125 protein-coding genes, 4 tRNA genes and 1 pseudogene (1 of these 130 only partly in view) are annotated in these 111,823 nt (G+C 56.2%); 42 read left to right on the top strand and 88 right to left on the bottom strand.

The window, feature by feature from the left end; all coding sequences use genetic code 11:
* The 11 genes from SIC15_RS10925 to SIC15_RS10975 all read right to left on the bottom strand — a co-directional run.
* Positions 1–182, bottom strand: partial view of a DUF3473 domain-containing protein gene (locus SIC15_RS10925; protein ID WP_412535869.1) — the 5' portion only. 100 nt of this gene lie to the left of the window's left edge; only the first 182 of its 282 coding nucleotides appear in the window; the start codon lies at positions 180–182; the stop codon falls past the left edge of the window.
* Positions 183–252: 70 nt separating this feature from the next.
* Entirely contained in the window at positions 253–1,008 is a 756-nt protein-coding gene (gene istB / locus SIC15_RS10930) for an IS21-like element ISSpu5 family helper ATPase IstB (RefSeq protein ID WP_008170042.1), read from the bottom strand.
* A gap of 11 nt (positions 1,009–1,019) precedes the next feature.
* On the bottom strand, positions 1,020–2,561 hold the full coding sequence (gene istA, locus SIC15_RS10935) for an IS21-like element ISSpu5 family transposase (protein ID WP_053114397.1): 1,542 nt from the start codon (positions 2,559–2,561) through the stop codon (positions 1,020–1,022).
* A gap of 70 nt (positions 2,562–2,631) precedes the next feature.
* Positions 2,632–3,432: an XrtA system polysaccharide deacetylase gene (locus SIC15_RS10940; RefSeq protein ID WP_412535870.1), complete on the bottom strand. Its 801-nt coding sequence runs from the start codon at positions 3,430–3,432 to the stop codon at positions 2,632–2,634.
* A 30-nt stretch (positions 3,433–3,462) separates the two neighbouring features.
* Positions 3,463–4,725 (bottom strand): outer membrane beta-barrel protein, encoded by a 1,263-nt coding sequence (locus tag SIC15_RS10945; RefSeq protein ID WP_412535871.1) that lies wholly within the window; start codon positions 4,723–4,725, stop codon positions 3,463–3,465.
* Positions 4,726–4,741: 16 nt separating this feature from the next.
* Positions 4,742–5,647 (bottom strand): polysaccharide biosynthesis protein, encoded by a 906-nt coding sequence (locus tag SIC15_RS10950; protein ID WP_412535872.1) that lies wholly within the window; start codon positions 5,645–5,647, stop codon positions 4,742–4,744.
* Complete coding sequence (locus tag SIC15_RS10955; RefSeq protein ID WP_412535873.1) at positions 5,647–7,170, bottom strand: XrtA system polysaccharide chain length determinant; 1,524 nt, start codon at positions 7,168–7,170, stop codon at positions 5,647–5,649. Before SIC15_RS10955 ends, SIC15_RS10950 begins: the two co-directional genes overlap by 1 nt.
* A 41-nt stretch (positions 7,171–7,211) precedes the next feature.
* Entirely contained in the window at positions 7,212–7,856 is a 645-nt protein-coding gene (locus tag SIC15_RS10960; RefSeq protein WP_412535874.1) for an XrtA/PEP-CTERM system exopolysaccharide export protein, read from the bottom strand.
* Positions 7,857–7,919: 63 nt separating this feature from the next.
* Complete coding sequence (locus SIC15_RS10965; RefSeq protein ID WP_412535875.1) at positions 7,920–9,332, bottom strand: TIGR03013 family XrtA/PEP-CTERM system glycosyltransferase; 1,413 nt, start codon at positions 9,330–9,332, stop codon at positions 7,920–7,922.
* A gap of 202 nt (positions 9,333–9,534) precedes the next feature.
* Positions 9,535–10,290, bottom strand: a complete 756-nt coding sequence (locus SIC15_RS10970; protein WP_412535876.1) for a PEP-CTERM sorting domain-containing protein — start codon at positions 10,288–10,290, stop codon at positions 9,535–9,537.
* 187 nt (positions 10,291–10,477) lie between these two features.
* Positions 10,478–11,962, bottom strand: a complete 1,485-nt coding sequence (locus SIC15_RS10975) for a bifunctional 2-methylcitrate dehydratase/aconitate hydratase (protein ID WP_412535877.1) — start codon at positions 11,960–11,962, stop codon at positions 10,478–10,480.
* Between the two features lie 304 nt (positions 11,963–12,266).
* On the opposite strand from SIC15_RS10975, the gene SIC15_RS10980 reads away from it, so the two are divergent.
* A complete protein-coding gene (locus SIC15_RS10980; RefSeq protein WP_412535878.1) occupies positions 12,267–13,010 on the top strand; it encodes a THxN family PEP-CTERM protein in 744 nt (247 codons plus the stop codon).
* Between the two features lie 97 nt (positions 13,011–13,107).
* Here SIC15_RS10980 and prpF read toward each other — a convergent pair whose 3' ends face one another.
* The 7 genes from prpF to SIC15_RS11015 form a co-directional block, all read right to left on the bottom strand.
* On the bottom strand, positions 13,108–14,277 hold the full coding sequence (prpF, locus tag SIC15_RS10985) for a 2-methylaconitate cis-trans isomerase PrpF (protein WP_412535879.1): 1,170 nt from the start codon (positions 14,275–14,277) through the stop codon (positions 13,108–13,110).
* Positions 14,274–16,871, bottom strand: coding sequence for a Fe/S-dependent 2-methylisocitrate dehydratase AcnD (gene acnD, locus SIC15_RS10990; protein ID WP_412535880.1), 2,598 nt, complete (start codon positions 16,869–16,871; stop codon positions 14,274–14,276). The genes prpF and acnD overlap by 4 nt, the downstream gene beginning before the upstream one ends.
* The gene (gene prpC / locus SIC15_RS10995; RefSeq protein WP_069183450.1) at positions 16,868–17,998 is read right to left on the bottom strand and encodes a 2-methylcitrate synthase; all 1,131 of its coding nucleotides are present in this window, start codon (positions 17,996–17,998) and stop codon (positions 16,868–16,870) included. Before prpC ends, acnD begins: the two co-directional genes overlap by 4 nt.
* Before the next feature lie 127 nt (positions 17,999–18,125).
* Positions 18,126–19,013: a methylisocitrate lyase gene (gene prpB, locus SIC15_RS11000; RefSeq protein WP_222464645.1), complete on the bottom strand. Its 888-nt coding sequence runs from the start codon at positions 19,011–19,013 to the stop codon at positions 18,126–18,128.
* A 65-nt stretch (positions 19,014–19,078) separates the two neighbouring features.
* The gene (locus SIC15_RS11005; RefSeq protein WP_069183448.1) at positions 19,079–19,759 is read right to left on the bottom strand and encodes a GntR family transcriptional regulator; all 681 of its coding nucleotides are present in this window, start codon (positions 19,757–19,759) and stop codon (positions 19,079–19,081) included.
* Positions 19,760–19,870: 111 nt separating this feature from the next.
* Positions 19,871–21,457 carry a glucan biosynthesis protein gene (locus SIC15_RS11010; protein ID WP_412535881.1) on the bottom strand — a complete coding sequence of 529 codons (1,587 nt, stop codon included), beginning with the start codon at positions 21,455–21,457 and terminating at the stop codon, positions 19,871–19,873.
* 104 nt (positions 21,458–21,561) lie between these two features.
* Positions 21,562–22,653: a ShlB/FhaC/HecB family hemolysin secretion/activation protein gene (locus SIC15_RS11015; RefSeq protein ID WP_412535882.1), complete on the bottom strand. Its 1,092-nt coding sequence runs from the start codon at positions 22,651–22,653 to the stop codon at positions 21,562–21,564.
* Positions 22,654–22,939: 286 nt separating this feature from the next.
* On the opposite strand from SIC15_RS11015, the gene galU reads away from it, so the two are divergent.
* Positions 22,940–23,776: a UTP--glucose-1-phosphate uridylyltransferase GalU gene (galU, locus tag SIC15_RS11020; RefSeq protein ID WP_412535883.1), complete on the top strand. Its 837-nt coding sequence runs from the start codon at positions 22,940–22,942 to the stop codon at positions 23,774–23,776.
* A 15-nt stretch (positions 23,777–23,791) separates the two neighbouring features.
* Here the strand turns inward: galU and SIC15_RS11025 are convergent, their stop codons facing one another.
* Positions 23,792–24,028 (bottom strand): hypothetical protein, encoded by a 237-nt coding sequence (locus SIC15_RS11025; protein ID WP_069183446.1) that lies wholly within the window; start codon positions 24,026–24,028, stop codon positions 23,792–23,794.
* Between the two features lie 155 nt (positions 24,029–24,183).
* Here SIC15_RS11025 and SIC15_RS11030 point away from each other — a divergent pair, with 155 nt between their 5' ends.
* Positions 24,184–25,056, top strand: a complete 873-nt coding sequence (locus SIC15_RS11030; protein ID WP_412535884.1) for a RibD family protein — start codon at positions 24,184–24,186, stop codon at positions 25,054–25,056.
* Between the two features lie 6 nt (positions 25,057–25,062).
* Here the strand turns inward: SIC15_RS11030 and SIC15_RS11035 are convergent, their stop codons facing one another.
* From SIC15_RS11035 to SIC15_RS11050, 4 genes are read right to left on the bottom strand one after another with little or no spacing between them, the layout of a single operon-like run.
* The gene (locus SIC15_RS11035; protein WP_412537610.1) at positions 25,063–25,971 is read right to left on the bottom strand and encodes a lysylphosphatidylglycerol synthase transmembrane domain-containing protein; all 909 of its coding nucleotides are present in this window, start codon (positions 25,969–25,971) and stop codon (positions 25,063–25,065) included.
* Positions 25,972–25,976: 5 nt separating this feature from the next.
* Positions 25,977–27,917 (bottom strand): glycosyltransferase family 4 protein, encoded by a 1,941-nt coding sequence (locus SIC15_RS11040; protein ID WP_412535885.1) that lies wholly within the window; start codon positions 27,915–27,917, stop codon positions 25,977–25,979.
* The gene (locus tag SIC15_RS11045) at positions 27,904–28,302 is read right to left on the bottom strand and encodes a 6-pyruvoyl trahydropterin synthase family protein (protein ID WP_412535886.1); all 399 of its coding nucleotides are present in this window, start codon (positions 28,300–28,302) and stop codon (positions 27,904–27,906) included. The genes SIC15_RS11040 and SIC15_RS11045 overlap by 14 nt, the downstream gene beginning before the upstream one ends.
* Positions 28,303–28,332: 30 nt before the next feature.
* Entirely contained in the window at positions 28,333–29,340 is a 1,008-nt protein-coding gene (locus SIC15_RS11050) for a zinc-dependent alcohol dehydrogenase (RefSeq protein WP_412535887.1), read from the bottom strand.
* Between the two features lie 178 nt (positions 29,341–29,518).
* Here SIC15_RS11050 and SIC15_RS11055 point away from each other — a divergent pair, with 178 nt between their 5' ends.
* The 7 genes from SIC15_RS11055 (at position 29,519) to SIC15_RS11085 (ending at position 34,900) form a co-directional block, all read left to right on the top strand.
* Entirely contained in the window at positions 29,519–30,253 is a 735-nt protein-coding gene (locus SIC15_RS11055) for a CDP-alcohol phosphatidyltransferase family protein (protein WP_412535888.1), read from the top strand.
* Positions 30,240–30,857 (top strand): YceI family protein, encoded by a 618-nt coding sequence (locus tag SIC15_RS11060; protein WP_412535889.1) that lies wholly within the window; start codon positions 30,240–30,242, stop codon positions 30,855–30,857. The genes SIC15_RS11055 and SIC15_RS11060 overlap by 14 nt, the downstream gene beginning before the upstream one ends.
* 132 nt (positions 30,858–30,989) lie before the next feature.
* Positions 30,990–32,060, top strand: a complete 1,071-nt coding sequence (locus SIC15_RS11065; protein WP_412535890.1) for a hypothetical protein — start codon at positions 30,990–30,992, stop codon at positions 32,058–32,060.
* A 103-nt stretch (positions 32,061–32,163) separates the two neighbouring features.
* Positions 32,164–33,252, top strand: coding sequence for a hypothetical protein (locus SIC15_RS11070; protein WP_412535891.1), 1,089 nt, complete (start codon positions 32,164–32,166; stop codon positions 33,250–33,252).
* 146 nt (positions 33,253–33,398) lie between these two features.
* Positions 33,399–34,349 (top strand): DMT family transporter, encoded by a 951-nt coding sequence (locus tag SIC15_RS11075; protein WP_412535892.1) that lies wholly within the window; start codon positions 33,399–33,401, stop codon positions 34,347–34,349.
* Positions 34,350–34,404: 55 nt separating this feature from the next.
* Positions 34,405–34,481, top strand: a tRNA-Val gene (locus SIC15_RS11080).
* Positions 34,482–34,645: 164 nt separating this feature from the next.
* Positions 34,646–34,900, top strand: a complete 255-nt coding sequence (locus SIC15_RS11085) for a hypothetical protein (protein WP_412535893.1) — start codon at positions 34,646–34,648, stop codon at positions 34,898–34,900.
* A 245-nt stretch (positions 34,901–35,145) separates the two neighbouring features.
* Here the strand turns inward: SIC15_RS11085 and SIC15_RS11090 are convergent, their stop codons facing one another.
* The 24 genes from SIC15_RS11090 to SIC15_RS11205 all read right to left on the bottom strand — a co-directional run bounded on the left by SIC15_RS11090 (position 35,146) and on the right by SIC15_RS11205 (position 57,783).
* The gene (locus SIC15_RS11090) at positions 35,146–35,277 is read right to left on the bottom strand and encodes a hypothetical protein (RefSeq protein WP_412535894.1); all 132 of its coding nucleotides are present in this window, start codon (positions 35,275–35,277) and stop codon (positions 35,146–35,148) included.
* Positions 35,278–35,693: 416 nt separating this feature from the next.
* Positions 35,694–38,291, bottom strand: a complete 2,598-nt coding sequence (locus tag SIC15_RS11095; protein ID WP_412535895.1) for a hypothetical protein — start codon at positions 38,289–38,291, stop codon at positions 35,694–35,696.
* On the bottom strand, positions 38,291–39,748 hold the full coding sequence (locus SIC15_RS11100; RefSeq protein WP_412535896.1) for a LamG-like jellyroll fold domain-containing protein: 1,458 nt from the start codon (positions 39,746–39,748) through the stop codon (positions 38,291–38,293). Before SIC15_RS11100 ends, SIC15_RS11095 begins: the two co-directional genes overlap by 1 nt.
* Positions 39,748–40,152: a hypothetical protein gene (locus SIC15_RS11105; protein WP_412535897.1), complete on the bottom strand. Its 405-nt coding sequence runs from the start codon at positions 40,150–40,152 to the stop codon at positions 39,748–39,750. Before SIC15_RS11105 ends, SIC15_RS11100 begins: the two co-directional genes overlap by 1 nt.
* A complete protein-coding gene (locus SIC15_RS11110; protein WP_412535898.1) occupies positions 40,149–40,502 on the bottom strand; it encodes a hypothetical protein in 354 nt (117 codons plus the stop codon). Before SIC15_RS11110 ends, SIC15_RS11105 begins: the two co-directional genes overlap by 4 nt.
* Positions 40,499–43,258 (bottom strand): phage tail tape measure protein, encoded by a 2,760-nt coding sequence (locus SIC15_RS11115; RefSeq protein WP_412535899.1) that lies wholly within the window; start codon positions 43,256–43,258, stop codon positions 40,499–40,501. The genes SIC15_RS11110 and SIC15_RS11115 overlap by 4 nt, the downstream gene beginning before the upstream one ends.
* Before the next feature lie 59 nt (positions 43,259–43,317).
* On the bottom strand, positions 43,318–43,734 hold the full coding sequence (locus tag SIC15_RS11120) for a DUF4124 domain-containing protein (protein ID WP_412535900.1): 417 nt from the start codon (positions 43,732–43,734) through the stop codon (positions 43,318–43,320).
* A gap of 164 nt (positions 43,735–43,898) precedes the next feature.
* The gene (locus tag SIC15_RS11125) at positions 43,899–44,405 is read right to left on the bottom strand and encodes a hypothetical protein (RefSeq protein ID WP_412535901.1); all 507 of its coding nucleotides are present in this window, start codon (positions 44,403–44,405) and stop codon (positions 43,899–43,901) included.
* Positions 44,402–45,373: a hypothetical protein gene (locus tag SIC15_RS11130; protein ID WP_412535902.1), complete on the bottom strand. Its 972-nt coding sequence runs from the start codon at positions 45,371–45,373 to the stop codon at positions 44,402–44,404. Before SIC15_RS11130 ends, SIC15_RS11125 begins: the two co-directional genes overlap by 4 nt.
* A 57-nt stretch (positions 45,374–45,430) precedes the next feature.
* Positions 45,431–45,841, bottom strand: coding sequence for a hypothetical protein (locus SIC15_RS11135; RefSeq protein ID WP_412535903.1), 411 nt, complete (start codon positions 45,839–45,841; stop codon positions 45,431–45,433).
* Positions 45,841–46,458, bottom strand: a complete 618-nt coding sequence (locus tag SIC15_RS11140) for a phage tail protein (protein WP_412535904.1) — start codon at positions 46,456–46,458, stop codon at positions 45,841–45,843. Before SIC15_RS11140 ends, SIC15_RS11135 begins: the two co-directional genes overlap by 1 nt.
* Entirely contained in the window at positions 46,448–46,762 is a 315-nt protein-coding gene (locus SIC15_RS11145) for a hypothetical protein (protein WP_412535905.1), read from the bottom strand. Before SIC15_RS11145 ends, SIC15_RS11140 begins: the two co-directional genes overlap by 11 nt.
* Positions 46,762–47,025 carry a hypothetical protein gene (locus SIC15_RS11150; RefSeq protein WP_412535906.1) on the bottom strand — a complete coding sequence of 88 codons (264 nt, stop codon included), beginning with the start codon at positions 47,023–47,025 and terminating at the stop codon, positions 46,762–46,764. The genes SIC15_RS11145 and SIC15_RS11150 overlap by 1 nt, the downstream gene beginning before the upstream one ends.
* An 89-nt stretch (positions 47,026–47,114) precedes the next feature.
* A complete protein-coding gene (locus tag SIC15_RS11155) occupies positions 47,115–48,134 on the bottom strand; it encodes a major capsid protein (protein WP_412535907.1) in 1,020 nt (339 codons plus the stop codon).
* Between the two features lie 61 nt (positions 48,135–48,195).
* Complete coding sequence (locus SIC15_RS11160; RefSeq protein WP_412535908.1) at positions 48,196–48,564, bottom strand: head decoration protein; 369 nt, start codon at positions 48,562–48,564, stop codon at positions 48,196–48,198.
* 63 nt (positions 48,565–48,627) lie between these two features.
* Positions 48,628–49,953: a S49 family peptidase gene (locus SIC15_RS11165; protein ID WP_412535909.1), complete on the bottom strand. Its 1,326-nt coding sequence runs from the start codon at positions 49,951–49,953 to the stop codon at positions 48,628–48,630.
* Positions 49,954–50,126: 173 nt separating this feature from the next.
* Positions 50,127–50,201, bottom strand: a tRNA-Met gene (locus SIC15_RS11170).
* A gap of 5 nt (positions 50,202–50,206) precedes the next feature.
* On the bottom strand, positions 50,207–51,802 hold the full coding sequence (locus SIC15_RS11175; protein ID WP_412535910.1) for a phage portal protein: 1,596 nt from the start codon (positions 51,800–51,802) through the stop codon (positions 50,207–50,209).
* Positions 51,799–52,002, bottom strand: a complete 204-nt coding sequence (locus SIC15_RS11180) for a phage head-tail joining protein (RefSeq protein ID WP_412535911.1) — start codon at positions 52,000–52,002, stop codon at positions 51,799–51,801. Before SIC15_RS11180 ends, SIC15_RS11175 begins: the two co-directional genes overlap by 4 nt.
* Positions 51,999–54,026 (bottom strand): phage terminase large subunit family protein, encoded by a 2,028-nt coding sequence (locus SIC15_RS11185; RefSeq protein ID WP_412535912.1) that lies wholly within the window; start codon positions 54,024–54,026, stop codon positions 51,999–52,001. The genes SIC15_RS11180 and SIC15_RS11185 overlap by 4 nt, the downstream gene beginning before the upstream one ends.
* Entirely contained in the window at positions 53,911–54,429 is a 519-nt protein-coding gene (locus SIC15_RS11190) for a terminase small subunit (RefSeq protein WP_412535913.1), read from the bottom strand. The genes SIC15_RS11185 and SIC15_RS11190 overlap by 116 nt, the downstream gene beginning before the upstream one ends.
* Positions 54,430–54,545: 116 nt before the next feature.
* Positions 54,546–54,896: a hypothetical protein gene (locus SIC15_RS11195; protein ID WP_412535914.1), complete on the bottom strand. Its 351-nt coding sequence runs from the start codon at positions 54,894–54,896 to the stop codon at positions 54,546–54,548.
* A 5-nt stretch (positions 54,897–54,901) separates the two neighbouring features.
* Positions 54,902–56,929, bottom strand: coding sequence for an Ig-like domain-containing protein (locus SIC15_RS11200; RefSeq protein WP_412535915.1), 2,028 nt, complete (start codon positions 56,927–56,929; stop codon positions 54,902–54,904).
* Positions 56,929–57,783, bottom strand: a complete 855-nt coding sequence (locus SIC15_RS11205) for a hypothetical protein (RefSeq protein WP_412535916.1) — start codon at positions 57,781–57,783, stop codon at positions 56,929–56,931. Before SIC15_RS11205 ends, SIC15_RS11200 begins: the two co-directional genes overlap by 1 nt.
* Before the next feature lie 161 nt (positions 57,784–57,944).
* On the opposite strand from SIC15_RS11205, the gene SIC15_RS11210 reads away from it, so the two are divergent.
* On the top strand, positions 57,945–58,532 hold the full coding sequence (locus SIC15_RS11210; protein ID WP_412535917.1) for a PEP-CTERM sorting domain-containing protein: 588 nt from the start codon (positions 57,945–57,947) through the stop codon (positions 58,530–58,532).
* 115 nt (positions 58,533–58,647) lie between these two features.
* Here SIC15_RS11210 and SIC15_RS11215 read toward each other — a convergent pair whose 3' ends face one another.
* The 8 genes from SIC15_RS11215 to SIC15_RS11250 form a co-directional block, all read right to left on the bottom strand.
* Positions 58,648–59,118 carry a hypothetical protein gene (locus SIC15_RS11215; RefSeq protein WP_412535918.1) on the bottom strand — a complete coding sequence of 157 codons (471 nt, stop codon included), beginning with the start codon at positions 59,116–59,118 and terminating at the stop codon, positions 58,648–58,650.
* Entirely contained in the window at positions 59,115–59,324 is a 210-nt protein-coding gene (locus SIC15_RS11220) for a hypothetical protein (RefSeq protein WP_412535919.1), read from the bottom strand. The genes SIC15_RS11215 and SIC15_RS11220 overlap by 4 nt, the downstream gene beginning before the upstream one ends.
* Positions 59,317–59,685, bottom strand: coding sequence for a hypothetical protein (locus tag SIC15_RS11225; RefSeq protein WP_412535920.1), 369 nt, complete (start codon positions 59,683–59,685; stop codon positions 59,317–59,319). The genes SIC15_RS11220 and SIC15_RS11225 overlap by 8 nt, the downstream gene beginning before the upstream one ends.
* 30 nt (positions 59,686–59,715) lie before the next feature.
* Positions 59,716–60,099, bottom strand: coding sequence for a M15 family metallopeptidase (locus SIC15_RS11230; RefSeq protein ID WP_412535921.1), 384 nt, complete (start codon positions 60,097–60,099; stop codon positions 59,716–59,718).
* A 269-nt stretch (positions 60,100–60,368) separates the two neighbouring features.
* Positions 60,369–60,689 carry an antiterminator Q family protein gene (locus SIC15_RS11235; protein WP_412535922.1) on the bottom strand — a complete coding sequence of 107 codons (321 nt, stop codon included), beginning with the start codon at positions 60,687–60,689 and terminating at the stop codon, positions 60,369–60,371.
* 331 nt (positions 60,690–61,020) lie between these two features.
* Positions 61,021–62,634 (bottom strand): DUF5906 domain-containing protein, encoded by a 1,614-nt coding sequence (locus tag SIC15_RS11240; protein WP_412535923.1) that lies wholly within the window; start codon positions 62,632–62,634, stop codon positions 61,021–61,023.
* Positions 62,621–63,523 (bottom strand): toprim domain-containing protein, encoded by a 903-nt coding sequence (locus SIC15_RS11245; RefSeq protein WP_412535924.1) that lies wholly within the window; start codon positions 63,521–63,523, stop codon positions 62,621–62,623. The genes SIC15_RS11240 and SIC15_RS11245 overlap by 14 nt, the downstream gene beginning before the upstream one ends.
* A 66-nt stretch (positions 63,524–63,589) precedes the next feature.
* Positions 63,590–63,847, bottom strand: coding sequence for a transcriptional regulator (locus SIC15_RS11250; RefSeq protein WP_412535925.1), 258 nt, complete (start codon positions 63,845–63,847; stop codon positions 63,590–63,592).
* A gap of 13 nt (positions 63,848–63,860) precedes the next feature.
* Here SIC15_RS11250 and SIC15_RS11255 point away from each other — a divergent pair, with 13 nt between their 5' ends.
* Positions 63,861–64,367 carry a hypothetical protein gene (locus SIC15_RS11255; RefSeq protein WP_412535926.1) on the top strand — a complete coding sequence of 169 codons (507 nt, stop codon included), beginning with the start codon at positions 63,861–63,863 and terminating at the stop codon, positions 64,365–64,367.
* Between the two features lie 33 nt (positions 64,368–64,400).
* Here the strand turns inward: SIC15_RS11255 and SIC15_RS11260 are convergent, their stop codons facing one another.
* Positions 64,401–64,700: a hypothetical protein gene (locus SIC15_RS11260; RefSeq protein ID WP_412535927.1), complete on the bottom strand. Its 300-nt coding sequence runs from the start codon at positions 64,698–64,700 to the stop codon at positions 64,401–64,403.
* Positions 64,701–64,859: 159 nt separating this feature from the next.
* Here SIC15_RS11260 and SIC15_RS11265 point away from each other — a divergent pair, with 159 nt between their 5' ends.
* From SIC15_RS11265 to SIC15_RS11375, 23 genes are all read left to right on the top strand, one after another.
* Entirely contained in the window at positions 64,860–65,303 is a 444-nt protein-coding gene (locus SIC15_RS11265; protein ID WP_412535928.1) for a helix-turn-helix transcriptional regulator, read from the top strand.
* Positions 65,303–65,512: a hypothetical protein gene (locus SIC15_RS11270; protein WP_412535929.1), complete on the top strand. Its 210-nt coding sequence runs from the start codon at positions 65,303–65,305 to the stop codon at positions 65,510–65,512. The genes SIC15_RS11265 and SIC15_RS11270 overlap by 1 nt, the downstream gene beginning before the upstream one ends.
* Positions 65,509–65,808, top strand: a complete 300-nt coding sequence (locus tag SIC15_RS11275; RefSeq protein WP_412535930.1) for a phage antirepressor KilAC domain-containing protein — start codon at positions 65,509–65,511, stop codon at positions 65,806–65,808. Before SIC15_RS11270 ends, SIC15_RS11275 begins: the two co-directional genes overlap by 4 nt.
* Positions 65,805–66,359: a hypothetical protein gene (locus SIC15_RS11280; RefSeq protein ID WP_412535931.1), complete on the top strand. Its 555-nt coding sequence runs from the start codon at positions 65,805–65,807 to the stop codon at positions 66,357–66,359. The genes SIC15_RS11275 and SIC15_RS11280 overlap by 4 nt, the downstream gene beginning before the upstream one ends.
* A gap of 28 nt (positions 66,360–66,387) precedes the next feature.
* Positions 66,388–66,636, top strand: coding sequence for a hypothetical protein (locus tag SIC15_RS11285; RefSeq protein ID WP_412535932.1), 249 nt, complete (start codon positions 66,388–66,390; stop codon positions 66,634–66,636).
* 10 nt (positions 66,637–66,646) lie between these two features.
* Positions 66,647–66,844: a hypothetical protein gene (locus SIC15_RS11290; protein WP_412535933.1), complete on the top strand. Its 198-nt coding sequence runs from the start codon at positions 66,647–66,649 to the stop codon at positions 66,842–66,844.
* 101 nt (positions 66,845–66,945) lie between these two features.
* Positions 66,946–67,287, top strand: a complete 342-nt coding sequence (locus tag SIC15_RS11295) for a hypothetical protein (protein WP_412535934.1) — start codon at positions 66,946–66,948, stop codon at positions 67,285–67,287.
* Complete coding sequence (locus SIC15_RS11300; RefSeq protein WP_412535935.1) at positions 67,284–67,595, top strand: hypothetical protein; 312 nt, start codon at positions 67,284–67,286, stop codon at positions 67,593–67,595. The genes SIC15_RS11295 and SIC15_RS11300 overlap by 4 nt, the downstream gene beginning before the upstream one ends.
* Positions 67,595–67,840 (top strand): hypothetical protein, encoded by a 246-nt coding sequence (locus tag SIC15_RS11305; protein WP_412535936.1) that lies wholly within the window; start codon positions 67,595–67,597, stop codon positions 67,838–67,840. Before SIC15_RS11300 ends, SIC15_RS11305 begins: the two co-directional genes overlap by 1 nt.
* Positions 67,837–68,196: a hypothetical protein gene (locus SIC15_RS11310; protein WP_412535937.1), complete on the top strand. Its 360-nt coding sequence runs from the start codon at positions 67,837–67,839 to the stop codon at positions 68,194–68,196. Before SIC15_RS11305 ends, SIC15_RS11310 begins: the two co-directional genes overlap by 4 nt.
* A gap of 3 nt (positions 68,197–68,199) precedes the next feature.
* Positions 68,200–69,063: a DUF2303 family protein gene (locus SIC15_RS11315; protein ID WP_412535938.1), complete on the top strand. Its 864-nt coding sequence runs from the start codon at positions 68,200–68,202 to the stop codon at positions 69,061–69,063.
* 77 nt (positions 69,064–69,140) lie between these two features.
* On the top strand, positions 69,141–69,713 hold the full coding sequence (locus SIC15_RS11320; protein WP_412535939.1) for an exonuclease domain-containing protein: 573 nt from the start codon (positions 69,141–69,143) through the stop codon (positions 69,711–69,713).
* Between the two features lie 17 nt (positions 69,714–69,730).
* The gene (locus SIC15_RS11325; protein ID WP_412535940.1) at positions 69,731–70,126 is read left to right on the top strand and encodes a hypothetical protein; all 396 of its coding nucleotides are present in this window, start codon (positions 69,731–69,733) and stop codon (positions 70,124–70,126) included.
* 2 nt (positions 70,127–70,128) lie between these two features.
* The gene (locus tag SIC15_RS11330; RefSeq protein WP_412535941.1) at positions 70,129–70,470 is read left to right on the top strand and encodes a hypothetical protein; all 342 of its coding nucleotides are present in this window, start codon (positions 70,129–70,131) and stop codon (positions 70,468–70,470) included.
* Complete coding sequence (locus tag SIC15_RS11335; RefSeq protein ID WP_412535942.1) at positions 70,448–71,527, top strand: DUF5131 family protein; 1,080 nt, start codon at positions 70,448–70,450, stop codon at positions 71,525–71,527. The genes SIC15_RS11330 and SIC15_RS11335 overlap by 23 nt, the downstream gene beginning before the upstream one ends.
* Positions 71,524–72,021 (top strand): hypothetical protein, encoded by a 498-nt coding sequence (locus SIC15_RS11340; protein ID WP_412535943.1) that lies wholly within the window; start codon positions 71,524–71,526, stop codon positions 72,019–72,021. The genes SIC15_RS11335 and SIC15_RS11340 overlap by 4 nt, the downstream gene beginning before the upstream one ends.
* A 35-nt stretch (positions 72,022–72,056) precedes the next feature.
* Positions 72,057–73,172, top strand: a complete 1,116-nt coding sequence (locus tag SIC15_RS11345; RefSeq protein ID WP_412535944.1) for a hypothetical protein — start codon at positions 72,057–72,059, stop codon at positions 73,170–73,172.
* Positions 73,165–73,539 carry a hypothetical protein gene (locus SIC15_RS11350; RefSeq protein ID WP_412535945.1) on the top strand — a complete coding sequence of 125 codons (375 nt, stop codon included), beginning with the start codon at positions 73,165–73,167 and terminating at the stop codon, positions 73,537–73,539. Before SIC15_RS11345 ends, SIC15_RS11350 begins: the two co-directional genes overlap by 8 nt.
* Positions 73,536–73,967 (top strand): hypothetical protein, encoded by a 432-nt coding sequence (locus SIC15_RS11355; RefSeq protein ID WP_412535946.1) that lies wholly within the window; start codon positions 73,536–73,538, stop codon positions 73,965–73,967. The genes SIC15_RS11350 and SIC15_RS11355 overlap by 4 nt, the downstream gene beginning before the upstream one ends.
* 1 nt (position 73,968) lies before the next feature.
* Positions 73,969–74,220, top strand: coding sequence for a hypothetical protein (locus SIC15_RS11360; RefSeq protein WP_412535947.1), 252 nt, complete (start codon positions 73,969–73,971; stop codon positions 74,218–74,220).
* Positions 74,220–74,579 (top strand): hypothetical protein, encoded by a 360-nt coding sequence (locus SIC15_RS11365; RefSeq protein WP_412535948.1) that lies wholly within the window; start codon positions 74,220–74,222, stop codon positions 74,577–74,579. Before SIC15_RS11360 ends, SIC15_RS11365 begins: the two co-directional genes overlap by 1 nt.
* Before the next feature lie 13 nt (positions 74,580–74,592).
* Positions 74,593–74,796, top strand: a complete 204-nt coding sequence (locus tag SIC15_RS11370) for a DNA-binding protein (RefSeq protein WP_412535949.1) — start codon at positions 74,593–74,595, stop codon at positions 74,794–74,796.
* Positions 74,796–75,935, top strand: coding sequence for a phage integrase Arm DNA-binding domain-containing protein (locus SIC15_RS11375; protein ID WP_412535950.1), 1,140 nt, complete (start codon positions 74,796–74,798; stop codon positions 75,933–75,935). The genes SIC15_RS11370 and SIC15_RS11375 overlap by 1 nt, the downstream gene beginning before the upstream one ends.
* A 19-nt stretch (positions 75,936–75,954) precedes the next feature.
* Here SIC15_RS11375 and SIC15_RS11380 read toward each other — a convergent pair whose 3' ends face one another.
* From SIC15_RS11380 to dapA, 7 genes and pseudogenes are all read right to left on the bottom strand, one after another.
* Positions 75,955–76,338, bottom strand: coding sequence for a hypothetical protein (locus SIC15_RS11380; protein ID WP_412535951.1), 384 nt, complete (start codon positions 76,336–76,338; stop codon positions 75,955–75,957).
* 266 nt (positions 76,339–76,604) lie between these two features.
* The gene (locus tag SIC15_RS11385; RefSeq protein WP_412535952.1) at positions 76,605–77,150 is read right to left on the bottom strand and encodes a lipocalin family protein; all 546 of its coding nucleotides are present in this window, start codon (positions 77,148–77,150) and stop codon (positions 76,605–76,607) included.
* A 61-nt stretch (positions 77,151–77,211) separates the two neighbouring features.
* Positions 77,212–78,220, bottom strand: a pseudogene (locus SIC15_RS11390) (NAD-dependent epimerase).
* A gap of 28 nt (positions 78,221–78,248) precedes the next feature.
* The gene (locus tag SIC15_RS11395) at positions 78,249–78,977 is read right to left on the bottom strand and encodes a TIGR04219 family outer membrane beta-barrel protein (protein WP_209397046.1); all 729 of its coding nucleotides are present in this window, start codon (positions 78,975–78,977) and stop codon (positions 78,249–78,251) included.
* 32 nt (positions 78,978–79,009) lie between these two features.
* A complete protein-coding gene (purC, locus tag SIC15_RS11400) occupies positions 79,010–79,723 on the bottom strand; it encodes a phosphoribosylaminoimidazolesuccinocarboxamide synthase (protein WP_412535953.1) in 714 nt (237 codons plus the stop codon).
* A gap of 45 nt (positions 79,724–79,768) precedes the next feature.
* A complete protein-coding gene (gene bamC, locus SIC15_RS11405; RefSeq protein ID WP_412535954.1) occupies positions 79,769–80,866 on the bottom strand; it encodes an outer membrane protein assembly factor BamC in 1,098 nt (365 codons plus the stop codon).
* A 35-nt stretch (positions 80,867–80,901) separates the two neighbouring features.
* Positions 80,902–81,780: a 4-hydroxy-tetrahydrodipicolinate synthase gene (gene dapA, locus SIC15_RS11410; protein WP_412535955.1), complete on the bottom strand. Its 879-nt coding sequence runs from the start codon at positions 81,778–81,780 to the stop codon at positions 80,902–80,904.
* Between the two features lie 74 nt (positions 81,781–81,854).
* On the opposite strand from dapA, the gene SIC15_RS11415 reads away from it, so the two are divergent.
* Positions 81,855–82,322: a peroxiredoxin gene (locus SIC15_RS11415; RefSeq protein WP_069183430.1), complete on the top strand. Its 468-nt coding sequence runs from the start codon at positions 81,855–81,857 to the stop codon at positions 82,320–82,322.
* 7 nt (positions 82,323–82,329) lie between these two features.
* On the opposite strand, the gene SIC15_RS11420 is transcribed toward SIC15_RS11415, so the two are convergent.
* On the bottom strand, positions 82,330–83,409 hold the full coding sequence (locus SIC15_RS11420; protein ID WP_069183429.1) for an AI-2E family transporter: 1,080 nt from the start codon (positions 83,407–83,409) through the stop codon (positions 82,330–82,332).
* A 16-nt stretch (positions 83,410–83,425) separates the two neighbouring features.
* A complete protein-coding gene (locus SIC15_RS11425; protein ID WP_069183428.1) occupies positions 83,426–83,653 on the bottom strand; it encodes a sulfurtransferase TusA family protein in 228 nt (75 codons plus the stop codon).
* Between the two features lie 165 nt (positions 83,654–83,818).
* Between SIC15_RS11425 and SIC15_RS11430 the strand changes: the two genes are divergently transcribed.
* Positions 83,819–85,291, top strand: a complete 1,473-nt coding sequence (locus tag SIC15_RS11430; RefSeq protein ID WP_412535956.1) for a M48 family metalloprotease — start codon at positions 83,819–83,821, stop codon at positions 85,289–85,291.
* Here SIC15_RS11430 and nadA read toward each other — a convergent pair whose 3' ends face one another.
* The 15 genes from nadA to aspS form a co-directional block, all read right to left on the bottom strand.
* On the bottom strand, positions 85,292–86,353 hold the full coding sequence (gene nadA / locus SIC15_RS11435; protein WP_069183426.1) for a quinolinate synthase NadA: 1,062 nt from the start codon (positions 86,351–86,353) through the stop codon (positions 85,292–85,294).
* 190 nt (positions 86,354–86,543) lie between these two features.
* Positions 86,544–86,619: transfer RNA gene (locus SIC15_RS11440), tRNA-Lys, on the bottom strand.
* Positions 86,620–86,686: 67 nt separating this feature from the next.
* Positions 86,687–86,762: transfer RNA gene (locus SIC15_RS11445), tRNA-Lys, on the bottom strand.
* An 85-nt stretch (positions 86,763–86,847) separates the two neighbouring features.
* Positions 86,848–87,588: a tol-pal system protein YbgF gene (gene ybgF, locus SIC15_RS11450; protein ID WP_412535957.1), complete on the bottom strand. Its 741-nt coding sequence runs from the start codon at positions 87,586–87,588 to the stop codon at positions 86,848–86,850.
* A 16-nt stretch (positions 87,589–87,604) separates the two neighbouring features.
* Positions 87,605–88,177, bottom strand: a complete 573-nt coding sequence (gene pal, locus SIC15_RS11455; protein WP_069183424.1) for a peptidoglycan-associated lipoprotein Pal — start codon at positions 88,175–88,177, stop codon at positions 87,605–87,607.
* A 67-nt stretch (positions 88,178–88,244) separates the two neighbouring features.
* A complete protein-coding gene (gene tolB / locus SIC15_RS11460) occupies positions 88,245–89,525 on the bottom strand; it encodes a Tol-Pal system beta propeller repeat protein TolB (protein WP_412537611.1) in 1,281 nt (426 codons plus the stop codon).
* 49 nt (positions 89,526–89,574) lie between these two features.
* Positions 89,575–90,555, bottom strand: a complete 981-nt coding sequence (tolA, locus tag SIC15_RS11465; protein WP_291907402.1) for a cell envelope integrity protein TolA — start codon at positions 90,553–90,555, stop codon at positions 89,575–89,577.
* Positions 90,556–90,634: 79 nt separating this feature from the next.
* Complete coding sequence (tolR, locus tag SIC15_RS11470; RefSeq protein WP_412535958.1) at positions 90,635–91,081, bottom strand: protein TolR; 447 nt, start codon at positions 91,079–91,081, stop codon at positions 90,635–90,637.
* A gap of 46 nt (positions 91,082–91,127) precedes the next feature.
* Positions 91,128–91,817: a protein TolQ gene (gene tolQ, locus SIC15_RS11475; RefSeq protein ID WP_209397040.1), complete on the bottom strand. Its 690-nt coding sequence runs from the start codon at positions 91,815–91,817 to the stop codon at positions 91,128–91,130.
* 3 nt (positions 91,818–91,820) lie between these two features.
* On the bottom strand, positions 91,821–92,282 hold the full coding sequence (locus tag SIC15_RS11480; protein ID WP_412535959.1) for a YbgC/FadM family acyl-CoA thioesterase: 462 nt from the start codon (positions 92,280–92,282) through the stop codon (positions 91,821–91,823).
* Positions 92,275–93,306, bottom strand: a complete 1,032-nt coding sequence (gene ruvB, locus SIC15_RS11485; protein ID WP_136632189.1) for a Holliday junction branch migration DNA helicase RuvB — start codon at positions 93,304–93,306, stop codon at positions 92,275–92,277. The genes SIC15_RS11480 and ruvB overlap by 8 nt, the downstream gene beginning before the upstream one ends.
* Positions 93,307–93,438: 132 nt before the next feature.
* A complete protein-coding gene (gene ruvA, locus SIC15_RS11490; RefSeq protein WP_136632178.1) occupies positions 93,439–94,068 on the bottom strand; it encodes a Holliday junction branch migration protein RuvA in 630 nt (209 codons plus the stop codon).
* Between the two features lie 30 nt (positions 94,069–94,098).
* Positions 94,099–94,626, bottom strand: coding sequence for a crossover junction endodeoxyribonuclease RuvC (ruvC, locus tag SIC15_RS11495; RefSeq protein ID WP_069183419.1), 528 nt, complete (start codon positions 94,624–94,626; stop codon positions 94,099–94,101).
* A gap of 18 nt (positions 94,627–94,644) precedes the next feature.
* The gene (locus tag SIC15_RS11500) at positions 94,645–95,388 is read right to left on the bottom strand and encodes a YebC/PmpR family DNA-binding transcriptional regulator (protein WP_412535960.1); all 744 of its coding nucleotides are present in this window, start codon (positions 95,386–95,388) and stop codon (positions 94,645–94,647) included.
* 25 nt (positions 95,389–95,413) lie between these two features.
* Positions 95,414–97,222 carry an aspartate--tRNA ligase gene (gene aspS / locus SIC15_RS11505; RefSeq protein WP_209397034.1) on the bottom strand — a complete coding sequence of 603 codons (1,809 nt, stop codon included), beginning with the start codon at positions 97,220–97,222 and terminating at the stop codon, positions 95,414–95,416.
* A 337-nt stretch (positions 97,223–97,559) separates the two neighbouring features.
* On the opposite strand from aspS, the gene fabR reads away from it, so the two are divergent.
* Positions 97,560–98,177 (top strand): HTH-type transcriptional repressor FabR, encoded by a 618-nt coding sequence (fabR, locus tag SIC15_RS11510; RefSeq protein WP_069183416.1) that lies wholly within the window; start codon positions 97,560–97,562, stop codon positions 98,175–98,177.
* 12 nt (positions 98,178–98,189) lie between these two features.
* Here the strand turns inward: fabR and SIC15_RS11515 are convergent, their stop codons facing one another.
* From SIC15_RS11515 to guaB, 6 genes are all read right to left on the bottom strand, one after another.
* Positions 98,190–98,624: an HIT domain-containing protein gene (locus SIC15_RS11515; protein ID WP_412535961.1), complete on the bottom strand. Its 435-nt coding sequence runs from the start codon at positions 98,622–98,624 to the stop codon at positions 98,190–98,192.
* A 23-nt stretch (positions 98,625–98,647) separates the two neighbouring features.
* A complete protein-coding gene (locus SIC15_RS11520) occupies positions 98,648–99,991 on the bottom strand; it encodes a UDP-glucose dehydrogenase family protein (protein WP_412535962.1) in 1,344 nt (447 codons plus the stop codon).
* A 30-nt stretch (positions 99,992–100,021) separates the two neighbouring features.
* A complete protein-coding gene (gene galE / locus SIC15_RS11525) occupies positions 100,022–101,017 on the bottom strand; it encodes a UDP-glucose 4-epimerase GalE (RefSeq protein ID WP_412535963.1) in 996 nt (331 codons plus the stop codon).
* A 9-nt stretch (positions 101,018–101,026) separates the two neighbouring features.
* Positions 101,027–101,530, bottom strand: a complete 504-nt coding sequence (gene tadA, locus SIC15_RS11530; RefSeq protein WP_412535964.1) for a tRNA adenosine(34) deaminase TadA — start codon at positions 101,528–101,530, stop codon at positions 101,027–101,029.
* 20 nt (positions 101,531–101,550) lie between these two features.
* On the bottom strand, positions 101,551–103,128 hold the full coding sequence (guaA, locus tag SIC15_RS11535; RefSeq protein WP_069183411.1) for a glutamine-hydrolyzing GMP synthase: 1,578 nt from the start codon (positions 103,126–103,128) through the stop codon (positions 101,551–101,553).
* Positions 103,129–103,191: 63 nt separating this feature from the next.
* On the bottom strand, positions 103,192–104,655 hold the full coding sequence (gene guaB / locus SIC15_RS11540) for an IMP dehydrogenase (protein ID WP_069183410.1): 1,464 nt from the start codon (positions 104,653–104,655) through the stop codon (positions 103,192–103,194).
* Positions 104,656–104,847: 192 nt separating this feature from the next.
* On the opposite strand from guaB, the gene xseA reads away from it, so the two are divergent.
* The 3 genes from xseA (at position 104,848) to SIC15_RS11555 (ending at position 108,738) form a co-directional block, all read left to right on the top strand.
* Positions 104,848–106,236, top strand: coding sequence for an exodeoxyribonuclease VII large subunit (gene xseA, locus SIC15_RS11545; RefSeq protein ID WP_412535965.1), 1,389 nt, complete (start codon positions 104,848–104,850; stop codon positions 106,234–106,236).
* 103 nt (positions 106,237–106,339) lie between these two features.
* A complete protein-coding gene (locus tag SIC15_RS11550) occupies positions 106,340–108,214 on the top strand; it encodes a propionyl-CoA synthetase (RefSeq protein WP_412535966.1) in 1,875 nt (624 codons plus the stop codon).
* Positions 108,215–108,528: 314 nt separating this feature from the next.
* Entirely contained in the window at positions 108,529–108,738 is a 210-nt protein-coding gene (locus SIC15_RS11555; RefSeq protein WP_008169155.1) for a cold-shock protein, read from the top strand.
* A 91-nt stretch (positions 108,739–108,829) separates the two neighbouring features.
* Here the strand turns inward: SIC15_RS11555 and leuA are convergent, their stop codons facing one another.
* The gene (gene leuA, locus SIC15_RS11560; RefSeq protein WP_069183407.1) at positions 108,830–110,524 is read right to left on the bottom strand and encodes a 2-isopropylmalate synthase; all 1,695 of its coding nucleotides are present in this window, start codon (positions 110,522–110,524) and stop codon (positions 108,830–108,832) included.
* Positions 110,525–110,669: 145 nt separating this feature from the next.
* On the opposite strand from leuA, the gene SIC15_RS11565 reads away from it, so the two are divergent.
* Positions 110,670–111,167: an Lrp/AsnC family transcriptional regulator gene (locus SIC15_RS11565; RefSeq protein ID WP_069183406.1), complete on the top strand. Its 498-nt coding sequence runs from the start codon at positions 110,670–110,672 to the stop codon at positions 111,165–111,167.
* 1 nt (position 111,168) lies between these two features.
* Here the strand turns inward: SIC15_RS11565 and SIC15_RS11570 are convergent, their stop codons facing one another.
* Positions 111,169–111,783, bottom strand: coding sequence for a TetR/AcrR family transcriptional regulator (locus SIC15_RS11570; protein WP_136631797.1), 615 nt, complete (start codon positions 111,781–111,783; stop codon positions 111,169–111,171).
* Positions 111,784–111,823 lie beyond the last annotated feature (40 nt).

A 111,823-nucleotide genomic window follows, 5' to 3' on the forward strand; every position in this document is an offset into this window, starting at 1 on the left:
AGGACATGACTCATGGTGGTAAACCGGAACCGCTTGAGCAGCTGAGCCAATCGCTGTTCACAAACATCGAGATTGTTGTAATGCCTGAACCGGGAAAACCATTTCACATCAAGTCTCGGTTGGCCCGGGTCTACTTCCCAGGGGTGAATGCGTAAACCGCTGAAGGTTGCCACCCATTCCACGTGAAGCCTGCCACCCGGACCGGAGCAAGGCTGCCACCCATCGGAGCGTAGCGACGCGGGGTTTCTCTTCTTACTCCGAAGTCTCAGTGCCCGTCAACTTTGCCTGCTGTTTTCGCATGGATTCGCCCCGCAGATTGATCTTGTAGGCGTTGTGTACGAGCCGGTCCAGGATGGCATCTGCCAGAGTGGCGTCACCGATGATGCCGTGCCATTCCTCGATGGGTAATTGGCTAGTGGCGATGGTGGAGCGCCGGCCATGTCGGTCTTCCAGCACCTCCAGCAAGTCCCGCCGGTTCTCCGCGCTCAGCTTCATCAGCCCCCAGTCATCCAGGATCAGCACGTCGACCTTGGCCAGGCTGGTCAGGAGCTTTGAGTATTGGCCATCGCCCTTGGCGATGGTCAGCTCTCGTAGCAGCCGGGTCAGGCGGACGTACTGGGCGGTGTAACCCTCCCGGCAGGCCTTGTGTGCCAGAGCACAGGCCAACCAGGTTTTCCCGACGCCAGTCGGGCCGGTGATGAGCACGTTCAGGTGTTCCTTCACCCACTGGCAGCTGGCCAGACTCTGGACAAGCCCTTTATCCAGGCCCCGTGAGTTCCGGTAATCAATGTCTTCGAGGATGGCGGCGTGTCGCAGCTTGGCCCGGCGCAGGCGGCTGCTCATGCGTCGGTTGTCCCGTTCCGTCATTTCCCGGTCGACCAGCAGGCCAAGGCGCTCCTCGAAGCTCAGGTCGGTAATGTCGGGGGTGGCCGATTGATCCGCCAGGGCGGCGGCCATGCCGGTCAGTTTGAGGGCGTGGAGCTTATCCAGCGTGGGATGTTTCAGCATGTCAGGTTCCTTCAGTGGTAGTAGGCGGGGCCACGGATGTTGTCGTGTGTGTCGGGTAAGGCCAGTTCTTGTTGCTCTTCCAGGGGCTGCTCATCCAGGCGGTGCTTGAGGATGGATTCGATGCTCTTGTATCGGCAACTGCCCAGCATCAGGGCGCGTTGGCAGGCACGTTCTAATCGTGCCTCGCCGTAGCTCTGGCCCAGCCGGAGAATGCCCAGACAGGACCGATAGGCCTGTTGCGGATGCTTTCTTGCCCCCAGCGCGGTACGGATAAGCTTTTCAGTTGCCGGTCCAGTCTTGGCTGCCCAGGCGGTCAGTCGCTCTGGGGTCCACTCGCCGGCTTGGCGATGGGACTCCGGCATGTGAGCGGCGATGGTGCTATGCCGACCCTTCTGATCCGAACGCCGGTGGCTGGCGATCCGGTTGCCCCGGTGGAAGCATTCGATGGTGTTGTGGGTGATCCGGACCTCCACCTCTTTCTTGATCAGGGTGTAGGGCACCGAGTAGTAGTGCCCATCGATGGCCACGTGGTAGTCGATGTGTACCCGGGCTTTTTTCCACTCGGCGTAGACATACGGCTCGGCGGGTAGCGGTTGTAGAACCGGCTGGTCCAGCTGTTTGAAGTGATCAAGCCGGCACCCGGGCAACTTGCGGAAGGGGCGGCTATTGAGCTTCTCCAACAGCTCACGGATGGTGGCGTTGAGCTGCCCCAGGGAGAAGTGCTGACGATGGCGCAGGGCCGCCAGGATCCAGCGCTCAACGATCAATACGCCACCTTCCACCTTGGCCTTGTCACGGGGCTTGCGAACCCGTGTGGGGACAACGGCCACGCCATAATGGCTAGCCATATCCTGATAGGTCGGATTGAGATCCGGCTCGTAGCGATGGGCCTTGCTGACGCCGGAACGGAGGTTATCCGGAACCACCAGTTCCGGCACGCCGCCCAGGAACTCGAAGGCTCGGATGTGAGAGCCGATCCAGTCCGGCAGGGTCTGGCTCCAGGTGGCCTCGGCGTAGGTGTAATTGGACGCACCCATCACCGCCACAAAGACTTGCGCCTCATGGATCTCACCGGTGGTGCGATCAATGACGGGCACCGTGTGCCCAGCATAGTCCACGAACAGCTTTTCACCGGCTCGGTGGTCCTGACGCATCACCAGATCCAGCTTGCCCTGCCAGGCCCGGTAGTGCTCGCAGAACCAGCTGTACTGGTAGCCATCCGGATTGGCTTCCCGGTACTCCTGCCAGAGCAGGAACAGGGTGACGTTCTTGCCCCGGAGTTCATCGTGGATTCGCTTCCAATCCGGAATGCCTCGGGCCTGTGCCGGCAGATCCGGTGGTGGCGGGAACAGCCGTTGCTCCAGCTGGGCTTCACTCAGATCCTCTGGCAGCGGCCAGCCAAGCTCCGCCTCAGCAGCACGCCGCAGATACTCGCTCACAGTGGGGCGACTGATGCCGCAGGCTGCGGCAACCTGCCGGTTACTCAGCCCTCGCTCCCACTTGAGGCGAAGGACTTCTTTGATTTTACGCATGGATAACCTCATCGCTGGCATCTGGCCCTCTCCGGATGAAAAGGAGCAGAGTACCGTTAGTTATCCCGCGCCGGACGTTTTGATGGGGAAATCAGGCAGCCTGCCAGGGTGGCAGCTTTGCCGTGGAATCAGTGGCAGCTTTCGCGTGGAATGGGTGGCAGGCTTCGTCTGGAATCAGTGGCAACCTTGGTCTGGAATACGCAGGGTGAAGGTAAAACACGAAGGGCTGCCCCTGCCGATTGATTGATCCCAACCCCCAATCGCTGAACCAGTAGGGGAACAAGCGGAAATACCCGCCGCCGGCAATGGGCAGGGTATAACCGGGAAGTTTCAGGGTGCTCAAGGGGAACTCGGCCAGTTCATAGCCTTTATCGGTCGTCAAACGATGGGGCCAGCGGGGCGTTCCCGGCATCCCGTAGCGATCATGACGAACAGGAAAAATGGAAGAATCCCAGATGAAACCTTCCTCTGCCAATATGTCCAGTGCCCAACGGGATTGATTGGTAATGGAATAGCTTGCCGCTCGATAACCTGTAACCGCCCTACCAAGAATCTCTTCGAGTATTGCTTTGGAACGCCTGGTCTCTTCCCGGAAGACGTCTGGGGTCTGGTTGTATATCAGTTGATGGCTGTAACCGTGACTGGCTACCTCGTGTCCGGCATCTGCAATGCGTTTTACGAGCTTCGGCGAACGTTCTGCAACCCAGCCCAAGGTAAAAAAGGTGGCCTTTACATCGGCTTCTTCGAATAACGCCAGAATTTGATCGGTGTTGGCTTCAACCCGATACTCCATGGAATCCCAGTCGTCATATCGGACAGCTTCTGCCAGCGCGGCGACCTGAAAGTAATCTTCCACGTCGATAGTCAGTGCATTTTCGATTCGTTCTTTCATAGCAAGAGCCTCACGTACATCCATGGACGTTCAACGGAATCGATACTCAACCCCAACCAAGATCCACAGCTCATCGTATTCCCGACTCGGGACATCGCTGTTTTTCTGTTCCTGGCCAAGCTGCCCTGTCACGCTGAGATCACGGCTTACCTGATAGTCGAGACCGAGCTCAAGATTAATGGTCTCATCATCAGACTCATCCTCCTCAAACGCGGTGTATCTGTATCCAAGACTTGCAAAGCCTGTAAGCAGCTCACTCAGAGCCCGGGAATAACGAACATCCAAACCCGCACTCTCTTCAAGTTCATTGGTTTCCAACAGATCCGACTGATTTGCGAATACTTTGGCATTGAAGCTGCTTCGATCAGAGAATGCTTTGTTAATACCTGTGGAGAGTGTCGTGGTTTGGACCGTTAGGCTTTCATTAAGATTAAATTCGAAGTCCTCAAACCGTATGTCGAAACTTGAGGTTCTGTCTGTCAACTCCCTTGCCGCTCTCAGGTACCAGTCCGTACTGGGATTCAAAGCGCGAGTCAGGTCTATCTCGCCAACTAGGCCATCGCTGGAGCGGGTTGTGCCTCCGAAATCACTTTCAATCTCGCTCACACCGAAAGCCCCGGAAAGCGCCGTCGTAGCCCAACGTTTTTGAAAAGTGGCTCGCAATGTTTCAACATCAACCTCGGCGCCGGAGTCAAATTCGGTGCGACTGGCAAACAGGCTAACTCCACCACTCAGGGTTTGGCTGAATAAGTGGTTCCAGGCAATGGAGCCTACATACCGCTCACTGCCTGTTTCTTCCGGTTCACTGAATTCCGTGTTCTCGTATTTGGTATCCAGGGCGATGGAATCAGTGCCGCCCACACGCCAGATGTATCTGGGCCCAGTGCTAAAAACGTTCTTTTGCGTGGTGTTAGACGGTGTATCGCTCCCGGTACTATCCTGCCTAACCTCGCGAAGATTGTTATCAAGGTCCCAGAACAGGCCGGTAGTTAATTCACATTGACTATCCAGGTCCATGGTGCCGTCGCTTTTACTATCGAACGAGTCGTCTTGCCACATGGAATAGCCCAGGATGCCAGCGAAGCTTGCTTCACATCGGCCCGGATCTGAAACGTAGCTGGCTTTCAGATAGGTTCGGCTCTCCAGATCGCTGTTCTCTGCCGTCGCCGCTTTCCTGGCATTATCCGTGGCCCTTGCGGACTGCCCGCCTGTAAGCTCCAACTGCGCAGATGCGGCTAAAGGTGACAGAGCAAAAATCAACGCTAGCGTAAGCCTGGCTCTCGACTGGAGCATCCCTTCTCCGGGTGTTCTATCCATTGATGATCGCTCCAACAAACTTTTCCGGATTGAAGGCTGTTGCCGCCTGCTCGGCCGTGGCTGGAGTGATTCTGCCATGTGGAACAACGAGCATTCCGTAATCGCAAAGCTCTGTCAGAATACGTGCGTCCGGCGATTCCGAGATCGGGGCCGTATCTAGCACAATAAAGCGATCCGGGTAGCGCCTGCGAATGGCCTGTAGGAATTGTTTCATCCGAAAAGAGGTGAAGAACTCGGCTGGCGTTTCGCGCCGGCTGCCCGCCGGTATCAGACGCAGTCTCGGGATCCCTGTGGGATACAGGATCCTGCCGATGTCGTAATCCGGGTCATCGAGGAAATCCGTCAAGCCAGTATCAGGCATAACATCAAGAACGGTATGTAAGGATGGCTCCCGTAAATTACAGTCGATAATCAATGCGGTTTTTGCCTGATCAAATGCAAATGCAGCGGCGAGATTCAATGCTACAAATGAGGAACCTGCGCCCTCGGCGGCGCCGCTGACCACCAGGGTGAAGTTGTTCCCACCCGACACCTCAAGCAACTTCGTTCTGAGATCGCGGAATTTATTAACCAGGGCACGATTGGAGGATTCAGGATAAATAATTCTCCGCTCATCAAGATCGTCCGGGGTAAGACGACGCGGCTCCTGCATCCGTACGATTTGCTTACTCAGCACATACCTGTCGACTGCACCTGCGCCTAGCTCGAGTGAACTGGGCACCAACATGCGAGAATCATCGGCCTCCGTATGGCCGAGTTCCCTCTTCAGCCTTTCCTTTCGCTTCTGAAAGTACGCGTGCTCCTCAACTGCAGAATCACTATCGGAACGCCTGCCGACATTCTCCTCCCGAGAGTCGGGCGCATCAGCTCCTGCGTTGTCGTTCTTCCATTCCGACATCAAATGACTCCTAATTGAGCTGCTACTACAATCGCTAAGTAAGCCGAGATCACTAAAACGGCAAAGACACCGACCACAATGGTAATCCGTCTATTGCGCCGCTTTTCGTAAGGTGTACGAACCTCGGGTATTTCTGCCAGTACCGGCAAGCCAAGTTCTTCCTCCAGTTGTTTCCTGGCACGAATTCTAGGGTCAATTTGTAACAAGCCCGCTACCAGACCAAAAGGCATCAATACGCCAAGAAAGATACCCGCCGCCGCAAAATTAGAGAACTTGGGCCCCGTAGGCTGGGTCGGATATTGAGCGGTTTCGTTGATCCGGTAGTTGAGCCCCTGCCCTTCGATGTCCAGGTGCATTGAGACACGCGCCTTTTCACGGCGCTTCAGGAGATCATCGTAGATCTCACGGTTCACGGCCAGATCGCGGGTTAGCTCTGAGTATTGCGCTTTGTTTTCCTGGATCCGCTCCATGCGTTGATTCTGTTGTTGAATCAAGCGCTCAAGAGAGGAAATTCTGGTATCAGCTGTGGCAACATCAGCCCGCGCCTTGGAAAGAGCCGCGCTCAATTCCTGATAGAGCGGATTAACGGTTTCTTCCACTTGAGCCTCGCTGGTCTCGACCTGGTTAGTCTCGCCGCTAAGCTCCCGCTGCTTGCGTAGCTCTGCAATCTGTTCTCGCAAAATTACGATGTCCGGGTAGGTGTCATGATACTGGAGCCTCAGACTGTCAAGACGCTCCTCGAGAGCTTGTATCCTCTCACGGTAAACATCTTCCGTTTTACCTTGCCTTGTTATGGTTTGACTAACGCCTGAGAGTTGTTGTCGTAGGGACCCGGCTCTGGCCTCTAGTTCCTCTTTATCAAGTTTTGCCAATTCCAGTTGGTTTCTGAGCTGCGCGAGGCGAGCATTTGCCTCGCTCTCTGTGCCATCAGTATTTTCAGAAAGGAACTGTTTTAGCTGGTTTTCTACTTCTGCGAGCTGAACCTCATAACTTTTGACCTGTTTATCGATGAAGTCATAGGCACTTCTGCTCTCAGATCTCTTTCTATCGTTGGACTCCGCAATGAAGAGCTGCCCCAGGCGTTGCGCAACTCGAAATGCCTCCACCTGCGAATGCGCTGAAAACCCGATGCTAAAATAGCTGTCTCCACGGGGCCGGACAAACAGACCACCGCGGATACGCGAAATGCGCTGCTCTACGCCCTGCGTATCCATCGAAGCATTCGGGAAAACAGAGGGGTCCTCGGCAATCTTCTCTATCACATTACGAGTCAGGAGAAGTTCTTTTGCTGCGGATGTGCGGTCATTGATCTTCGTTGTGACAGCACGCCCTTCCATGAGTGGACCGATGATATTTCGGTCATCCACAAAAATGACGACTTCAGACTGGTATTTGTAAGGGAACAGAAAACCGGCGCCCAGAACCGCAAAACTTACCAAAACAAACATGGCAAACATGAGCCATTTTCGATCCCGGACCTCTCGAAAGATCTCCTGAGGCAATTGCGATAAAGGTAAAGCCATAGTTGCACCCGACTAAACATCTTTTAGGAAAAGTTAACTGCTTAAAAGCTGCGCTCAGGCACTGAAAGAATATCTCCAGGTCGCATAGGATAATTGGTCTGAACCCGTCCCTTATTCAAAATGTCATCCAGCATGATAGGTATTGCCACAACCTCGCCGTCTACCTTGCGATAGAGCATGGCATTGTTCAGAGCAGCAAATTCGTTTGCGCCGCCAGCATTCAGAAATATATCCAGAACTGTCATACCACTTCTGTGAGGAATAGAAACCGGCTGTCTCACAGCACCTGTCACGCGGACACGGTCGGTGAATTCATGGCTACCCATTGAAGTGACGACGATACTCACTTGAGGTTCGCGAATATATTCGGAAAGAGATGCTCGGATGGCACCCGCAAGCTGTTCAGGAGTTCTTCCGCTGGCCTGAACATCACCAACCAACGGCACGGAAATTTTGCCATCTGGCCGCACCGGCACAGAGATACTGATGTCGTCATTCCGCCATACTGATACCCGAACGACGTCGGTCGCACCGAGAATGTATTGATCGACGCTGTCCCGAGTGTCTAGCGCAAGGGCGCGCTGAATCTTTTCAGGCGAAGATGCTGTTTGTGTGGCACATCCGCTGACCATAACAACCGCGGCGAGGGAGGTCGCCAATCCTTTAAGGAGATACTTCCATGACATTGTTGTGCTCTCTTTGTTGGTCCGTGCTCATTTCCATGTTTCGGGGACAGGCCGTTCCCGAAACTACCTTGATCCTTTTTTAAACAATACCACTTCCACTGTCTGAATTATAATCAACAAATCAAGAAGCAAGCTGTGATTCTTGATGTAGTAAAGGTCGTAACGAAGCTTTTCCCGGGAGTCTTCTTCGTTGTCTGCATATGCAAAGCAAAGCTGTGCCCATCCAGTAATCCCGGGTTTTACCCGATGTCTTTCATTGTAGAACGGGATCTTCTTTGCCAATTGCTGGACAAATACCGGACGCTCCGGCCTTGGGCCGACAAACGCCATGGTGCCATTTAAAACATTAAAGATTTGCGGAAGTTCATCTATCCGAACCTTCCGGATAAATTCTCCTACACGGGTTACACGAGTATCGTTCTTCTGCGCCCACACGGCCCCGCCCTTCTCGGCATCTGTGCGCATCGAACGGAATTTGTGAACTTTAAATACCTTCCCGTTCAACCCCACACGTTCCTGGCTGTAAAGTACAGGGGCTCTGAGACCATCCTCGATCTTTATCGCGATCACGGTGAGCAGCATCAACGGAAGTCCCGCAATCAACAAGAAGCCAGCTGCTATCATATCCAGGGCTCGCTTGCCGAAGCCGGACACGGTTGATACTGTGAAACCGTCAGAAAACACCAGCCACCCGTGGCTGATCATTTCCAGCGCCACCTTCCTGGATTCACTTTCGTAAAAACTGGCACCATCAACTATTCGGATACCTTCCATTTTGCACTCGAGCAGATCGTCCATTGGTAAACGCTTTCGACGATCATCAACCGCAACCACGATTTCATTAATGCGATTTTTGAGAGCATATTGCTGGATTGTGTTGGCAGGATGAACAAGGTGTTCCTCACCAACTTTCAGGGGTTCTCCATTTATAGGAACGAACCCCTCTAACGTGAATCCCTTTCGGCTAAATGGGCTCTGTAGATCCTCAAGTAATTGCAGAGCACGTGAGCCTGCGCCTAAAACCAACACCCGGCGCTTGAAGGTTTCCTTTCCAGCCAGCGCAAAGAAAAGCGTTCTTGCAATCCCCAGAAAGAAGAAGCCGAAAACCGATGCTGTAGTAAGAACGTCGGTTGCCCCTAGATACCAAAGCCACTCCCCCGCCACCAAGAAAGCCAGACCGGAGACTGGCAGACTGACAATCAGTGACATGATGGTGCGTAGCATCATGCCCGTCATACCCTCCTCAAACCGCGACTGATGAACAGCGAGGGCTATCATGACTAGAAGATTAGATAAGGCAAAAACGACTGCTGAGGGAAAGACGAAACCGACGTTATCGGTAAAAAACGATACGTCGCCAAAGTATTTGAAAAAGACCGTGAGACAAAACGCGAGGATCAGCACCCCGAAATCAATCAGCCCGAGGATAATAAAGGGAAGATGGATGTAGTGTCTGAACAATCTGACGTGAGCCACGTCGACTCCTTGTGTCGTTCACTCGGGATTACCGTGCGTCCTGTGCACTGGAATACTTAATCTTTCGAAATTGTACTGTAATTACTTCAAACATCAATCTACAGCCATTTCGACAAGACTGACTCAACCGTAAAATTTTCTGACAGAAAAAAACCCCGGCGTAACCGGGGTTTTAGATAGTGACCTTTAAGCCACTGAACAACTATCGGGCCCTGCGACGCATCAGTCCAACGCCTACCAAACCCAGGCCCATCAATGCCAGTGTTCCCGGCTCTGGTACCTTGCCAACTGTTACGTTGTCGATACCAAACCCGTCATTGTCATCGTTAGAGCGGAACACCAGCGATTTGATGGAGACATCGCTTATGAAGCCAAGGTAGTAAGCTGCACCATTCGATTCGGCACCAGTAAAAATGTTGTTCATGTCGTAGGTGGCCGTGGTGTTGTCCTCTAGAACGATGTCCATCAGACCGCCGACATCATTCGGATCCGTCATGTAGAAGCCAACGGCTTTATACATGCCTGCAATAGAGAACATCATCTCCTGCGAGTCCATGCTATCAAGCCAGTTCCTGTTGTCGGCACCTTCCGGCATTGGAAACCGCCCGCCAAACGGACTGGTTGCAGAATTGAGCACTGCAAGACCCGCAGTGCAGCTGAAGCCATCATCATTACAGGCATCATTACCATTTCCACCGGCGATCAGCTGTGTAAAGCTACCAACCGAGGTGTTAATGGAACCGGTTTGATCACCTGCTCCGGTGGCTGCAGTGAACCCTTCGAAAGTCTCTGTAGTGGATTCTTTCAGGTAAGACATGAACTGCGCTTCCGCTGCTTCAGCAGCCGCCTTCCCAGGGCCGCTTACCGTGACGTTTATCAAGGCCGCATTTGCTGCAGACACCGAAAAAACCGACGTAAGTGCAATCCCTGCTAATTTCGTTGCAATGACCCTTTTCATTTACTGCTCCTTTCCCTTTGCCTTGCCATTTATTAGTTTGCCACTAAAGATAAGCAATATTGGGGCCACAACATTTTTCAATTTATTTTCAGAGACTTAAAAAACATCCAGGAAGTATGTGTAAAATTTATCGACTACCATAAAATGTAAAATATCGAAAAATATCAGGAACAAGCACCGTAGTAGCTCAAATCATGAAAAGCTTCGAAAACTCATCCACCGGCGTTCGGTTCAATCGATCCGGATCCTTGAAAAGGCCAAGAATCTGGCTACACCGCGCAATTGGGAAACGTGTTTGCAAATTCGCGCGAAACTTTTTTTCCAGCAAAGGGATACCTTCCTTTCTGCGCCGACGATGTCCCAGAGGATACTCGACTGCAGCCTTCTCGGTGGATGAACCATCTTTGAAGAACACTTGAACTGCGTTTGCGATGGACCGTTTCGCAGGCTCCAGGTATTCCTCGGTATAACGTTCCTCTTCGACAATTTCCATTTTTTCCCGAAGCCTGTCGATAATCGGATTCGCCTCGTGGAAGTCGTCTTCGTAGTGCTCTGCAGCTAGGTCCCCGAAGATCAGCGGCACTGCAGTCATATACTGCAAGCAATGATCCCTGTCTGCTGCGTTTGAGAGCTTGCCCACTTTCGAAATGATTCTTATGGCTGATTCATGAGTGGTGATGACAATAGTCTTTATATCTTCGAGCCTGTCGCGGACCTCAGGGTGAAGTTTTACAGCAGCTTCCGCAGCAGTCTGAGCGTGGAATTCAGCGGGGAATGAGATTTTGAAAAGAATATTTTCCATTACGTAGGAACCGAATTCCTGTGGTAGTGAAAACTCTCGCTTCCCCGGGGGCTTGAGCTTTTGATCCTTGTTAGTTTTGCTGAACAGAACATCGTAAAAACCCCACTGCGGCGCCGTAAGGACACCCGGTATACCCATCTCACCCCGCATCGCAATATCTGCCAACCTGACCGCCCTTGACGTTGCATCCCCGGCTGCCCACGATTTTCTGGACCCCGCATTGGGCGCGTGACGGTATGTTCTGAGAGCCTGTCCATCTACCCACGCATGGGATAATGCTGAAAGCATCTGCTCTCGGTTTGCTCCCATCAACTTGGCTGCAACTGCTGTCGACGCCACCTTCACCAGTAGTACATGATCAAGGCCAACGCGGTTAAAGGAATTCTCAAGCGCCAGCACACCCTGAATCTCATGAGCCATAATCATTGATTCAAACACCACGCGCATAGTAAGCGGATTTTTTCCTTCCGACACGCGTTTCTGGGAGAGATGGTCTGCCACTGCCAATATGGCACCCAAATTATCAGAAGGGTGGCCCCACTCTGCCGCAAGCCAGGTATCGTTGTAATCGAGCCATCGAATGGTGCAGCCGATATCCCAGGCAGCCTTCACCGGATCAAGCCGTAGTGCGGTGCCGGGCACACGAGCACCGTGAGGGACGGTTGTACCCTCCACTATAGGGCCGAGATGCTTGGTGCATTCAGGAAAACGCAGTGCGAGCAAGCCGCAGCCAAGAGTATCCATTAGGCAGTAACGGGCTGTTTTCAAAGCTTCTTCGCTGGTTATTTCATAGGTGAGGACGTAATCTGCAATTTTCTGCAGGACTCCATCGTATTCAGGGCGTTCGTTACGATCGAATGTTGCTGACATGACACCGGCTCCTTTCATGCCTGAGTCTGTAAATAAAAGACTAGCTCATCTCCCAATCTTCGGTATCAAAAGCAAGATGACGAAAACGCGTTCGAAGTTGATCCGAAAGCTTGTCCAAGATTCTTACACTCATCACTCGTCATTGACGATAATACGCTCAAGTCATCCCACAACACCCTAATATCATGATGTTTTTTTAAATTGTGTTGCGTTTATTGCATAGAACAAGAGGGACAAGAAGTCGATTTACAGTTTTCGCGCATAGAGCCATCTGTTCAGTGCTCAAGTCGAGGGATAATAGATCATGAACCAGCACATTCTACCCATTGCCACTTTTACCGCATCGATACTCTTTGCGCTGCCAGCATCATCAGCCGCCATTTACGCCACCGATGTCGAGGGCACCTGGACAGCCACAACGCCGCAATACCCTAATGTCACTGGCGTGGGTACCAGCACCATTAAGTGGGGAACGCCGACTTACTACGGTTATCAGAGTGGGTATAGCTTTGAAGGATATGCCCCGCCCAGCTTTCAGATTGAAGAGGGCTCACTGTTCGGATTGGGCAAATTAACCCACTTTAATTACCCAATTACTGGCTCAAGCCTCGAGACCGCGTCTTTGCTCGTTTCAATGACTCTCACGATTGAAGGATTCGAGAAGACTATTGAATCGGTTTTTGATTTCGAGCATTGGGAAACCGTCAACCATCCCCAAAACGGATTGTGCCCCAACGGTGGATACAGTGGTTACGGTATTAACTACTATGGATGTGCTGACCGAGTTACATTTGCACGAAACGCGGGGGCATCTGAAGAATATGTGATCGGCAACACTGCTTACTATCTAGACATCGCAGGTTTCTTCTACAATAACGAGCTAGCAACTGAATTCTGGACTAAAGAAAAGCGCGCAAACCATGCGCTACTTGGTGGAATACTCAAGTCCAGAACAATCCAGGTTCCAGAGCCGTCGACCCTGGCGTTGATGGGTCTCGCACTTCTGGGCTTGGGAGCAAGACGTCAGTTTTCTTTACGTCGGTCCTAAAATACATTGACTGTATTTTATATTCAGGAAAAAGCCGGAGCGCTCAAACTCCGGCTTCAAGACTGAACTCTTTCCATTGTGAAAATCGGGTAGTTCTCTACCCGGGCACCCGCACCCAACCTTCCATCAAAACCCGCGCACTGCGGCTCATAATGGCTTTGGTTGCGGTCCATTGGCCATCCACTTCCTTCGCTTCCGCGCCAACGCGCAATGTGCCGGAGGGATGCCCGAAGGTCACATGGGTTCGGTCGCCACCGCCCGCAGCCAGGTTCACCAGGGTTCCGGGAACCGCCGAAGCGGTTGCAATAGCCACTGCAGCCGTGCCCATCATGGCGTGATGGAGCTTGCCCATGGAGAGCGCGCGAACCAGAACGTCTACGTCCCCCGCCCCGATGTTCTTGCCGCTCGAGGAAACGTAATCCAAAGGCTTCGCTACGAAAGCCACTTTCGGGGTGTGCTGTCGGTTGGCCGCTTCCTCGATATTCTGGATCAGCCCCATTTTCACCGCGCCGTGGGCCCGGATGGTTTCGAACCGTGCCAGGGCTTTGGGATCGGAGTTGATGTCGTCCTGCAGCTCGGTGCCCTTGTACCCGATGTCTTCAGCGTTCACGAAAATGGTCGGGATTCCGGCGTTGATCATGGTGGCTTTCAGGGTGCCTACGCCAGGCACTTCCAGGTCATCCACCAGATTGCCGGTGGGGAACATGGAGCCTTCGCCATCGGCCGGATCCATGAATTCCACCTGCACTTCGGCGGCCGGGAAGGTTACACCATCCAGTTCAAAATCACCGGTTTCCTGCACTCCACCGTTGGTGATGGGAACGTGGGCAACGATGGTTTTCTGGATATTTGCCTGCCAGATACGAACGGTGCAGGTTCCGTTTTCCGGGATCCGCTCTTCAGCAACAAAACCGCTGTTGATGGCGAAAGCGCCGACAGCCGCTGTAAGGTTGCCACAGTTACCGCTCCAGTCCACAAACGGCTTGTCGATGGAGACCTGGCCGAACAGGTAGTCCACGTCGTGATCCGGCTGCGTGGGATCGGCCAGGATCACCGTTTTGCTGGTGCTGGAGGTAGCGCCGCCCATGCCGTCGATTTGTTTCTGGTAGGGGTCCGGGCTGCCGATAACTCGTAACAGGAGTTTATCCCGGGCTTCGCCCGGGGTTTGGCACGCTTCCGGCAGATCTTTCAGCCGGAAAAAGACGCCCTTGCTGGTGCCGCCACGCATATACGTGGCGGGGATTCTGATTTGTGGCTGGTGTGTCATGCCGCACCTTCCGATTGCAGGAAGTCCTCGGCAAACCGCTGCAACACACCGCCCGCGCTGTAGATGGATACTTCTTCAGCAGTATCCAGGCGGCAGATAACCGGAATGCGCTCAGTGCTACCGTTCTTCCGATGGATAACCAGTGTAAGCTCCGCGCGGGGCGCCGGGGCGCCTTCCACGTCGTAGGTTTCGGTGCCGTCGATGCCGAGTGTCTTACGGGTAGTGCCCTCCTCGAACTGCAGCGGCATCACGCCCATACCGATCAGGTTGGTACGGTGAATCCGCTCGAAGCCTTCAGCGACAATCGCTTCTACACCCGCCAGGGCAACGCCTTTGGCGGCCCAATCGCGGGAGGAGCCCTGCCCGTAGTCGGCGCCGGCGATGATGATCAGCGGCTGTTTGCGCTCCATGTAGGTCTCGATGGCCTCCCACATGCGGGTAACCTTGCCTTCCGGCTCGATCCGCGCCAGGGAACCCTGCTTCACGTTGCCGTTTTCGTCCCGGACCATTTCATTGAACAGTTTCGGGTTGGCGAAGGTGGCACGCTGGGCGGTCAGGTGATCGCCACGGTGTGTCGCATAGGAGTTAAAGTCTTCCTCAGGCACGCCCATCTTGTGCAGGTATTCACCGGCTGCGCTGTTCATCAGGATCGCGTTGGAGGGCGACAGATGGTCGGTGGTGATGTTGTCCGGCAGCACCGCCAGCGGGCGCATGCCCTTAAGGGTCTTCTCACCTACCATACCGCCTTCCCAATACGGCGGGCGACGGATGTAAGTGCTCTGCGGACGCCACTCATACAGCGGGTTGGTGTTGGCCTGGGCATCCCGGGTGATGTCGAACATCGGGATGTAGGTGCTGCGGAACTGCTCCGGCTTGACGCTGGATTTCACGATGGCATCGATTTCCGCATCGTCCGGCCAGATGTCCTTCAGGGTGACAGGATTGCCATCCTGGTCGTAGCCCAGCGCATCTTTCTCGATATCAAAACGGATCGTGCCCGCGATCGCGTAGGCAACCACCAGCGGGGGTGAGGCCAGGAACGCCTGCTTGGCATAGGGGTGAATCCGGCCGTCGAAGTTCCGGTTACCGGAGAGCACCGCCACGGAATACAGGTCTCGGTCGATGATTTCCTGCTGGATTTTCGGGTCCAGGGCACCACTCATGCCGTTACAGGTGGTGCAGGCGAAAGCCACTACACCGAAGCCGAGTTGCTCGAGTTCCGGCAACAGTTTGGCTTCTTCCAGATACATCTTGACCGTTTTGGAGCCCGGCGCCAGGGAGGTCTTCACCCATGGCTTGCGCATCAGCCCCAGCTTGTTGGCGTTACGGGCGATCAGGCCTGCAGCCACCATGTTGCGGGGGTTACTGGTGTTGGTACAGCTGGTGATAGCAGCGATGATACACGCGCCATCCGGCATCTTGCCCTCTTCCTGCTCCCATTCACCGGCGATGCCGCGTTCTGCCAATTCGGATGTTGGCAGATGCGCATGGGGGTTGGAGGGGCCAGCCAGGGTACGGGTCACCTTGGACAGGTCAAACTTCAGCACGCGCTCGTATTCAGCGTTCTTCATGCTGTCTGCCCAGAGACCGGTTTCCTTGGCGTATTTCTCAACCAGGGCGACCTGCTCGTCTTCACGACCGGTCAGCTTCAGGTAATCGATGGTCTGGCCGTCGATGTAGAACATCGCGGCGGTGGCGCCGTATTCCGGAGTCATATTCGATATGGTGGCACGGTCGCCAACGGTAAGGCTGTCAGCGCCTTCACCGTAGAACTCCAGGTAGGCGCCAACCACACGTTCTTTACGCAGGAACTCGGTGATGGCCAGCACCATATCGGTACCGGTAATGCCAGGCTGCAGCTTGCCCGTCAGTTCAACGCCCACGATATCCGGCAGGCGCATCATGGAAGCACGGCCAAGCATAACGCTCTCGGCTTCCAGGCCACCTACACCAACGGAAATAACACCCAGGGCATCCACCATAGGCGTGTGGCTGTCCGTGCCCACGCAGGTATCCGGGAAAGCAACACCGTCACGGTTCTGAACCACCGGGGACATCTTCTCCAGGTTGATCTGGTGCATGATGCCATTGCCGGGGGGAATCACGTCCACGTTCTTGAACGCGGTCTTGGTCCAGTTGATGAAGTGGAAACGGTCATCATTGCGGCGGTCTTCGATCTGACGGTTCTTCTCGAACGCGTCTTTTTCGAAACCGGCGTGCTCAACGGCCAGGGAGTGATCCACGATTAACTGGGTCGGCACTACCGGGTTGACCTTGGCGGGATCACCACCCTTCTCTGCGATGGCATCACGCAGGCCGGCCAGGTCCACCAGGGCGGTCTGGCCGAGGATGTCGTGGCACACAACGCGAGCGGGGTACCAGGGGAAGTCCAGGTCACGCTTGCGCTCGATCAGCTGCTTGAGAGAGTCCGTGAGCATCTCCGGATCGCAACGGCGAACCAGTTGCTCCGCCAGGATCTTGGAGGTGTACGGAAGCTTTTCGTACGCGCCGGCCTGGATGTCTTCCACGGCCTGGCGGGTGTCGAAATAATCCAGGTCGGTGCCTGGTAACGGTTTACGATATTCGGTGTTCATGGGCGCTCCTCAATCGGTACCCACTTGGCATCCGCCGGGCCTGTGTAATCGGCACTTGGGCGGATGATGCGGTTGTTGGCGCGCTGCTCTTTCACGTGGGCGGTCCAGCCGGAAACCCGGGACATCACAAAGATCGGGGTGAACAGTTCGGTCGGAATGCCCATGAAGTGATAAGCGGATGCGTGGAAGAAGTCGGCGTTACAGAACAGCTTCTTCTCGCGCCACATAACTTCTTCACAACGCTCGGAGACCGGATACAGCACGGTATCGCCCACTTCGTCCGCCAGCTTCTTGGACCACTGCTTGATAATGGCGTTGCGCGGGTCGGACTCTTTGTAGATCGCGTGGCCGAAGCCCATGATCTTTTCCTTGCGCTCGAGCATACCCATCAGGCCTTCTTCGGCCTCTTCCGGGGTCTTGAACTTCTGGATCAGGGCCATGGCCGCCTCGTTGGCGCCGCCGTGCAGAGGACCACGGAGCGAACCGATGGCGCCGGTCACACAGCTGTGGATATCAGACAGCGTGGAGGCACACACGCGGGCGGTGAAGGTGGAAGCGTTGAATTCGTGCTCGGCGTACAGGATCAGCGACACGTTCATGACGCGCTCGTGCAGCTCGCTGGGCTTCTTGCCGTGCAGCAGCTCCAGGAAATGACCACCGATGGAGTCCACGTCGCTCTCGGTTTCGATACGAACGCCTTCGTGGGCAAAGCGGTACCAGTAGGTGATGATCGACGGGAACACCGCCAGCATACGGTCGATCTTGTCGTCTTGCTCACTGAAATCTTCTTCGGTTTCCAGGTTGCCCAGCATGGAGCAGCCGGTACGCATTACATCCATAGGGTGCGCGTCTTTGGGGATCTGCTCAAGCACGGTTTTCAGGGCAGCCGGCAGGCCACGCAGGCTCTGGAGTTTTTTGGTATAGGCATCCAGCTCCTGCCGATTTGGCAGTTTGCCGCGCAGCAGCAGGTAGGCGATTTCTTCAAACTGGGCTTTTTCAGCCAGATCGGCAATGTCGTAGCCGCGGTATGTCAGGCCGGCACCGCTTTTGCCTACCGTACAAAGGGCAGTTTCGCCAGCTACCTGGCCTCGGAGGCCTGCGCCGCTCAGTTGTTTTGCTTCAGCCATTGTTGTCTCCCATCGTTATCTGGTTTTGGGCGTCTGTCGGATTACGCCTTTAGCTAATCCGACCTACTACCCAATGCCGAAATTTTTATAGGTTGGATTAGCCGCAGGCGTAATCCAACAATCCTCGCTAACCCTTGCTCTGCTGGAACAGTTGGTCCAGCTTCTGCTCGAAATCGTGGTAGTTCAGGAAATCGTACAGCTCCATCCGGGTCTGCATCAGGTCAACCACGTCTTTCTGGTCACCCTTCTCCAGGATGTTCTGGTAAACAGTCAGGGCGGCCTTGTTCATGGCGCGGAAAGCGCTGAGCGGATACAGAACCATATCTGCGCCGGCCTCGGCCAGTTCCTGCCGGTTGTATAAAGGCGTGGCACCGAATTCGGTAATGTTGGCCAGGATGGGCACGTCCAGGGCTTCAGAGAAGGCTTTATAGTGCTCAAGCTCGGTGACTGCTTCGGCAAAGATGCCGTCAGCGCCAGCTTCGATGCAGGCCTTGGCACGCTCAATGGCAGCTTCGAGGCCCTCTTTCTGGAAGGCGTCGGTGCGGGCCATGATGAAGAAGTCTTTGTCTTCACGGGCATCCACAGCGGCCTTGATGCGGTCGACCATTTCTTCCTGGGATACGATTTCCTTGTTCGGACGGTGGCCACAGCGCTTCTGGGCAACCTGGTCCTCAATATGGACAGCGGCTGCACCGGCACGTTCCATCTCTCGAATGGTACGGGCGATGTTAAAGGCGCCACCCCAGCCGGTATCAATGTCGACCAGCAGCGGTACGTCGGTAGCTGCGGTAATACGGCGAACATCCTCGACCACATCGTTCATGGTGGTCATGCCCAGATCCGGCAGGCCGTAGGAGGCGTTGGCGACACCGCCGCCAGACAGGTAAATGGCCTGGTGGCCCACTTTGTCGGCCATCATGGCGGCATAAGCGTTGATGGTGCCGACAATCTGCAGGGGCTGGTTGTCTTTGAGCGCCTTGCGGAAGCGGGCGCCGGGGCTGAGTTTGTTGGTCATGGTGTTGGCCTCTTCTCTTTTGGATTCTTGTTGTCGGATTATGACTTTGGCTAATCCGACCTACGTTAGATGGTGATTTCGCCTTCCTGGATTTTCTTTTCGATGTTTTGTCTGGCGGCATTGATATGTCGCTTCATCAGGAACTCCGCCAGCTCGCCGTCGCGCTGAGCGATGGCTTCCACGATTCGCCGGTGTTCGCCGAGTGCCCGTTTCGGACGCCCGGTGGAGGTGCTTAGCCGGTAACGGTACATGCGCACCATGTAGTAAAGATCACCCAACAGCATCTGGGCCAGTTTGGTGTTGCGGCTACCTGTTGCGATCCGGTGGTGGAAGTCGTAGTCGCCTTCGGCCTGGTAATAGGCCTGACCCTGGGCTTCGTCGATCATGCGTTCGTGGGTGTCGAGTGTCGCCTGGAGGTCGGCGATTTCCTGATCGGTCATGCGCTCGGCTGCCTGGCGCGCGGCCAGTCCTTCCATGACTTCACGTATGCGGTAGAGCTCCATCAGCTCGGAGGCGCTGACGGAAACCACCTTGACGCCGGCATGGGGGCGGCGCACCAGAAGGCCGCGGGACTCAAGGCGGCCCAGGGCTTCCCGGAGCGGGCCGCGGGTGAGATCGAACCGGGAACAAAGCTCCAGTTCGCCGATCTTTTCGCCCGGGGCCAGCTCGCCTTTCACGATTGCCGTTTGCAGACAATCGAAGGCCTCATCGGCGCGGGTGTAGGTAGGAGACAGTAACTCAGACATAGTTTGTCAACAAAACCTGATTGATTTTGAGAAAAGCTACGCCTGAACGGCCATATTGTCAACAATATTGGCTAAATTGAGCCTCTGATTGTTTACAATAGATCCAATCAATCAATAGAGCTTTCGCTCAGCAACAGGTGGCGGGGTGTACTGATAAAGCCAGGTTTCGGTAAGCGCCTCGGTGCCCAGCCTGAGGTACAGGCGAATATTGACGGGTTCAACCGAGTCATCCGGCACCAGGTCAAACATGGCCCGGTAACCGTCGATTGCAGACAATGGTCTGGCGGACGTGATTTCAACCTCTCCGCGGCTCACACTGATAACCGGCTCCACATCCGCGCCCTTGCTGAGCATCTCAAGGGCACCGGCAGCAAAATCAACCGCAAAACGCCTTGAAAAATAGGTGCGCTCCTGGCCCACTACACCGCCCAGACCGGTCCGGGTTGCCTGCACCGTGGCCAACTCATAGGGCCGCACCGGCGCCTGCTCCCCCCAGTGCAAGCGGTAACTGTAGAGGTACTCCCTGCCTGGCAACAGAGGCTCTTCGGGGTGCCAGAAAGCAACGATGTTATCGAAGGTTTCATCCACGGTGGGAATTTCCACCAGGTCAACACTGCCACGTCCCCAATCTCCTCGAGGCTCCACCCAGAGGCTGGGACGCCGATCGTAGAACACACCGTCATCCTGGTAGTGGTCAAAATTCCTGTCCCGTTGCATCAAGCCAAAGCCTGCGGGATTGTTATCCTGAAAACTGTTGAACCGGAGGCTAGCGGGGTTCACCAGTGGTCGCCACAACCATTCACCGTTGCCGTTGCGCATGGCCAGGCCGTCGGAATCGTGTATTTCCGGGCGCCAGTCGTAGCCCATGCGATCGTCATTTTCGCCCACCTGGTACATGCTGGTCAGCGGCGCGATGCCGGCCCGGGTGATTTCGGTTCTCGGGTACAGCGCCACATCGACATCCATAACCATGTTCCGTCCGGGGTCCAGCACAAACGCGTAGGCACCGGTGGTGCTCGGTGAATCCAACAAGGCCCAGACCCGCAGCAGCTGGCTATCCGGTGCCGGTTTCTCCAGCCAGAACTCCGAGAAACGAGGGAATTCCTCCTTCCGGTTCATGCCGGTATCTATCGCCAATCCCCGGGCAGAAAGACCATACTGCATCTCCGAGCCCACTGCCCGGAAATAGCTGGCGCCCAGGAAGGCAGCCAGATCCAGGGCAAAGTTGTTGTGGTAGTGAACCCGAAAGCCCGCGTAACCAAGATCCTCGGGCAGATCGCCCAGAGGCTGTTCTCCCCTGTATCGAAAAAGGTCCTGTCGATAGGCCAGCTCACTGACCTCGCCATCAATGACCTCGTGGATTTTTACGGGTTGTTGGAAATACAGCCCAAGGTGGAAGAGCTGAATCTGGAAAGCGGTATTGTCGTCTCGCCAGAGCGCCCTATCAGCGCGAAAAGCAATGGCCTGGTAATCGTCCCAGGAGAGGTTTTTGAGGGATGAGGGCAAGTCACCTTCAGGGGATACATACGCCTCAGCGGCCAGTGCCCTGGCTCTACCCTTTAGCCAGGCAAAGCTGAAGGCACGGGGCGCACTGCCAGACACCGGTTGAAGGCCGGCACCGTTCAGAGGGGGCGCCAGCGAAAACGCGCCGGCACTTATCAGTGCTCCCAGGCCCTTGATAAGCGTTCGTCTGTCCATTGCTTTCGCCCCTCTTTTGCCGGGCTATAGATTGCCATAGAGAAGATCACGTGGACTATGTACGAACGAGATATTGCAGAGAGCCAAATCCGGAAGAGCAGGAATCAGATTGCCAATGACATTGAGAGGGAAACATCAGGCCGGGAGGGCTTGTCCAGTTCGTGGCCGGATACATCAAGAATCCGGCCAACACTCATGCGGGCTTCAAAACCCGGCCTGTGGAGCTGCAGTGCAACCTCGCCCGTGCTCGCGTAGAAGCTCTCTTCCCTGCCTCCCGAGGAAGCTGCCCAACCTTTCAGAACAGAAATCATGACATTGGAATGGGTCCTGTCCATGAAAGGAATGGCATAGCCGGGACTGCGAGCATCGACACGAACCCACCCGCCTTCTGGCACATGAAGTGACTGGCCGTTAAACCCGCGCATCAGCGATGGGCCCGCAATCTGAAGCTTCTCAGAGGACAGAAGATCCTCCGGAGCAAACTGGTATCGGCCCTTCACTTCCATATCCCATTGAAAGATCGCCCGGTTCACTGAGGCAGAAAGAGCCAGCTTGTGGTATCGGTTGCTCTCATCACTACGGGTTGCTGTTGTGACCGATTCACGATGCTCTGTCCCACCGAGCGCGGTAACACGGGTTCCTGCCAGGAACCCGCCCGGCAATTCCCGCTCTCCAGAGCACCGCAATGCAAAACTGGACAGCTGGTAGGAAGTGTCCGACACCCAGGCCGAATCTTTATAGGCGTGTTTGACGCCCTTGGCGTGGCTGAACACACTGTCGACTTTGATCCCCTGCCATGACAACAAGGGGCGAGAACCGGAGATTTTTATTCCCTGATACTCGCTACGGGAATCGGTTCGCAGGCCGGCGTTTTCCTCCACACCGGCGTACTCGGAGTTTTCCACCGAAAACTTCAGGTTGGCGTCTGCGACGGGGAGGGAATACTTGAGACGAAGTGTCTTTGAAGCTGATTGTTCACGGCGGGCCGCGGAGTCACGGAAATCCACTGCCAGGTCATGGCTCGACCAGAGAATGTTATTCCCGACCAAATTCAGGCGCCCCCTGGCGCGCTCATTGTCGTGAACGGAGCTGCCGGAGAACTTGACCCGTGATTCCAGATAATCGGCAACGGAGTTCCACAATCTATCTGAACGTTGGTCGAAGGCAGACAGAGGGTTGACCACGAAATCTGGCAAAGAGGCTGCGCTGGCGGAAGCGCACCAAATAAGTGCAAAGAAAAAAAGAGATCGCACAACAGACGCCTGGTCAGATGAATCTTTAGTAATAGTGAACTTTAAGTAACTCTCGGTTCTCAGGCCATAGCCCTTTGCTAAAACTTACAATTTTCAACACGCCCCTGCATTTGTGGCTACAACTTGGGTAAACTCGGCACAGTTTGTGAAAGAAAAAATTCCCACAGACCAACGCAAAAGCGTTGACCAGCCCACAGGCCGTGAAATTGAACATCAAAGGACGAACGATATGATCAAAAAATGCCTGTTCCCCGTCGCCGGCTACGGCACTCGCTTTCTCCCGGCTACCAAGGCGATGCCCAAGGAAATCCTGCCAGTAGTAAACAAACCTCTGGTTCAGTATGGCGTTGAGGAAGCTGCGGAAGCCGGCATTCACGAATTTGGTTTTGTTACCGGCCGGGGCAAGCGGGCTATCGAGGACCATTTCGACATCAGCTACGAGCTTGAGCAACAGATCGCCGGTTCTGGCAAAGAAGAGCTGCTGACCTCCATACGTGACCTGATTGATCACAACAGTTTTGCCTTTACCCGGCAGAATGAGATGAAGGGACTGGGCCACGCCATACTGACCGGTCGCAACCTGGTAGGCGACAACCCGTTCGCTGTCGTACTCGCAGATGACTTCTGCATTGGCCCCGAGGGTGACGACGGCGTGCTGGCGCAAATGGTGAAGCTCTACAACCAGTTCCGCTGCTCCATCGTTGCCATTGAAGAAGTGCCGGCCGATGAAACCCATAAGTACGGCGTGATTGCCGGTGAATCCATGAAAGATGGCCTCTACCGAATCACAGACATGGTGGAAAAGCCGGCCCCTGAGGATGCGCCCAGCAACCTCGCCATTATCGGCCGCTATATTCTCACTCCGGATATTTTCGACATTATCGAGAAGACCCCTGCCGGCAAGAACGGAGAAGTCCAGATTACCGACGCCCTACTCGAACAGGCGAAAAACGGCTGCGTACTGGCTTATCAGTTCAAGGGACGCCGGTTTGATTGCGGCAGTATTGATGGCTTTGTGGAAGCCACCAACTACGTTTACGAGAACATCTACAAGAAAGGCAAGTAAGAATCCGGGGCGGTATCAGTTGCCCAGTATCTGAAGAATCATTCGCCGGTTTTCCGCGCTTGTCCTGCGGAACCGGCGAAGCAGCTCCACCTCTTCTCCGGTCAGTTGTACCTTCTCAAGTACTTCTTCCAGCTCGGCCACCGATGCCAAAAGCTCATCACTCTTATCCAGGGCAATACCGGGAAGTTCAAGTTGCCCGTGGTCCTCGGGCTTCTCTGGTTCCCAATGCTGCATGGGTTGCGCATGTTGCATGGCCACTTACCTCGTCATCCAAACCGGGAAACCTTCCCGATAATGCCCTGCGAAGTGAATCAATCCGGAAATGTAACGTACATATAGCTTTGCACACAATCTGCCTATATTAAAGGAGTCTTGGCAGCTCCTGGGCAACAACCAACAGGCTATTTATGGCGGCAAGAACACTGGATATCGACTCGGCATGGGAGTTGGTGCTTAGCGCAGTAAACCGCAGCAATGTGACACTGCCGTTGCCGGGAACCAACAAAGAAGCAGTAAAACTCAATGGCCACGGCGCTTGGCACCTGATGCAACCGGCCACGGGTGAAGCGAAGGATCTGCTCTCGGTGTTTCTTCCCCTGTGTCGGCCGGTGCCAGCGGATGGTCGCCCCAAAGTTATCGGCCAGCTCGGCCAAAGCCTCGATGGGCGAATTGCGACGGTGACGGGACGCTCGCGCTTCATCAACGGCGACGATGGGATTACGCACCTGCACCGGATCCGTGCGGTATCCGATGCCGTGATCGTTGGTGCCGGCACCGCCGCCACCGACAACCCCCGTTTGACCGTACGGCGCACCAACGGTCGCAACCCGGTACGCGTGGTTATTGATCGTCATCACCGCGTGCCGGACAGCCATCACCTGTTTACCGATGGTGCGGCCCCCACCCTACGATTGGTGGCCGGTCGCTATGACAAAGACAGGAATCCGTCTATTGAATCCGCTGTTAGCGAAATCCCCTGTCTTGGAGATGCGGACGCCAAAGCCCCCGTCGATCCGAAGCTGATTCTTCAGGTACTGTCGGATTTCGGGCTAAAAAAGGTGTTCGTGGAAGGTGGCGGCGTCACCGTCTCATCATTCCTCAACGCCGGCTTGCTGGATCGGCTTCACGTAATGGTCGCCCCCATGATCATCGGCAGCGGCAGACCCGCCTTTTCGCTCCCGGAAATCGATTTTCTGGACGATGCGCTCCGGCCAAGAGCGCAGCTGGTCAACCTTGGAAGCGATATGCTCTTCGCCCTGGATTTCTCCCGAGAGGCATAGGCCGGTTTAGCGACTGGTGAACAAAAACACAACCCCGGGCAAGCTCGAAACCAGCACCAGAGCCCCGTACCCCACACTGAGCGCTACCCCCTGCTCCACTGGCAATCCGGCCATGGGCCAGATCAGCGCTGCGGCGCCCTCCCTGATTCCCCAGCCGGCAACCGTCAGAGGTATGACCATGCTCAGAAGCAGAATACTGCCGAGGCCGACAATCAACCCTGCCTCCGCCCAGGTATCAACGTAACCCGCACCCCAGGCCAGGCAGAGAAATACCCCCAGATAGCTCGACAACACCAGTAGCGAAGAACCGATCTGAACCGGCAATACTGAGCAATCCAACAATGACAGATACAGATCACGCCGAAGGCGTTGCAGGTAATCGGCAAGGCCCGCTTTCCGTGTTAGCCATGGGGCTATGGCAACAAAGAGAATGCCAACTCCAAGCCACGCCCAGCCATTCCAAAAGCCGTCAGTAAGCTGCCCCGAACCAAACAGCCACGCGATGGAAACTGCGACAACCAACGCCAGCACCAACTGGCCCGAGAGCCGCTCGATGGCGACCCCGTGGACAGCCGCGAGACGTTTACCGGCACCCTCACCGTGGCGCCATGCCCGGTTAACATCACCAAGGACGCCACCGGGCAGAACCTGGTTCAGGAATGTCGCCAGGTAGTATTCTCGCACGGCAACACCATAGTCCAGGGACAATCCAAGCCTCTCTGCGGTGTAGCGCCAACGCCAGGCAGAGAGCAGCACCTGGACAACGGTGAGTACCAGTGCGGGTACCAGGATAGAGGGAGAGAAGCGGACGAGCTCCTGCCAGAGCGCGCTGGTATCGACAGAGCGAATCACGAATCCAATGACCAAAACCGTGAACAACCACCGGGCCACCAACCGAACCCGCTTTTGACGCATCTCCCTCAAGCCAGCTCCCCGGTTGGCAGAGCCAAAAGGTCGAGATGCCGTACGACGACGTTCAGGCTGCCCTCAGACAACTGATGGTTCCGCGTTTCCAGCCAGAGGTTCAGGCGGTCCCTGTCTCCCGGAGATTGCTCGATCGCCGCCTCGGTCCATCCCTCCATCAGCATCCGGGCCAACGCCTGATCTTCACTGCCCAGAGTCCAGGGCGATTCCGCCAATTTTACCTGGTAACCGTCTGCATCAAGCAGCCGCTTCAGCATAATGGGAGCCTCGGGCCCAAGCGCCGCACCGGTGCCTTTGTCCCCGTGCTGATGCTGGTTCACCAGGGTTCGAATCAGCTCATCATCGGGATGACCCGGGGACAGTTCAAAATGCCCTGCGTAGCTCAGCGCGATAAGTATTGCTGAATTTCTGCTCGCCGCCGCCTGACTGAGGGCTTTCAACCAAGTCTCGGAAACAAGATCAATCAGTGCTGACGCCGTGACCAGGGACACCTCGGGGGGCAGGTGCTGCTCCATATTCTCCGGTGACAATTGCACCGCGCTCGTTTCAAAAGGTACATCCAGCACATTTACCCGCTGCCGGGCCTCGCGCAGCAGCGCCGCGTCCTGATCCAGGGCAAGCCAGGCTTGCGGTACCTGTAGTGCAGGTCCCAGAAACAGGGCGTTGGAACCACGGCCGGTGCCAATGTCGACAATCTGCATGGGGCAATGAATTTCAGACGGCAGGCTTTCATAACGGTCGAGCAGCCACCGGTTCAGTTCCGCGGTCAGCTCTATCGAGCGAGCGCGATGATCTGCCGGTTCCCGGGCCGCCAGCCATTCGCTCTCGAATTCTGAATGCTGGTGCAGGTTTGCAGGAAATCCACTGAAGTATGCCAATGCCTCGCTAAAATCCCTGGCGGTATCTGCCCATGATCGAACCCGCCTGGATTCCCTCGCAGCCAGTTTTCGTGCATGTTCGAGCTGGTACGGATCCTCCAGCCAGTTCCTGAGTCGGGCCTCGAGAGCCCTGATATCCCCGGCACAATACTGCACCACGCCCGGTCTTGCGGAGGTTTGGGCCAGGGCGCCGCCATCGGAGGAAATAATCGGCAGCGCTTCCGCCAACGCCTCGTCGATCACCATGCCGTAGCCCTCGTAGAGCGAAGGCATGACAAAAAAGTCGGCCTGGGTGTAGAGATCGGCAAGCCCTGAGTCGTCCACTTCACCGACCAGGACAATCCTGTCTTCAAGGCCGGCCGCGGCAACAGCCCGACGGACCTGGTGGCTGTACCCCGGATCACGGCTGTCAGACCCGGCCAGTGTGCAGCACCACGGTAGAGCCTTCAGTTTTCCCAGCGCTTCCACCAACTGATGCTGGGCCTTTCTCGGGGACAGATGGGCGACGCATAGAATGTGAGGGCCACTGCTTTCAGCGGGCTTGCTCCGGACTCGCGTTGTTTCAGCCCTGGCCACACCCGGCTCAGCAACCCGAATGGCCTCGGTCGGAACATCGTAATCCCCAAGGCGGTCGGCCGTGTGTTGACTGGTGGTAATAACGCCTTCCACGTAGCCGAGGGCCCGCTTCTCGGATTCCAGAAACCATTGCCTGTCTGCCTCGCTGAGGCCGGTCTCGTCAGCAAGCGGATGATGGACCAGCCCAAACAGAGTTAAACGTCGGAAATGCTTTTCCACGATCTCCGGCAGCCCGCCCATGGCGAGGCCATCAAGGACCACAGACGTGCCAGCGGGCAAACTTGCGAGTTTCTGATCCATCGCTTCGCGGGCGACACTGTCCGGACGCGGAAACTGCCCGGCCAAACCGCTCACCCGGGCCGTGCAACCGTCTTTGCAAAGTGCTTCTACCAGCTTACGAACATACCGGTAACCGCCGGTGTTCTGTTCCGGGTCGCCCGGAACGAGAAACTCGACTACTCCCGGTACGTCAGATTCCGGCATGGTAGCTGGCCCAGGCAATGTGAGATTCAGAGAGGGTGACTTTCAGGCTGACAATACCCTTTCCTGTCTCCCCCAATCGCCCCCCATGAATGGCCGCCGCCATCCGGTCGAACACCAGCTTCGCCATAAACTCCGTAGTGGTGTTCCGGCCTCGCAGTTCCTGTAGCTCGTCGAGGTTCTGCATATTGAACTCTGAGAGAACGTTCTTGAGAAGCTCTGAGGCCAGGCCGATATCCACGATTAGGTCGTCCTTGTCCAACTGGTGACGCTCGAAGGTCACATCCACCACATAAGTGGCACCATGCACTTTCTGCGCTGGGCCAAAGATCTCTCCATCGAAACTGTGGGCAATCATCATATGGTCCCGGACCGTCAAGCCGAACATAATCTCTCCTTAGCAGGTCATTTTGAATTATCAGTAAACAACGCGATGGCAGAGAGTGTCCCTGCCATCAATAAGAATTCGAGCCATGGATTTTGGCAAGTCGTCGAACCGGCACTCGCCGGTAATCAGGGCATCCAGTGCGTCGTCCTGGAGCAATTCCAACGCCAGCGCAAGGCGTTTTCGATAGTCCCACCGGGGGACGCGGGAGGGCACAATCTGGCCCACCTGGCTGGATTTTAGGGTCAAGCGCCGGGGATGAAATGCGGCACCCAGTGGTGCAGACACCAGCTGATCCCCATACCAGCTCATTTCAACAATAGTGGCTTCCTGCCCGGCCAGTCCCAGGGCCGTTTCGAGGCCCGACGGGTGGCCACTGGCGTGGATCACCAGGTCGTGATCATCGGCGCCGGATTCACTGCTGAAGGTCAACCCAAGCTGCTCTGCAACGGCCTGTCTCTCGGGATTCGTGTCGATCGCCGTGACGCGGGTTCCCGGAATGCGGCTGGCGAGCCAGGCAACGAGCAGACCAACCACACCGAGGCCAACAACAGCAATGCGGTCACCCAGCGAGGGTGCACCATCCCAGAGACCGTTGACCGCGGTTTCCATATTGGCCGCAAGAATCGCTCTCTCGGCTGGCAGGTCTTTCGGTAAAGGCGTGAGGGCCGATGCCGGCACCCGATAGCGATCCTGGTGCGGGTAAAGGCAAAAAACCGTTTGCCCGACGAGTTCTACAGGCCCTTCAATGACCTCACCGACGTTGGCGTAGCCGTACTTCACCGGCCAGGGAAAATCGCCGGCCTGAAAGGGTGCCCGCATAGCCGAGTATTCACTCCTTGGGACCCGGCCATGGAAAACCAGGGATTCAGTACCTCGACTGATACCCGAATAGAGAGCCTGAACCGTGACCAGCTCTTCCCCTGAATCAGTGCCTTGAGCCTCAAGCGCCGTATCCTGAATCTCACCCTTACCGGCTCCGGTTACCCACCAGGCTCGGGCTTCAGTCTCGGTACGGGGAATGTCACGGTCACGGTGCAAAGCGAACTCCTTTCCTGGCAGTGATTCTGGGGGCATTGCTCGTCGCCCTTCCCGGGCTGAACCTTGAGGTCTGAACGCGGTCAATGCTCGTAAGCACACTCATACATATCAACTATAGTCAGTGTACAGTGCGCCAGGGGTGTTTGATGCCTGCAAACCTATACGCTGGAGTTCAGTGATGGATTCTAACGGCCGTTCAGCTTCACAGAAGGTTCCCCTGCCGCTGGACCTCGCCTGGGGTTTCGGTCTTGTCGCGCTGCTCTGCCTGGCCACCGGATGGTTGGACTCGCCTCCCACTCTGTTTTACGTGCTAGCCGCAGCTCTTTACCTCGGCGTTTGTGCCCTCGTTACCCGCTACTGGCCCCACACCCGTGACTTCGGCTGGGCAAACCGGGCGACGCTTTTAAGGGGCTGTCTGGTGATAGTTCTGGTGGCTCTGGCCCCCTTCGCCGGAAACCTGGCCAACAGCCTCTGGTTGTATGGCTGGATGGCGCTGTTGGCTCTGATTCTGGACGGAGTGGATGGCAAGGTTGCACGAGCCACCGGCTCCCAGAGTGACTTCGGCGCCCGCTTCGACATGGAGCTGGATGCCTTGTTTATTCTCGGCCTCAGTATTGCTGTTCTGGCGCTGGACAAGGCGGGCATCTGGGTGTTGGCCCTCGGCGTTGTCCGTTACGCCTTTGTTGCGGCCAGCCACTTCGCCGATTGGCTGAATGCCCCTCTACCGGAGAGTTTCAGACGCAAGACAGTCTGTGTCTGGCAGATCGTCACCCTGCTGGTGGCCGTACTGCCGCCGATCAATACGCTGTTTGCCAGTGCCACGCTTGCAACCGCCCTGGCGTTGCTTGTGTGGTCGTTTTACCTGGATATTCGCTGGCTTTATCAAAGGAGACATCACCATGATGTTTATTAACCGAAAAAACCTTACCCGTTCTGCCATCGCCCTGCCTGCGGCCCTCGCTTTAAGCCCGGCCGCCATGGCCGAGCCGCAAAACTTTGTTGTCGACGACGAGCACTTCTCGATGTTCTTCGAGATCATGCACATCGGGTATGCCCCGGTGATGGGTATGTTCCGGGAAGTTGAAGGAGAGTTCGTTTATGACGAGGAAGCCAGGGAACTGAAATCCGGCAAGCTGGTATTCCAGAGTGAGAGCGTGTTTACCAACCACAAAAAGCGGGACGAGCACGTTCGAAACGAAGACTTCCTCGACAGCGAAGAGCATCCGGAAATTACCTTCACCGTTACCGACTTTGAAACAACCGGCGAAAACACTGGCAAAGTAACGGGAAATCTGGAGCTACTTGGCCAGACACGGCCCGTGGTATTGGATGTAACCCTGAACAAATCCGACGTTTACCCCTTTGGCCACGAGGAATACACGCTGGGGATCAGCGCTTCCACCACACTGAAACGCAGTGAATGGGGTATGACCTATGGTCTGGATGGTGAAATGGTCGGCGATGAGGTCAAATTGCATTTCGGTTTCGAGGCGATACGTGAGTCCGGCATGTTCTGATTTGTCAGTGGCGATAATGTGACCCGCTGCACAACGCGGACACATTCTGTTACAGGATCGGGCCGGATTTTTGGGCTGCGGCGCAAAGCCCGTTATGTTTAGAACTACAACAATAATCAAGGGACCTGCCGCATGCCCGGTAAGGCTATTATTCTTTTCACAATCATAACTGCCGTTGTGGTTGGCACGGGGTATCTGCTTTCCGCCGACAACCACACCCGATTCAGTTGGTTCACGAAGCCGGCCAGCGATATCGGGTCCGCTTCTTCTCAGAGCCCAACTGAGACAGTCCAGCCGTCGCCCGATCCCGTGCAGCAACCCGAGCCACCATCGGACAACGCCCTTGGCTTTATGCTGGCCAGTGTTGCCGATCAGTACGCTGAAGCCACACGATATCCAGCCTGGTCGGTGCCTCTAAGCCCGGAACAGGCCCGCGCCTACCGTGGCAATCACTACGAGCCTGTCAGCCTGCCTCTGGAGGGTAACGGGCAATTCACAGTCACGCTTGAAAAATACCGGTTTACAGAAGGCGAACAAATTCTTGTTGCTGCGGCCATCCAAGGCCCTCAGGTAGTTGACCGCTCTCTTTCCGCAACCTTGGAGAGACCCGAAAGCCGTAATGCCGTCGCCAGCACCACACTGGAGCAAGCCGGTTCGCCGGGTTACTTCGAGGGCGTTCTGGCCGCCAATGAGTCACCGGGGGAATACCGCCTGATCGTCGAAGCCCGGCTCGACGGCAAACCAGTTCGCCACGCCTCAACGCTGACCGTAGAGCCCTACCTGGGGGACTTTGAGGGGTTGGGCAATGCCTGGGTCAGCGGCAACAACCTGATTATCCCCGTTCGGTTCTCTCCGGAAGATCCCGGCTTTTATGCGCTCTCGGCCCAGCTTTACGTCGGCCAGCGTCCGGTTGCCCAGCTGCAGGTGGAGAAACGGCTGGACAGCACTTCGGACACCATCAACCTCAGGGCCCACGGCACGGTGTTGGCGAACCAGACCGTGGACGGTCAACTTCAGCTGAAGAACCTGCAGATTCGCCAGCTCCCAGCCAGGCCAGGTGACAGAACCAACTACGCTTTCGGCCCCGACGAGGGCTACTCATTCACACCGCCGGACCTCGAGAGCCTGACCGACACCCCGGCGGTGGACCCCGAATCGGAACAACGGGCGGCGCTGCTCAGGCAGCTTGCCGACAAGTTCTGATGGCAGAGCGTGAGCTTTGCGCCGGCTGACGCCGGGCTGTACCGCCACAGAGTGGCGGAGAAACGTCTTGTGACAACAATAACTCAGCAAAGACGGAGCAACTATGAAAACAACAAAGATCGGAAGTGCCTGTAAGGCCGCCCTGGCGGTCGCCATCACCGGCAGCCTCTTTGCCGGAACCGCCCAGGCCCAACTGGCCGGGCACAATGTGATCCTGGTGCACGGCTTCCAACAGGAAGACCTGGCCAACCCTCCCGCCAACCTTCAGCAAGTGAAGAGCGCCGGTGAGGACTACTGGCGCACCTTCTGGCTCTCCCGTGCGGAGGCCCGCATCGACTGGGGCAGTGACGGGCGCGTTGAAGGTGGCATTGCCCAGCAGGCCTATGAACAGATGCGGCAGATCAGTCAGCAAGGGCTGTGCAATGACTACTGCATTGTCGTTTCCCACTCCACCGGTGATCTGGTTACGCGCTATCTGCTGGAAAACCAGGCTCGCTGGCTTCAGTCTGAGGGCCTTCAACCGCTGAAAATCCTGGCGTCCCTCGACTACTCCGGCGCAGGCGGGGGCACAGAACTGGCCAACCTGGCCTTGAGCCTTGCCTACAACGACAGCTGGTACAATTGGCCCCTCAGGGCGGCGGTCGAAGCGTTCACAGGCATTGAGCCGGAACCAGGAAAACTGGGCGTGGTAAACGACCTTCAGACCAATGCAGCGCGCAACCTGGCGGTGAGCCCGAATTCGATCCCCAGGTTGCGCTTTGTGGCCGGTGGATCGTCCTACGGCGGAATCACCAAGCCGTTCATTGCTGGTACCGACGATGGCGTGGTCCCCACCCATTCTGCCTGCGGTGCAACCTCCGCATCCGGAATTGATTCCTGCTCCTCAAGTATCAGCCTGGCGGGCAAGGTAACCAGCCAGAATGGCCCAAGTGCTCTGTACTTCAACCACTACCCGGTACTGATGAACGAGGGTGTCACCCACAGCGGTGTGCTCGGTTCCGAGACAGGCAACATCTCCGTGCCGGTGGTCAACAACACCATCCTTGGCGGCCTGCAGGTTGATTTCGCCAGCCGCACCTATAACAAGCGTGCATGGTGGCAGTGGTGGGGTTCCGGTGACCGATACATCGAAGTGCCGGGTTCGGACCAGACGGATATGTCCAATCTGGTATACACCACCCTGAACAACTAACTGCTCCTGGACAGATCAAACCAAAGGCTCAGGGAAGAGCCTCATCCCGCCTCGGTAATTCTACCCATCTTTCCTTTTTAGTTCGCAAACTATACATTGGTTCGCTTTCCCAGTTTGATTCACTCATTGCCGGCAAGCCATAACCGATGTCTGACACCCACAAATCCGATCTTCTTCTGGTTGTTGTCACCCTGTTCGCAGCGATCAGCTGGATGTTCTCCAAAGAAGCCGTGCTGCTGATGCCCCCGTTGATGTTCATGGCCGCCAGATTTCTGATTGCTGGCACGGTCCTGGCTTTTTTCGCCCGGCGCGCGCTGATGAAGCTGAGCCTGGATCAACTCCGCAGAAGCGTGGGGGTCGGCCTTGTGTTTGGCACGGCCATGACCTGCTGGGTGATGGGACTGGTTCATATTACCAGCCTGGGCGAAGGAGCTTTTCTGACCAGTCTGGGGGTTGTCATTGTTCCCATCATCGCCCGTTTAGTGTTCAAGGAGGCCCAGCCTCCGAGTACCTGGCTGGCCATTCCTATTGCCGTTGCCGGGCTTGCATTTCTATCCCTCGAAAACGGATTTCGCCCCGAAGCGGGCCAGATCTTCTTTATTGTAGCCGCGACGATCTTCGCCCTGTATTTCAATCTCAATACCCGGGCGGCCAATCAGAGAACGGTGATCAACCGGCAGGGCCAGACTGTAGAGAAACATCGAGTGCCAGCCCTGCCCCTGACAGCCATTGCCCTGCTCACCGTAGGTATGCTGACGCTGATCGAATCCATAATTATGGAACCCTGGCGGCCTACCCTGAATAACCTCTCACCAATGCTGGTATGGTGGGTGGTGGCCAGTGCCGTGATTGGAACGGCCGGCCGCTTCCTGCTTCAGACACTGGCCCAGAGCCTGTCGGCAAACAGCCATGGCGTCGTGATTCTGGTGCTGGAACCAGTGTGGGTTGCTCTTTTCGCGGCAGGTTGGTTTGGCGAGACCATGACCAGCATTCAACTGGCCGGCTGTGGCCTGATCTTCGCCGCATTGATCGTCAACCGCTGGGCAGTTTTGAGCAAACTGATCAAAGAGAAACTACGGAATCGGAAAACCGCATAAAAGAGGTTGACCGGCATCGGCTGAATCAGTATATTTCGTCCCCGTTGCAGGACACAGGACCATAGCTCAGTTGGTTAGAGCGCTACCTTGACATGGTAGAGGTCCCCAGTTCGAATCTGGGTGGTCCTACCAATCCTGCCAAGAAAGTCAGTTACTTACGCGCACCGTAAGAACTGGCTTTTTTTCTTTCCCGATATTTTCCAGATATTTTCCCGAAACGAATCGCTTATACAGTGGTCGCTCTCCCCTGCTTTTCACGTATCCTCCAGCACTTCAACCAGGCAGAGTGAACACCGTTGAGAATTACCACAGAAATGCTCCAGGAGCTTGAGCGATCGATAGCCCCAGATGCCCAGGCAGAGATCCGAATCTACGCCGGCGGCTGCGATATCCGCGTGCGCTGGAACAAAGGATTGAGAGAAGCCAATCAGAACTTGGGCGCGGAGCAGCTGGCCCAGATCGAAGAGTTTCGGGAAGAGAAAATGCGGCAGGCCTGGAACAAGCTGATTGCCAAGTTCCAGGGGTTGCGGGAGATGAAGCCTCGTTACTGAGGCTCACGGGAAGGTAAGAGATTTCGCACGCCAGGTGGCGCCGATCACGCGCAACGATGCGCTGAACAAAAGGTAGACTGGCCACCGGTCTGAAGGAACAGGCCGTCTCGGACCAAAGCCGGCAGGGATGCCAGGCGAACGCGACACCTGCCCAGTGGTGTGACTACAGCGAGAGTGCTGCCTGAGACTATTAAGGGAGGGGCCGAAAGCCCCTCCCCTTTTTCCGCCATAAGACGGCGCCGCCTCTACTCCAGCCGACTAATACCAATCAGAACATCCATAACAACACCCATGGCTTTCTCCAGATCACTCTTAGAAATGTTCTGCAGGTAGAAAGCCAGAAGGTTCAGCACAGTCTTGATGAATTGAACTTCCATAATCAACTCCATTGGTTTGTTGGTATCCATAAGACACCGGGCTGTGCTGAAAAATCGAAGAATATGATTTATTCTTAGATTGCGGTAATGAAGCGACCAAACTTTTAACCGCGTTCAACAAGCAGGCCTCAGTGCCTGCTTTCTTTTTATACGCTGGATGAAAATCTGGCAAGCCATACCATCATCGAAAATAACTTGGTTACTCTTTGTTTTTAATATATTTTCGCCTTTAATAAAGCGTGTACAATCTGACAACGTATCCCCTACTGCGACAAGGTATTTACCGACTTATAAGCATGCGATTAACATTTGCGAATTCAATTTCTAATGGCCTTTGTGACAATTAAATCCGCCCTAAGTCAATTAAACTGACATTTTCAATTTGTGATCTGCGTCACACTTTTGGAGACCTATTTTCAGATCAAACCGACGGAACAAAGCAGAAAACCGTTCTGCTCACTCCTCTCGATAATGTCCTGGACCGGATCCGAGTAACCACCTACATGATTCAGCAGTACGGGCTTCCTCGTGGTGGCTCCCGTTTTGTAATTCATAGCAACAGAAGCAATTGAATGAGGCCCCGAACGGTAACCGGCAGCAGTCAGGAGATACTGGCTGGAAATTTTCAATGGCGCCTGTGGTTTTATATCTGTCTGGCTGTTCGTGTTGCTTCCAGTGATTCCGATGTTTGGTAAGGGATCCGGTGCATAAGCATTGATTTCGATCGGCCCGGAAATTCTCAAAGCCTCTTCCTGGACAATCATGGATCCACCCAGCCAAAACTCCACGATCTCCACAATCTCGTTGCCTGTGATTGAGCCGGCGGCTGTGACCGCTCCGCTGGAAAACTCCGGGTCATTGTAGGTAGTGTTTACCGATTCGCTCAGCGTGTACTGATAGCCGCCATAGGCAACCGCGCAGAAATCAAACCTCACATCGATCGAGAGAAGATTCTCTTCCCAGTCAATACCACCAACTTGGGCAGCCTGTGAGTTAGAAACTCGGAAGTGCCCGCCACTGTCATTTTGAAGCGAATCATAGGTCAGGTTTTGCTGCTCGTATGCTTGGTAGGGAATCGTGAACAGTATGTTCCCATCGCTGGTGATGACAGAGAATGGACCGCTGCGGGTTTCGTTAATCGTCCCACTGGCCGTATATTCGATCTGCGTGCCTATATCCAGGTAATCATACTGTGCTTCGCGAATGCTGTTGATTGCGGCGTGTTGCTCATAAGCGATCACTTCGCGATCACCCACGAAATCACAGTAAATAGGAATCAAGTACGAACCGGCCTGGTAGGATCGATAAAGGCTCCCTGTCGTGGTGATCTGTCCCAGATCCGGAGTGTCACTTTGCACGTTGTAGCTTTCATTTACGGTGAGCGTCCCGATGGATTGGTTTCGGGTCCAGATTTGCTGCACAGAGAAGCCTGTTGCCAAGTCATATCTCAGCAAATCAATGTGCAGGTTGTCTGCATCCAGCAGGTCACCAACAATGGTGCAAACCGCTTTGTCACCGCTATCGGAAAAATAGAAATGGCTCTGGTAAGTCATTTCCACGGGTAACGTGTGTTGGTGCAGGAACTCCAGCGACCCGATCGGCATCATTGCCGAATCCACGGCCACCCGAAACACCTGGAAGGATTGCCCTGGCAGGGATCCCCGAACATCAAGCGGGATGAATTCACGGTCCGATGCAACAACAATCAGCCACCGCTGGCCTTGACCATCCTCGTGCACCGCGGCACCAAACACATTATCGAACGCGCCGGCGTTCGGTTCTGTGGAAAGATCCAGAATCAGGTTCAGGTCATGAAAAACATACGGCTCCGTTTTCCAATCGGCCTGGAAGCCGGAAAGCCCGAAATCCAGCTGATCCATCCGGTGAGCCCTTCCGGGAGGGCCAGACCAGGAAAGAACCAACTTGTCACTATTGAACCAGTTCTTGTTCCCGTAGTAACGGGCTTTGCCCCGCTCAATTACCAGGTCTGCAGCGTTGGGAATAGCCGTCCACGCATTATTCAAACCATCAGCGGTGCCAAGAGGCGGATTGATCGGTGTTCCAGACGACTCGAAGGGCTCGCCATAGGTCTCTTTCTGGGCCGTATAGTTGGTACCGAGCACACCATCGTATTTTGCGGGTTCAAACACGAATCCGAAAAGCGAGCATGGGACTGGCTCTTTCTCGAAGCCAATCACAAGGGGTCCGCTGGATGTAAACCGAACCAGAACTCGATCACCCTTTTGGAAAGCAGACCCATCGCAATCCATGTAAACGATAGGGATATCAGTGAGGATGTCAGCCTGGTTAATCGCCAGGCCCTGCGCGCTTGAGACAGCAGCATCCAGACGCACGGTGCACATATCGGCCTGAATCTTCGTGATTTCGCCAACACGGTAGCGGGGCATCCACTTCTGAACACCAGGGAGAAGTGCGGCATTCAAGTAGATCTGGGCCCCAGACTGTCCGATTCCAGGGAAGAGAGCCCCGTCTCTGGAAGCATCATAAACAGCTTCATTGGCATAACCCGGCTGAATGATAATGGCTTGACCGCCTTCGTCATTCACATCGACCAGGCCGACCTCCCCACTCAAATCCAGCGTGTAGTCAGCGCACCAGAGCTCCAACTCTCTGCCCTCCGGAACTGACTCAAGCTGGTTTCGGCGCTTAAGCGCTGCCAAGTTTTCGCTGATCAGTTGAGAAACGTAAATATCAAGCTGACGCAGCTCACCATTGAGGCGAATCAAAACCTTTTGATTACCCAAAAGATCACTGCGATACTCATCGGGATTCTGCTGATACAACTGAATCCAGTCATCAACATAACCACTCACCTCATTCACTCGCTGCTGCTTTTCTAGGCGGGCCAATTTCGCTTCTGGCAGCATGATAGCTAACTCAGCAATCCTTGCATTCAACACCTCCAGCTCCTGCTGTATGCCTTCCACAGCCAGCTTCTGCCGAACTCGGTATTTTCCATCTGCAATATGGCCGACGATCTCACCCTTCGACATTATCGCTCACCCACTTCGCAGAACTTGTCGGTGTCGTTCACGTAGTAATTGATGTAATCGGCTTGAAAGGATTCGTTCAAAGCAGTCACCGTCATACCCGGCTGCAGGAAAAGATCAATGTCACAAAGCACACGGCGCTTTCCGTTCGGCTTGCTGGTGCTGCGAATCCCAGTCAGCGCCCGGCTTCCAGTAGAAAATGGCTTTCCTCGCATGTACCCGGAAACCGTCAGTGTAAGGGAGCCTCTACCTCTATCTTCCCTTGCATCATCAAAAGCCGAACGAAGGATTTCCTCAAATTGCACCTGGCCAGTGGCAAGTTTGTAGCCCTTCTGAATAACCAGCTCACCGTTCGAGCGCGCTTCGATATCCGCAACGTATTGATCTGCCGCAGGGATCACCGCCTGCACATAAGCCGAACGGGTACCGGCCTGATTAGTGGCCTGCCAGCTGGAAATACCCCCAATCACCAGGTCATCCAATCCATCGCCGGCGCCGGTGATGACGAGCTGGTAAACCTCCTGAATCTCGACAGGCGGCAATTTCGACACCCAATCCTGAAAGGCCACTGCTCGGAAACTGATGGGGAAAACAACGTCGAGGGATACTTCTGTGGGATTCACTTGAACAGCGAATTCAGCCACGATCGGCAGTGTGGCGTCCAGGGCCACATTGTAGGTGATCGGTGAAATGTCGGTGATCAGCGGCTCAGAGGGGCCTGCCGTATCAAGGCTGGCTATTTCGGCGGGTGTGAGCTTTCGATTCCAAATCGCAGCATCCTGAATGATCCCATCGATCACGCTCTGCGTGTCGTAAACATCGCCCTCATCAAAGTCTTCCGCGCCAATCAGGCAGCTGTCAGACGTTCCAGTATCGTCATAGATATCAAAAGTGCTAGACCCGGAAACGCTTGAGATAACCGAACCATTCACGTACAGATCTACACTTGTACTATCTCCGCACAGAACGACATCGTGCCACTGGCCATCTGTAAATGGGTCGGTGGTAATCGTATCGCTCGATCCACCAGCGCCAACAAAGAATTCGCCAGCACCAGAAGTCAAATAGACCCCGTTGGCAGATCCACGGCCGAAAAAGATGAGAGCCAAATCCATGGCGCTGTATGTGTCTTTGATTTTGGTTCGCTGGTAATAGCGAAGTCGAAACGTAAACGCAGAAAGCGAAGGCGCAGATGGTGCCTGGTCGATGCGAATGACGGCAATGCTGGTACGGTCTGAATAGGATCCATCCCAATTGACACTGAGATCACGTCCATGGCCAGCCGGAGTCGTGACGGCCGTGGCGTCATACTCGCCGGAAGTCAGCGCCGCCATTGCATAACACTGCGCGTTCCAACCGCCGATCACGTCGGCAACAGCTGTACCGGAGGTTTCTTCCATGGCCCAGAAGTGAATCAGGCCATCGCCCTGGGCTGTTAGCAGGTCAGCGTACTTTGCCATCAGACAGGCATCCGAATTACACCAGAGGTGAGGTTAACCGGTTCGTTAGCGACCACAGTTTCAGGACTCACTATCACAGCTGCACCGCTGCCAGAGCCTCCCGCGGACAGATAAATTACCTCTTCACCGCTTTTGTTGAGCAGCCTGGCCCAACCAGCATCACCGCCATCCGGCGCTGAGTCTTCATTAGTCCATCCACTGAACGTGATAACACCATTAGATTCTGTCCCAACGGTTGAACTCAGAACGAAGGTAGCCAGCAAAGTATCGGTGATGGTATTGCCGAGGCTGGCCGGCATGTTGCCGGTGTAGATCTCCATCACCGGATCGGTACCTGCGCCGGAGGCAAGATCGGCAAGAACAGCCTGTGCCAGCGTCTGGCCAAGTGAAACACGGATTTTCATTGATCAAGCCTCTTTTCGATCAGGATCTGGATTCGCGCCTGGTTATTGCTCAGGCTGAAGGGCCCCGGCGCACCGATGAAACACCCCTCCTCCGTAGCAACAATCAGGCGGCTGTAGGTTTTTGCCATGCGGCGAACGTTCTCAACCACCGCCTTGCTCCGGGCCGGCCACCGGATATCAAATGTTCGATCTGCATCGGAATAGCCAAAGTCAGGAATGGCCGCTTTGCCATCGAGAGTTGGAATGCGATTGTTCCTGCGCTCGAAACCCACCAGGCCTTCCTGCTCCACCTCCGAAAGCTGAACGTGACCATCCAGATCAAACAGCGGTGCCGTAATGGAAACATTCATGATCTAAGCCCCAACAGCATTTCTTCACCCTCGGCATTTACCTTGACCTGCAGGTTTTCGAGAATCTGGTACCAGATCGCTTCCAGGTGCGGTGCCAGGCCGGGAGCGTTCACCGTGAGCGCGGATTCGCCCCGGGAAATCTGGCGGGTTTTCTCTTTGATCAAATCCACCTGGGCCTGAGTCAGCTTGCTCTGGTCATCCAGGGCTTGTTGCCGAAACTCGTTTTCCTGGCGGATCTGTTTGGATAGATCGATCTGGGTGGAACGGCTGGCATCATCGAACCCGCCGAAGAGCTCGCTGATGACATCGCCGGTGTTGGTGAAGGTGTCGCTGATGGTTTTGGCGATCGCCTCCACCTTTTTGGCGTTGGCCTCCACCTCGGCGATGTCCAGGGAAATGTTTGCCTCGATGTTCTTGATCCGCTCATTGCTGGCGATCTTTTCCATCTCGATGTAAAACTTTTCAGACTGCTCCACCGCCTTTTCGGTTTTCTTGGCGGTGTCCTCCATCGCGGTACCAGACTTGACGATGGTTCCGGAGAAGGAATTGATCTTGCCGGTGGCCTCGTCGTAGCCCAGCTTGAGAGTCTGGTTGCTGTCCGATAGCTCTTTGGTGGTGCGCGAAACCTCACCCAGGGCGCCCCCACTTCTCTCAACAGAATCACTGAGCTCATCCAGCGCCGTCGTAACTTCACGCTGGTTACCGCTGTAGTCAGAGAGGGAATCGTTGAGGGCTTTCTGTTCAGCAGAGTTCTTCACCAACTCTGAAGCTCGATTGTTCAGAGCTTCAATATCCAGCTCTGCCGCTTGTTTGGTGTTATCCAGGGATTCTGCCAGGCGATCATTCAGCTCCCGAAGCTCATCGGTTTCACGAGCCGTGGCCTCTACCTGGTTGCCAACGCCCTCGAGGCTACCGTTGATCTTGGCAATCTCATCGGCGTTGAACTTCTCATACAGCCAGCCACCGATAGACTGGCCAAACTCCTCTTCGATCGGCCCGATGATGTACTCGTTGATCAGCTGCCCCAGCCCATAACCACCCGCCAGAGCGAGGCCAACCAGGCCGAACTTTCCGGCACCGGCCGCAATGGTTTTCACACTGTTCAAATTACCGATCAGCGCCTTGAAGCCCTGCGCACCGGCCAGCGCGGTGAGGCCGGTACCGATGGACTCCAGGCCACCGGCCAGGCCGCCAATGGCTGGCAACACGGTATCAATGGCTTTACCAACGCCGAGCATTTCGCCAATGGATTTCTTGGCGCTTTCATCCAGAGATTCGAACTCTTCAATACCTCTGCCCAGTGCGATGAACAGAGGCTCAAGGCCTTCGGCAATGCCAGACGAGATGTTTACCAGAGCGGTGAACGCATCCACCACACGCTGCATGGCAGACTGCAAGCCTTCCACGGTGGAAAGATCCACGTTGCCGAACAGGCCAACGAACAAATCATCAAGTTCGTCACCCAGATCGCCGAAGGATTCGAGCAGGTCTGAGAAGTCCAGCCCTGAGAGCGCTTCAGGGAAGTTTTCAGCAATAACTTGAAGCTTCTGGTCGATATCCTGCGCAAGGCCTTCCAGGCCGTTCAGGATCGGCGCAAACGCACCATCTTCCAGACGGATCTCATTACCCAACGAATTAAAGGTACTTGTAATCGATTTGACGATGCTCTGTGTCTCATCCGTGAGAGCAGAGCCGTAAGCGATCAGGGCCGAGTTAATATTGTTTTTGAGGGTCTGGACGATCTTATCCAGATCGGCCTGCAACTGGTTAGCGGCACTCGCGGCTGCTCCGGCATTGTCCTCGAATTGTTTCAGGTTCTCATTGAACTTGTCCGATGCCGTACCCGCCAACGAGAACACAACCGGCAATGATTCAACTGATCCGAACAGCTTGCTGATAAGCTCCGTGCTACCACCGGTGGCATCCTTAACATCCGCCATCACCCCGGCAAAGCCCTTGCTCTTCAGGGCAGAAGCGTTGAACTCAATACCCAACTCAGCAGCAACATCAGAAGCTTCTTTGGTCGGCTTGATGATGGCGGCAATAGCCGCCCGTAAACCGGTCACTGCCAGCTTTGTGCTACTTCCCGTTTCCGCCGTAATTGTGGCCAACGCAGCGGCCAACTCATCAAAGCTGACACCCGCGCCCTGAGCGATCGGCGCGATCCGCCCGATGGTGTCTGCCAGTTCCGGGATAGTTGTTTGGCCCAGCCGAACCGCTGTGAAGAAATCATCGGCGAATTCACCGGCCTGACTCGCTTCAGCACCGAACGCGTTGAGTGTGCTGACCAGGGCAACGGTTGTGGATTCCAGATCCGCACGCCCCGCAACAGCCAGCTGTTCAGAAGCTGCAATGATCTCCAGCGAATTACGGTAATCCACACCAGCAGAAATGGCGCTGTAGGTCGCCTGGGTGATTTGCTGGAGAGAGGCAGTGGACTGCTCTGAGTACTGAAGAATCTGGGCCTGGAAGTCCTGCAGATTCTCCGCAGGCTGGCCAATGATTGTGGCAATTTCAGCAAAGGCCGTATCGAAATCATCCGACAGCTTCACAGCAAACGCGGTGATACCTACGCCGGCGGCAGCCAGCGCAACGTCCAGCTTAACGATACTGTCTGTGATATCAGCCAGGACACCGGTCACATTGCCGGTTTTGTTCACCAGGCCATCCAGCCCACGGCCAACCGAACTGATGGCGCCACCGGTGTTATCAACGCCGCCGAAGATCAGCTCTACCGTTTTCTTGAGGTCTGCCATGTTTTCTCCGGGCATTAAAAAACCCCGCCGAAGCGAGGTTCATTGATTCAGGATTTCTTCTAGCTGCAGTAAAAAGCCACTTCGCTTTCCCATCGAGTCACGCGGTCTTCAGCATCTCTCCGCTCGCTTTGTTTGTAACCGCGCCGGAGAAGCTGATCGAGCTCATTTTCATACCTTTGAAGGATAATCTTTGCCTTTCGGCATGAACTGGATTCAGCGCGGGGTTGCTGAGAGGTTGAAGAAATATCACTCTCAGCTCTACGCTCGGAACGTTCCTGGTCGATACGATCCAGCATTTCTCGCTGACGATCCGTAACCATGGAGCCGGTCTTACTTTCCCGGATGTGCACCTCCTCCTGCTGACCAGGTGGAGGCTGTGTACCGAAGTGGACGTTGCCGTTCTCATCAGTCCACTTGTACACCTGGGCAACGGCAGAGAATGAGAGAGTGGCAAGAAGGAGCAAAAAGAAGCGCATGGATTACCTCCGTGTAACAGTTGGTAAAATCTTAGCACATTACTTTTTGCTCTGCGCTTGGAACCATAGTGCCCACAAGGCCACTTCCGTTTCCGTTAGGTAGCCCTCTGGAAACACATCGGGCCGGATCTCGAACAGAAACCGGCCCTTGCGATCCGCCAGGGCTAAGCTTGCCTGGATGCCTGGGTCTTTCCAGAGGGCTTTCGCTTTACCTGGGCAACCTTGCCCTGTCCAGTCAGGTTGTAGATCTGAACAGAAAGCTCCAGGAAGTCCATCGGGTAGGCGTCGGCAATCCGAACCACATCCTGAATCTTCAGCTGAGGAGAGACCACCGCCATTTGAACGTGAGAGAGCTTTTTCGCCAACGCCTTCGGGGTGTCATCACCCAGACCCAACCCGGACAGCAATCCCTGCGCTCTTTCGGATTCAGTACCGGCCAACTGTTCAGCGACCTTCAGCAGCAGTTTGCTGTTGTCCGCTTCCTGATCTGCCTTCGCCAATTCTTCAGCGGTCAGGCCTCGCACCCGGAAAACCACTGGCACCGGCTTGGCGTCATCGCCCTCACCTTCAAAGCCACCAAAGCCAGCAGCGGTGAGACCAGAGAGCGGGACATCCTCCGCCCGCTCCTGGAACTTCGCCTTACGGAAATTGGCAAGGTCGAAATTACTCACAGCGATACCTCTTTGCCCTTCTCATCCACGTTGATGGTGCAGCTGGCCACGATATCACCACCGGCCGGGAAGGTCCGAGCGATGGAAAGCACGCCCTGCTCAATGAAGTGCTGGGGCCGGTTCTTGTCTGGATAGAACCGGAAGTACAGGTTCTGCCCCTGAACTCCCGCGATGGTGTCACTGATGCCATCAGTGAGATCCACGCTGAAGGTGGCGTTGTTCAAGCTCTGGGAGCGGGAGTTTTTCACCCGGGTGTAGGTCTGCTTACTCGAGGAAGAATAGCCAACCTCGGAAGGCACGAAGTCATAGGCATCGAACGCTTCAATGAACTCTGGAGTGGCGAAGCTGGCATAGACGCCTTTTGGAACATTGCCGGTGTGGATCTTCTTCAGCGCGGAACTGAAGCTCACCTCACCATTCACGTAGTCAATGGTGGCAATCGGGAACACGGCGCTTTCCATGTGCACGTTCACCAGCTGGAAGATCTCGCCTTCAGTCACAGAGGCAGCAGAAGCGCTGGTCAGGCGGACTTGTGCCAGTTCAATGGAGCCAACAGCAATGAGCGGCGGGCCACCTGCGTCACCACGAACTTCCGAAAATGCCGTGCCTTCGGTGCCAACAACCGCCGTCACATCCCCGGCACCATCACACACGATGCTGTTGATCCTGTGGGTTTCAGTGGATGCACGAGTTACCGCAATGTTGGACTGAGCCGCAACTGCCAGTTCCACGCCCGACACAAAAGCGGTGAAGGCGGCGATCGCTACCGCATCATTTCCAGTGGCTGGGGAGCAGGCACCACCGGTAACCACACCATCAGCCCGAACCACAGGCGCAAAGCCCGCAGCCTGCGACCAAAGCTCTTCACCGGATTCAAAGGTTTGTGCATCGCCGGAATCTTGCAATGCAGTCATGGGAAAGGCGTTCTGCCCGCCTTCAAATTCGAGCAGCGCGTTGTCTGTAGACATAGGGTTTCTCCTGGTTTTCAAGCGCCACCGGGCGCGGGGTTTGTCTGTCTGGAGGTGTTACTCATAAGGGCTGGTGTTGCTGGTTTCGTAGATGATCTGGAAGGTCACCAAGATGATCATTTCCTTTTGGCCCGGGTCTGGAGAGTCCATAACCGAATCCGTATAGCTAATGTGCTTGCAGAGCCCGCCAAGTGTCTGATCGCTGGCAAGAGCATCGTTCAGAAGCGCAGCCAGCATTTGGTTGCCCTGGACGCTGGAATTGATCGAGCGGTCTATTTTGGCCATCTCCCCAACATTGAGCGTCAGGGTCATTTCATACTTCCGGTACTTCAGCTTCTCCGCCGTTTCAGACGGATCCCAGATCACCCGTGCCGGAAGATCCTGTTCGCTGTCCAGCTGCTCACCACGTTTTGCGTTCAAACGGTCAGCAAAAGCCTGAACAACCTGTTCTCGAATGCTGTCTGGCATCAGAAGCCCCTCAGAATGGCGTCGATCTCTTTCTCGAATTGCTGCATCTGATAAAGAGACATCCGTTCACCCACCTCTTCCTTTACATCCGTGAATACCTGGGAAAGAGAGGGCCCGTAAAAAACTTTGATCCTTCCACCCTCAGAACCGATTCTTGATCGCCGCCCAGCGATCGCAACCCGACCCGAGGTGCCAGGCAGTACAATGTAGAAAGGCTTACCTTGGATTTCGCTATCACCTTCAAACACCTTCGCTCCGCCGGATGGCTTAACCTTTACGCGGATGCCACGCGATGGAATTGCCGGAGGTTTGAGCCAACTGACCTTGTCACCAGCAATGCTCGTGTCCGTTGAGAATCGAGAAAGCAAGAGGCCTCTGGAGGGTGTCGAGACCTTTGACTGAAGCTTTTTCTGTGACGCCTTGGTGATCGTCATCAGACTCTTTACATAGGCAGCATTGAGACGAACCTGCTTGCGTATATCCTGGCTGGATTCTGTTCTGGCTTTCGTCACTGTCTTATTAAGTGAACGGGCATGAGCCCGAGTAGCGCCATCCGAAAATTTCGCCAACAGAGCCCGCACTTCCTGCAGGCTGGAACGATCAACCTCAACTTGCATTGGCGTAGTGCCTCGTCACCTGCCCGTCATCCGTGATCAGCCCGTCCAGTATCCACTCGGTTTGCCCGATGGTTACCTTGTCACCGCGCCGGGGCCGATCCACATAGATCTTCCGGATCTCAATCTGGTCCCGGAACGCAGGCATGTTCGTTTCATACACCTGGCGCTGCTCAACAGCCCGATCCAGAATGCAGCGGATCTCAAAGCTGGCGCCCTGGTCATTGGTGTACACCGCATCCACGGCGAACTGATCATCAATGGCGGACTCAAGCCGGCCCGCCATTGAATCGAACTTGCTGGCCATTACTCGCCGCTTTGCTCGTCGCCGGTTTCGTCTTCGTCCGATGCATCACCGCTGGCGTCTGGCGCAGCACCAGAGGCGAGCACGGGCCGCTCACCTAATTCGCCATCGTCTTTGATCACGCGAACGCAGCTTTCATACTTCTTCAGCTCAGGAGCGGTCATTTCGCCTCTGGTACCAGCTTTGATCACGATCTTTTCACCAGTGCTTTTATCGCGGTCTTCAACCCGCTTGATAAACACCACCTTGGTTTTCTTTGCAGCCATGTCATTCACCTTTCAGGGTTCGATTCAGATATGAAAAAGCCGGCTCTGTCGCAAAACAGGCCGGCTTCCTTCATGGTTTGGTGTTCCGCTTACGGATTGGGCAGAACCTTTGCGCACAGAGTGGCATCGATCCGGCGGAGAACTGGCAGCGGGCCAGATTGAGTCATGATGTATTCGACACCAGGATCATTGTCTGGCCAGTTCTTCGGCCACATTTCCGCTTCCTGGTACTGCGCGTTGGCATCAAGAATCGCACCATAGGTGCGAACACCACTGGCACCTGCAACACTGGCAATTACGATGTGGCCGTAGGGAATAAAGTATTGCTTGTTGCCCTGTGCATCCTTGTACCAGCCCTTGTATTCCCAAAGTTCAGCGCCATTTTCACGGAAGCGGCCAGCATATGATGCATCCACCTCAGCAGGCGCCATCTCCAGACGTGTCTCGGAACCACGGCGGGTTTCAGCCAGTTCCTTGAAATCCTCGTCTTTAAATGCTGCTCGCAGAGTACCGGGGCCAAAGAATACGTGGGTTGCCGGAGACTCAAGCAGTTCAAACCAGTCCTGAAAATCCTCAACGGGATTGGCAGTGGTCTGGTTCCAGGCAGCCGCACCACCTGAAATATCGATGGTCAGATTGGGGTCGCGCCGGAAATCCAGCAACTTCTCCGGATACTTCGGCCCTGAAACAACTACCTGGCCAGTCAGAAGCACCTGGGCCAGCATCCACTCTTCACGGCGACGAATCTTCTTACGGTGAGTGGCCAGCAAATCCATTCGGATCGCGTCCGCCCTTTCCTCTGGCGTCAGCGGGCCACTGAAACCTTCTCCGGGCCGGCGCTCCAGTACACGATCGGGGCTCACAACATCCTTGGGTTTCAGATAAGGCGGGATGAACTTACGAAGCTCTCCACCAGGCTGCTGGCTCACCTGGCCAGGCACATAGGGGCTCACAAACGGAGCCAGTTTGAAATCTTCATCCCAGGCATCAAAGGCAATTTCTTTGGTGCCGAAAGTAACGAACCCCGGGCAAAAGAGGTTCAGCAGGAACGGCATGAACGGATCCAGACGGCGGGTACCGTCCAGCAACTCAGTGGTGCTGTAAGTCATGGGGTGATCTCCTCAGATCTGGTTAATCAGGTGATGCTGGTAACGCAGGGCTACCGGGCGATCACTCCGGGGTTACAAGTGAGATAGGCGTGCCGTCGAACGCGGCCAGCTGCTCAGTGGCGCTCCAGCTGGTGTGAAACTTCACCTGGGTTTTGTCCAGGTCGCCACCCTTTGCAAACACCACATTCATAGCGCCACCAGAGGCGTCCGCATCGTGGTTCAGAACGCCAACGGCTTTTTGGGAACCATCGGTGGCATCCTGCTGGGATTCCACGAGTTCACCACTGGCAGAAACACGGCCAATCACGGTACCGCGCTCCAGGTTCTGGCCACTGGACAAAGTGCCGCTGTCGAATGCCACCAGGCCGCCCAAGATAAACGGCGCCGGCTGGTAAGGCACGTATGAAGAGCCTGCGTAGATATCAGACATGGTTGTTTCCTCTCGGTTAAAAACAGGTTCTCAAACCGCCCGCCAGTGGCGAGCCGTTCCGGGTTAGTGGACTTTCTTGCTGGTGCCGGTTGCTTTGGCGTGAGCAGCGGCCAACTTCGCACCGCCTTTGAGCTCACCGCCCTCTTCGCCGGTAGCCGCATCCGCCGCGATTTCCGGCTGCTTGGTATTGCCCATGGCAGCATTCAGCAGGCCAGACGGTGCTGCTGCGCTCTGTTCTGGAATCTCCGCCGCAGCCAATGCAGCTTTGGCATCTTCCACAGACATCGTGGTTTTGAACGCCAGGTGCTGCGCAAGCTTGGTGCGGCCTTCGGCTTCGTCACACTGCAGGATGCCGGCAATGCGGGCCTGCTCAGTGGCGGCCGCATCAGCAGCCAGCTTGGTGGTATCCACGGTTTCCGGTTGCTCAGTGCTGGCTTCCGGGGCGGGTGCCGGTGCTGCTGCCGCCGGCTTGGTCTTTGATTCAACCGTCATAGTGCTAACTCCGATTGTCGTGGTGGTTTGGATGTAGTCAGAGAAGGCGGCCAGCATGTCGTGGCCATTGATGAGCTCGTCCGCAAATCCAACATCGATTGCGTCCTGCCCGGTATAGATGGCCGCCTCAGTGGCAAGCACATCCGATGCAGAGAGGCCGATATGGGTACCAACCATCTCCGCGAACTCATTGCGAAGCCGGTCTGATTCGGCCTGGAATCTGGCGAGCACCTGCTCAGGCAGGTTCTCGTATGGGTTGCCATCCACTTTGAAGGCGCCAGAGTGGATCAACGTCACATCAATGCCGTTGGCTTTCAGCTGCTCTTCAAAGCTGGCGTGCATCATCACCACACCCACGGAACCGGTCCGGGCGCTGGTGGTGGTGTATCGGTAATCCGTGGCGCTGTGCAGGGCCATGCCAGCGCTGCAGGCCATGTCGTAGGAGATGGAAGCGATCGGCTTCTGACCACGCAGCTCATTCAGCCGCCGCGCAGTGTCAAAGCAGCCAGCAACCTCACCGCCCGGCGTGTCCATATCCAGGAGAATCCCGTTCACGGTTGGATCCGCCAGGGCGTCTTCCACCCGGGCAATGATCCCGTCGTAACCGGTCATCCCGGAATACGGCTGCAGGTGCCCGAACTTGTGAACCAGCGTGCCGGCAACAGGGATCAGGGCAACCCCGTTGAGTACTTCGTAAGGCCGGTTACGGGGCCGATCAGAGCCAAACGAATCCGCCCGCATCCGCAGCTTTTCCTGCGACTCGATCAGGCCGAACTCATCCTGCAGGCTGGCAACTCCAAGCCGGGGCGCCAACGCGCCAAGAAATACCCGGGCATAGCCAGGCTCCAGCAACAGCGGCTGATTCAGCACACGGGCTGCAATGTTCTGGTTTCGCATAGTTTTCTCCGGGCATAAGAAAGCCCGCACGTTGGCGGGCTCGGATCTTCTTCATTGCGGCCTACTGAACTTAAAGAGGGCGGCAGCCTCACCGAAGCGTCTATAGGAATGACCTACTGAGCGTTGCTGGCTCAGCGTGTGTTCAGCACGCACGTTGTAATCTGAACGACAAGTGGTAGCAGGGGCTGGACTCGAACCAGCGACCTTCGGGATATGAGCCCGATGAGCTACCGCTGCTCTACCCTGCTAAAACTCAGTTTTCGGCTACCGCCTCCGGCTCCTCCTGGTCTGGAGCAAGGGCCAAGGCTTTCACCCAGCTGGGTGGCGGAAGGCCGGCTTTCTTCCGTTCGTCCATCTCCCGGACCTGCTGGGCAAACACTTCCTGATAGTCCTCGCCCATCTTCGCCAGCTCTTTCTCATAGGTGGAAAGGCCGGATTCGATCAGCAGGATGGATTCCTTCACTTCCTTCAGGCCATCGATGGCAATACGGCCGGAGCCGATCCACTCACAGTTGCACCAGGAAGCCTTTGCTTCGTAGAAGCCGCGGGTGGCCGATCTGGGCATGCGGATGCGTCCGCTATCCAGCGCCTCTTCCAGCCACAGCGCAAACACCATGGAGGCAAAGCGGCTGGGGATGATCTTCCGGCGGCCCATGAAGTAGCGCCAGCTCTCCATCATGCTGGCCCGGGCGGTGCTGTAGCTCAGTTGCCGGTAATCCTTGGTCAGCGATTCGCTGGAGGTGTTGGTGCCGGCGGCAATCCAGCGGGTGATGGAGGATTCCAGTTCGCTGAAGCCGTTGTCGGCGTTGGCGCTGGTCAGCAGCTTGAGTTCTTCACCCGGCATCAGGTGCGGGATCTTCACGCCGTTCAGGCGGATATCGGCACCCTCGTGGTAATCAGCGAGGGTGCTCATGTATTGAGTGAGCTTGTCGGTGCTCAGGTCGCCACCGATAATCTCCATGGCGGCTTCGTTGCCCAGCTCACTCTCAATCACCGCCGCGTACATGGCGTTAACAATGGCGTTCTGCAGCTTGGTCTGCTGCAGTTTGCTCAGCTGGGGCAGCTGTTCCATCACGCTGAGGAACTGGTTTTCCCCTCGGGTCTGGCCATCGCCACGAGGCTCGAACACGTGCAGGAACTGCTGCCGCCCCCACCGGGTTTCCCTGGGCACGAAGGTCCAGGCGTTGCCCATGCCATCGGACAGGCCATAACCGGTGATGTCATGGTTGCGAACCCAGTAACCAACGGCTGCACCGAAGCGGTCGACCTTTACGCCAGCCCGCAGGCTGTTGCTGTCCGGCGCGTGATTCGGGTTGCAAACCCGGTGGTGGTTCACCAGCTTGATGGCCGTGTTGAACAGTGCCCCGGGCCTGCCGGTGATCCATTCAGCGGAGGCCATACCCTCGCCGGCGCTGGTGTGGGTGGCCGTAATTTCCCGACACATCATGGTCAGGGTGCGCTTGCGCTCGGCATCCACATAGCAGTTGATCGGGTCCTCGGCGTATTCGGTGAAAGCGTCCTCCACCTCTTTCGCGAAGGCACGGGCATCCTCTTCACTCATGCCGAGCGCCCGCCATTTCGGCTTGTAGCTCAGCCGGAACATGTGGCCAACGATGTTATCCACGTGCAGCTGCACGCCGTTTTTGGCCAGTGCATGGTTGCGCACCAGGTCTTCAGCACGGGCATTGCCACGCTTCAGGTCTGGCAGCAAGGCCGCATCCGCCGTTTTGGCGCGCGGGTTCCAGCGCTGCAGCTGGCCACCAAAGCCGGTACCGGTGCCGGTGTAGCTCTCAGCCTTCCGGATCGGCTGGCCTGAACTGTCGACAAAGCTGATTTCTGGAGTCTTCACAGAATGAACCTCGCAGGACGACGGCGCCCAACTCCGCCAATCTGGCGTTCCAGACTGTCGATGTAGGCCGCCAGGTCTTTCTTGCTGGCCTGGGAGAATTCAACGGTTTTGCCGTCCCGCTGAATGCGAACCACGGCCTGCCCGGTCAGCAGGTTGTGGTAGGCATTGCGGGCCTCCAGCAGCTGGGTTTCAAGACTCATCGCATTCTCCGGGCAATATCAGCCAGGCTTGCACCTTCTGGCTTTGAATTCTGGGGTTTGGTTTCGATTCTCTGTGCCGGCTTCTCCGGAACTGGTGCCGCTACTGACGGTGCCAGCAGATCTCCCTGCATCAGCTGCGCTTCCAGGGCATCCCACTGGTCCGGCTTGCGAACGTGAACCTTCACAGTTCTGGCTGCATGGAGGGCGTACACTTCGCAGTCCAGCCCCTCATTGCGCACACCGGCTTTCGGCTGCCAGCTCTTCCGGCCGCCTCGCCTGCGATCCGGCGCTTTGATCTCAGCCGTTATCTGGTTGTAGTAGTCATCCCTCACACCCTGGTACCAGTGCATCCGGCCCGGACCGTTGCCGGTGAGCTTCAACCGAGCGTCGATCAGGTCCTTGCCCTTCTCGGTACCGACCATGAACACCGGCAGGCCGTAGCGGCTGGCCTTGGTGGTCTTGGCATTTACATCAATCTTCTTCGCTGGGGTGACAATCTCGCGGTTCAGGTTGTTGCTTTCACCCTTGATCGCCATCACTTTCACGCCCCGGCCACGCCGGCTGCGCACGTAGTGATACACGGCATCGTTGGTCTGGCCATCGGAGGAGTCGATGCTCGCTGCAGACACCTGAAGGTTGAAGCCGAGCTCATGCCGATAGGCGCCAAACAGGAATTTATCCAGCTCATCCCACACTGGATCTGCCTTATCGCTGCAGCTGCCAGCGGCGTAGATCTCCCCCCAGAACACCAGCCAGCTTTCCTCTCCCCGGCCCCATGCACGAACAATGATGGCCAGGCGATCGTGTTGAACGTCGACGCCAACGGTGAGCACCAGCCCGCCGGCCGGTACCGTCAGTTCCTGATACTCTTCCGCCCGCTCGCGTAGGGTGTCGGTGTCCGGAGCATCTGTCCGGTACTCATAAGAGAGACCCAGGGTGTTGTTGACGAAGCCGATCATGTAGCTGTCATCACCCAGATTCAGGTGGTGCTGGGCCTTGAGATACTTCTCAGCCAGCAGTTGCAGCTTGGAGCCCGGGAACGGGCTGTAAAGTTCGTTGATGTAGAAGCCAGCGGTACCGCGGAACGGCTTGTGGGCTTTCCAATAGCCCTTCTTCACGTTCCGGTTTTTGTCGATATCCCGCCACAGCACACCGCAGTGGGGGCAGCCATACCGCGCAGTTTCCGGCTGGGCTTTACCCAGAACCTCATCTGCAACTGGCGCATCTTCATTCCACACCACGTTGTCCCAGCTGAGCACATGCTCTTCACCGCACTCATGGCAGGGCACCATGAACATGCGCTGATCACTGGAAGCAAAGGCCTCATCAACACGGGACAAGCCCTTCACAGTGGGGGTGCCACCGAAGATCACCTTCCGGTATTCGTAGGTCTTTGCCCGTTCCTCGAGCAGGTTGATGGAATCGCCCTGCCCGCTGACGCTGGTGTTACAGTCGTCCGGTTCCTCAACACAGACCACCGGCGCCGAGAGTGACTTAACGTTGTCGGCTGCGTTCGAGGCAACCAGCGCAAGGAACCCGCCCGGGAACTTCTTAAAGTCGTTCCGGTTGCCGGAGCTGCGAGAAGTCGAGACATCCACCAGGGCTCGCAGCACCGGTGTCACCTCAATCATCGGGTTGAACTTCTGGTCCAGGTACTTCCGGATCGTCTTCTCTTTCGGGAACAGAAGCACGATCGGGCACGGATCGTTGTGAATCCGCCGGCCCAGATAGTTGTTCCAAGCCCCATCAGTCCAGGCCACTTGGGATGACTTCCGGCAAACCAGCTTCTTGACGGCCGGATCATCCAGCGCATCCAAAATGCCAGGCACCCACGGAGTGAGATCCGTGGAGTACTTGCCAGACCAGGCACTACTCTCCTGGGCAATGTACCGGTGCTTGTTCGCCCAATCAGTTGAGCTGATCTTCTCCGGTGGCAGGAACTTCGCCATGGCCTGGGCCATCACCCGGTCCAGATTCGCGGCCAAGCGCTGCCAGCTGTCGGAGGACGGATCGAGAATGCTCATTCAGTAGCTCGATATCGAGATTGATGTCGTACAGCGTATCGATCTCAGTCTTGAGTTTCGGGTTGCCCGTCAGCAGCTCAGTGCGGATAGACAACGCCACGGATTCCAATCGAGCCCCCACCAGTACCGCTGGTACCAGTTCTTCAAGATCCTTCGCCAGGGCCAGCTCCTCGCGGTCCCCTTTGATGCGCTCCAGGCGCTCACGGGCTGACTCATGACGGGCGCCGTTGACCGCGCGCTCCATCAGCCACTCGTGAACATCCTGGGTGTCATACTCATTCGCTTGTCCGCGACCGCCGGCCTTGGCGATCGGGAACGAAGCGTCTTTCTGATAAGCCGTAAAAGACCTTTCGGAAATACCGAAGATCTCAGCGAGCTCTCGCTTATTTACTCGCTTACCCATTGCTAACTCTCTGATTCAAAACCAAGGAAGGAAGGCCAAGGTTGCGCCAAGTCTGCGAAAAAACCGCGAGTCTGCGCCCCCTCAGTGGCGCTACCCGCCAGAAGGACCCGTGCCCATCAGGCTGTGACCTTGAACTCTGTGGATCCGCTTGCAGCAACACAACGAATCGCTGTAACAGCGTTAACCATGAGCGAATCGGTGTAGCCACTGACATCGCCTTCTGACCAGGGCTTACCCTCTGCTGATCCAGCCTCGACTGCAGCCACATCATCCTGGGTGTACTCAACCCGGGCGGTACCAGAAGCTGGCGCAACGCTAACCAGAACATCACCCACACCGGCCGGGAGGTACAGCCACTCACCGGTGGTACTGGTCACGGTTTCTTTGTGATTGAAGCGCTGCCGGGGAATGGTCCGGTTCTGCTGGAACTGCTGGTCATCCAGATCTGGCGAAAGCTTATTAGGCATAGTAGTCACCTGAAGAGTGTTTGATTAACGGATCCAGTCAGTGAACGGAACAGCGGCTGGAACAGACCCCTGGGGGAGGTGATGATCTCATCGACCACGTTCAGCGTTGCTGTAACAACCTTTTCGTTGCCAGCATCATCCGTGCCCGTCAGCGTCATTGTGTATGTGCCGATGGCCAGCTCATCCAACTGTTGAGCCCAGCTTCCGTTTGAAGGAGTTGGGTTGTAGCTGGAGGTGTGGGTTACATCCACACCCTCTACCACCAGGGTTAACCCAGTAGCATCACCGGCGCTTCCAACGGCTGTTGGAGTCGTATTCAGCGTTGTCAGGTCGCCAATGGTCACAGCCGGCGCAATATCGTCAACAACCGTGACGCTGAAGGAATCCTGAATGCTGCCTTCTGCACTGAATGCAGTAGCGGTCAGGGTGTAGGGAGAGCCGGCAATATCGTCTTTGTTGACGTTGCCACTCAGAACAGAGCCAGAGAACGACAGGCCAGAGTCTGTCGGGATTCCGGTTAACGTGTAGGAACTGGCTCCGCTGAAGTAGCCATCCAGATCAATGCTGACCGCATCGGTTTCGCCCAGGCTCAGATCTGGAAGCGCTACATCCTGAGTAGGCAGGACCGCTGCCCGGGAGGTAACGCTGAAGCTGCCCGAGACGCCGTTGATAGTAACGCCGCCCGACACTACCGCCTCAAACGCTCCCGCTGTCAGCTCTACCGTGATCGTATCGCCCACCTGAGCCGTAGCCGGTGATCGGGTAGCGCTGCCTGTTGCGTTGACAGTGACAGTTTCGCCTGAATCAATCCCAGCCAGAACAAAGGTGCGCTGAACCGTTGCGCCCGGCTCTGCTCCTGTTACGTTTGCTCCGAGGTCGAATTGATCCGGGGTTGTGTCAGTAGCACTCGCTGAAAGCTCTGTCCACGAACCCCAGGTGCTATCTGTCGCATCCCAGAACCGCACATCCACATCGCCCTCGGCATCCAGTGCTGATACTAGCGTATCAGGCTGAACCGTCATGCTTGTCGGGTCGCCGCCCACACCGGTATAGCGCCACTGGCACTGATCGCCGGTTGCGACAGGATCGCCGCCTGCGGCCTCAAACTGATAGGCCAATGAGGACGTATCCGCTGCAGCGGGATCAACCACATCGACATAGCCGCCCGTTCCAGGCTCGACAATCAGGTCAATATCATCAGTAGCCGAGCCGCCCGAAGTCGTGACAGTCAGAGTATCTGTACCGAACGGCAAATCACCTTGAGCAATCGTTATTTCAATTTCCGTGTCACTATTGACCGTTACGGAGGCCGTCTCGCCACCAAAATCAGCCGAAGCACCCGTCAGGCCGGAGCCGGTGATCGTGATGGTTTCGCCGGGATAAGCCGTGGCCGGAACCGATGAGAGGGTTGGAGCGCTGACCGCAGCCAACGTATCGGCAGAGAAGTTATCAGCGATTATGGTTTCAAACTCAGTACCTCCAGCTCTGAGATAAAACCCCACACTACCGGCAGACGAGTATGTAGTATCCGTAACTGGCCCGATTTGAGTTGTGCCGTTTACCTTCGCGCTAATTTGATCCCCATCGCATACTATCTCGACATTGATCGGATCAAGTAGAAGTATATCCGATATGTCGAAGGGCGTTCCCAAGGGAGTCCTAACGCCAGCGTCATGCCTTTCAAGCACTACTAAAGCTTCGTTTGGATCTACGGAGGCAAAATACCCGCTATCCCTGTTTGCACCAGTAATCCTTGCACCAGGACCAGCCGCCGTAAAGTCCGCGCCTGTAAGAACATCTACATCAAGCGAAACTCTGTAGTTTGCAGAAGGCGGGGTAATAGACGCGGTGGCGTATTCATAGGAGTTCGCCCCGACTCCGCTGCCCACAACATCTGTATCTGTTCTGACTCGTAAGTCAAAGGTTGCGTCCCAGCTGTGCCCGGTATCACCTGTATGATTGACCAACTCAATTCTGGGAGGTGTACCGGTCCCTCCTGACGCTGTAAACGTATCGGTTACGAAGTTGGCCATTAGACAACCTCCCTTTCGTAGATCCGCACGTTATCAAATTCAATGCCGCACGCCGTTTCAGTCCGATCCGTTGCTTGGTCGACATTCCCGGGATTTGTGTAGCAAGTAGAAAAACTTTCGAATCGCCATGTTTTTGGAAGGCGAATGATTCCATCAGTAGCGTATTGGCTATTGGTAGCCAAATTGCCATCAACCCACATGCGGAGCTGCTGATAATCTGGATGCGAATGGTCAACTGTGACTTTAAATTCGTGGACGCCCGTACCTGCGCCCCACTCGTGTCCCGTTTCCAGATACCAGATCAGACGACCAGGATCGTTTGCCCACACTGAATCTTCCCAGCCGTTGTCGCCCCGACCTTGATTGTCTCCAAGATTGATTGACCCGTTTGGTCCGCCCTTCAGTACAGGATAAAAACCGTTCACTTTGTTCTGGTAGGCTCCAAAATAACCGCCTTTCAAAACAACGCCTGATGCGTCATTGATCGTCTCAAGCGTTCCGTTCCACTTCGCGTCATCGAACCTGAAGTTCCAGATAGCCGTCACAACGTCAGAGGTCGTGTCGCGCAATAGCGTACCGTTGTATTCGTAGGTTGCCGAGTTGCTTGGAGTGGTAACTAGGGGGTCTGTCGCAGAGTCTTTCAGGTTCACGCGGCACGTTTTGCTGCCGCTCATTTTTGCGCTGGTCACGACTTCAGCGCCATTAGCTAGAGTGGAACCATTTTGTAAAGCCCCCTCAAACGTCTCTTGGAAGATAAGGCCAGACGACACCAACCCCTGCGACTGAAATCCACCCCCAGCCTTAGCGGCCACAGGTAAATTGCGCGGCGGTGTGAAGGTGGGGTTCAGGGTCATTGCTCGGTTGCCTCATTGGCCAGATACTGTCGATAAAATTTACCGTCGCAAGAAAACGGGCTTTTCGGGGCTTTCTCATGCTTCTGTTTTAAAACAGAAAGCCTAGATAAGAACGCTTTTTGCATTGGCGAGTTTCTAACAACATCAAAATGGACTTTGAAATGATTACCAAGCCGGGATTTATCTTATTCACCGCACTCTGGATGTTTTCAGCGGTGGCTAAAGCCACAATTATCGATTACAGGTTCGATAACCTGACAATCGATGGAGCCCCATGGACTACGAATATTTTCGATGCCTGCGGAACCGTAGATATCGCATTCAGAGTGGATGTAGAAAACGCAATGGCTCTCAAGTCCTCTGTGAACTGTAAGAGCCAGGGCCTGTTACTAGAGAGCATTGCCCCGAGTGTGTTCACCGTCACTCCGGACAACGGTCCAGCCCCTAACACAACGGTTGCGTATTTCTTGCATTCCATGCGGTTCGCAGATGGTCGGCCCGGTGAATGGCGTTTCGGGCTGTCTGAGCATTTTGCCTACAACGACCCGGAATACATTCTTGCGCGGCTCGGGAATGGATATGCCTTTAACTTTTTCCAGTTCTCATTTTGGGACGCAGAAGACAGCTCTACTCGGCGAGAGGCTTTCGGAAGAGAAACGCCTATCGCTCACACCGTTCCCGAACCGTCAACGATTGCGCTGCTTGCCCTCGGCCTGGCCGCTATCGGGATTAGGCGAAGGCTTCGCTGATCAATCAGGCGCCTGAAGCTCAATCGGGCGCTCATCCCAAGCCCGGATATCGTCTTTGTCGCCTTCACACTTGCCGGCCACGGTTTTCAGCTGTTCTGCCCAAACCGGGCACCAGTCAATCCGCCTGGGCGGAGCCGGCAAGGTTCGCTTTACCAGGTAATCCGCTGGCACCCGGTGCCTCACGTATTCGGTTCGGGTCAGCCACTGTGCCGGCCCGCATCCGGTCATAAACAGCATCAGGCCACACATACTCAGGACCACTGCAAGGCGCATCTTTCACCAATTCCTTCAGCTTGGCCTCAGCTTCGGCCAGCTGGTCGTTAAGGGTTCGCTCACGCTCGGATCGGATCACCGCCTGCTGATCGCGCCAGGCAATGTCTGCCTGAAGGCGGGCAATCTCTGAAAGGTTTTGCTGGTTGGTGACCTTGGCCTGCTCCATCGCCTGGGTGAGCGTGCTGTTTTCTTCCAGCAGCTGCTCCCGATCGCTCCAAAGCCACCAGAAGGCACCAGCCACCACAACCACCAGTGTTCCGATGATCGGCACCAGGAAAGGCGCAAGCTTTGCCTTGGCCGCTTCAAGGATCACTTGTCACCCGGATTGCCGCGCCAGAGCGTCAACACAGTGGCCAGAATGCCGATCACAGCAGTAACAATGGTCGCCACCGCAGCACCGCCAATAGCCTGCATCACTTCAGGATCAGTCACGCGCAGCACAACAACCGTGATGAGCACGCAGGCCCAGATCAGAACCAGACGACGAACAATGAAGTGTTTGGCAAAAAAGTCAGGCATCCCGTGCTTCCTCGCTGGCCATCCGGCGCTTCAGGATCTCTATCTCACCCTTCAGGCCCATTATCTTGGCGTTGCACTCATCCCGCTCACGCTGCATTTCTTCGCGGTAGTGGATGGCCTGAGCTTTGAGAGCATTATCGAGATCGGCAACCACCGCATTCAGCCGTGTAAGCTCATTGGAATAATGGTCCGCCAAAGCGCTTTCGCGCTCTTTGAGGCTCGCCTCAATGGCGATGATTTGTTTGGAACGGGTACTGAAAAGCCCAACAACCACCCAACCAATAGTGGCAATGACGCCGCCGATGAAAGCCCAGAAGCCAGGGCTATCGTTCAGCATTGTCGCTATCTGACTGAAGGGCATCCGATCATTCCGGGTCATGTGGGCTCGGGGTTACGGGTATTGGTGCCAGGGCAGCTGGAAATGAGGCCCATCCTTGAAAGTTTCCCAGTCACCGCCCCACTCGATAGGCACGCCAAGCTCCTCAGCGGCCTGCTTCATCGCATCAGCGATCTTGTAATACAGTGGCCAGTCCCAGCGCACACCGCCGGTAACCCAGGCACCCAGATCCACCGCATGGCCGGTCAGGTGCCGGCTGTTCATCGTGGTGGATGCGCCAGAGTCGAACAGTTCCTTCTGGCGAGAGAGTGAACGCAACCCTTCCAAAACCGTGAAATCAACCTCAGTGATCTGGATGGCACGCTCAACCACAGAAAAGAGATCGTCATGAACACCAGAAAGCCGCGCCATGGATCGGTTGCTCAGCTTGAAGCCCATAACGCCCTCCAGAATTCAAAACAGCCCGAGACAACAACCTTCGGGCAAAGGTCCCGGCATGTTGGACCGTAGAGACACTTCCGATGATCAGAACCGCCGCAGGCCAAACACCGCAAAAACCCTCGCCACAAAAGAAAACCCCGGCTATCGCTAACCGGGGTTCTCAGGGCTCTTTTGGTGTTCAGCCATACTTCTGCGACTGTACGTGAATCAGACTATATCCGTGCATGCACGGTGTCAACCTAAACTTATTTTTTATAATTCCAGACTTACCGAAACAGCCGACCATCCACCCAGGCCTCTGCACTTCGCAGCAGTACGCGAACCTTCTCCCGGCTCATTTTCACTTCCAGGCCGATCATCGAATAGTCCCAGCGCCGAACGTAGTAGGCCAGCACCACCTTGCCCAGCTGCGGCTCCCGCTTCTTCAGGCTGGCCACCGCCTGGTCCACCGCCAGGGCCTCATCATCCGGCACCGTGCAGCCACCCACACCTGCAGCCAACTGAACCGCCGCATAGCCCGAGTTAACCCCACCACTGCGCACCCACACGCCCCAGTCCTGCAGTCTCCGCCTTGTTTCATCCAGCATAGCCGTCTCCGTTTTCACGTTTTTAGAATCCCGTGCAGGGTATGTGCAGGGTTTGTTTTAAACCCTGCACGCTTTCAGCCTTACTCTCACAACGTTTGTGCAGGGTGTGCAGGGTGTGCATAGTCAATTGCCTCGCGCGGGAGAATTTTTTAATAGAGCCTTTCCGGCTCATACACATCTCACGTATTACACACGCGCACGTGCGCGAGAAACCCTGCACACCCTGCACACCCTGCACATCCCTTCTGCCCCATGGCCTGAACACGTGCAGGGTTGGTTTCCAACCCTGCACATACCCTGCACAAAACAGAGCAAACCCTGCCCACAACCATCAATCAGGCTCCACATTGCCCGCTCGCTTGCGGAAGTTAGCCACACAGCCACCCAGGTGATCCGCCTTCGAACTGTTCTCCGGCGGATCCTCCATCACAAACATCATCGCCTGGTGCTCCACACCAGCCAGCTTGAAGCGCTCCCGGGCCTTCAACAGACGGCTTGAAAAGATCGTGATCAGCTTCGTCTCCGTAAGCGGCCTGTTGCCCGTCTCCGAACACCACTTGCGATAGAACAGGTACACATCCCGGGTGGTACAGCTGTGGAAGGGAATATCCAGGTCTCCGGCTTTCCAGTCCCGGAAGAACACCTCAAAGTTCGGCAGGCTGAACTCAATCACACGCTGCCTGGCAATCGTGTCCAGGGGTTTGGTGTGTGATGTGAAATCAGCCAGCGGATAATCCAGCAGCAGCTGGTAGAACGCCGCCGGCCCGCCGTTATCCAGTTCAAACGACACCCGGTTCTGCAGTTCCGTGCTCAATGTGCCCTTCGGCCACACCACCAGGAAACGTCGATCGGAAGGTTCAAGCGGGAACGGCTGTATCTCATTACTCAGGAACACCCCGTTCATGTGGTTGGCTTCCTCCCAGCCGGTCACGAACTTCCGTTCAATGCGCTGGGTCTGCCCCGTAATCATGTGCTTGATGGTGCCCATCTGGTTGTGCTTTTCCGTTCGGGAAAGCACCTCCTCAAACACCGCATACAACAGCCGGCTCCGCCAATCCGTGTACTGGGATTCCAGCTGGTGCTGGCCAAGAATCGCCGCATAAGGCCCGTAGATCTTCCGCATCACCTCGCCGAAGAAGAGCGATTTACCACTGCCATGAACATCCGAGTGGAACAGCAGGGCCGTATCCAGCTTTGCACCCACGTTCTGCAGCGGGTAAGCCAGCCAGCGCACCACCCAATCGATGGTTTCCTGGTCCTGGTTGCACAGGTGGCAGAGTAGATCGAAGATGCCCTTGCACTTGCTGTACTTCTCAGCCTTGGCCATCTCATCCGGTACCAGCGGAATACCCGTGAAGGTATTGATCGTGGTCTCCGTATCGGCCTGCTGGGTAGGGTCAAAAACAATGTTGTCCTGGTCGATCACCTTCCGGCTGGGGTGTTCCATCCAGCGCGTGTAATCGTTTGGGATGAACGCCTTCAGCGCCTCCAGCGACACCACATCGTGGCGTTGCTTATCCCAGACGTTCTTCGTGGGGTAGATGTACACAAACCGCTCGATAATCTTGAAAAACGGATCGCCATCAGCGTCTTTAGGCTTCTGGCCATTTACCTCCACCCAGGTCATCGTTCGCCGGTTCGGGTGCTTCATCCAGGCGTTGAACAGGTCATTGCCCAAGGTGGCCTTCATGCCCGCCTGTTTGTACACCTTCTGCTGGTGCGAGTCGTAAACCTTCGTTTCACCATGGATCAACGCATAACGCTGCAGGGCTTTCTGAAGAGCATCGCCCTCCCCCGAACCCCCTGAATCAGAGGGGGCCAGGGGAGATTCATCCGGGGAGGAATCATTACTCGAAGGGCCAGCCTCAATCGCGGCCATCACCTGGGCTCGAACCGCTTCAAGACCTTGCGCCTTATGAAGATCGTTAAAGTCAGTTAGTGCCATCGGCAGCCCCCGCAAACTCAGGGACCACCCAAACACCGTTCACCGCCTTCGCGGCCTCCTCTGCCTTCAACCGGCCCGGGTTCTTGCCGATCCGTTCCTCTGTCTCTTTGTCCTCATCCCCGGCTATGCAGATAACCGCCGAAGGGCAGAAATGGCGAATGGCTTTGGCCACCGGCACCAGGTTGCCCGAATCAAAAGCAACCGCTACAGGCAGGCCAGTCGCCATGTGCACGCTGGCACCAGTGGCGTAGCCCTCCACGATCACAATGACAACCTGGCTATCAGAGCCCGGGATATCGCAAAGCCAGTGAAAGGAACCCTCTTTGGGCGTGCCGGTGAGGAACGTCTTCTCACCCTCCGGCGAAATCCACTGAAGGCTCACGAGATCCAAAGCGAAAAGCTGGGGGCCATCGCAGGTAACAGGCTTGTAAACAGGCACAACCACACTGCCCCGGCTGAAACGCAGCCCGAACGGGGCCACGCCCTTTGCCGCCAGGTACTTGCTGGGCCCTTCCACTGGCAGTTTGCTCCAGATGCGCTGAGCTTTTTCCCTGCACTCCTTCGCCGCTGCTTCCTGCTCTTTACGGGCCTTTTCCTGAGCCTGCTTTCGCCGGCGCTGATACTCTTTCCGGTCTTCCTCAGAAAGCGAACCCGCAGGCATCCCAACTTTGCGCTTTTCATCGATCTTGTAATTCCCGAACGAACCGGCAAGGCCAATGCCGCCAGAGCTTAAGCGGAACTCGTGAACGACATACCAACCGGATTTCTTCTTGCCTTTGTCGGCACGGGGATAGGTAACAGGAACCCGGACCAGCTTGCCCGAGGTATCGATGGAGTCGACCAGGAGGCCGAGATCGCGCATCTGAGTGAGCACCGCATCAATATCCATTGCGGCCTCCGCAATCGTAAAAAGGTGACATGGAAAGAGCCCTCGATCCAGTATCTTGTCGGTTACTTATGCAGCAATGATTCCTGCGAGATCATCGACAAGGTCCGAATCATCACCAAGGCCCGGCCCAAAAATGTCAGGACGCATCTGATACCGAGTAACACGACCGCCAGAGGCAACCTCTAGCTTTCTGCAGTGCTGAGCTGGAATACGCTTCCAGCAGTTCAGCGCCTGAGGTGTCACGTTACAAAGCTCTGCGATCTGAGATTTTGTTTTAATTTCAGAGCCATTAAGGAGTAATTCGAAGATTTCGATAATATCCACAGGACAACTCACCATGATTAAGTCTGCCCTTAATAATACTGAGGTTGGCTTGCTATGCAACCAAAAGATTTCTGTATATCGTTCGCGGATGGATAAAGACAACCTTGAAAAATTCCGTTTGCGGATCAAGGAGGCCATCGAAGACGGCCCTGCTACACAAACGGCGATTGCTAACTACTGCGATGTCACAGTGCAGTCTGTTGGCGGCTGGAAGCGAACCGGCCAGATATCAAAAGATAACCTCAAAAAACTGAGTGAAATCAGCGGATACAGGTATCTTTATCTACTCAACGGAGAGGGTCCTAAAACCTTCGATAGCTCAGATGAAAATAGAAAGGAAATGCAAGTTGCGGAGACGAGTGTTGAGTACAGTCTTTATCAAGACAGCCCCAACACAGAGCGTCTTTTGAAAGCATTGAGATTTGCGATCGCGAATCAAAAACTATCTGATGAATCGATCGGGATTCTCGCGGACTTTTTAAATTCCCTAGTGGCAACTTCTTCGAAACGAGATAGTTGACGAGCCTGCATATCTCTAGGTTGCGCCCTCCCTTCAGTAATCTCTAATCCCTTCACGCTGCACGAAGAACTTTTGCCCGTTGTAGGCAACCTCCCAGATTCCTCCGAACATTCCAGGGTATTCGATGATAGTCACTTTGACGCCATCCTTGAGTGCAAAGCACTTCCTTGAGTCCAGATAGGCTTGCAGGCTACCCATATCGTCTGCTGCCACAAACTTAATAACGTCCTCAAACCAACCTTTCGTTAAACAGGCATATTTCCCACCTACAGTCTCCGCCGCACTAGCATTGAAAACGAACACCATAAGCAAAATCACCCCTAAAACCCTCATACCCTCACTCCCTGTTGAACCAGCCTTGTTTCTCAACATATAGGCAAAGACTATAAAAAACACAATCAGCTTAGCCTTAATTTTTGTAAGGCTACCTTTACCTATCTGAAGTTAAGCATTATTGTTAAGGCATTCCTTAGTAACGATAAGGGTGCCTTTATGGAAACCTTCACCGCCACCGAATTCACAGCATGCAACATCAACAACCGCTTCACCAGAAGCCAGTTGGAAACGCTTGCCTGGATGGCGGAAGGGAAAGAGAACTTCGCCATCGGAATGCTACGCGGCCACGGCGAACCCGGCGCCAAGAAACTCACCAGCCAGGTAATGCACAAGCTCGAATGCAACAACCGTTGCCTGGCCATCGCCCGCGCCTTCACACGGGGCTACCTCAAAGCCAGAACCGCTGCCGAAAAAGCTGCTGAAGCCACCAAGAACAACGCCGCCAAGGCCATTGCTGGCGTGCTCATTGTCATCAGCGGCATCACCGCGGGCACCGGTACCGGCGATTCATTCCTCAGAACAGCCAGCAGCCGCAGCCAGGGCGTGTATCGCGTGCGCTGGGAAGAAGTCCTGCCGGCCAACCATGGGAGTGCAGCCTGATGGAGAGCAAAACAATCTGCCAAGTGCTCAAACCCCTGTTCGATCTTGGTTCGGAAGTACACGGCAACGGGCCATACCAAATGGAGCTGGCCCGCGAGATACAAGCAACAGGTAAATCTGCCCGCGATCTCACCGTGGGCGAACTCCTCGATTTGTGCCAGATCGCCAACGATCGCTACAACCAGATGATCGAACGGGGGCACATATGAGCCAGCAAACCACCCTACTTTTTGAGGCCGCCCGCATGCTCAACCTTGGCCCGCAGAAGCTGTATCGGGCCCTGCGCAGCCGCAAGGTGCTGAACAACAACAACCTGCCCTACCGCAGCTACGTAGAGCAGGGCCTGTTCACCACCGAGCTCAAATCCTACAAGCACCCAACGCTGGGCTTGAAGACCTACGCCACGCCCCAGGTAACCGAGAAAGGAATCCGGTGGCTGGCCAAAGAGTTCGAAGTGGAAATCACCGAAGCCAACTCACACCAGAAAACAGGAACGGAATCATGAAGGTTTCAATGTCTAACGAAAAAAGCGGCCTGACTATTTCAGTTTGCGCTCAACTTCATCATGAAGGTTCAGAGCACGGAGCCTTAATTCCTCTACTTGCTGCGAGAGGTGGATATAGCGAAGACGAAGCTTTGGATGACCTTCAGGAAATATTGCAGAACTCGATACATCACGCGCTTGCTCAAGCAGATTCGACGCTTCGAATAGCGATTGAAGAACGGCTTCTTTCGATTTCCGTGGATGCTCACTCATCTCGGAACAACTCCCTTTCCAAATCCCTTGAACCTGGGCCAACACCTTTTGGCAGGCCACAGGATGACGAAGACAGTTTAGAAGAAATCTGTGATACGTCCCGATTGATCTACGAGAGAAGGGAAAAGCTTAGCAAACACTTCACTTCCCGGGAGCTTCTGAACAAAGGCTGGAAGGGACTGAAGACACCAGAGCAGGTTGAGAACGCCCTGGCAGCGTTAATCAGAGTTGGGATTCTTTCTTCAGCCGTTGAGGCAACGGGCGGACGCCCCTCTACGAAATATTTCTGGATTTTTTAAACAGCCATTAATGAAGGACTTTTACCCGATGCAATCCGAAAACCGCCCCACAGCCCAACAGCTACTCGCCAGCTGGCAACTCATCTGGCAGCGCAAGCTCAACGGCAAGCCGGAAGAAATGAAAGAGGCGATCGCCAACCACGTGAACCTGTTTCCCAAGGGCAACCACGCCGAAGCCGAGGCCCGCACCCGGAAAACCGTGGCGGCCTACAGTGGCGATCCCGCAGCTATCCGCGCGCTCATCCAGCGCGGCAAAGCCACCCTACGCACCGTGTGAGGCATTGGCCATGGCAACCATCAACTTCCCAGACAACACCCCGGTAACGGTTATCAAGCAGGCCCTGGCCAGCGTTGGCAAAAGCCTGCAATACCGCCCGGGGCCCAGCAGAAAACCCCAACCGGAGGACGTGCCCCATGGCCATCACCGCCGCACTACTCATCTTCAGCCTGTGCCTGGTCTGGCTGATCAGCAAAGCAACCATTGAAAGGACGCACCACAATGACATCACCGATGCCGCAACATACAAGCGCGAAACCCTCTGGCTCTGCCTTCCCATCGCAGGGCGCAAACGCCGGATTCGCCTCCATGAGCACACCTTCTCAGCTCACGGCCCTGGACGGCCGTCTGGGCTGGCTGGATCTCAACACCCGAGCGCCTGTTGTCAATCGTGCCCTGAACACCATGTTCTCCGCCGCCATGCAGGAAGGCACAGACGCCAACCGCGCCGGTCGTTTTTTGTTGTCCCTGTGGAGTCCAGAGCAGTACCCCCTGGACCTGAATGACCTGGGCTTTTTCGAGCGCGAACTCAACTACGCCTGCCGACACCTGGCCAACTTCATCATTGCCTGCCAGGTGAGCTTCCGGCAGCTGGTCACCCTCAGCGATATGGAACCCATCATCGCCGCCTGGGGAGAAGAGCACCAATGAACACAGCCGCCAAGCAACCCGAGCTCACCTTCGAACAGCTGCAGCAGGCCTACGAAGAGCAGAGCCAGGCACTGAACGAACTGGTGATCCACTTCGATCGCACCGTGGCGCACCTGGAACAGGCGACCAAGCTGATCGCCAAACAGGGCCAGCAACACGGCGAGGCCATCGGCTGGCTTCGAGACATTCGCCATGCGGCCGGTGCCACCGGCCCGGACATCAGCCACCAGCAGCTGTGCCAGATCATCCAGGACCTACGCCGCCGCGCGTTCGTGAACGATGCCACGCAGTTACGGAGGGCTCGCTAATGGCCCGCGCCTGCATGACCAAAACCCACAACCTGGCAGCGCTCATGCGCCTGTCCGACCTGGAGCTCAGGGTTGAGATCCAGCAAGCCGCCACGGCTGACCCCCTACAGGGCCTGCACCTGTGCCACGAACTGCTGAATGCCGAGCAGTACTACCCCACCCGCCGGGGCCTCAACCAACTGGTGGGCCGGGAGGTAGAGCGCATTGGCCAACAACTCACCCAGCAACCGGAGATAGCACTGTGAGTGGAAACAACCGGGGCACTGATCTGCCCGATTTCATCAACGATCTGGACGGCGGTGTGTTCGCCGAAAAGGTCTCCCGCGCCTTGAGCGATGTTGCAGCTGGCGTGGTCGACCAGAACAAAGCCGGTGATCTCACCCTCAAGTTCAAGATCGACCGCATCGGCAACAGCTACCGCGTTGGTATCAAGCACACCATCGATTACGAAGTGCCCGAAGCCAACGGCAGCTACCGCCAGAAGAACACCACCGAAAGCGTGATGCACGTGAATACCGGTGGCCGCATGACCGTGTTCCCGGAAAACCAGCACCAGATGTTTGGCAAGAAGGGCGAAATCAACCCACAGGATCAGGAGTAATCCATGAGTCTCGAACAAGATTTGAGTAAAACGCTGGAAAGGATCATCGGCATTATCCAGGCCGACAGTATCCAGCAGTTCATCCAGGAACAGACCAACGGAACAGTGGCGGCCTTGCCTGCAGGTGTCAGCGTCCACGATCTGGAGCAATACCTGGAACAGCGCCGCCGGTACCGCGGATCTATGTCCACCAGCCTCATCGCGGAATTCGTGGAATACGTGACCGCCACAACCGAGGACTACGGATGGGTGCCCGCTGCTGGTGATTTTCCCTGCTTTGTCAGCCCGTCGACCATGAGCGCAAAGACCTTCTTCAACCTGGGTGATGCCGAAAACCCCGGCCACGGCGATCACCACGCGAATCTCCAGCTGGAGAAAACCGAAGCCTTCAAGCAGCTGCTGGAAACCAACGGCCGTAAGTTCGACCAGAAGAACCTCGCCGAATGGCTGGAAGACTGGAAAGACCACCTGGAAGCCTTCGCTGAAGATGGCTCCACCAACGTGCCCATGGCCGCCGCCGTCTCTGCCGTGCGCCGAATCACCATCGGCACCAACGCCGAAGCCACCAGCGAAACACAATCCCTCAGCAGCCGCCGCAGCGCCATGGCGGAAGTGGAAGCCAAGAACAAAGACCAGTTCCCCTGCTTCCTGAAATTCACCTGCGAGCCCTACCAGGGCCTTGAAGAACGCACCTTCAACCTTCGACTCAGCCTGATCACCAGCGAAAAGCCCGTGATTGTTCCCCGCATCGTGCGCCTGGAAACCGCCGAAGAGGAAATGGCCCAGGAACTGGAAGAAAAACTCCGCTCCGGCTTTGAAGACACCCCCGTGAAAACCTTCGTGGGCAGCTTCAACCCCGGCAAATAAACCAACCGCGCCCCACAGGGGCGCATCTGAGAGGGCTTTCGCCGAGAGCCCTGCCAGATGCCACAAAGGAGAACATCATGGACCTGAAACAACACGCCGCCGAACTCGCCAGATTCTGGATTCACGACAACGCGGTGATTATCGACACCGAGACGACCGGCCTTACCGAGACAGACGAGATCGTAGAGATCAGCGTTATCAACTGCCATGGCAACACCCTGCTGGATACTTTGGTGCGCCCTGCCGGCGAGATCAACCCAGCCGCACAGGCCGTGCACGGCATTACCCTGGCAGAGACCGCCGATGCCCCAACCTTCGACCAGGTACTGCCAGACCTGCTGCGCGTCATCCAGGGAAAAACCGTGGTGATGTACAACTCCTCCTACGATGCCCGCCTCATCCAACAGAGCGCCATGAAGCGCGGCTGCAGGGCGCCAACCCTGTTCCCATTCTGTGCCATGAAAACCTACGCCAAGTTCTACGGCGAATGGGACGACTACCGCGAAAGCTGGAAATGGCAATCGCTCGACAAAGCCGCCCGCCAGTGCGGAGTCACCGTAGACGGCAACGCTCACCGCGCCCTCACCGATTGCCACACCACCCTTGGCGTGATCAAAGCCATGGCCGCCTACCACCCGGCAGTGGCCTGAACCAGGAGAACAACACCATGGAACAGATTCAGGACCCAGTCTACAACGGCAACGTAACCGTCCGCTGCACCGCAGAAGAATATGAAGCCAGGCAGCGCAAGAAACAGGCGGAGTCACAGCAGCGCTACCAAAACAACCCCCAGGCCGCCGCCACCAAGCTCTACCAGATCGCGCGGGGCGACACCGGCGGAGGACGCGCAGCCAGCGCCCTGCTGCTTTCCCTCTGGAACGACAACTTCGCCGCCAACCTGCGCGACGTGATCTGCAGCCTGGACATCGACAACACCGAGGCCGCCATCGCCCTACTCTCAACCCTGGGCCCCGGCCACCACCTGGAACGGTACCTCACCCAGGAGCAGATCATCGAGATCATCGATGTGTGGGGCCACATGCATGAGCGCCGGAGGGCTTAACCATGGCCACAGAACAAGTCACCCGCCAGGACTTTGAAGAGGCCCTGCGCGAAGACGAGATTCAGCAACCCAAGCCAGAGCCAACCGGCGCTCAGGTATTTACCCAGGTGGAAGCCGAGCTCAACAAATACCTGGGTAGCAGCGCAGCTGACTGTGCATCCACCCTCGATTGCGCCGTGGCTAATCACCCGGAAACCACTCTGGCCGACATCATCCACTGCCTGATGGTGATGAACCACAAGCGCATCGAAAAGAAAGCGCACCGCGCCGCCATGCTCAAAGCCGCGCGCAAGGCACTGACCATTATTGGAGAGTTCCCCCATGGGACAGAAAACCGGAATTGAGTGGACCGAATCCACCTGGAACCCGATCCGTGGCTGCTCACGAGTCAGCGAAGGGTGCCGTAACTGCTACGCGGAAACCGTGGCAAATCGATTTAAAGGCCCAGGTGAACCCTATGAGGGGCTGATCGCCAAGGGTGGCCAGTGGAATGGCGAGGTGCGACTGGTCGAACACAAGCTTGACGAGCCCTGCCGCTGGAGCAAGCCGCGAATGATCTTCGTGAACAGCATGAGCGACCTGTTTCACCCGGCTGTCTCTTTCGAAACCATCGCCGGAATATTCGGAATCATGGCCGCCGCTTCCTGGCATACGTTCCAGGTGCTAACCAAGCGCCCGCAACGAATGCTGGAATTCTTTTCCTGGCTAGAATTTCATCCAGATCGCTCAAACTTTGACACACAAAGGCTTCAAAGCACCTACCCCGGTGCAGCATGGCAGCCGTTTTTCTTGGCCCAGGCAGCCGCAGAACTTTTGCCCTATCAAGGTGATGGCCTAAGAGTCGACCTTAAAGGTCAATGGCCTCTAACCAACCTCTGGCTTGGCGTAAGCGTTGAAGACCAAGAAACCGCAAACGAGCGCATACCGCAGCTTCTCGAAACGCCAGCTGCTGTTCGGTGGATCAGTGCAGAGCCGTTGCTGGGCCCTATTATCCTGGACGAATTTCTTTTTCGGGGAGATCACAGCCTTCGTGAAACGGACCCATTGGCAGCCGCGATGCTGGCTGAATCGGTTGCAGATGGTCATGGATGGATACGGCCAGCAATCGACTGGGTAGTTGTTGGCGGTGAATCCGGACCAGGCGCGAGACCTATGCACCCCGACTGGGCCCGATCTCTACGCGATCGGTGCCAGGCCGCCGAGGTACCTTTCCTGTTCAAACAGTGGGGTGAGTTCGCACCCTCGCCCGACGGCGGCCTACCCGATGAACTTCCAGAGCCATCCGGTTATTACTTTGAGGATCCACACCCACCCGGAAAGGCCTGGCGATTGGGGAAAAAGCGCGCAGGTCGCACGCTGGATGGCCGCACCTGGGATGAATACCCGGAGCCGGCGCAATGATCACCACTCGCCTCAACCGACTGCTCAAAGCCTACCGCATCGCCAAGTCCCTGTTTGGCGATGCCAACCGAGGCCGCGCCCTACCCGGCCCGGTGTTCCGCTGGTGCCACAAAATCCGCATGGCCGTCTGGGCCGAGATCGACCTGGTAAGGCGCCTCATCCCCCACATCCGGCCCGCCAATCTTAAACAGGAGAACCCCATGGCATACCGAACCGAAGTCAACGACGCCGGCGAATCCCCCTCAGCCAGCAGCCGCCGGCAAGACGACAAGGCCATGAGAGACATCATCAGCGCGCTGCAGGACGGCGCCCACCTGCGCATTCATCCGAAAGTGCGACGGGCCGCCATCGAAGGCCTGCCAGAAAAAGACGCCCGCAACGGCCGAACCATCAGCGCCCACCGCTGCAAGAAGCTGGCAAAGGAAGGGATCATCCGCGAAGTCGCCATGGACCGCTACGCCTTCAACCCAGACCTGGAACTGGAGGCCCTGTGATGGACAACAAAACCGCACGGCAGGATCTGGAAACCGTGATCCGGGTGGAAGACTTGGCACTGGGATCGATGCGCAAGCTGAAGGCGATTCAGGATTGGTTGCGATCGCACCCCACAGACACTGTTCCAATGCCACAGAGCAAGGACCAGGCGCGGGCCATGGCGCTCACCGGTATGAAATGGCTGGAAGATAATTCACCGGGTGAATTGGTTCATGTCGGTGGGGTTGAACCAATCATTACCAACGAAATGAAAGCCGAATGCATGGGTGAGTTTGAGATATTAATCACTGAAGATTGTGGGCGCTGCCTCGTGGAAGGTCTGGATGAAAACTGCGAACAGTGCGACGGCGAATTGGTTTATCAGCGAGCAGTCACGGTGCCCTGGGATACCTGCAAAGATATTTACAAGGCAATGGCGAAGGCGGCCAACTCACAAAAAGCCCCAAACCGAACACCATCAGCACGTTGGCGGGAGGCAGGAGAAACAGACCCACACGAGGGCAAGTATGACGGCGAGCGCGCTTTATTGTGCAAAGGTGATATTACAGATGACGAGCTCGCCAACGAGGTTTATCTCTACCCGAACATTGGAAACCTGACCGCAGCCAAAGAACGAATCCGCTGGCTTTCGAGAAGGCTGGAAGTAGCTCTCTCTGGCAACATTCCGACATCGTTCGCCGGAGCACTCAAAGATGTAGAGGCGCTGAAAACGATACTGGTGGATTCCGTGCGCCTCCGTGAACCCGATTTCATCATCGGCGATCCACAGGACCCTTACCTGATTCGCTACTGGCTCCGCCGCGATCGCCCGGAAGGCAGCATCTACCTTCACTGCATTCGAAAAAGCGACGATGACAGAGCCCTCCACGATCACCCGTGGTCCAGCACTTCCTTGGTGCTCCAGGGAACACTCCGCGAAATTCTGCCGGACGGCAGCCGTTTGCTCACACCAGGCTGCATCGTAAGCCGTTCAGCTGAACAGGCCCACCGCCTGGAAGTCGTCGACGGCCCGGTATGGACGCTCTTCATTACCGGCGCGGTAGAACGTGAGTGGGGTTTCCACTGCCCGAATGGCTGGGTGCACTGGAAAGAATTCACAGATCCCGCAACCAACGGGCAACAGATAGGCCAGGGATGTGGTGATGAATAATCAACTTCATAACCAGGTGACCTATACAGCCGGCCAAATGAAACAAAGCGCGCTCTTCGGCGAAGACGTTGTGCTGACAACCGATATGTTCGTTTTGCTCCAACTGTTCACCCACTATCGGGGACACGACATTCCGAAGGACTTCTTCGGGCTGAGCCATACATATCACAGCGTCTTCACCCACCCAGACAAGCGCCCGAAGAGCAGCTGGAGCGAAGCCCGGGTACTGGCTGCCATCAGGAAATGCGAGGAAGCGGATCTGATTTCCTACAAGGAATATGACTGCGGCCATAAATGGACCATCACCCAACGCGGCATTTCAGCCAGGCGCGAGGCCCATTCAGTGAACGGAGGGCTCAGACGATGAGCACTGAATTCAAGAGCACCAGAGCCGTGCCACTCGAGAAGATTATTACCCGCCTGAAAGGACTGTCAGAAGCAATCACCAAAGGTGGCGACTATCAGGATCGGGAATTCACCATGCGCATCCCAGCCGAGTGCGATCGCGATGCTGACCTGGTAATTGCTGAGGCTGCCACGCGCCTGCAGCAACTGCAGGCTGCAAACCGAGACCTGCAAGCCTGGTTCGATGATGCCAGAGCTGAGGCCGAGAAAGCCCAAGAACGCATCAAAGACCTGGAACAAGTCGCCACCAGCGTCCGGCGCGATCTCATCCTAAGAGCAGAACCAGACTGGGACGGCAGTGGCCAGCAAGTGGTCAACCTCAGCGCCGGCATCTGGGATGAGCTGAACCGCGTCCTGGACATCAAAGGCAACAGGCGGGAGGGCAAGTGAGATGGCTAAGGCAATAGCTCGAATTTGCGACATGCGAGAAGGCAAGGCGCTACAGCTTTTCGTGGAGGATGACGGTGATGTGATCGTTTCGGTGATACCAGAAGGTGGGATTTATGCCAAAGGGGTTCAATTTTGCGCCTCTGGCACCCAGTCGCGGCGAACCGTTCAGGCCCTCCACGAGCTTTTTGAGGCGATGGCAGAGGATGAAGAGGCCATTCCTCAAGGCGCCGGCATGAAGGTGGAGGAAGACTAATGCCAAAGCAGAACTTCACGATCGATGTGCCTCAGATCGCCTGCATCACCGTTACCGGTCCCATTCAGTGCGGAAAATCGATTGTCATTGACCGAATCAAGAAGATGCTGGAACAGGAATTTGGTGCAACTGTTGTCAGCAAGGATTGGAAGGAAGAGACCACCCTTTCCAACTATGAATCTCTCGAAGACTGGCAGAGGAAAATGGTAGCAGGGACTATTTGGAACGTTTCAGAACCCGTGAAACCAGTGCCGATCACCTTTCAGGCGGATCAGTGCACCTACCCAGAATGCCACTGCCCCTTCGATATGGGCCCCGATCACCAGTGCCTCAAAGGCCTTCCTGTGATTCGCAAGTAGTGAGGTAACCACTATGGCCAAACTCAAATCACTGGAAAAATGGCGAGAGGAAACCTTCGAGGAACCCGGCCCATCCATGCGAGTGGTTTACAAGTGGGCAAATGAGGGCCACATTCCAGGAGCACGGAAAATCGGCGGCCTCTGGTTTGTCGATCCGGACAAAATCAAGATCAACACCGGCAACCCACTGGTGGATAAAGTACTGCAGGCAAACTGATGGCACCCAGAAAGCGGCTCAAAAAGAACAAAGACTTGGTGGAAAACCTGTACGGCAGCACCAAGAACGGCGTTACCTACTACCAGTACAAGCACCCGGTTACCGGCCATTATTATTCCATGGGCACCAACAAGCAGGAAGCCAACGCCGCCGCGCGCCAGCTGAACAGCATCCTGATCCCGGAGCGCAACCTGGTGGCCCAGGTGATGGGCACCGCGGATAAGGATATCAGCCACCTGATCGACCGGTACCGGAAAGAGCTGCTACCCACCAAAGGCCTCGCCGCCGGTACCGAAAAAATACTCGAGTATCGCCTCAAACGTATCGAGCGCGATCTGGGCAGCAAGCTGATAGACGAAATGGATGTGCAGGCCATTGCCGAATACTTGGATGACAACTTCGAACGCGATGCCTACATCAAGCACCGAGCCACGTTGATCGAACTGTTCCGCTTCGCCATCAACAAAGGCCTCTACCCACTCGACATGGGAAACCCGGCAGAAGTCACTTACGCCAAATCAGAATACGAAAAGGCCCGCCGGCGCCTCACATTGGAACAGTTCTGGGAGATCCACGCCAAGGCAGAGCCGTGGATGCAGCTGGCCATGGAAACCGCACTGATCACCCTCCAGGGCCGCGCGGAAGTGATCAACATGAAGTTCTCGGATTACCAGGACAAAACCCTGAGAGTTATCCGCCAGAAAACCAGCAAGCACGAACACTCACACCTGATGATCCACTGTCCGCAGCTGGAAGACATCATCACCCGCGCCAGGCAGTCCAAAATCGCCAGCCCCTACATCATCCACCGCAGGCCAGAGCGCAAAGTGGAAGCCGAAGGCCGCGACCACTGGACCAAGCTCACACCCAACACCTTCACCGCAGAGTTCCGCAAAACCCGGGACAAGTGCGAGAGCTTCAAGAACATGCCCCGGCAACACCGCCCCACCTTCCACGAGATCCGGGCCCTGGGATCATGGCTCTACAAAAAGCAGGGTTTCGACAACGAGACTTACATCCAGCCGCTGATGGCGCATGCCAATCAGAAGATGACGGAGCATTATCAGCAGGGGCATGAGCAGCGGTGGGTGATGGTTGAGGCTGGGCTGGTTATTAAGTCTGGCAGCTTAAAACAGTGAACGGCGATCCTGTAGCATTCTATTTTGGCTGAACAAGACGGTAGAGTTTCTGGGCATCATCGATTATTTGTTGTTTGCATCCCGGAGATACTGGAAGCTGCATGCCGTAGCCATCATTCATTGAGCACATCTGCAGGGTTGCCGAATAACGATCGAACTGCTTCCTGATATCAGCAGACCTCGACTCGCCCAACACTCCGACAATATTCGAAACCTCTTGTTCCGTGATTTGCCCTGCGACATTGCCTTTCTCCAGATAACCAATGTGGGCGGAAAGCCTTTTTCTTATATCCGAGGTAGCTTCATTGAACTCTTTCCTCTTATCACGCCCCAGAGCCAATCTGTGACCTAAAATCAGTCCTACTAACAGACCGACCAACCCTGATACTGCAGACCAAGCCATACCATTTCTCCCTGAAAACTTTTCCCAATATACAGTACGCAATGCGTTGATTTATATAGTCTGCAAAGTGTGCACTAGTGGCGGGGCGTTTCAAGATCTATTTGTTTTTAACTCATTAACTTACGTTTGTCAGAACGCAATTTTGACATGGTAGAGGTCCCCAGTTCGAATCTGGGTGGTCCTACCAATTCTGCAAAAAAGTCAGTTGCTTACGTGCCTCGTAAGAACTGGCTTTTTTTGTGCCCAAAATGACCTCTCAGACACTCTTACCGCTGCGAACGGTGCTTTTCCTGTTCGACGACTATCAGTTCCTCCAAATCAAACCCTTCTGCCCTGGCCCGATCCTTGAATGCCTCTATCGCCTTTTCACTAACTTCCGGCGTGCGCGAAAGGAACCAGAGATAGTCCCTGTTGTACCCGGTCACGTAGGCATGAGAATACGCTTCTTTATCGAGTTCAAACACAACATAAGAGGCGTAAAATGGGCCGGAGAAGGACACCTTCAGGTGGCCCGTTTTCTCATCCTCGACAAACACCGCACGGCCATCGGCTTCCTCCCACTTCCCTTCTTTCGCGTTATAGCCACGGTTGATGACTTTTATGCTGCCATCTTCGTTGCGACTGTATTCAGCGCGAACATTGGTGAGCCCGCGTTCAAAGGAATGGTCGAGGCGGGCAATTTCGTACCAGGTGCCCAAGTAGCGGTCACTCTCGAAACCGGTGACCGGCTCAATGTCCTCGGGAAGACCGGTACAGCCAGCCACGGCAATAAGCCCGACTAGCAGAGCCCATCTTTTCAAAACTGCCATCATCTCGAACGCTCCGTTTTCGAATATCAGAAACGACAAGGGCCAGCAGTTGCTGGCCCTTGTTTCATACTTTGTAGAAGTCCCGATACCAGTCTACAAACCTGGCAATGCCCTCCTCTACGGGCGTGGCCGGTTTATAGCCGACGTCTTCGATCAGATCATCGACATTGGCGTAGGTGGCGGGTACGTCCCCGGGCTGCAGTGGCAGCAGTTTTTTTCTCGGCTTTCTTGCCAACCCGCTCCTCGATAATCTCGATAAACCGGGAGAGCTCAACCGGGTTGTTACTCCCGATGTTATACAACCGGTATGGCGCCTTGCTGGTGCCTGGATCCGGGTTCTCGCCGCTCCACTCGCCGTTGGGTTCAGCAACATGGTCGAGGGTGCGGATCACGCCCTCCACGATGTCGTCGATGTAGGTGAAATCCCGGCGATGGCGGCCATGGTTGAAGACGTCGATGGGTTCGCCGGCGAGGATCTTCTTGGTGAAGATAAACAACGCCATATCCGGCCGGCCCCAGGGACCATAGACGGTGAAGAATCTGAGGCCAGTGGTGGGCAGGTTATACAGGTGGCTGTATGTGTGGGCCATGAGCTCATTCGCCTTCTTGGAGGCGGCATAGAGGCTCAGAGGGTGATCCACGTTGTCGTGAATCGAGAAAGGCATGGTCTCGTTGGCGCCGTATACCGAGCTGCTGGAGGCGTATACCAGATGCTTCACCTTATTATGCCGGCAACCTTCAAGGATATTCATGAAGCCAACAAGGTTGGCATCCACATAGGCGTGAGGATTCTCAATGGAATACCGCACACCGGCCTGGGCCGCCAGATGGACTACCCGCTCCGGTTTATGCTCGGCGAAGAGTGCCTCCATGGCGGCGCGGTCTGCTACATCCTGGCGGACTTCGGTATAACCGGCTTTGTCGGTCAGGCGTTTCAGCCGCGCTTCCTTCAGGTTCACATCGTAGTAGTCGTTGACGTTATCAACGCCAATGACCTCATCGCCCCGGTCAAGCAGGCGATGGGCCAGGTATGAACCGATAAAACCGGCCGTTCCGGTAACAAGAATCTTCACGTGTCTCTCCCTGAAATGAATGCCGGCCTCAGAAGGACACGCCGGCACTCACGAACGGTCCGCCTATCTCGACATCCAGGCGGTCGCTGTCGTCCTCGTAATCAATGGACATCTGGCGATAGCCTGCACGGAACTGGATCAGCGATATCTCGTACTGACCGTAGGCGTTGAAATCGTGCAGCGAATCGCCGTCGAAGCTGATGAAGTTTCCCTCGGCTCCCACGGACAGTCCAGTCAGCGGCAGATCAAATCGTGCTGCCAGATAGCCCATCGGGATAACTGCGTCGACGCTGGTCTCGCTTGATGCCAACCCATTCGCTTGCTGCACGATCAGATCGCCGGAAAAATCGCGAGCGGTCAGACCAAGATCGAGATTTACCCAGTTATCCAGAACTTCGTAATAAAGGGTCAGATCCAGCTGTTCCAGATCCAGATCGGACTGGACCTCGCCCGAGACGCCGTCGAAGCCGGCGAGACCGACATCGCCACGGCCACTTTGTTCAACCAACGTGTAATTGAGTCGAACATTAGGCAATAGCGGCACCGGATGCTCCAGATACAACGAAGCATTGGCGTTGGAGTCGCTGTCGAGATTCAGATCGTTCTCAACGTCCACAACGTCATTGTTGGTGGCAGCCTTCCCGGAAAGATCCGAATCCCAGTAACTTACGCTGGCACCTAGACCAACCACATCTGCCTGTGACAGAGGCGCCACCAGGATCAGTGAACCACCTACAGCAAGCATCAGTTTACGCATGACACACCTTTTGAATTTGTTGTCAGTTTCAGTCAGTCGAACTGGATTCCCAGACGGCGCCCGACTTCTTCGTAAGTTTCGATCACTTCGCCAAGCCCCTGGCGGAAACGATCTTTATCCATTTTCTTGCGGGTTTCCTTGTCCCAGATCCGGCAACCGTCCGGGCTGAATTCATCGCCCAGCACGATCTTGCCTTCGCTGCGACCAAACTCCAGCTTGTAGTCCACCAGCAGCATACCAGCATCAGCGAACAGGGCCTTGAGCACGTCATTTACCCGGTAGGTCAGGGCTTTCATCTGCTCCAGTTCGTCGGCTGAGGCCCAACCAAAGCTGACGGCCAGGGATTCGTTGACCATGGGGTCGTGGAGCGCGTCGTTCTTCAAAAACAGTTCGTACGTGGGCGGATTCAGCTCCTGCCCTTCCTCTACGCCAAGCCGACGGCAGAGGCTGCCTGCGGAGACGTTGCGGACCACGCATTCAACCGGGATCATGTCCAGTTTCTTCACGAGCGATTCGGTCGACGACAATAGTCCCTCGAAATGGGTCGGTACGCCCGCCGCCTCGAGTTTTTCCATAATGAACGCATTGAACTTGTTGTTCACCATGCCCTTGCGATTAAGCTGTTCCTTTTTCTCGCCGTCGAAGGCGGATGTGTCGTCACGGAACACCAGCACGAACCGCTCGGGGTCGTCGGTACGGTAGACGGATTTAGCCTTGCCGGCGTAGAGTTCTTCGCGTTTTTCCATTGGGGGTCTCCGAAAAGCGGCCGCCCTGAGCGGCCTCTTCCTGAATCAGTATAGGTAATCGAATAGTTGCGCGAGCAGATCCGCCGTCGTGCGGCTGCCAGTGTAGTCCGGAACCTCGTCGGCAGAGATGACAATGGCGTCGCTCTGCTGGCTGAGGTTTACAGTGTGGGTATGCTGCGGCGCCTCTTTATCACTGAACCAGCTGAACCAACCCGGATCCCGCTCGTCTTCGGTCCGGAAATCGACATGGAACCAACCCTCACTGCGGTTCAGATCAACAACAGGAATGCCCGAGTCTGTCAGCGCCCGGCTTACTTCAGCCCAGGAACGACCATAATCAAGCTCCATGCGGATCGAGACCGCCTCATCCTTTTCCGAGATCAGGCGAACAAGCGGATCGCTAACCATGCCGGATGCGGCTCGGGAAAAGGACTTGGTTTCCTCCCGGGCCCTGAGAAAATCTCCCAGGTCTGACAACAGGCGTCGCTGAAGCTCCAACGCCTGCTCCGAGGGGTCGGACACACCGCTCCAGGGGATCAGTTCGTCTGGCTGCTCCGCCACTTCCAGTTTGCGCACCTGCACTTCGGTGGTCTTACGACGAACGCCGGGAGCCATACGCAGCTGGAGGACGACTTTCTGTTCGCCAGCAGACGGATTATCGGAAAGCTCCACCAGTTCCCTGGCGCGCTTGCTGAAGTTGGCAAGCTCAGTCTGCAGGAGGCCGAGCTGGGGGCTGTCAAAACCAACGCCCAGGCCACGGTCCGACAGGTAGCTGTTCACCGCGGGCCAGATTCGTCCGGGCACATCGTTCACCAATAGCCAAAGCCGGCCATCGAGCTCTTCAATCACATAGTTTTCATCCAGGATGTCCGAGGTCATGTCCGGCGGACGCGGTATATCGGACGGGTACATCTTGCTGGCATCGGCCGGCTGGACATCACGGATTGGCATGGTCTGGCTGAAACGGGAATCGTCGGCGGTTGGAGGCAGTTCCAGCGGCTTCCCTTCCGTCGCATTTACGTAGCGCTCGGAACGATCTTCAACGAAGCTGCATCCTGAAGCTGCTGCGAGAAGCAGCAGCCCGGATACCATAACAGCGGGTTTCAACATCAGGTTACTACCGGTTCCTTTTAGAACCTGCATCAGGTTACTCCGGGGCTGGGATGATTTAAGCAAACTCAGAGTACACCTGAGGCCTTGAGGGCATCTTCCACTTCGCTATGGAACTTTTCGCTGAGCGGTGTCAGCGGCAGGCGGATGCCCTCCCCGATCATTCCCATTCGGTGAAGCGCCCATTTAACCGGAATCGGGTTCGCCTCAAGGAACAGCTTCCGGTTGAGCGGCATGAGCAGTTCGCTCAGACGCTCGGTCTCTTCGCGGTTTCCTGCTACGGCCGCTTCGCAGAGCTGGGCCATGGCTTTCGGAGCTACGTTGGCAGTCACAGAGACGTTGCCTTTGGCACCCGCGAGCATCAACTCAGCCGCGGTGGCGTCATCACCGGAGTAAACCGCAAGACGGCCATTCAAGGCTTCGATCAGTTCAGCACCGCGGGGAATATTGCCCGTGGCGTCCTTGATACCCACGATGTTCGGGATATCAGCAAGCCGCAGCACGGTCTCGTTCAGCATGTCGCAGGCAGTCCGGCCGGGCACGTTGTACAGCATCTGGTTCATGCCGGGGACGGCTTCGGCGATGGCTTTGAAATGCTGGTACAGGCCTTCCTGGGTCGGCTTGTTGTAGTAGGGAACAACGAGCAGACAGGCATCGGCGCCAAGCTTATGGGCTTCGGCGGTCAGTTCAATGGCCTCACGGGTGCTGTTACCGCCCGTGCCCGCAATAACCGGGATGCGACCATTAACGCGTTTGATGATGTGGCCAATGGTCTGGCAATGCTCTTCCGGGTCGAGCGTTGCGGATTCGCCAGTGGTGCCCACAGCCACAATGCCGTGCGTGCCGTTTTCAATATGAAAGTCTACCAGCTTGTCCAGATCCTCCCAGTGAATATCACCGTTTGGATGCATGGGCGTGACCAGTGCGACAAGGCTACCCGTAATCATAAAAGCTCCGTCCGAATAAAACCGATATGGTAATGTTGGGCACGAACTGACACAAGGGAATTAAAGGAGATGTCATGCCATCCGTTGAGTTAAACAAACCCGTTCCGGATTTTGAAGCGCCGGCTACCGGAGATCAGACCATAAGGCTGGACAATCTGAAGGGTCAGAATGTGGTAATTTACTTCTATCCGAAGGACAACACCCCTGGCTGCACCACCGAGGGCCAGGACTTCCGGGATCGGATGAAACAGTTCGAAGAGCTGGACACGGTTATTCTTGGAGTATCCAGGGACGGCCTGAAAGCCCACGAGAACTTCCGGGCCAAGCATGAGTTTCCCTTCCACCTGATTTCAGACAAGGACGAAGCCCTCTGCAACCTCTTTAACGTGATCAAGCTGAAAAAGCTCTACGGCAAGGAGTACATGGGCGTCGACCGCAGCACCTTCCTGATTGATAAGGACGGCGTGTTGAGGGCGGAATGGCGTGGCGTGAAGGTCAAAGGCCATGCGGACGAGGTTCTGGAGGCCGTACAGGCGCTTTAGGCGCCTGTCAGGTGTCGCTGGTTTCGGCCAGCGGCGCAGACTCCTTCACCGGCCAGGCGGCAAATACGGCCTTGAGCATGGTTGCCAGCGGAATAGCAAAGAAAACACCCCACAAGCCCCAAATGCCTCCGAAGAACAATACTGCAACGATAATGGCGACCGGGTGCAGATTGTTTACTTCCGAGAAGAGAATCGGAACCAGGACGTTACCATCCAGCGCCTGAATAACACCGTACACTACCATCACCCAGATAAACTGGCTGCCCCAGCCGAAGGCGAACAGTGCAATCACCGCAACAGGGATGGTGACAACAGCGGCGCCAATGTAGGGAATGACCACGCTCAGCCCCACCAGCAGGGAAAGCAACGCAGCGTAGGGCATGCCCAGTAACTTGAAGGCAATGTAGGTGGCGCCCCCCACGATCAGGATCTCAACCGCCTTGCCGCGCACGTAATTGGCACACTGGAGGTTCACCTCGTGCCAAATCTGCAGCATCATCGGACGCTGGGGTGGCAAAAGCCGGGCAATGGAATTCAGCAGCACTGCCCTGTCCTTCAGGAAGAAGAACACCAGAATCGGTACCAGCACCATGTAAATCAGTAGCGCCACAAGGTCCGGAATGCTGGACAGCGAGAACGACACCAACCATTGGGTCATGTGCCCCACTTCGGTGCTCACCTGACTGTATACGGTGCTGACAGCCTCTCCAGAGATCAGGTGGGGGTACTGTTCCGGCAGCAGCTCAAGATAGGATTGGAGCTCCCGGATGATACGCGGTGCTTCACCTGCCAGGTTACTCAGCTGCGTCCAGATCAGCGGAAGCAGGCCAAACAGGAAGCCGACCAGTACGCCGAGGAAAACCAGGAACACGCCAATGATCGAAACCGTCTCCGGCACGCCGAGCTTGTTGAGCTTGGTAACCAGGCCCTGCAGAATAAAGGCGACAATGAGCGAGGCAATGGCCGGCGCAAGCATGGCACCGAACCAGATAACAAAAACGGTTCCTGTCACCAGTATCAGGAACAGGATGACCGCTTCTTCATCCGAGAAGTATTTGTGCGCGAGACCGCGTAATGTCCTGATCATTTACAGCTCCGAATTCTTAACCGCCGCACTTTATCACAAACCGGTACTGCCCGGCGGTTTCGGAACTGCTCATTAGCTTGTGATCAGACAGTTGCAGAAAGGCCGGAATATCCCGTGCGGAACCCGCGTCTGTTGCGATCACCTCGAGTTCTTCACCGGGCGCCATGCTGTTAAGCTCCAGTTTTGTTTTCAGCAAAGGCATCGGGCAGCGCAACCCGGAGGCGTCAAGCGTTCGATCAACCATACTAGCGATACACTCTCGCGAAAATTATAAGCGGATTTAACAAGCGGGCATTATGCCGACAGTGATAATGTATTGCATCACAATCCTCTTCAAGCAGGGGGTCAGAACTTTTTATCGTAAACCGCTGTCAAACCGGCGACTCAGACCACAGGCACCCGGCACTACATGATTGTTAATCAACCCCGACCCCGAACGCTAGCGGGACTGGCGGTAACCGCCTTTCTGGCACTGTTGCTTGCTGCATTACCGGGCCATGCCCAGGAAAGCAGACTACCTAGCATAGGTGGCAGTGGCGGAGGCCTGATTGCAGGCCAGCAGGAATCGGATATCGGCCAGCAGGTCATGGTGTCTATCCGCCGATCAGCACCCCGGATAAGCGACCCCTTGGTTTATGACTACCTCAGCGCTATCACCTATCGCCTGGTTCCCTCGGCGCCCCTGCAGAATCGGGACCTGACCCTGGCGCTGATAGATAGCCCGGCAATCAACGCCTTCGCCGTGCCCGGTGGCATTGTTGGCGTCAACGGGGGTTTGTTCCTGAATGCCGCTACCGAGCAACAGTTTGCCTCGGTACTGGCGCACGAGCTTGCCCATCTTAGCCAGCGGCACTTTGCCCGGCGCATGGAACAGCAGGAAACCAGTGCGCCGCTCACACTGGCAGGCATGATTGCCGGCATTGTGTTGTCGGCGGTCACCCAGTCGGATATCGGTTTTGCGGCCATTGCAGGAACCCAGGCTCTGGCGGCCCAGAACATGCTGGCTTATAGCCGGGCCCATGAGCAGGAAGCCGACCGGGTCGGCCTCGACATTCTGGCCAGTGCCGGCATGGATCCCCGCGGCATGCCGGAAATGTTCGAAATCATGATGAGGCAGAACCGGATGCAGGGAAATCGCCTACCTGAATATCTGTCGACGCACCCGTTGACCCAGAGCCGTGTGGCCGACACTCGCAGCCGAGCCGAACAGTATCCGGACGAAAAGATCCGTGATGGCCAGGAATATCACCTGATGCGCAGTCGGCTACAGGTGCACTACGCACCCTCAGCCGATGTCGCGGTGGAAACCTTCGAAGCCTACCTGGATAGAACGGATGTTCAGAGGAATGACGCTATCCGGTACGGCTTGTCCGTGGCCTATCTTGAGAACAGGCAGTACGACAAGGCGGTGGATATACTGGAAGACCTTCTGGCCAGGAATCCCGGCCGGATCACCTTCCAGGTGACTCTGGCAGAAGTAAGGCTGGCGCAGAATCGTATGGACGATGCGCGGGCTCTACTGAAAGACGCGCTGGCAAGAAATCCGGGTAACTACCCGATCACCCATACCCTGGCACGCACCGAAATAGCTGACAGCAATGGTGCCGCAGCGGCTGAGTACCTCAAACAGCTGACTCGCCAATTCCCGGCGCAGGAACATCTGTGGCTTAAACTGGCCGAGGCCGAGGGTATGGCAAGAAACATCGTCGGCGTGCATCGCGCACGGGCGGAGTACGATGTCTTGATGGGTGATCTGGAGTCTGCCCAGCGTCAGCTCCGGCAGGCACAGGAGAAGTTGCCAGCAGGGGCACCTCAGCGACAGGTTGTGACTGAGCGGCTGGCCGAAATCACCAGCCGCCTGCACGCCCGGGCCAACAGCTGATCAGGCGTTACCTGCCGCCTTGAGATTCATGTTGGCGGTAAAATCCAGCATACGCTGAAGCGGCTGCAGCGCTTTTTCCCGCAAGCCAGGGTCCACAAGCACTTCCTGATCACCCTGCTCCAGTACCTGCAGCAGATTCTGCAGGCCATTCATGGCCATCCAGGGGCAATGGGCGCAGCTCCGACAGGTAGCGCCATTGCCTGCGGTAGGCGCTTCAATGAGCGTTTTGTTCGGAGCAAGCTGCTGCATCTTGTAGAAGATGCCGTTGTCTGTGGCAACAATGAACTTTTCATTGGGTAACGTCTGCACTGCGTGAATCAGCTGCGAGGTTGATCCTACGACATCCGCCATCTCAACGACGGCATCCGGGGATTCCGGGTGGACCAGCACCGCTGCATCGGGATACAGGGCCTTGAGATCCTCAAGCCCGCGATACTTGAACTCTTCATGGACGATGCAGGAACCATCCCAGAGCAGCATATCAGCGCCCGTGGTTTTCTGAACGTAGTGCCCCAGGTGCTTGTCCGGCGCCCAGAGAATTTTCTCGCCGCGGGTGTCGAGGTCTTCAACAATTGCCTGGGCACAGCTTGAAGTAACCACCCAGTCTGCCCTCGCCTTCACCGCCGCCGATGTGTTGGCGTAGACCACAACCGTACGGTCCGGGTGCTGATCGCAAAACTCGGCGAATTCGTCGGCAGGACAACCCACGTCCAGAGAGCAGGTAGCCTCAAGGGTTGGCATCAGAACACGCTTCTCCGGGTTCAGTATTTTCGCCGTCTCACCCATGAAACGTACGCCAGCAACCACGATGGTCGAAGCTGGGTGCTGATTGCCAAACCGGGCCATTTCGAGGGAATCCGCAACACAGCCACCGGTTTCCTCGGCAAGACGCTGGATATCGGGATCGGTGTAGTAATGAGCTACGAGCACCGCATCCTGCTCCCGCAGGGCCGACTTGATACGAGCTTCCAGTTCGGATTTTTCGTCCTCGCTGAGCGGCTTCGGCTCGGCGGCATGGGCCAAGTGTTCTTGAACGAGGATACGGTCTTCGGCGTATGTCATTACTGCGTCTCTGTGTTGCGTTAACCGGGGCATTATAGCATTCGAACCCGGCCTTAATATTTCTGAAACAGGGCTATCACAAAGTTGTGATTTCGTTTTCTGTCACCTGTTTACCTAGGTAGGAACGTATACGCAAAAAAAAAGAGCCCGGAGGCTCTTTTTTCACAAAAACCCGCAGGTTTCTGTTATTTGGTGGGTCGTGAAGGATTCGAACCTTCGACCAATTGGTTAAAAGCCAACTGCTCTACCAACTGAGCTAACGACCCTGAACTGCGACTGAAGCCTGAGCTCCAATCCATACCGAATGACTCAGCCTACCCGGTATTTCGTATTTGGTGGGTCGTGAAGGATTCGAACCTTCGACCAATTGGTTAAAAGCCAACTGCTCTACCAACTGAGCTAACGACCCAAACGAGGCGCATATAGTAATGATTTTTGGCCGTTGATCAACCCCTTTTTCTCAGGTTTCTCAACATTTTTGCCACACTCGGCAATCAGCTGTTCCGGGACTCCAGAAACTTTCGGGCCAGGTCCGCAGCGCTGCTGGACGGGTAATCCTCGATCACCGTTTGCATGCTGCGCCGTGCCTGCTCTTTTTCCCCCAGACGATCGTGAGTCACGCCCAGCTTGTAGACGGCATCCGGTGCCTTGCGGTGATCAGCGAAACGGGTGGCAACAATGGTGAACGCCTGTTTTGCCTGCTCGAGTTGAGGCTTGACCAGATATACCTCACCCAACCAGTAATAGGCGTTTACCGTGAGATCGCCCTCCGGATACTCATCGATAAACTCGTATATCCGGCTGATGGCCTCATCGTATTTCTTCTGGTTACGGATCAGGTCCTGAATCTGTTCGTAGGCCTTTCGCTCTTCAGCGCTCGGCTGACGATAATCCCTGGCCTCCGGAGCAGACGCTGTCGAACCAGGACTGGTGCTGGCTTCCGGCGCCGGCTGCGATGCAATCTTTTCCGACAGGTCCAGAATACGCTGGTCCAGATCAATGTAACGATCGCGCCCCTGCTGCTGCAGGCGTTCGATCTGGTGTCTCTGCTCCTCCACTTCACCCTGAAGCCGCCTGACTTCGCCCTGAAGCTGCTGGATCATGTAGAAGAGCTCAGACGTCGCCTGACTGTTATTGGCGTTTCGCTGAGCGTCCTGAGCTGATTGCGCCAGGGCAACCCCCGCCTGCCCAATGGCAAGCGGGAGAACCACTGTCGCCATGAGGAATTTTCTCATGGTCCTTCCTGTGTGATTACTCAAACACGAGTTCCACACGACGGTTCTGGGCCCACGCGCTCTCGCTGGAACCCATCACTGCCGGCTTCTCTTCACCATAGCTTACGGTTTCGAGCTGGCCACGTGAAGCGCCATTGACGATCAGGAAGCGCTGTACCGCGTTGGCACGACGCTCGCCCAGAGCCAGGTTGTATTCCTTGGTGCCGCGCTCATCGGCGTGACCCTCGATACGCACATTCTGACCCGGGTTATTGGCGAGGAAGCGGGCATGGGCTACCAGCACGTCACGGGCTTCCTGTTTGATTTCAGCAGTGTCGAAATCAAAGTAAAACACGGTAATTTCGCGAAGCGCCTGCTGCTCCGCCTGTTCACGGGCGGCCATGCGCTCTTCCTCGGTCATGGCTGAAGAGGAAACACCACCCTGGTCATCACCGCCATAAACCGTGGAACCACCTTCCTGATCAACAGCAGCGACATCGGAACCGTACTCACCGCCTTCCTCAGAGGTGCCACCGGTGGAGCTACAGCCAGCTACCAGGCCAACGGACAACAACAGTGCAAATGCTTTTGATTGAGCCGAGAAATTCATAGTTTCTTCCTTTCAGTTAGGTCATGTGATCAGTTTGAAAATTGCCAACGCCGATAAAGCCCGGCGATCAGCGAACTAAAGGTCCCCAGGCCGGCTCACGGACATCGCCTTCGGATGCCGGCAAGCTGTAGGCTGCCCCGCCATCCGCAGATATAACCGTGAGCACGTTACTTCCATTCTGCCGCGTGGCATAGATCAGCATCCTGCCGTTGGGTGCAACGCTGGGAGACTCATCAGATTCCGTACGGGTGAGGATCGTTTCCTCCCCGGTTTTCAGTTCGGTACGGGCAATGTGAAACGCCCGATCCCGCTGGTGCACGTAATAGACGTATTTGCCTTCATTGTCGGGCCTGGGCCGGGCATTGTAGCGGCTGCCAAAGGTGATACGACGAGGCTCTGCACCCGGTGTTTCCATATGGTAAATCTGGGGCCCGCCTGAGCGGTCCGAGGTGAAGAAAATACCCTTGCCACTGGCGTCGTAGCTCGGTTCGGTATCAATAGCCCAGTGGTTGGTCAACTTGGTCAGTTGCCGACCATCGAGATTCATCCGGTAGACTTCGGCGTTACCGTCCTTCGAAAGGGTCATCAGCAGCGACCTGCCGTCGTCGGACCAGGCTGGGGCCGAATTCAGGCCCGGAAAATCAGCCACCTTGGTGCGCTGGCCGGTTGCAAGTTCATGCACGAAGATTACCGGCTTTCCGGTTTCAAAAGAGACATAAGCCAATTTTTTACCGTCCGGGGACCAGGCGGGGGACAGAATGGGCTCCTGGCTTTCAAGGCGTATCCGGGCACGTTTTCCATCAACATCGCTCACCTGCAGCCGGTACCGGGGCTTGCCGTTAGCGGTATCCAGCGTCACGTAAGCCAGCTTTGTGGAAAAGGCACCGGGTACACCGGTGATCGCCTCATACACTTTGTCGGCGATGTAATGGGCCAGAGAACGAGTGTTGGAAGCAGGCGCCGCCGCCGTCTCCCCGAGAATCCGCTCCTCGCGGTTCACATCGAACAGTTCATACCGCGCCTCCACACGGTCGCCGCTTCGGGTGAGCGAGCCGACCAGTACATAGCGCTGACCGAGCAGACGCCAATCCCGGAAATACACTTCTTCCCGCCGGGACGGCAGGCTCAGCATCTTTTCTGGAGGTAGAGTACGGAACTCGCCCGTCATGGTCAGATCGGCCTGGACAATGCTGCCAACTTTGTCTCCAGCGGGCATCTGCCCGGACTCGGCGAAGGGCACCACTGCCACGGGAATGGCGGAATCCGCACCTTCGGTAATCCGGATCAACAGCTCGGCACGGGCTCCTGAAACTGCGGCAAAGATCAGGGCGAAGGCGACGAGTAGCATTCTGGACGGTTTGTGCCAAATCCGATGTGTCATGGTGTTATCCGCATCCTTATCTCAACCGACGTGGGTTGAATTCAATCGTAAACTGTCGGAAATACCGTTCAAAGGTATCCCGATCATTCGGTATCGGGTAACGGCTCAGCGAGCGCACGGCTCCCAGAGCGGAATTATCGAAAGCCGTGTTGCCACTGCTGGTAACCAAACGTACTCCTGCAAGCTCACCAGTTGGCAACAGGGTAATCTGGAGCCGCGCGGTCATATCTTCCGTGGCCGAGGATGGCGGATACCACGCCTGGCTCAAACGCTCGCGGATCAGCGCCTGGTACTTCTCGCTCTCCGACAGCATCTGAGCTTCCCGGGCTTTTGCGGCAGCCGCCTCCTGCTGGCGACGCGCCTCTTCTTCCCGAGCTCTTTGGGCCGCCTGCGCCTGGGCCTCCAACTGCTGTTCGCGAAGCTTGCGCTCCGCCTCAAGACGTTTGCGCTCGGCTTCCTGGCGTGCCAGTTCTTCCTGGCGCTTGCGCTCAGCCTCTTCGCGTTTCCGTTGCTCTTCCAGCCGCCGCTTCTCTTCTTCCGCTTTTCGCTGGGCCTCTTCCTGACGACGCTTCTCTTCCTCGGCTTTCTGTCGCGCCCGTTCCTTGGCTTCCGCCTCTGCCTTTTTCCGCGCCGCTTCCTCTTCACGCGCTTTCCGGGCTTCCCGTTCCCTCGCCTCGGCTTCCTGGCGTTCCTGCTCCTTCTGCTGCTGCAGTCGCTTCTGCTCTTCCTGGCGCTTCTGCTCGGCGATACGACGGGCTTCTTCCTCTTGCCGCTGCCGCTCAGCCTCTTCCCGACGTCGCTGTTCCTCGGCCCGACGCTCCTCGTCGCGCTTCTGTTGATCGTCTGGTTCAACAACCGGGCTGGGCTCCGGCTCCTGTTGGGTAATCAAACGTGCCGATATGCTTCGGGGTGGCGGCTCGTGGTCGGTACTGGTCCACGACCAACCCGCCAGCGCAATACCCAGAATCAACGCATGCAGCGTGACCGAGAGCGCCACCGGTGATTTCCACGGTGCCATGCCGGTTGTGGTTACGTCCCGCTCGTGATCTCTCACAACACTCCTGCCCGCACCACTGTCAATTGTCTTCCCGAGGTGATTCGGTGATCAGGCCGATACTGCTCGCCCCGGCACCCTGTAATTCCGCCATCAATCTGACAACGGTGCCATAGGGAACGTTTTCATCACCGCGAACCAGAATCTCACTTGAAGCACGCTGCGAAAGAATCTTGGAGATCTGCTCCCGTAAATCCCCCAGGGTCATGGGGTCACTGCCCTCATCACCGATTTCGACGTAATAGGCACCGTTTGCATCCACGGAAACAATGATGGACTCAACATCCTTATCTGCCTGGATCGGGTCCGAGGTTGTCTGGGGCAGATCGACCTTGACCCCCTGGGTCAGCATCGGCGCGGTGACCATGAAAATAATCAACAGCACCAGCATTACGTCAATGTACGGAACCACGTTGATCTCCGACATTGGTTTGCGCTTGTTTTCCGGCATCATTCCCATGCCTTTCATAAAGCAGCGCTCCTAAGCTGATCTACGCCCATGAATTTCCGTGCCATCATGCGGCGCCCTTTTCGCTCTGGTGCACCCGGCGATGAAGAATGCTGGAAAATTCATCGGCGAAGGTTTCATAGTTTTTCAACAGGGCATCGGACATGGCCGAGAAACGGTTGTAGGCGATAACCGCCGGTATTGCGGCAAACAGGCCCATGGCAGTCGCAATCAGGGCCTCGGAAATACCGGGCGCTACCGTGGCCAGCGTTGCCTGCTGAACCTGAGCAAGGCCGCGGAAAGAATTCATGATGCCCCATACAGTACCAAACAGACCGACGTACGGGCTGGTGGAGCCCACCGTAGCCAGAAACGGCAGGCTTGTCTCAAGCCGCTCGTGCTCCCGCGAGAACGCCACACGCATCGCCCGCTGGGTGCCCTCCATAACCGCATCGGCGTCCCGGCTCTGCTGACGCAACCGGGAAAACTCCTTGAAACCGGCCCTGAACAGGGATTCCATGCCGGAAAACGGCGTCGGGTCGGCATTCACCTCCCGATAAAGCTGCCCCAGATCCATACCGGACCAGAAACGCTCTTCAAACGCCAGTTGCGCCCGTTTGGCCTTGCGGAATACCTGCAAGCGCTGGAATATGAGTGCCCAGGACATGATCGACGCCAGGGCCAGCAAAAGCATGACCAGCTGTACCAAGACACCGGCATTCGCAATGAGGTACCAGACTGAAAGTTCTGAATCCACTTCTTACTCCTGGCTCGTTCTGTTTATCGTTTCATTAGGCTGGACATTCTTGGCCAGCAATTCCTGCATGTTTTCGGGCAAACGCCGCGGGCGTCCGGTATCCAGCGCAACGCAGGCGACCCGGACATTACTGTCACTCAAAAGCTTGCGGTCGGTGGCCCGCATGACCCGCTGCCGAAAGTCCATCCATACCCGGCCGAAAGCCACCGGTTCGGCGGTGACAAGCAACTCGTCATCAAGCTTGGCAGCAACAGCATAGTGAATATCCAGCCGCTGGACGACGTAACTGATATTCTCTGCCAGACCCGCCCTGAGACCTACCCCACAGCTTCGTACCCACTCGGTGCGGGCCCGTTCCATGTAATGGAGATATTTGGCGTGAAATACGATGCCGCCCGCGTCGGTGTCCTCGATGTAGACCCGGATCGGCAGCTCGAATCCTGCCTCTGGCGCCTGCTCAACCAAAAAGATCGTCCTCCCTGCCCGACTTCGGCGGAATGACACCAAAATGCTGATAGGCGTTGGAGGTTACCATCCTGCCCCTGGGCGTCCGGACCATGTAGCCCTGCTGGATCAGGAAAGGTTCAAGCACATCCTCGATGGTGCCACGCTCCTCGCTGATAGCTGCAGCAAGGCTCTCGACACCTACCGGGCCACCATCGAACTTTTCAATCATGGCCAACAGCAGCCGGCGGTCCATGTGGTCGAAGCCCTGATTATCCACTTTAAGCATGTTCAGGGCCTGATCGGCAATGTCAGAAGTAATGCGACCGTCGGAGCGAACCTCCGCAAAATCGCGGACTCGACGCAACAGACGGTTGGCGATACGCGGAGTACCCCGGGACCGTCGCGCAATTTCAAACGCGCCTGCTTCATCAACGGCTACCGACGACAGACGCGCGGAGCGCAGAATGATGCTGGTGAGATCTTCTGTGTTGTAAAACTCCAGCCGCTGGACAATGCCGAAGCGGTCGCGCAGCGGCGACGTCAGCAAGCCAGCCCGGGTCGTAGCCCCGACAAGGGTGAACGGAGGCAGATCCAGCTTGATGGATCGGGCAGCCGGGCCCTCACCAATCATGATGTCGAGCTGGTAATCTTCCATCGCCGGATAAAGGACTTCTTCGACGGCGGCGCTAAGACGGTGGATCTCATCGATGAAGAGAACGTCACCTTCTTCAAGGTTGGTCAGCATGGCCGCCAGGTCACCGGCTTTTTCGAGCACCGGACCAGAGGTTGTCTTGATGGACACGCCCATTTCGTTGGCGATGATATTGGCCAGCGTGGTCTTACCCAGACCAGGAGGCCCAAAAATCAGTACGTGGTCCAGGGCCTCCTCGCGGCCACGGGCGGCGGATATGAAAATATCCATCTGTTCACGGACCGTGGGCTGGCCAACGTATTCAGCCAGCAGGGTCGGGCGAATGGCCCTGTCCTGTACTTCCTCGTATTCACCGGCCCGGGCCGAGATCAACCGGTCGGATTCGATCATGGCATCACCCATAGTGTGGGAATCAACATCGTGCCTCACGTTTGCCCGCTATTCCAGCGCAGCCCCAATTGTACAAAGGGGTTTGCAGGTGTCACGTTACGCTCTCTACAGGTTCACGACAGGTTTTCGCGATCAGGCCGGTATCATATTTCGTAGGGCCAGTCTGATGAGGGTTTCGCTGCTCATGCCCTCTTCGGCGACTTTGCTGATGGCCTTTGCGGCCTCCTGTGGCTTGTAACCCAGAGCAATCAATGCGGCTTCCGCTTCCTCGGTAGCCGCCGGGCCGCCAACCGGACCCTGTCCGTCCACTTGCCCCAATCCTGTCGTCTCAGGCGACGTTGGCACAAATTGCCCTTCAAGTTGCCCTATCCGGTCTGCCATTTCAATAAGAAGCCGTTCGGCGGTCTTTTTGCCAACACCCGGCAGCTTGACCAGTGAGGCGGAATCGCGATTTTCGACGCATCGTATAAACTGCTGGGCGTCCAGACCGGAAAGAATGCCAACCGCCAGTTTCGGGCCAACCCCGTTAACCTTGATCAGGAGGCGAAAAAGGTCCCGGTCCAGGCTTGAGGCAAAGCCATAAAGACTCTGGGCGTCTTCCCGGACGGCAAAATGGGTGTGCAGGGTCACTTCATCGCCGGTTTCCGGCAGATGAAAGAAGGTGGTGTAGGGAATGTCGACTTCGTAGCCCAGACCCGCGCATTCAACCAGCGCCTGGCCCGGAGACTTTTCAACCAGAATACCTCGGATACGACCAATCAAGCTGAATCTCCTGTCGCTCCTGGGAGCGGTTTATTGTTGTCGCACGCGACCGCTTCGGACCTTTCCGGCGCCACTGGCGACCCGCAGAATACTCTGGCTCATGTGGGCATGGCACAGGGCAATGGCCAGTGCATCGGCCGCGTCGGCCTGGGGTTTGCGTGAGAGCGAGAGTAACACCTGAACCATGTGCTGAACCTGGGATTTGTCAGCGCCACCCTTGCCGACCACCGCCTGTTTGACCTGTCTCGCCGAGTATTCGTGAACCGCCAACCCGCTGTTGGCGGCACTGACGATGGCTGCGCCGCGGGCCTGGCCGAGTTTCAGTGCAGAGTCCGGGTTCCGGGCCATGAACACCTGCTCGATGGCGAATTCTTCCGGCCGATACTCACCGATCAGAGTGGCAAGGCTCTGGAAGATGGTCTGGAGGCGCTCCGCCATCGGCTTCTCCCCCACCCGGATACACCCGCTATCGATGTACTCGATATGGCGACCATCCGCCCGAATGACGCCGTAACCGGTAATTCGTGACCCCGGATCAACGCCCAGAATTATCGCCACATCAATGCCCCTGACTGGTCAAAGCGATTCCATGATCTCGCCGGAAATATCCGCGTTGTGGTAGACATTCTGGACATCGTCCAGATCTTCGAGCATATCAATTAGCTTCAGGATGGTTTCTGCGCCGTCCCGATCCAGCTCAACCCGCGTGGCCGGAACCATGGTTACTTCGGCATTGTCCGGTACCAGCCCGGCATTGACCAGCGATTCCTTGACGTCCAGAAACTGCTCGGGTGTGGTGACAATTTCCCAGGATCCGTCGTCCTGGCCTGCGAGGTCTTCGGCGCCAGCATTGAGAACGGCTTCCACCAGCCTGTCCTCTTCCCACTCCGGACCGTAGCTGATGATGCCCTGTTTGGTGAACAGGTAGGCTACCGATCCGTCGGTCCCGAGGTTGCCACCCATCTTGTTGAACGCGTGGCGTATCTCGGCAACAGACCGGTTTTTATTATCTGTCATGACTTCCACGAATATCGCCACACCACCCGGGCCATAGCCTTCGTAGGTCAGCTCTTCGTAGTTGTCATCATCGCCACCACCGGCGCCACGTTCTACCGCGCGCTCGATGGTGTCTTTTTTCATATTGGCGGTGAGCGCCTTGTCGATGACCGCGCGAAGACGGGGGTTATCATCAGGATTACCCCCGCCCTGGCGCGCAGCTACCGTCAGCTCACGAATGATTTTGGTGAAGATCTTGCCCCGCTTGGCATCCTGTGCCGCCTTGCGGTGCTTGATGTTGGCCCACTTACTGTGACCCGCCATACAGCTCCTCTCTTAAATCATTGACTTACTGGTTGCCCTCGCCGGCTTCCGCCTTATTGCCTTCAACCGGCTTTGACGGCTTGCGCAGACGGATATGCAACTCACGCAGCTGCTTCTCGTCCACTTCGCCCGGCGCCTGAGTCATCAGGCAGGTGGCGCTCTGGGTTTTCGGGAATGCGATGACGTCACGGATGGACGTAGCGCCGGTCATCAACATGACCAGACGGTCCAGGCCGAACGCCAGACCACCATGGGGCGGGCAGCCGAACTTAAGGGCATCCAACAGGAAACCGAACTTGGCGCGGGCTTCTTCTTCACCGATTCCCAGGATCCGGAACACCGCTTCCTGCATTTTCTCATCGTGAATACGGATGGAACCGCCACCCAATTCGGTGCCGTTCAAAACCATATCATAGGCACGTGAGAGCGCGTTGGCCGGGTCTGCAGCCAGCTCTTCCGGGCTGCAGGAGGGCGCGGTGAACGGGTGGTGAATCGCGGTGAGGCCGCCGTCCGGAGTCTCCTCGAACATCGGGAAATCCACAACCCAGAGCGGTGCCCACTCGGACGTCAGCATGTCCAGATCGTGACCGATCTTGATGCGCAGTGCGCCCAGGGCCTCGTTGACCACATTGGTCTTGTCCGCGCCGAAAAACACGATGTCACCGTCTTCGGCACCCACGCGCTCCATGATAGCGAGCGCAACGTCATCACCCAGGAACTTGATGATCGGGGATTGCAGGCCTTCTACGCCCTTGGAGAGGTCATTGACCTTGATGTAAGCCAGCCCTTTGGCACCGTAGATGCCTACAAACTTGGTGTAGTCGTCAATCTGCTTGCGAGTCAGCTCGCCACCTTTCGGTACGCGCAAAGCGGCTACACGGCCTTTCGGATCTTTTGCCGGGCCCGCGAATACCTTGAAGTCCACGCCTTCAACCAGATCGTTCACATCCAGCAACTCAAGCGGGATCCGCAGATCCGGCTTGTCGCTGCCATAACGCTGCATGGCCTCGGCATAAGGCATCTGCGGGAAGGACGGAAGCTCTACATCCAGAACATCCTTGAACAGCGAACGGATCATGTCCTCGTTCAACTTCATCAGGGTCTCTTCGTCAATAAAAGAGGCCTCAATGTCCACCTGGGTAAACTCCGGCTGACGATCCGCACGCAGGTCTTCATCCCGGAAACACTTGGCAATCTGGTAGTAACGGTCGACACCAGACACCATCAGCAGCTGCTTGAACAGCTGCGGCGACTGCGGCAGTGCGAAAAAAGAACCCTCATGGGTACGGCTCGGCACCAGGTAATCCCGCGCACCTTCCGGCGTAGCACGGGTCAGGATGGGCGTTTCCACATCCATGAAGCCGTTGCTGTCCAGATAGTTACGGATGTAGCTGGTTACCCGGGAACGGAAACGCAGGCGGTTGATCATTTCCGGGCGACGCAGGTCTACAAACCGGTAGCGCAGACGCACGTCCTCGCCAACGTCGACATGCTCATCCAGCGGGAACGGCGGGGTCGCTGCGGCGTTCAGAATGCTCAGCTCCTTGCCCAGAAGCTCAACCTGCCCGGTCGGCATGTTGTTGTTTTCTGTGCCAGCAGGACGGCGACGCACCCGACCGGTTACCTTGATCACGAACTCGCTACGGACTTTTTCCGCAAGCGCAAAGCTCTCAGGGGTATCAGGATCAACAACCACCTGAGACATACCATCCCGATCCCGCAGATCCAGGAAGATAACCCCACCGTGGTCACGGCGGCGGTGGACCCATCCGCAAAGTGTGACTTCCTGATCGATGTGGGATTCGTTAATCCCACCGCAATAATGACTGCGCATACCGGTTCCCGTTACGTTTAATGTGTTCGTTTATCACAGATGTCTGGGCAAGCTGGTGGCGATGGCTTTCCGAAACCGTGCGGAGCCATGGATGGCGGAGCCGAGCGTACATGGATGTATTCACAGCGTGTTTCGGAAAGCCATCGCCACCAGCTTGCTTGCAGCATGTCTGGATCGCAAAAATTAACTCGCGACCTTACTCGAAAAGCCGCCCATTATAAACACAATGACGCTGAAAATCAGGCGCCCCTGGAGCGTAAATTGGAAGGCAGGATGACTGCCGGGTTTTAGAGGGCTAGAATGCTGATTTTTAACGGCATAGCGATGGAGTCTCACCTTGGCAACCAGAGCGGAGCAGAAACTGAAAACGCGGCGGGCACTGATGGATGCGGCGCTTTCGCAACTGAGTGCCGATCGGGGCTTTGGGAGCCTGAGCTTGCGGGAAGTTGCCCGGGAGGCGGGCATCGCTCCGACGTCCTTCTACCGGCACTTTGCGGAGCTTGATGAACTTGGGCTGGCGTTGGTGGATGAGGGCGGTGTAGCGCTCAGGCAACTGATGCGTCAGGCCCGCAAGCGGATTGCCCGGGACGGTGGCAGCGCCATTTCGACCTCTGTGGAAACCTTCATGGAGTATCTGGGCAACAACGCGAACCTGTTCCGGCTGATGCTCCGGGAGAGAACCGGGGTATCCAAGCCCTTCCGGACGGCGGTGAAGGCCGAGATCGATCATTTTGTCACGGAACTGGCGGATGACCTCCGGCGGATCGCCGATGAGCAGAACAGACCGCTTTCCGAGGCAAGGCTGGTGGCCGAGGCCATGGTGACACTGGTGTTCAACCAGGGTGCCGAGGCACTGGACGCGACGTCGAAAGAACGCGAAGAGCTTAAGGCCAAGCTGAAAACCGAGCTCAGGATGATTCTGGTCGGCTCCCAGACTCTGGCAAAGCGCCCGTAATCTGAACGGGCTTTAAACGCCCGATTTCAGTTCCGCCAGCACCGGCGCCAGCCGTTGCCGAACCTGCTCCAGCTCCTCATCGGTATAAGGTACCGGCGCCTGCTTGCCCCAGATCGGACCCGGCCAGGCCGGATCGCCCTCGAATCGCATGATATGATGAAGATGAAGCTGGGGCACCATGTTGCCGAGGGCCGCAACGTTCATCTTGTCACCGCCAAAGACCTCCATCATCGCTTCACTGAGCGCCGAGGACTCGCGGACCAGCTGGTGCTGCTGATCCGCCGATAACTGGTAAATCTCCCGGATCCCGGCAACCGCCGGAACCAACAGAACCCACGGCCAGGTACTGTCGTTCATCAACCGGATTTCACACAGCGAGGTGCTTCCAAGGCCCATCGTGTCGGCCTCCAGTCGCTCATGTAACCGGAAAACCGCCGGTTCACTCATGATTCCCTCCCCATTATCTGGATTTACTCCGAGTGGAACTGCGTGCGGCCACGGCCGATGGCGTAGTAGATAAGGCCGTAACGTTCCAGCATCTCTGGCTCGTAGAGATTGCGGCCGTCAAAGACCACAGGCTCGCGAATGGTCGCAGCAATGGATTCAAAGTCCGGCGAACGGAATTCCTTCCACTCGGTGCAAATCGCCAGCACGTCTGCGCCCTTGAGCGCCTGCTCTTTGGTGCCGCAAAGAGTCAGGCCATCCTGGTCACCATAGATTCGCTGGGTTTCTTCCATCGCCTCGGGATCAAAGGCCTGCACCCTGGCACCCGCCTTCCAGAGATCTTCCATCAAGGTGCGGGAGGAAGCTTCACGCATATCATCGGTATTGGGCTTGAACGCGAGTCCCCAGAGCGCAACGACCTTGCCATTCAGATCGCCGCCAAAGTAATGGCTGATCTTGTCGAACAGCACGTGTTTCTGGGCGTAATTCACCCCTTCCACAGCATTCAGCAGGCGGGCTTCATAACCACAGTCACTGGCGGTTCGGGCCAGGGCCTGAACATCCTTCGGGAAACAGGAGCCGCCGTAGCCGCACCCCGGGTAGATGAAGTGGTAACCGATCCGCGGGTCGGAACCAATACCCCGGCGTACGGCTTCGATATCGGCACCCAACCGCTCTGCCAGATTGGCTATTTCGTTCATGAAGCTGATCTTGGTGGCCAGCATCGAGTTGGCCGCGTATTTAGTGAGTTCCGCAGACCGCAGATCCATAAAAATCATGCGATCATGATTGCGGTTAAACGGGTAGTAGACTTCCCGCAGAAGTTCCGCCGCCCTCTCGCTGTCGGTACCAACAACAATTCGATCAGGTTTCATGAAATCGTTGATGGCAGCGCCTTCCTTGAGGAACTCGGGGTTGGACACCACATCGAAATCCAGCTCCAGACCACGCCGATCCAGCTGGGCGCGAACCGCAGCCCGAACCTTGTCGCCGGTGCCAACGGGTACGGTCGACTTGTCGACCACCACCTTGTAGTCCTCCATATGCTCGCCAATGGAGCGCGCAACCGCGGTCACGTACTGGAGGTCCGCAGAGCCATCTTCGTCCGGAGGCGTACCCACGGCAATAAACTGCAAGTTTCCGTGGCGAACCGCTTCTTCTGTATCGGTTGTGAAGGACAGGCGACCCGCTTCCACCGTATGTTTGACGATGCTGTCAAGGCCTGGCTCATAGATGGGAATCTGGCCATTCTTGAGCTTTTCGATCTTGCCCTGGTCCACGTCCATACAAAGAACGTTATGACCAACATCCGCCAGGCATGCACCAGTCACCAGGCCCACATACCCTGTTCCAAAAATCGTTATTTTCATCCTTTAAATCCCGATACAAGTACTGAAAGGTTATTCGGTGTCGTCGGCTTTTTTCTTCTGCCAGATCGCTTCCCACGCCAAAGCGGTGCCGACAATGGTATCCAGATTGTCGTAGTCTGGCTGCCAGCCCAGGGTTTGGCGAATCAGGGTGTTGTCCGCCATGAGCCCTGCCGGATCGCCGGCGCGCCGGTCGGTTTCGGTAACCGGGAAGTCAACGCCGGATTGCGCCTTGACCACATCAATCACTTCCCGAACCGTAAAGCCGCGACCATAACCGCAGTTCATGACCTTCGAATGACCACCTTCTGCCATGTAGTCCAGCGCCATCACGTGGGCCTTGGCCAGATCTTCCACATGGATGTAGTCGCGAATGCAGGTGCCATCCCGGGTATCGTAGTCGGTACCAAAAATACTCATTCCGTCACGCTGGCCGGTCACGCACTCGCAGGCGACCTTGATCAGATGCGTGGCTTCAGGTGTCGCCTGCCCCAGCAAGCCTTCCGGATTGGCACCCGCAACATTGAAGTAACGGAGAATCACGTAGTTGAGACTGGAGGCCGCAGCCAGATCCATAATCATCCGCTCGCTCATCATCTTGGACGCGCCGTAGGGGTTGATCGGAGCCAGCGGCAGGTCCTCGGTGAGCACCGTTTGCTCAGGCATGCCATAGACGGCCGCAGTAGAGGAAAACACCATGTACGGTACGTCGTGTTTTTCGACCGCTTTCAGGAGGTTCAGGGTATTGCGGGTGTTGTTGCTATAGTACTTCAATGGGTTGGCAACAGATTCGGGCACCACAATATTGGCCGCAAAATGCAGAACCGCTTCAAACCGGTGACGGGAAAACAGATCCTCCACTGCCGCTTCATCGGCCAGATCACCAACCACCAGTTCGCCAGCAGTCACCGCCCAGCGGTAGCCTGTGGAGAGGTTGTCGAAAACGACTATGTCGTGACCGGCCTGGCCCAGCTGGCGAACCACATGACTGCCAATATACCCGGCTCCGCCGGTAACGAGGACTTTCATAGGCGAGAACTACTCCTTCCCTGAATTCTGTTTGCGCAGACGCCGGATCTCTGTCCGCCGCCGGCTGAAAAACTCACTGATCACCCGGCTGCACTGATCGGATAGCAAACCGCCAACGGCAGTCACTTCCCAGTTCAGATGGGGCTCTTCAAGCGTTCGGCGTGCGGACTTTACCGCTCCGGCCTTGGGCTCGGCTGCGCCATATACTAACCGACTGATGCGGCCATGAACGATGGCGCCCACGCACATAGTACAGGGCTCAAGAGTAACGTAAAGCGTGGCATCGGGCAGCCGGTAATTGCCGACTCGGGCAGCAGCATCGCGCAGGGCCCGGATTTCCGCGTGGGCAGTGGGATCGCATCCGGAAATCGGCGCATTGAATCCGGCACCGATTTCCTTGCCATCCAGAACCACCACTGCGCCAACAGGCACTTCGCCTTTTGCTGAGGCCTCACCTGCCAGCTGCAGAGCGCGATTCATCCAGTATTCGTCTTCCGCTGCCACCTCAGACATCGGACCCAGTCATCTGACGTTTATTCCCACTCAATCGTCGCCGGCGGCTTGGACGAAACATCGTACGTCACTCGTGAAACGCCAGTGATCTCATTGATAATCCGGTTGGAGACGGTTTCCAGAAGATCGTAAGGCAGGTGCGCCCAGCGGGCGGTCATGAAATCGATGGTTTCAACGGCACGCAGTGCCACCACGTATTCATAGCGGCGTGCATCCCCGACCACGCCCACCGACTTGACCGGCAGAAATACTGCAAAAGCCTGGCTGGTCTTGTGGTAAAAATCCGCCCGGTGCAGCTCTTCCAGGAAAATGGCATCCGCCCGGCGCAGGATATCGGCGTATTCCTTTTTCACTTCACCCAGGATGCGAACACCCAGGCCCGGCCCCGGGAACGGGTGACGGTATACCATGTCGTACGGCAAGCCGAGCTCCAGACCGATCCGGCGTACCTCATCCTTGAACAGCTCCCGCAAGGGCTCCACCAGCTTCATCTTCATGGTTTCCGGCAGGCCGCCCACATTGTGGTGAGACTTGATAACGTGAGCCTTGCCAGTCTTGGATGCGGCAGACTCGATCACGTCCGGATAGATCGTGCCCTGGGCCAGCCAGTTCACGTCCTTGATATTGGCAGCCTCGTCGTCGAACACATCAATGAAGGTGTTTCCGATGATCTTGCGCTTCTGCTCCGGATCACTGACGCCCTTGAGCTTAGACAGGAACAGGTCTTCGGCATCAACCCGAATCACTTTCACGCCCATGTTGCTAGCGAACATGTCCATCACCTGGTCGCCCTCGTGAAGACGCAGGAGGCCATTGTCCACGAACACGCAGGTCAGCTGATCACCGATTGCCCTATGCAGCAGCGCAGCTGTTACCGAGGAGTCGACGCCACCGGACAAGCCAAGCAGCACCTTGTCACTGCCGACCTGCTCACGAATCTGCTGAACCGCATCATCCACGATCTTGGCCGGTGTCCAAAGAGCCTCACAGTTACAGATATTGAGGACGAAGTGCTCGAGGATCCGCTTGCCCTGAAGAGTGTGGGTTACTTCGGGGTGGAACTGAACACCGTACAGATTCCGGCTGAGATCCTGCATCGCAGAAATTGGCGCGCTCTCAGTGGAGGCCAGAAGCTCAAAACCTTCCGGCATCGCCACAACCTTGTCGCCATGGCTCATCCAAACGTCCAGCAGGGACTCGCCAGCAGGCGTCAGATGATCGGTGATATCCGCCAACAGCGGGCCCTTGGCGCGCACCTTCACCTGGGCATAACCAAACTCACGCTTCTCGGAGCTGGCCACGCGACCTCCGAGCTGCTCTGCCATGGTCTGCATGCCGTAGCAGATGCCGAGAATCGGAATGCCGCGATCAAACAGCCCTTCCGGGGCACGGGGACCGCCCAGTTGAGTAACCGACTCCGGACCACCCGCAAGAATAATCCCTTTGGGATTGAACTCATTGAGCTCTTCATCGGTGATATCAAACGCCTTGATCTCACAGTAAACGCCGATCTCCCGCACACGGCGGGCAATCAGCTGGGTGTACTGGGAACCGAAATCGAGAATCAGGATGCGGTGGTCGTGAATGTTCTGGGCCATGGAGTCCTCGGAGCTGAATAAACAACGCGGCCCTCTGGGGGGCCGCGTCTGGTAAGGCAATGATTAACCGATACGGTAGTTTGGCGCTTCTTTGGTAATGGTTACGTCATGGACGTGGCTCTCGCGCATGCCGGCATTGGTGATCCGCACGAATTCCGGCTTGGTGCGCATTTCTTCCATGGTGGCACTACCGGTGTAGCCCATGGAGGCTCGAAGACCACCAATCAGTTGGTGCACGATGTTGCGCATCGGCCCCTTGCAGGCAACGCGACCTTCGATGCCTTCCGGTACCAGCTTCTCGATGCCTTTGCTGGCATCCTGGAAGTAACGGTCGCTGGAACCCTGCCCCATGGCTCCGATCGAGCCCATGCCCCGATAAGCCTTGTAGCTCCGCCCCTGGAACAGCTCAACTTCGCCCGGCGCTTCATCCGTACCAGCCAGCAGGCTGCCAATCATAACGCTGTGGGCGCCAGCGGCAATCGCCTTGGCGATATCACCAGAGAACCGGATGCCACCATCGGCAATCAGTGGCACGCCACGGTCTTTAAGAGCTGCGGCGACGTTGGAAACCGCAGAAATCTGGGGAACACCAATACCGGCAACAATCCGTGTGGTGCAGATGGAACCAGGACCGATTCCCACCTTTACAGCATCTGCGCCGGCATCTGCCAGGGCGATGGCTGCGTGAGACGTGGCAATGTTACCGCCGATTACCTGCACATCCGGGAAATTCTTCTTGATCCAGCGAACACGCTCGATAACGCCACGGGAATGCCCGTGAGCCGTGTCCACCACGATCACATCAACGCCGGCCTCGGCCAGTGCCGTAATTCGCGCTTCGGTGTCGCCACCGGTACTGACGGCAGCACCTACCCGCAGACGACCCTGGTCGTCCTTGCAAGCCAGCGGATAGTCTTTCGCCTTCTGGATATCCTTGACGGTGATCAGCCCGCGCAGCTCAAAGTTGTCGTTAACAACCAGAACCTTTTCGATCCGGTGACGATGAAGCAGCTCTTTAACGTCATCCAGACTGGCCCCTTCCTTGACCGTTACCAGTTTGTCCTTGGGTGTCATGATGTCCCGAACCAGCGTATCCATGCGGCTTTCGAACCGTATATCGCGGCCAGTCACAATACCGATCAGGTCGTGGCCGTCCACCACCGGAAGTCCGGAAATACTGTTCGCCATGGTGATATCGACCAACTCGCGAACGGTGGTCTCTGGCGATACGGTGATCGGATCCTTCACAACACCGCTTTCAAATTTCTTGACCTTGCGGACTGCCGCCGCCTGTTGCTCAACGGTCATGTTCTTGTGCATGATGCCGATACCGCCTTCCTGGGCCATGGCGATAGCCAACTCCGCCTCAGTAACGGTATCCATTGCGGATGACAGAAGAGGAATGTTGAGGGTGATACCCTTGGTCAGCTGGGTCTGCAGGCTGACCTCGTGGGGCAGAACTTCTGAATATCCGGGAACCAGCAGAACGTCATCAAATGTGAGGGCTTCTTCGGCAATTCGCAGCATTGGGATCCGCCTTTTGATCGTGCTAAGTTGGGAATTTCCGTGCTGTACCCGCGGCGGTACAGCAAAGCAAAATCCTTAATCGATCTATTATAATGGCGCTCTCGGGGACAGTAAACCGGCCCGTTTTTAAGGTTCGATTGCATCTTTTTGAAATTTCGCTATTTTACCCTCCCCTTTTTTCGGCTATTGCGTATGTATAACGACGGATCAGCACCGGCAACGCCGCACCTGCAGGACACCCGCCCCCGGGCACTGAGCGTCAGTGAACTGAACCACCAGGCCAGACACTTGCTGGAATCCAGCTTCATGCAGGTTTGGGTGGAAGGCGAACTGTCAGGATTTTCACGCCCTTCATCCGGTCACTGGTATTTTTCCCTGAAAGACCGGAAATGCCAGGTTCGCTGCGCCATGTTCCGGGGAATGAACCAGCGTATCCGGACATTGCCGAAGGAGGGAGATCAGGTACGAATCCGCGGCAAGGTTACACTCTATGAGAACCGCGGTGATTTCCAGATTATCGTTGAGCACATCGAGCCGGCAGGCCTCGGTGCCCTGCAACAAGCCTTCGAGGAGTTGAAACGTAAGCTGTTGGCCGAGGGCCTGTTTGACCAGGCCCGCAAAAAACCGCTGCCCTCATTGCCGAGACACATCGGGGTGATCACCTCACCCACCGGCGCCGCTATCCACGACATACTGACTGTTCTTGCCCGTCGCTGCCCTGCCATTCCGATCACGCTTTACCCGACGGCCGTACAAGGCAAAGCGGCCACGGCCGACATTGTCCGCGCCATTGAGGCCGCCCAGAGCCACGGCGTTGCCGACGTGCTGATCATCGGTCGCGGCGGCGGTTCTCTGGAAGATCTCTGGTGCTTCAACGAAGAATCGGTAGCCCGCGCCATTGCCGCCAGCCAGATTCCTACCGTCAGCGCTGTCGGCCACGAAGTGGATGTCACCATTGCGGATTTCGTGGCGGATCTGCGAGCGCCAACGCCCTCGGCGGCAGCTGAAAAGATCTCACCGGATCAGTCTGACTGGCTCAGACAGCTTGGGGAGCGTGAAGCCCGGCTATCCAACGCCATCGGTCTCGCTCTCAAGCGCCTGAGCACCCAGCTCGGGCATCTGGGACAGCGGTTGCGGGACCCAAGAAGGGAGCTTCTGGAAAAGGCCCAGCGCATGGACGAACTGGAGTTGCGGCTGAAGAAGGTCATTCAGCAACGCCTGTCGACCGTTAGCGTTCGCAATGACCACCTGCGCCAGAGACTGGCCATGCAATCACCCCGCCGCCAGCTCACGGAGGGCAAGGAAGTCCTGCAGCGCGTGAACGAGCGACTGACTACCGTTATTCAACAAAATCTGAAACAGAGCCGCGCCAACCTGGAACATGCGGCCCAGACCCTGAATGTTGTCAGCCCCCTCGCTACGCTGGGCCGGGGCTATGCCATCGTGCGCGACAACAACGGAAACATTCTTCGGGATGCCTCAAACGTTAATCCGGGCGACACCATCTCAGCCCGAGTTGCACGGGGCGAAATGACCGCGAAGGTGACTTCGGTCAAATCTTCAGAAGAAACTGGCCCCTAGCGCCCCCAGACTAAGCCAATGGTCTACTAGTCCATGATTTCAAACGGCCTAAAGTTGTCAGGAAACATACTAAAACAACAACAGGCACGATGAGGTGGAATGTATGGACTACCACTCGGAGTTCCGGCGGTCGATCGACAAACCGGACGACTTCTGGCGTGAGCAGGCGGACAAAATTGACTGGATTGAGCCGCCGAAAACCATCTGGCAGCCAACCGACAATGGCCATGGGCAATGGTTTCCCGACGGCACCCTGAACACCTGTGATGTCGCGCTGGATGCCAACATCCGCGCGGGGCGCGGCGAGCAGAAAGCACTGATCTACGATTCTCCGGTTACCGATACCCAGCGCTCCTACACGTACAACGAACTGACCGATGAAGTGGCCCGGTTTGCTGGTGCCCTGAAAGATCGCGGCATCACCAAGGGCGACCGGGTCATCATTTACATGCCAATGATTCCAGAAGCTGTCATTGCCATGCTGGGCTGCGCGCGGATTGGCGCCATTCATTCGGTGGTCTTTGGCGGATTTGCAGCCCACGAACTTGCGGTTCGCATTGACGACGCCAAACCCAAGGCGGTCATTACCGCCTCCTGCGGCATCGAAGTTGCCCGGGTGATCGAGTACAAGCCTCTGGTCGACAAGGCCATCGACCAGGCCAGCCACAAACCCGAAACCTGCATTGTTTACCAGCGCCCTCAGGTGCAGGCGGATCTTCAGGATGGCCGTGACCACGACTGGAACGAGCTGATGAAAACGGCCAAGGCGGCCGACCCTGTGCCCGTCAAGTCAACCGACCCCCTCTATATCCTTTATACCTCCGGCACCACAGGTAAACCCAAGGGTGTGGTGCGCGACAATGGTGGTCACGCGGTCGCGCTGAACTACAGCATGAAGCTGGTCTACGACGCGAAACCCGGTGACGTTTACTGGGCCGCCTCTGACGTTGGCTGGGTGGTCGGCCATAGCTACATTGTGTACGCCCCCCTGTTTGCCGGCTGCACAACCATCCTGTACGAGGGTAAGCCGGTGAAAACGCCGGATGCCGGTGCTTTCTGGCGGGTGGTTCAGGACCACAAAGTGAATATGCTGTTTACCGCGCCCACCGCATTCCGAGCCGTCCGGAAGGAAGACCCGGAAGCGGATCAGTTGTCACGCTATGACATCAGCTCGCTAAAACGCCTGTTCCTGGCCGGCGAACGCCTGGATCCGGCCACCTATGAATGGCTTAAGGAACATACCGGCCTGCCAGTGCTTGACCACTGGTGGCAGACCGAAACCGGCTGGGCCATCTGCTGCAACCCGGTGGGTATCGAATTAATGGCCACTAAACCCGGATCGGCGACTGTGCCCTCCCCGGGCTACAACGTCCAGGTCGTGGATATGAACGGCAGCCAGATGCCTGCAGGAGAGCAGGGGCAGATTGCTGTGAAACTGCCGCTGCCGCCAGGCTGCATGATGACGGTCTGGGGCGATGACGAGCGGTTTCGGAAGACCTATCTGGGGCCGATTCCAGGGTTCTACAGTTCCGGCGACGGTGGTTTTATTGACGATGACGGCTATGTGTTCGTGATGGGCCGTACCGATGATGTGATCAATGTGGCCGGCCACCGTCTTTCCACCGGTGAGATGGAAGAAGTGGTTGCCTCCCATCCGGCCATTGCGGAGTGCTGCGTGGTCGGTGCGCACGACGATATGAAAGGACAGATCCCCATCGGACTGGTTCTGATCAAGGACGGCGCAACCATCGACCACGACGAACTCGAAGACGAACTGGTGGAGATGGTTCGCGACAAGATTGGCGCCATAGCCTGTTTCCGCCGCGCTCTGGTAGTGGATCGCCTGCCAAAGACTCGTTCCGGCAAGATCCTGAGACGGGTTATCCGTCAAATCGCCGATGGTGAGGAGTACACAGTGCCAAGCACCATTGATGATCCCGCCATTCTGGAAGAAATCAGCCAGCAGTTCCGCCACTGACAAAGGCGCTCATCACCTGCCCGCCCCCGCTTTAAGGGGAGCGGGCATTTTTTGTTCAATCAAATCCCAAGCCATTGTTTTTGCCGACAATAAAACCTGCATGAAAGCTGCAAAATTTCGTTGACGCCCCATAAAGTCGGTCTATACTGAAATTGCTGTGAAAATACAGCGGTATTTGGTGAATGCGTTTCAACGTCCTGCCGAAGTGCTCTTCGTTGCCCCTTCCTCAGTACTCTCTGGATTTCTCAGCACCGATTCCATGTGGAATTTTGAAGGTCCCGTGAGGGCAAATTACAGGAAGACAGGAAAGATCAATGTCCGATACTAAAACCGGCCACGTTAAGTGGTTTAACGAGTCCAAAGGCTTTGGCTTCATCGCTCAGGACGGTGGCAGCGACGTGTTTGTTCACTACAGCGCAATCAACGCAAGCGGTTTCCGCACCCTGACCGAAGGCCAGCAGGTGCAGTTCACCGTAACACAGGGCCCCAAAGGCCCGCAGGCGGAAAACGTAACCCCGGTCTGAGGGACTACGCTCCGTCCTTTGCCCCTCACGGGCATCGGAAAACCAACAAGCCGGCATTCGTGCCGGCTTGTGTCGTCAGGGCACCAGGTTATCAGGCGCCCGCCGTTTCAACTTCAACTTCTTTCTTGGGCATATCAACACCCACGGCCTGGGCCACCGCCGAAAACAAAGCCTGCAGGGTGGCGGATGTCGTGTCTTCCGCAAGAGCCGCCGCGCTGCAATGCCTGCCGCTTGCGGTCAAGCGAATACAGGCCAGCGCATTGGCATTGGTGCCCTCACCCAACGCAAACTCGTCGTAAGCCTCGACAGCAATGGAGATACCAAAGCGCTTCTCCAGCGCCTCCGATACGGCTTCCACCGCGCCCAGCCCATGGCCATCCAGACGAACCGGCGACGCATCGCGACCCACCGACACCTCGGCATGCACACCCTCTTCATCCCGATGCAGGTCGTAGGACCGCAGCGCCCAGTCGGCGTGGACCTTCAGATAACGATCCTCGAACAGACGATGAATGGTCAGGGAGTCGATCTCCCCGCCGTTGGTTTCCGCTTCTCTCTGGACCACCTTGCTGAACTCGATCTGCAGCCAGCGCGGCAGGCTGATGTTGTAATCCCGCTCCAGCACATAAGCCACACCGCCCTTACCAGACTGACTGTTGATGCGCACCACTTCCTCATAGCGGCGACCAACATCGAACGGGTCGATGGGCAGATAGGCGACATTCCAGATCTCGCCATCCTTGCGGCGGGCCAGACACTTCCGGATGGCATCCTGATGACTGCCGGAGAAGGCGGTGAACACCAGTTCGCCGGCATAGGGGTGCCGCGGATGGGTGGAAATCTCGGTGCAGGCCTCAACCACCTCGGTGATCTCCGCCATGCCAGACAGATCCAGTGTGGGATCAATGCCCTGGGAGTAAAGGTTCATGGCCATGGTCACCAGGTCCATGTTGCCGGTACGCTCGCCGTTACCCATCAGGGTACCTTCGACCCGGTCGGCTCCCGCCATCACCGCCAGCTCGGCCGCGGCCACGGCGCAACCGCGATCGTTGTGGGTATGCACACTGATGCTGATGTGTTCACGGCGCTTGATGTTGTCGCAGATCCACTCAATCTGGTCGGCGAACACATTCGGTGTCGCCATTTCAACGGTGGCAGGCAGGTTGATGATCATCGGCTGCCCCTCTTCCGGACGCCACACCTCGCTCACGGCATCAATCACTTCCGCAGCGAAATCCAGCTCGGTACCGGTAAAGCTTTCCGGCGAATACTGGAAGGTCCACTCGGTCTCCGGGTGACGCGCGGCGATGTCGCGAACCAGTTTGGCACCATTGACGGCAATATCCCTGATGCCATCCCGATCCAGGCCAAATACCTGCTCCCGCTGAACTGTGGAGGTAGAGTTGTAGACATGCACGATTGCTTTACGGGCACCAGCCAAGGCTTCATATGTGCGTTCGATCAACTCAGGGCGGGCCTGGGTCAGCACCTGTATCTTCACATCCTCGGGGATGCGATCTTCTTCGATCAGCTTGCGGCAGAAATCGAAATCCGGCTGGCTGGCAGCGGGAAAACCGATCTCGATTTCCTTGAAGCCCAGCTTGACCAGCAACTCGAACATCCGCGTTTTCTGGGCAACAGACATGGGCTTTACCAACGCCTGATTGCCATCCCGGAGATCCACGGCACACCAGGTGGGCGCCGTCTCGATGACCTTGTCCGGCCAGCGACGGTCGGTTTTGGCAACAGGTTTGAACGCAACGTATTTGCGATGATCGAAAGCCATGCGTGTGATTCCTTGCGGTTTCCGGAGTGAAATTTTCAATGTGTACAGGTTAACGCGATAAAGCTGGAATTTGATTGCGAACTTCGATGCGAATGGGTACTTTGTAATTTATAAATTGCTCGCCAAACATCATTTGTAGAATTTTATGGCTGAAAATCAGAAAACCCTCGTCAAAATCGACAAGATGGACCGTCGAATCCTCGAACACATCCAGCAGGATGGTTCCCTGACCAACCAGGAACTGGCAGAAAAAGTCGGGTTGTCGCCCTCCCCCTGCCTTCGGCGAGTCCGGGCTCTTGAGGATGCCGGTATCATTGTCAGAACCGTCACGATTCTCGACCACAAGAAACTCGGCCTCTCGCTGACGGCAATCATCCTGATCGGGATGGATCGACACACCCCCGAACGTTTTGCAGCGTTTGAAGAGCAGGTAGCCGAATACCCGGAAGTGCAGGAGTGCTACCTGATCACCGGCCAGGACGCCGATTACATGCTCAAGGTGGTAGTACCGGACATGGACCACTACCACCATTTCCTGCTGAACCGCATCACCCGCATTCAGGGGGTCAGCGGCGTGCATTCGAGCTTTGTGCTCCGGAGGGTGATCGACAGTACTGCCCTGCCCCTGGGTTATCTCTCCTGATTCAAGCTACGAGCTCGCGAACATACGCCCGGGCCATGCACTTGAGCTCTTCCACCAATTGCCGGCCCTGCGCCTCCGGCAGGGTCACGGCCAGCCGAAGCACAGTGCCCGCGGACCTTGGCAGTAGCAGGCTCGCAGTCCAGCGCCGGTCTTCCGGAATCTGAGGGCATTCCGCTCGGAGCTTCTCATCCAGGTCGCGGGCGTTGGTATAAAGCTCTCTGAGGTCAAGCTCCCTGAGTTCCGGCATCGCCTCAACACCACTCCAGATAGCTGAGTAGGCGGGCTCATGACTGTAGAACTCGTAGAACTGATCGATGAGAACATCTACCGCATCGACCAGACTCAGTTCCTGCAGACGCTCTCTCAGGGCGCGCTCCATCTTCTCCACATGCTGCTCAGCAATGGCATGAACGATGGCCGCCTTGTTGGGGAAATACCGGTACAGCGAAGCGAGGGACATTCCGGACTGCCGGGCAATGGCGGACATACTGACTGCGTCAACGCCGGTCTCGTGAAAAATCATGGCGGCATGGCGAAGGATGGCGTTGACGCGCTCCCGGCTGCGCGCCTGTACCGGCCGGCGCCGCGGGGCCACATCAATAGATTCGTCGGTCATCATCTGTACCTTGTGCAACAGGCTCCGTACAATAATGGCC

This window comes from Marinobacter sp. MIT932201, from assembly GCF_047123295.1.
Classification (GTDB): domain Bacteria; phylum Pseudomonadota; class Gammaproteobacteria; order Pseudomonadales; family Oleiphilaceae; genus Marinobacter; species Marinobacter salsuginis.

Bases quoted from the DNA above. Each gene is read 5' to 3' on its own strand.
- istB (WP_008170042.1), bottom strand. From the start codon at position 1,008: ATGCTGAAACATCCCACGCTGGATAAGCTCCACGCCCTCAAACTGACC.
- istA (WP_053114397.1), bottom strand. From the start codon at position 2,561: ATGCCAGCGATGAGGTTATCCATGCGTAAAATCAAAGAAGTCCTTCGC.
- SIC15_RS10940 (WP_412535870.1), bottom strand. From the start codon at position 3,432: ATGAAAGAACGAATCGAAAATGCACTGACTATCGACGTGGAAGATTAC.
- SIC15_RS10945 (WP_412535871.1), bottom strand. From the start codon at position 4,725: ATGCTCCAGTCGAGAGCCAGGCTTACGCTAGCGTTGATTTTTGCTCTG.
- SIC15_RS10950 (WP_412535872.1), bottom strand. From the start codon at position 5,647: ATGTCGGAATGGAAGAACGACAACGCAGGAGCTGATGCGCCCGACTCT.
- SIC15_RS10955 (WP_412535873.1), bottom strand. From the start codon at position 7,170: ATGGCTTTACCTTTATCGCAATTGCCTCAGGAGATCTTTCGAGAGGTC.
- SIC15_RS10960 (WP_412535874.1), bottom strand. From the start codon at position 7,856: ATGTCATGGAAGTATCTCCTTAAAGGATTGGCGACCTCCCTCGCCGCG.
- SIC15_RS10970 (WP_412535876.1), bottom strand. From the start codon at position 10,290: ATGAAAAGGGTCATTGCAACGAAATTAGCAGGGATTGCACTTACGTCG.
- SIC15_RS10975 (WP_412535877.1), bottom strand. From the start codon at position 11,962: ATGTCAGCAACATTCGATCGTAACGAACGCCCTGAATACGATGGAGTC.
- SIC15_RS10980 (WP_412535878.1), top strand. From the start codon at position 12,267: ATGAACCAGCACATTCTACCCATTGCCACTTTTACCGCATCGATACTC.
- prpF (WP_412535879.1), bottom strand. From the start codon at position 14,277: ATGACACACCAGCCACAAATCAGAATCCCCGCCACGTATATGCGTGGC.
- acnD (WP_412535880.1), bottom strand. From the start codon at position 16,871: ATGAACACCGAATATCGTAAACCGTTACCAGGCACCGACCTGGATTAT.
- prpC (WP_069183450.1), bottom strand. From the start codon at position 17,998: ATGGCTGAAGCAAAACAACTGAGCGGCGCAGGCCTCCGAGGCCAGGTA.
- prpB (WP_222464645.1), bottom strand. From the start codon at position 19,013: ATGACCAACAAACTCAGCCCCGGCGCCCGCTTCCGCAAGGCGCTCAAA.
- SIC15_RS11005 (WP_069183448.1), bottom strand. From the start codon at position 19,759: ATGTCTGAGTTACTGTCTCCTACCTACACCCGCGCCGATGAGGCCTTC.
- SIC15_RS11010 (WP_412535881.1), bottom strand. From the start codon at position 21,457: ATGGACAGACGAACGCTTATCAAGGGCCTGGGAGCACTGATAAGTGCC.
- galU (WP_412535883.1), top strand. From the start codon at position 22,940: ATGATCAAAAAATGCCTGTTCCCCGTCGCCGGCTACGGCACTCGCTTT.
- SIC15_RS11025 (WP_069183446.1), bottom strand. From the start codon at position 24,028: ATGCAACATGCGCAACCCATGCAGCATTGGGAACCAGAGAAGCCCGAG.
- SIC15_RS11030 (WP_412535884.1), top strand. From the start codon at position 24,184: ATGGCGGCAAGAACACTGGATATCGACTCGGCATGGGAGTTGGTGCTT.
- SIC15_RS11035 (WP_412537610.1), bottom strand. From the start codon at position 25,971: ATGCGTCAAAAGCGGGTTCGGTTGGTGGCCCGGTGGTTGTTCACGGTT.
- SIC15_RS11040 (WP_412535885.1), bottom strand. From the start codon at position 27,917: ATGCCGGAATCTGACGTACCGGGAGTAGTCGAGTTTCTCGTTCCGGGC.
- SIC15_RS11045 (WP_412535886.1), bottom strand. From the start codon at position 28,302: ATGTTCGGCTTGACGGTCCGGGACCATATGATGATTGCCCACAGTTTC.
- SIC15_RS11055 (WP_412535888.1), top strand. From the start codon at position 29,519: ATGGATTCTAACGGCCGTTCAGCTTCACAGAAGGTTCCCCTGCCGCTG.
- SIC15_RS11060 (WP_412535889.1), top strand. From the start codon at position 30,240: ATGATGTTTATTAACCGAAAAAACCTTACCCGTTCTGCCATCGCCCTG.
- SIC15_RS11065 (WP_412535890.1), top strand. From the start codon at position 30,990: ATGCCCGGTAAGGCTATTATTCTTTTCACAATCATAACTGCCGTTGTG.
- SIC15_RS11070 (WP_412535891.1), top strand. From the start codon at position 32,164: ATGAAAACAACAAAGATCGGAAGTGCCTGTAAGGCCGCCCTGGCGGTC.
- SIC15_RS11075 (WP_412535892.1), top strand. From the start codon at position 33,399: ATGTCTGACACCCACAAATCCGATCTTCTTCTGGTTGTTGTCACCCTG.
- SIC15_RS11090 (WP_412535894.1), bottom strand. From the start codon at position 35,277: ATGGAAGTTCAATTCATCAAGACTGTGCTGAACCTTCTGGCTTTCTAC.
- SIC15_RS11095 (WP_412535895.1), bottom strand. From the start codon at position 38,291: ATGTCGAAGGGTGAGATCGTCGGCCATATTGCAGATGGAAAATACCGA.
- SIC15_RS11100 (WP_412535896.1), bottom strand. From the start codon at position 39,748: ATGGCAAAGTACGCTGACCTGCTAACAGCCCAGGGCGATGGCCTGATT.
- SIC15_RS11105 (WP_412535897.1), bottom strand. From the start codon at position 40,152: ATGAAAATCCGTGTTTCACTTGGCCAGACGCTGGCACAGGCTGTTCTT.
- SIC15_RS11110 (WP_412535898.1), bottom strand. From the start codon at position 40,502: ATGAATGTTTCCATTACGGCACCGCTGTTTGATCTGGATGGTCACGTT.
- SIC15_RS11115 (WP_412535899.1), bottom strand. From the start codon at position 43,258: ATGGCAGACCTCAAGAAAACGGTAGAGCTGATCTTCGGCGGCGTTGAT.
- SIC15_RS11120 (WP_412535900.1), bottom strand. From the start codon at position 43,734: ATGCGCTTCTTTTTGCTCCTTCTTGCCACTCTCTCATTCTCTGCCGTT.
- SIC15_RS11130 (WP_412535902.1), bottom strand. From the start codon at position 45,373: ATGTCTACAGACAACGCGCTGCTCGAATTTGAAGGCGGGCAGAACGCC.
- SIC15_RS11135 (WP_412535903.1), bottom strand. From the start codon at position 45,841: ATGCCAGACAGCATTCGAGAACAGGTTGTTCAGGCTTTTGCTGACCGT.
- SIC15_RS11140 (WP_412535904.1), bottom strand. From the start codon at position 46,458: ATGCAAGTTGAGGTTGATCGTTCCAGCCTGCAGGAAGTGCGGGCTCTG.
- SIC15_RS11145 (WP_412535905.1), bottom strand. From the start codon at position 46,762: ATGGCCAGCAAGTTCGATTCAATGGCGGGCCGGCTTGAGTCCGCCATT.
- SIC15_RS11150 (WP_412535906.1), bottom strand. From the start codon at position 47,025: ATGGCTGCAAAGAAAACCAAGGTGGTGTTTATCAAGCGGGTTGAAGAC.
- SIC15_RS11155 (WP_412535907.1), bottom strand. From the start codon at position 48,134: ATGACTTACAGCACCACTGAGTTGCTGGACGGTACCCGCCGTCTGGAT.
- SIC15_RS11160 (WP_412535908.1), bottom strand. From the start codon at position 48,564: ATGTCTGATATCTACGCAGGCTCTTCATACGTGCCTTACCAGCCGGCG.
- SIC15_RS11165 (WP_412535909.1), bottom strand. From the start codon at position 49,953: ATGCGAAACCAGAACATTGCAGCCCGTGTGCTGAATCAGCCGCTGTTG.
- SIC15_RS11180 (WP_412535911.1), bottom strand. From the start codon at position 52,002: ATGAGTCTTGAAACCCAGCTGCTGGAGGCCCGCAATGCCTACCACAAC.
- SIC15_RS11185 (WP_412535912.1), bottom strand. From the start codon at position 54,026: ATGAGCATTCTCGATCCGTCCTCCGACAGCTGGCAGCGCTTGGCCGCG.
- SIC15_RS11190 (WP_412535913.1), bottom strand. From the start codon at position 54,429: ATGGGTAAGCGAGTAAATAAGCGAGAGCTCGCTGAGATCTTCGGTATT.
- SIC15_RS11195 (WP_412535914.1), bottom strand. From the start codon at position 54,896: ATGCCTAATAAGCTTTCGCCAGATCTGGATGACCAGCAGTTCCAGCAG.
- SIC15_RS11200 (WP_412535915.1), bottom strand. From the start codon at position 56,929: ATGGCCAACTTCGTAACCGATACGTTTACAGCGTCAGGAGGGACCGGT.
- SIC15_RS11205 (WP_412535916.1), bottom strand. From the start codon at position 57,783: ATGACCCTGAACCCCACCTTCACACCGCCGCGCAATTTACCTGTGGCC.
- SIC15_RS11210 (WP_412535917.1), top strand. From the start codon at position 57,945: ATGATTACCAAGCCGGGATTTATCTTATTCACCGCACTCTGGATGTTT.
- SIC15_RS11220 (WP_412535919.1), bottom strand. From the start codon at position 59,324: ATGCCTGACTTTTTTGCCAAACACTTCATTGTTCGTCGTCTGGTTCTG.
- SIC15_RS11225 (WP_412535920.1), bottom strand. From the start codon at position 59,685: ATGCCCTTCAGTCAGATAGCGACAATGCTGAACGATAGCCCTGGCTTC.
- SIC15_RS11230 (WP_412535921.1), bottom strand. From the start codon at position 60,099: ATGGGCTTCAAGCTGAGCAACCGATCCATGGCGCGGCTTTCTGGTGTT.
- SIC15_RS11235 (WP_412535922.1), bottom strand. From the start codon at position 60,689: ATGCTGGATGAAACAAGGCGGAGACTGCAGGACTGGGGCGTGTGGGTG.
- SIC15_RS11240 (WP_412535923.1), bottom strand. From the start codon at position 62,634: ATGGCACTAACTGACTTTAACGATCTTCATAAGGCGCAAGGTCTTGAA.
- SIC15_RS11245 (WP_412535924.1), bottom strand. From the start codon at position 63,523: ATGGATATTGATGCGGTGCTCACTCAGATGCGCGATCTCGGCCTCCTG.
- SIC15_RS11255 (WP_412535926.1), top strand. From the start codon at position 63,861: ATGATTAAGTCTGCCCTTAATAATACTGAGGTTGGCTTGCTATGCAAC.
- SIC15_RS11260 (WP_412535927.1), bottom strand. From the start codon at position 64,700: ATGAGGGTTTTAGGGGTGATTTTGCTTATGGTGTTCGTTTTCAATGCT.
- SIC15_RS11265 (WP_412535928.1), top strand. From the start codon at position 64,860: ATGGAAACCTTCACCGCCACCGAATTCACAGCATGCAACATCAACAAC.
- SIC15_RS11270 (WP_412535929.1), top strand. From the start codon at position 65,303: ATGGAGAGCAAAACAATCTGCCAAGTGCTCAAACCCCTGTTCGATCTT.
- SIC15_RS11275 (WP_412535930.1), top strand. From the start codon at position 65,509: ATGAGCCAGCAAACCACCCTACTTTTTGAGGCCGCCCGCATGCTCAAC.
- SIC15_RS11280 (WP_412535931.1), top strand. From the start codon at position 65,805: ATGAAGGTTTCAATGTCTAACGAAAAAAGCGGCCTGACTATTTCAGTT.
- SIC15_RS11285 (WP_412535932.1), top strand. From the start codon at position 66,388: ATGCAATCCGAAAACCGCCCCACAGCCCAACAGCTACTCGCCAGCTGG.
- SIC15_RS11290 (WP_412535933.1), top strand. From the start codon at position 66,647: ATGGCAACCATCAACTTCCCAGACAACACCCCGGTAACGGTTATCAAG.
- SIC15_RS11295 (WP_412535934.1), top strand. From the start codon at position 66,946: ATGAGCACACCTTCTCAGCTCACGGCCCTGGACGGCCGTCTGGGCTGG.
- SIC15_RS11300 (WP_412535935.1), top strand. From the start codon at position 67,284: ATGAACACAGCCGCCAAGCAACCCGAGCTCACCTTCGAACAGCTGCAG.
- SIC15_RS11305 (WP_412535936.1), top strand. From the start codon at position 67,595: ATGGCCCGCGCCTGCATGACCAAAACCCACAACCTGGCAGCGCTCATG.
- SIC15_RS11315 (WP_412535938.1), top strand. From the start codon at position 68,200: ATGAGTCTCGAACAAGATTTGAGTAAAACGCTGGAAAGGATCATCGGC.
- SIC15_RS11320 (WP_412535939.1), top strand. From the start codon at position 69,141: ATGGACCTGAAACAACACGCCGCCGAACTCGCCAGATTCTGGATTCAC.
- SIC15_RS11325 (WP_412535940.1), top strand. From the start codon at position 69,731: ATGGAACAGATTCAGGACCCAGTCTACAACGGCAACGTAACCGTCCGC.
- SIC15_RS11330 (WP_412535941.1), top strand. From the start codon at position 70,129: ATGGCCACAGAACAAGTCACCCGCCAGGACTTTGAAGAGGCCCTGCGC.
- SIC15_RS11335 (WP_412535942.1), top strand. From the start codon at position 70,448: ATGGGACAGAAAACCGGAATTGAGTGGACCGAATCCACCTGGAACCCG.
- SIC15_RS11340 (WP_412535943.1), top strand. From the start codon at position 71,524: ATGATCACCACTCGCCTCAACCGACTGCTCAAAGCCTACCGCATCGCC.
- SIC15_RS11350 (WP_412535945.1), top strand. From the start codon at position 73,165: ATGAATAATCAACTTCATAACCAGGTGACCTATACAGCCGGCCAAATG.
- SIC15_RS11355 (WP_412535946.1), top strand. From the start codon at position 73,536: ATGAGCACTGAATTCAAGAGCACCAGAGCCGTGCCACTCGAGAAGATT.
- SIC15_RS11360 (WP_412535947.1), top strand. From the start codon at position 73,969: ATGGCTAAGGCAATAGCTCGAATTTGCGACATGCGAGAAGGCAAGGCG.
- SIC15_RS11365 (WP_412535948.1), top strand. From the start codon at position 74,220: ATGCCAAAGCAGAACTTCACGATCGATGTGCCTCAGATCGCCTGCATC.
- SIC15_RS11370 (WP_412535949.1), top strand. From the start codon at position 74,593: ATGGCCAAACTCAAATCACTGGAAAAATGGCGAGAGGAAACCTTCGAG.
- SIC15_RS11375 (WP_412535950.1), top strand. From the start codon at position 74,796: ATGGCACCCAGAAAGCGGCTCAAAAAGAACAAAGACTTGGTGGAAAAC.
- SIC15_RS11380 (WP_412535951.1), bottom strand. From the start codon at position 76,338: ATGGCTTGGTCTGCAGTATCAGGGTTGGTCGGTCTGTTAGTAGGACTG.
- SIC15_RS11385 (WP_412535952.1), bottom strand. From the start codon at position 77,150: ATGATGGCAGTTTTGAAAAGATGGGCTCTGCTAGTCGGGCTTATTGCC.
- SIC15_RS11395 (WP_209397046.1), bottom strand. From the start codon at position 78,977: ATGCGTAAACTGATGCTTGCTGTAGGTGGTTCACTGATCCTGGTGGCG.
- purC (WP_412535953.1), bottom strand. From the start codon at position 79,723: ATGGAAAAACGCGAAGAACTCTACGCCGGCAAGGCTAAATCCGTCTAC.
- bamC (WP_412535954.1), bottom strand. From the start codon at position 80,866: ATGCAGGTTCTAAAAGGAACCGGTAGTAACCTGATGTTGAAACCCGCT.
- dapA (WP_412535955.1), bottom strand. From the start codon at position 81,780: ATGATTACGGGTAGCCTTGTCGCACTGGTCACGCCCATGCATCCAAAC.
- SIC15_RS11415 (WP_069183430.1), top strand. From the start codon at position 81,855: ATGCCATCCGTTGAGTTAAACAAACCCGTTCCGGATTTTGAAGCGCCG.
- SIC15_RS11420 (WP_069183429.1), bottom strand. From the start codon at position 83,409: ATGATCAGGACATTACGCGGTCTCGCGCACAAATACTTCTCGGATGAA.
- SIC15_RS11425 (WP_069183428.1), bottom strand. From the start codon at position 83,653: ATGGTTGATCGAACGCTTGACGCCTCCGGGTTGCGCTGCCCGATGCCT.
- SIC15_RS11430 (WP_412535956.1), top strand. From the start codon at position 83,819: ATGATTGTTAATCAACCCCGACCCCGAACGCTAGCGGGACTGGCGGTA.
- nadA (WP_069183426.1), bottom strand. From the start codon at position 86,353: ATGACATACGCCGAAGACCGTATCCTCGTTCAAGAACACTTGGCCCAT.
- ybgF (WP_412535957.1), bottom strand. From the start codon at position 87,588: ATGAGAAAATTCCTCATGGCGACAGTGGTTCTCCCGCTTGCCATTGGG.
- pal (WP_069183424.1), bottom strand. From the start codon at position 88,177: ATGAATTTCTCGGCTCAATCAAAAGCATTTGCACTGTTGTTGTCCGTT.
- tolB (WP_412537611.1), bottom strand. From the start codon at position 89,525: ATGCTACTCGTCGCCTTCGCCCTGATCTTTGCCGCAGTTTCAGGAGCC.
- tolR (WP_412535958.1), bottom strand. From the start codon at position 91,081: ATGAAAGGCATGGGAATGATGCCGGAAAACAAGCGCAAACCAATGTCG.
- ruvB (WP_136632189.1), bottom strand. From the start codon at position 93,306: ATGATCGAATCCGACCGGTTGATCTCGGCCCGGGCCGGTGAATACGAG.
- SIC15_RS11500 (WP_412535960.1), bottom strand. From the start codon at position 95,388: ATGGCGGGTCACAGTAAGTGGGCCAACATCAAGCACCGCAAGGCGGCA.
- aspS (WP_209397034.1), bottom strand. From the start codon at position 97,222: ATGCGCAGTCATTATTGCGGTGGGATTAACGAATCCCACATCGATCAG.
- SIC15_RS11515 (WP_412535961.1), bottom strand. From the start codon at position 98,624: ATGAGTGAACCGGCGGTTTTCCGGTTACATGAGCGACTGGAGGCCGAC.
- SIC15_RS11520 (WP_412535962.1), bottom strand. From the start codon at position 99,991: ATGAAAATAACGATTTTTGGAACAGGGTATGTGGGCCTGGTGACTGGT.
- galE (WP_412535963.1), bottom strand. From the start codon at position 101,017: ATGAAAGTCCTCGTTACCGGCGGAGCCGGGTATATTGGCAGTCATGTG.
- tadA (WP_412535964.1), bottom strand. From the start codon at position 101,530: ATGTCTGAGGTGGCAGCGGAAGACGAATACTGGATGAATCGCGCTCTG.
- guaA (WP_069183411.1), bottom strand. From the start codon at position 103,128: ATGGCCCAGAACATTCACGACCACCGCATCCTGATTCTCGATTTCGGT.
- guaB (WP_069183410.1), bottom strand. From the start codon at position 104,655: ATGCTGCGAATTGCCGAAGAAGCCCTCACATTTGATGACGTTCTGCTG.
- xseA (WP_412535965.1), top strand. From the start codon at position 104,848: ATGTATAACGACGGATCAGCACCGGCAACGCCGCACCTGCAGGACACC.
- SIC15_RS11550 (WP_412535966.1), top strand. From the start codon at position 106,340: ATGGACTACCACTCGGAGTTCCGGCGGTCGATCGACAAACCGGACGAC.
- SIC15_RS11555 (WP_008169155.1), top strand. From the start codon at position 108,529: ATGTCCGATACTAAAACCGGCCACGTTAAGTGGTTTAACGAGTCCAAA.
- leuA (WP_069183407.1), bottom strand. From the start codon at position 110,524: ATGGCTTTCGATCATCGCAAATACGTTGCGTTCAAACCTGTTGCCAAA.
- SIC15_RS11565 (WP_069183406.1), top strand. From the start codon at position 110,670: ATGGCTGAAAATCAGAAAACCCTCGTCAAAATCGACAAGATGGACCGT.
- SIC15_RS11570 (WP_136631797.1), bottom strand. From the start codon at position 111,783: ATGACCGACGAATCTATTGATGTGGCCCCGCGGCGCCGGCCGGTACAG.